A 115,343-nucleotide genomic window follows, 5' to 3' on the forward strand; every position below is an offset into this window, starting at 1 on the left:
ACCCAAAAATCAAATTTCTCACCTCTATGTAATGAACAAGTCTGTTTGAACACTTTTACTTTCCTATTCTACTACACTTCTACTTGTTTGGACAGAGTGTACTCTAATTGAACAAAATATAATATAATAAAAAAGAAAAAAAGGCTATCGCAGATTAAATTCTGCAATAGCCCGTTCCATTTATCCATTATTTTGTTCATACTTCTTAATTTTTTCAGTCAAATATAGTTCAATCTGACTTTGCTTCCATCCTAGCCCCTTTTTTAATACCATAATTCGTCTATTTACCGGTACAACTCTTTTTCCTTTTTCAACTCTAAAAATAAAGGAAGCACTACACCCAATCTGTATAGCAAGATCATCAAGGGTCATCCCCTTTGCCTCTCGATAGGCTTTAATTCCTCTACCAAAATCATCAACAATTATTTCTATTCTTCCAATTAGTTGTTGCTCCATTTTCATGCCTACATCCCTATTCATTCTGCTTCTGTATTTCGCAAGTGAAAAGTGAACCATATCGCAATTTAATTTAGAGCCACTTGATCATTATTATTTCTTATCCATTCTTCTGTTTCTTTCATTCGATAAGATGTACCACTCATGTTTAAAACATGGGATTTATGTGTTAACCGATCCGTTAAGGCTGCGGTTAGTACGGGATCATGAAAAATCTCTTGCCACTTTAAAAAGGATAAATTACTAGTAATAATCGTGGATTTTCTGTCAGCACGTAGCGATAAATGTGAAAATAATAATTCAGCTCCTTCTTTATCAAAAGAAATGTAGCCAAGTTCATCTAAAATGACAAGATCATACTTTTCAAACTTTAACTCGAATGACCGTAACGTGCGTTCTGAGCGATGCTCCTTTAATTGATTAATAAAAGAGGGAACTGTTGCGAAAAACACACGATATCCGGCTAAACATGCTTCCATCCCTAATCCAATAGCTAGATGGGATTTTCCCGTTCCGGGAGGGCCTGTTAAAATCACATTTTGACCCTCCTGAATAAAGGATAATGTCTTTAATTGTGGTAACTTCTGTCTTGCCTGTTCTGGTAATGCTTCTTCTATTAATTCTTCTAATAACTTCTTCTGTGGAAAATTCGCAGCTCGAATTCGGTTTTGTTTTGCACGAACCATGCGATCTTCTTTTTCCTGTGTTAAGACTTGTAGTAATACATCATAAGCTTGTTTCGGTTGCTTGAATGCACTTTGGTCCTGAACCATTTTGCGAATCGTTGGTAATCTTAATTCTTTACATAGTTGAATAAGTTGCGTTTGTGGATCCATATTACATTACTCCTTTTTCTGTCATATAAAATAGTTTTTGATAGGCATGTAAATTAGATTCAGCTTGCTTCGTTATATCATCTTGCGCATCCACCATAGGTTCCTCCTCCGTAAGTTCACAGATGAATTGGATTCGATCTAGTGAAACATAATCGGATCGCACTTTTTTCAATTGATGGATAGCCTTTAATACGTCCTGAAGGTTATTATTTTCCTTTATATAATGGAGTAATGCTATGAATTCTTTCTCTTTTCCGATATAATATAGGTGATAGATATTTTTTATATGAGTTGGTGCCTGTTTCAAACATTGACTTTGGATCATGGCACCTTTTTTCTTTTCAAATGTTCGTAAATAGTGATAGATATCCATTTCCCATTGGTGAAGACCCCAATTCCGGGAATGTGTTGCTACGTATTCTCCATCAATAAATAACCGAATATGCTCTGCTCCTACTTTAGCTCGTATATATTTTCCTACATGTCCCTCTGGGACAGAATAATGATTCTGTTTGAGGACCACGGTACTATATTTATCTACGCGGCATTCTATTAGTTCTGCCATATCAAATGGTTGAATGGGTGTTGCTCCGATTACTTCTTTTTCCTTCTTCATTAAGTCCACATGTTTTAACTTATGTTCATGATGCAATCGTTGATTAAGGCTTTCTAAAACGGTTATTAAGTACTGATTGGCTTCTTTGATATGTTGAAACTTATATACGGAGGAAAAAGCTTTTCGTCGAACGAACTCTACACTCCTTTCTACATGTCCTTTTTCATTTCCTTTTCTTATTTCACATAGCCGGATACGAAATTGATAATAGTCCGCTAGTTGTTTTATTGGTTCGGTGATGGTCTTTTCATTACCTACAAATGATTTGACGACTGTTCGCATATTATCATATGTAAAAACCTCTGGAATAAAGCCCAAGTGGTCTACTAATTTGGTATGAACATCCAAAACACATATTTGTGTTTCTGACTCATATAACCTGGCGAACCGATAATTACTATAAGGCAAGGTGAAAACAGCTAAGGAAAAACTTTTTATTCTCCCTTGTATTTCTAATTTCACTTCCCCCCAATCAAATTCAATCTCTGCACCTGGTTCACAATACTTACGAATAAACACTTCCTTCTTCTTCATTATTTCTTTATTCACATAGTTCCTTACTGTGGTATAGCTAATGTTGTACCCTTTATCTAATAAAGCATCATGCATATCAATGATTTTCATTTGTTGCTTTGCCATGTAATGTTGTTGTTTCCATTGATTCTCCGCAATATATTGTTGTAATAATTTCTGGATTTCTTTAGTTAATACTCTCTTTGGGCTAATCCTTGGTTTATAGCTAGGTGCACTTATAATATTTTCAGGTATGGGCAATTTCCGTAGGTCTTGTTGCTTACTCTCCTCAAATGCTTTGATATATTTTCTCACCGTATTTCTAGAAGCCTTTAATTCTTTCGCAATACTTCGTTGGCTCTCGCCACCTAAATATCTTTTTAATATTTCCTGTTTCTTGTTCAAGGTGATCACTCCTAAAATTCCCCCTAATATTTTCATAGAATATTAGGATTATTTTCTATTAGAGTGGCTCTATTTTCAATTAATAATGTGGCTCACTTTTAAGTTACCATATACATGCTTCCTCCTAAATATCGATATTCCCGATCCCTATTTTATCAAGTCTCTATTTATAATAGACGAAAGTCTGAAAGGTATAATTAGTAACTACGTAATAGTATTGAATATTTATCTTTCTATTGTCTATCATATATTAACTTTACATTTAGAAAGGGGTTGTGTTTATGGATAAAGATACAATCTTTACATTGGCACCAGAAAAGAGAGTGCAAGAAGTCAACAAACTATTACGAAAGTATGATTTAAAGGAAATAAGTAGATTAATTGGGATACCTTCAAGTACCTTGAGCAAACTCATGCGAGAAGGGGACTACCTGTATCATCAAGCAGACAAGCAATACTATCCATTTGTTCGTTCCGAGGAAGAAAGAGTAGTAACATCAAATAGAAAAGTTGATGATGAAACAACCTTCATTAGAGAAAATATGATTACTTTAAGAAAGGTTGTGCAATATTTTAAGGAATCAGGAAATTTGCTACTTGATAAACGCATCTACAGTAAGAACACTAAGTTTGTCAATAAAAGCATCAGGATGAACAATGACATTTACGAGGAATTTAGCTCATTTTGTGAAGATCATTTCCCTCACCTAAACACACAGGATGTTATTGCTCAAGCATTAATTGATGCAATGAACAGATATAAGCCAGAAAGTGGACAGGAGTAGTATAAAGCTCCTGTTTTTTATTGGAATAACAACCAATAGGTGTCTATAGTGTTAGGAACAACACTTTTTAGACACCTATAAATGCTATTCATCATATAAATCTTAGATTTTAAACGGATTTTTCAAAATACTTGGAAATGCGATGTGATTTTTGGTAGAGAGATTCTTGGGTATGAGGATTGGATTTATCCCTAAAATAGCAAGGTCATGAAGATATTTTCGATAAGTGGGGAGAGACATGTGTTTTTTTGGGGTATCTATACTTCCCTTCGAGATCATAACAAGGAATTCTCGAAGGCTTTCCTTTTTTCTTTTTGAGAATGAACTATTTTTAATTATTTTTTCTGCTTCGGTAATCTTGTAATAGTCTCCGGTATGGACAATGGGAATTACGTGTTTTTGCATATATTCTTTCCAAAGCAGGTATGAAAAGTAGGTTTTCAACTTCTTGGGCATCCCTTTTCCTCCTTTATCTTGCCTTTTCATACTGTTTAAATGGCTGTTTTTTAATCTCAACTCATATCTAATTATACTATCATCGTACAGTTGAATTTGTTCCCCTTTTGCTGTTCGTTCGTCCTCTTTACTATAGACTATCAATTCTGTACTCTTACATTTGTGATATTGGGATGTTTCATACTTTAGGGGATTTCCATTTTCACCCTTACCCCATTTAATTTTCTCTTTGTATGCAAACCTCATTGTGTATTTATTCAGTAAGTGGAATAACAGTTCCTGATCTCTTTTATCCGGTACATATACGTCCAGTCTATAATCAATTCTTGTGAGGGTATGAAAATCAAAGTAATCAGAATGTCCAAAATGTCGGGTTAGAAATTTACGAATATCTAACTCTACCAAATCATAGTCCTCCTCTGTTATTGTTCCTCTATTTAACAACTTTACAACATCAACTTTAAATTGTAAGTTCCAATCACCATCAACTCGCTCCCAAGTTCGTACTATAGCATAATGGGGGAAAATCTCCTTTATTTTTCTATTAAGCTCTTTAACAGCTGCACGGATGTGACGGTATTTGTTTATTTTTACACCGTACTTTGAAAATGTATGTTGACAATCTTCATCGCTTATAATTAGCAACAATTCGAATGTGTGAATCATGAAACCATCTCCTTTTTGTTAATAGGAATAAGTAATCCCTTTAGTATCAAGCGTTTAAAGGGGTTAACTTTTCCCATCCCAAACTAATTTATATGACTTACCAACACATTGAACCTTGTCAATGTGGAAGAAGTATTGCATGCTACTATAGTTGTAATGAAAATATTCATCACAGCATGAAAAAAGTGGGTCAATATCTTTACAATGTGTTCATAATTATAATGTTCCTGCACTCTGTTATATCCTACCAATATACAAATTTGAAATTATAGAAAAAAACCGTAAAAGCTCTTTTGCTCTACGGTTTGGTTCATTAGCTATCCAATTGTTTTAACATGCACGTTTTCTTCTTCCCCTCCATTTCTAACTATAAATTTGTAAAATCAACAAATCTTTAAGAATAGAAAGTGACGATTTGCCAATAGAATACTCGTGATTAACATCTGAACCCATTTTTATAAAATCCTTATCTTCACTTTATTTTTGTTGATTTATATCCCATTGACTATTGTCAAAAAATACCAATTACATCCTGAGTTTCCTCCTTTCTCATATATTTTTTTTCAAATAAATACTTTATTATAAAATCTGCATCCGATTAAATAATAAACAACCTAAAGGAGCTTAATAATATGACAATTAATAAATTAAATATAAATAAGGAGTTTTACAATCACTTGAACATAAAGAATAATTATTCTTTGGAAACCAGAAATTGCATTGAAAGTACAGTTGAAAATTTAATAAGGGGTAATACAAGTACCAATCACCCTGGAATGCTCTTAGGTGAAATTCAGAGTGGAAAAACAAGAACATTCATAGGATCTATTGCTCTAGCATTTGATAATAATTATGATATAGCAATCGTATTAACAAAAGGTACAAAAGCATTGGCAAAACAAACATATTCCCGACTAATAAATGAATTTAGTGATTTTTATGATGAAGATTCTCTACAAATATTCGATATTATGTCTTTACCAGATAATTTAACTAACTTTGAATTAGATCAAAAGATAATTTTTGTAGTAAAGAAGGAAAAGAATAATCTTATCAGATTAGAAAATGCAATATTTCAAAAATATCCATCGCTAGCATCGAAAAAAGTTTTAATTGTAGATGACGAAGCTGATTTTGCCTCTATAGGGTTTGATAAGTCAAAAAAAGAGGTCGTTGATCTGCGAGTAATTGCAAAGAAAATAGATGATATTCGACAAAAACTTAAAAAAAGTGATTTTTTGCAAGTTACTGCAACGCCCTACGCATTATACTTGCAGCCTAATAATATTAAAATAAATGATTTTGTGTTTGAACCTTTAAAACCGTCATTTACTGAAATAGTTCCTCTGTCAGATGGTTATATCGGAGGAGACTATTACTTTAATCAAAGTCAGGACAAAAATTCGCTCGCATATTACCTGTATGAACAAATTCCATTAGAAGAACTGGAATTACTTAAAAGCCATGATAGAACTCAATTTAAGATAGAGAATGTTTTAGAAGATCATAGAGTTGATACTTTAAGAAATGCAATTATGAATTTTATAGTAGGAGGAGTAATTCGTCGTTTACAAGCAAAAAAAGCAAAATCACGATTAGAAAAATATAGCTTTATTATTCATACAGAACAAAAAAAGCTAGCACATGAATGGCAAAAGGATCTTATCTTGGAAATAAAAAAACAATTCACTAATATTGCGAAGGAAAACCAATCGAGACTTACAACACTTTTAGATAAATCATATGCAAATTTAATAAGTTCACTTTCCAAGACAGATTCGTATATACCCAAATTCGAAGAAGTTAGAAATGAGGTAACACAATCAATTCTTAAAGATCACATTATGATTTCTACCGTGAACTCGGAGAAAGATATTAATGAGCTTTTAGATAATACTGGTCAATTAAGACTTCGTGTCCCACTAAATATTTTTATTGGGGGTCAAATTTTAGACCGTGGTATTACTATTAAAAACTTAATAGGTTTCTACTATGGTCGTAATCCCAAGAAATTTCAACAAGATACGGTACTACAACATTCACGAATGTATGGTTATCGTCCTAATAAAGACTTAGCTATAACACGTTTCTATACTACTAACGATATATATGAAGTGATGAACAAAATATATGAGTTCGACAATGCTTTACGTGATTCCATAAAGAACGGTAAAAGTAACAGCGGTGTTATATTCATACAAAAAGATGTTTCTAACAAAATAGTACCCTGTTCACCAAATAAAATTATCATCCCAAGAGTTACTATTCTTAAACCTTTTAAACGGTTATTACCCATCGGATTCCAAACTAAAAGTCATTCAACAATATCTAAAATAGTATAAGAGATCGATAATATTGTAGATAGAGTTACTAATGGAAATGAACCTGTACTCATAGATATTAAGGATGCAAAAAATATAGTAGAAAACATTCATAAAACATTTAGCAAAGATAAAAAACTAGGAGAGCAGTGGAACGTGGAAACATTTATCACATGTATGGAATATCTAGCTTACAATATTCCTAATGATAATACTGGAAAGCTATGGATAATAATCCGTACTGGCAGAAATATAGCTAGGTTTAGAAAGAGTACTGGTAAATATGAGGATGCACCTGATACAGCTTCTGGCAAAAATAATGAATTAAATGTTGCGAAGAGAATTGCTATTGAAAATCCTGCACTCATTCTCACTCGACAACAAGGTTTAAAGAAGGGTTGGAATGGTGCAGAATTTTGGTGGCCAGTTCTTGTAACACCGAGTAAGACTCCAACTGTAATATATACAAGTGAAACTCAAGATTGAAAAACACCGATTTTAGGTTTATTAAGATTCCGTTCCGAGACTGCTAATTGTTTCAGGTAAACAATTAATTGGACTTTTCAACTTGTTCACTATTTCGTCAATCTTGTAAAAGCCCCAAGGTGATAGATTTGAAACATGTACTGACCATTATTGATTCCATTGTATATTACAACTTATCATGGAGTGACGGTATGATAACCTAGATTAGCAATCATGTCCTTGGTAATCTGTATAGTCATATATGAAGAGGCTTGTATATCATTCACATGTTTCGAAGTCTTATAACTTGTGAATGAGTACATGCTTATAATGGCAAAAATGGACATTTAGAAAAAAAATCATTTATACCGGTTCAAATTAAACAAAATTTTAACTTTGACATTCTTACTTTTAACATTTTTAGTTTGAGAACGATTTTCTCTTTTCTCTCAACAATTTTGGTAGTATGCTGCGAACAGAACAAAAGTTGGATTAGATTTACGATTCTTTATTTTCATGAAGAGGGAATATATCTCCATTTGGATACTCTTTTACTAATTCCCCATTTTTTTCATATATGATATATGTTCCATTTGCTTTCGCATCAATTCTAGCCATATCTCCAGTCATCTTTATCCATTTGTCCATCCAAGCAAATTTTCTATTGGGGTTATTAATTTTTTCTGTCCTAAACCCATTAGTTGGTTTATTTTTATTTTTTGTCACGGATATCCCCCATTATTTTTCGATTTAATTAGAATATGAAACTTCATTCGGAAACCATATTACCATTTTGTATTCCCATATATAATCACTTTAATATCCAGTAGTACTAGAATTTCGCATGGAAAAGTGGTGATTGTAGGTCAATTTACCAAGCAAAAAGCCACAGCCCTTTCTTTATTGTATATTACCTCCAAAAACCCATTGTCAAATTACTATGGGCAGAATATATACCGCCATATTTCCTGTAGCATTTTCCTGCAAAAGTTTAAACCAAACACATCAATGTTATTTTATATTACTTCTAAATAGTTACACATTAGTTTAAACAAAAAGCCACCAAGTATGGTAGCTTCAATCCTTTATCCCTAATAACTTAGGAGACTGGCTGTGTAATCTTTGATCTTAAAAGAGCAACATCCTTGTTACTATTTTTTCTTTCCAGGTTATTTAAAATTTTATTCTCCGTTTCTGGTGTCCAGTATATTTTTAACTTTCCTTTAGCACGGGTTATTGCTGTATAAAATATATTGTGAGTAATCATTTCTTCACTCTCATCTGTAATAACAATTTTAACTGAATTATATTCAAGACCCTGTGCTTTATGAATTGAAACAGCATAAGCAACCTGGAATGGAACTACGGCTTCAGAGGAGGAATAATCGTCATCTTCATCTGTGCTTCTATACTTATTGACAAAAAAGCGAATTACGGAATTACCTTGATCAGAATGACCTATCAATTCAAGATCATATCCCTCTACATCCAACTGATTCATCACCTTATCAAGTTCAATATCGAATTGTATTCTATCATTAAACGCCTCTATACCAACTATTTTTCCTTTTAAATTATTATAAATTATAGGTGCAAATCTTTCTGATTCATTAAACAAAACAGGATCATTTATCTTATAAGTTTGAACACCCCAACGCACTGGAATATTTTGATTGCTACTCTGTAAAAATCTATTAATATTGTTTATTCCATAGAGCCCATCATAATTTAGACATAGTATAATTTCATCTTCCTCAAAATGTTCAAATATAGATTCATCCAAGCTAATTGAATAATTGTTTTTTGTAATATGTTCTAGTATATCTTCATTCATACTCCTAACTTTATCCCACAAAGTTAGGAGGTTAGGGTTATTGGTTCGATATGGGTTTGTTAACTCATATATCGATGTTTCAGGAACAAACGACGCTACAACGTTAAACCAATTTCCAAAGACTATCGAATCAATTTGATATACGTCCCCAACTAAGACTAATAGTTTGAAAGATGCTTTATTTATGACTCTTAGCATATCTATATTACTGACTGTACTACATTCATCAATAATCAACACATCGAATTCTGTTTCGCAATTTTTATTAGCATTGAATTTCGCTATAGTTTTATAGGTACAATTATCTGCATTAACTCTTCTTTTCAAATTATCCACTGCTGGATTAGTGTTTGCTAAATAGAGCTTCTTTTTATCATTGAAAAAATTTGAGATATGATTTATCATCGTGGATTTTCCAGTCCCGGCAGCACCGTATATTAACGCCACTTTGGAATTCTCAAACATTTGCTTTAGGGCATGCTCCTTTTCATCGCAATCAACATTATAAGCAGTATATTGCAACCAATACTCAACAGAGTTTAAATAGTTATCAATGCCGGCTGAAGCTAATTCCTTGAGTTTTTGAATAATACTAAGAGTGCTTACTTCATAACCTTCTATATAAATATTGTTTTTATAAATCTCTAATCTTCGATGCCCATGCTTATAATACAGCATATTGTTATATGTCTGCATAAGACCATCAATATCTCCAAAACCCTCAATATCTTTTTTCGAAGTGTATAACTGTCCTTTTAATTCTATATTATTTTTAATAAGCCTTGCAAAGATCTCATGCTCTCGATTAGTTACATCTATACAATCCAATAGATCTGAAAGTTTAGGATTATGATTCTTTAAGGAAGTATTAAATGGCATATTATCAAAAGGGATACATCCATAATCCAAATGCAGTTGCGATAATCTTTCACACCTTCTATACATGTGTTGCTGCTTTATTATTTTATTATTTAATCTGTAAAGTAAGTACCTGATTACTCGATTACCTGAACTATTGCTTTTGGTAAACTCACGACACTTATCTATAATATCAAAAAAATATAACGTATTTGCTCTTTGATTTATATGGGCCTTGATACTATTATAATAATCATCGGCAAGATCAATCAATTCAACTAAATTCATCCCGCTTTCGGTTAAGTATCTCATTAACTCACGATACTCAACACTTCCACTTTGTATTTTTGGGTGATTGCCAAATATATCAGCGAAATTATTAAGTTCACATGGACGGATTGATACTTCCCAACTATCAATAATTAGAATGGGCATATTCTTATCCAAAATATTAATAATTTCATTTTTCACAGATAGTTTAACAGCATAGTTATGTGAAAGATCCAATTTTGTAAATGCAATAATTCTATCAAACTTGCTTGCTTTGTCATTGGCAATTGTAAATGTTACTTCGTAATAAACTTCGTAATCTACAAAAAATGGCTTTATTTTTTGAATGTAATAACGATCATTATATGTGTTTCTAGTTCCAGCTAAAGATGGTTGATTTATTTTTGCAATGATCTTTTCATAATATTCATTAAGATTGGAATCAGTAATGATTGGGAATTCATCTATGTTTTCAAGTATATCAAGATTATATGTACTCTTGAGAAAGTTTTTCATTTTGAGTAGATACTCAAAGTATTTCAACATTAGTCTTTCAGAATTTTCCTCGTCAAGTGTATAATGAGAAGCAGTAATTTGCAAAAGCCTGTGAAACTTACTTAGAAATCTTAAATTACCTCTGGATTTAACATAAATATTTGCTTTTTCGATATTAGCGTAACTATTCTCAATATCTTGTCCATTAGCATATGCTTTTAATGAAATATGTTCCACGAAATTCCTAAGTTGAGACAGAATATTTTGTGACAATAATCCCCTATCAGAAGAATCAAACCTATCAATATTTCTACAAATTACTTTATCGATGTTCAAAATCTCTATGTCAATTCTATTCAAACTATCCACCTCCAATTACAGATTTATTAAATATCCTACCCATTACTTTATTTTAGTGTGTCGTATGTTCAAGAAAATACATATCTACCAATGATGTCATTTTCTCTTATACTTTTATAGTGTCTGTGGTAAATATGACGTAATCTGTTTAATAATATAAGACAAATATACCATTTTTCAGTAAAATATGTACCCTATAATTATTATTCAGCAAACTCTAATAGGGCAGAAACATATGTTATCTTTCGTATGAATGCGTCTTCACATTATTTCAAATGTTAAAATGACTAAGTCGTAAGAAATAGATATTCATTTCCTATTAATATTAACCATAAATCAGGAAAATCATAGGTTCTTTTTGAAGAGACCTTAGTAAAATTATTAATAAAGATGAATAGATTGGTGTTAAAGAATCTACTTTACGAACAATTTTTAAGTTTATATATTTAATATCATAAAATATTTTAGTGCTCGAACCTAAGAATTTTGATTTATGAAGTGACTCTAATTATGATAGAGTCATAAACTAATTCACTGATGAAAGGGAGTGACATAATCAAAATAATTAAGTAACACATCACTTTATCCCCCCTCAATACAATTAACTTAATTACCCTCATTATTTAAAATAACAGCAGGAGGAAGTAGAATGGCAAACAACAACAATAATCAATCCACTAAATGCAAGACAAGTTCTTCTCTATTTCTATTGAAAGGGGAGAATACATTCCATGAATTCTTTTCAACTAGAAGATAAATTTCTGCAGCAACACCTCTCCGTGAACCTCTCAATCCCCATCCCTTCAGATTCAGTAATTATTTCCAAAATAGAATTAGAAGAACTTAAAAAACATCAATTAAAAGGCGTTTATTGGACAATGAAAGATTTGGAAATTCGGATTAATCGTAAACATGAATGGATTAAAGAAAACATCCTCTATCCCTCTAAATTCAGAAAAATTCTCGATGTAGAACAAGGTGGCTTCGTTTTTTATCCGCAAACAAAAGGGCAAACATGGTCATTCCACGCCTCGAAAATGGCAGAATTTTTGGATGATAACTTCCAACAAATATTCACCAAAATAGATAAAATAGCTTAAACTCATAAGCTATACAAAACTAACAATTACATTTAAGATAAGGATGACTACATTAAGACTCCAGATCACCCCTATCTGACTAAAACTAGATGAGGAGAAACAAATTATGGCATATATAAGAAAACGTGTAGGCAAAAAAGGAACAAGTTATGAATTTACAGTTAGCAATACTGTAAATGGAGAATCAAAGCATATAAGAAAGGGAGGATTTCGCACAAAAACAGAGGCAAAGGTTGCAGCAGCTGAAATGGAAGCCCAATTAGCAAAAGGCATGCACCCTGTAATTAAAAAACAGCCTTTCGATAGCTACTTTAAAGACTGGATTGAGCTCTATAAAGCTCCCATAGTTAGCCCAACTACTATGAAACATTACGAATACTCATTAAGTGCGATAATAGAGTATTTTTCAGACACCCCAATTCAAAATATTAAGAGACATGATTATCAAAAGTTCTTGAATTGGTTCGGTTCTAATAAAGCAAAAGAAACAGTCGCAAAAGTACATGGACACATAAAATCTTGTGTTAAAGATGCTATTGAAGAACAACTAATCCAATTTGATTTCACAAGAAAAACAACACCAACTTGGACTGTACCAGCGAAAAAGTCAGTAGAAAAACATTTAAACTATGAAGAAAGCAGACAACTTTTACAGAGCATTCAGAGAAAAGCGGTTGAAGGGCTGGGCTACTCGCTGATACTTTTAATTCTGACATCTGGACTACGCTTTGCTGAAGCAGTTGGACTTACAAGAAAAGACTTCAACTTCGATAAAAACACAATCACCATTAGCAAAACCTGGGGATATAAGAAAAATTCACCTACAGGTTTTGGACCGACAAAAAATAATCAATCTATTAGAACTATTAAGATGGGCAAGCTCACCATGAATCATTTTAAAGAATTGTTCAACACCACTCCAACGAATATTCATGAATTAGTGTTCTACAGTGCGGGATCAAAATACAAAGTCATCAGCAATACCAATGCCAATAAGTTGCAAAAAAAAATACTATTAGAATTAAATATCGAACCGATAACAGTTCATGGATTACGACACACACATGCAAGTGTACTTCTTTATAAAAAAACTTCCATTCACTATGTTTCTGAAAGATTGGGTCATAGTGATATAGAAACAACATTAAAAGAATACACGCATGTTCTAAAAGAATTACGTGTGAAAGACGAGCAAATTACAGTACGAACATTTGAGAATATGGCTGTATAAATTATGCGTAAAATGTGCGTAAAATGTTTTAAAAACTAATCGTTTTCAATCGAATACTCAAACATAAGAAAAAGCTCATAAAGCCTTTTATATAAAGGTTTACGAGCTTTCAATTACTATTAATCGTAACTAATATTAACTTACAGATACCGGTGGTCGGGGTCGAACCGACACTCCCCAAGGGGAACGGGATTTTGAGTCCCGCGCGTCTGCCAATTCCGCCACACCGGCATGTGTTGGAGGCGGTAACCGGATTTGAACCGGTGATAAAGGTTTTGCAGACCTCTGCCTTACCACTTGGCTATACCGCCATTTTGAAGAATAATATGGAGCGGAAGACGGGATTCGAACCCGCGACCCCCACCTTGGCAAGGTGATGTTCTACCACTGAACTACTTCCGCAAAATGGCTGGGCTACCAGGATTCGAACCTGGGAATGACGGGATCAAAACCCGCTGCCTTACCGCTTGGCTATAGCCCAAAAATAATTATTTATATAAAATGGGGCGACCGGTGGGGATCGAACCCACGAATGCCGGAGCCACAATCCGGTGCGTTAACCACTTCGCCACGACCGCCATAATAAAAATGGCAGGGGTAGTAGGAATCGAACCCACATCAAAGGTTTTGGAGACCTTCGTTTTACCATTAAACTATACCCCTACTTGTTTTAAAAAATATAAATGGTGGAGGGGGGCAGATTCGAACTGCCGAACCCAGAGGGAGCGGATTTACAGTCCGCCGCGTTTAGCCACTTCGCTACCCCTCCACTAATGTGAAAATAAAAAAAATTCAAAAATGGTGGCTCCGGACGGAATCGAACCGCCGACACAAGGATTTTCAGTCCTTTGCTCTACCGACTGAGCTACAGAGCCATTATGAATTAATGATGTTTGAAATCCACTTATTAAAAAGAGTGGCGGTCCGGACGGGACTCGAACCCGCGACCTCCTGCGTGACAGGCAGGCATTCTAACCAACTGAACTACCGGACCAAAATATTAATATAATTTGGTTGCGGGGGCAGGATTTGAACCTACGACCTTTGGGTTATGAGCCCAACGAGCTACCAGACTGCTCCACCCCGCGATGTGAAAAATATTATGTTTTAAATGGTGGAGGATGCAGGGCTCGAACCTGCGACCCCCTGCTTGTAAGGCAGGTGCTCTCCCAGCTGAGCTAATCCTCCAAGTAAGTGGTGACCCGTACGGGATTCGAACCCGTGTTACCGCCGTGAAAGGGCGGTGTCTTAACCGCTTGACCAACGGGCCAATCATATTTATTTTATAAGTGGCGGAGAGCGAGGGATTCGAACCCTCGAGGCCGTGGTAACGGCCTACACGATTTCCAATCGTGCTCCTTCGGCCACTCGGACAGCTCTCCATGGCTCCACAGGTAGGATTCGAACCTACGACCGATCGGTTAACAGCCGATAGCTCTACCACTGAGCTACTGTGGAATGGAATATGCCTGGCGGCGTCCTACTCTTGCAGGGGCAATGCCCCAACTACCATCGGCGCTGAAGAGCTTAACTGCTGTGTTCGGCATGGGAACAGGTGTGACCTCTTCGCTATTACTACCAGACAATTTTATTGTTAATCCAAGTGATCACAAGAAATTTAGTGACAACCAATATTATAATTGATTCTCAGAAAAAATCAAGTAAAATTTTAAATATGTATAGGATTTATACCCTAAAAACTAAATAAGAGTTTAACCATCAACGAATCAAAAATATATAGTTAAGTCCTCGATCTATTAGTATCCGTCAGCTCCACGTGTCACCACGCTTCCACCTCGGACCTATCAACCTCATCGTCTCTGAGGGATCTTACTCACTCGAAGTGATGGGAAGTCTCATCTTGAGGGGGGCTTCATGCTTAGATGCTTTCAGCACTTATCCTTACCACACGTAGCTACCCAGCTATGCTCCTGGCGGAACAACTGGTACACCAGCGGTGTGTCCATCCCGGTCCTCTCGTACTAAGGACAGCTCCTCTCAGACTTCCAGGCGCCCACGACGGATAGGGACCGAACTGTCTCACGACGTTCTGAACCCAGCTCGCGTACCGCTTTAATGGGCGAACAGCCCAACCCTTGGGACCGACTACAGCCCCAGGATGCGATGAGCCGACATCGAGGTGCCAAACCTCCCCGTCGATGTGAACTCTTGGGGGAGATAAGCCTGTTATCCCCGGGGTAGCTTTTATCCGTTGAGCGATGGCCCTTCCATACGGAACCACCGGATCACTAAGCCCGACTTTCGTCCCTGCTCGACTTGTAGGTCTCGCAGTCAAGCTCCCTTGTGCCTTTACACTCTGCGAATGATTTCCAACCATTCTGAGGGAACCTTTGGGCGCCTCCGTTACCTTTTGGGAGGCGACCGCCCCAGTCAAACTGCCCGCCTGACACTGTCTCCGAACCGGATTACGGTCCTGGGTTAGAAGGTCAATACAGCCAGGGTGGTATCCCACGGATGCCTCCACCGAAGCTAGCGCTCCGGGTTCAATGGCTCCCACCTATCCTGTACAAGCTGTACCAACATTCAATATCAGGCTACAGTAAAGCTCCACGGGGTCTTTCCGTCCTGTCGCGGGTAATGCGCATCTTCACGCATAGTATAATTTCACCGGGTCTCTCGTTGAGACAGTGCCCAAGTCGTTGCACCTTTCGTGCGGGTCGGAACTTACCCGACAAGGAATTTCGCTACCTTAGGACCGTTATAGTTACGGCCGCCGTTTACTGGGGCTTCGGTTCTACGCTTCGCACGAAGTGCTAACGCTTCCCCTTAACCTTCCAGCACCGGGCAGGTGTCAGCCCCTATACTTCGCCTTTCGGCTTCGCAGAGACCTGTGTTTTTGCTAAACAGTCGCTTGGGCCTATTCACTGCGGCTTCTCCATAAAAGAAGCACCCCTTCTCCCGAAGTTACGGGGTCATTTTGCCGAGTTCCTTAACGAGAGTTCTCCCGCTCACCTTAGGATTCTCTCCTCGCCTACCTGTGTCGGTTTGCGGTACGGGCACCTATGAACTCACTAGAGGCTTTTCTTGGCAGTGTGGAATCAGGAACTTCGGTACTCTAGTTCCCTCCCCGTAACAGCTCAGAATTGTTGGACGGATTTGCCAATCCAACTCCCTTACTGCTTGGGCGCACCTATCCATCAGTGCGCTTTCCTTATCCTACTGCGTCCCCCCATCGTTCAAACGCTCATGAGGTGGTACAGGAATATCTACCTGTTGTCCATCGCCTACGCCTTTCGGCCTCGGCTTAGGTCCCGACTAACCCTGAGAGGACGAGCCTTCCTCAGGAAACCTTAGGCATTCGGTGAAAGAGATTCTCACTCTTTTTTCGCTACTCATACCGGCATTCTCACTTCTAAGCGCTCCACCAGTCCTCACGGTCTGACTTCGCTGCACTTAGAACGCTCTCCTACCATTGTTCGTAAGAACAATCCGCAGCTTCGGTGATACGTTTAGCCCCGGTATATTTTCGGCGCAGAGTCACTCGACCAGTGAGCTATTACGCACTCTTTAAATGGTGGCTGCTTCTAAGCCAACATCCTGGTTGTCTGGGCAACTCCACATCCTTTTCCACTTAACGTATACTTTGGGACCTTAGCTGGCGGTCTGGGCTGTTTCCCTTTCGACTATGAACCTTATCACCCATAGTCTGACTCCCAAGTCTAAGTAGCTGGCATTCGGAGTTTGACTGAATTCGGTAACCCGGTGAGGGCCCCTAGTCCAATCAGTGCTCTACCTCCAGTACTCTATTCTTGAGGCTAGCCCTAAAGCTATTTCGGAGAGAACCAGCTATCTCCGTGTTCGATTGGCATTTCACCCCTACCCACACCTCATCCCCGCATTTTTCAACATACGTGGGTTCGGGCCTCCAGTCAGTGTTACCTGACCTTCACCCTGGACATGGGTAGATCACACGGTTTCGGGTCTACGACCGCATACTCATTCGCCCTATTCAGACTCGCTTTCGCTGCGGCTCCGTATCTTCTACTTAACCTTGCATACGATCGTAACTCGCCGGTCCATTCTACAAAAGGTACGCCGTCACCCATTAACGGGCTTCGACTACTTGTAAGCGCACGGTTTCAGGTTCTCTTTCACTCCCCTCCCGGGGTGCTTTTCACCTTTCCCTCACGGTACTGGTTCACTATCGGTCACTAGGGAGTATTTAGCCTTGGGAGATGGTCCTCCCAGATTCCGACGGAATTTCTCGTGTTCCGCCGTACTCAGGATACACTCCGGAGAGAACTCCTTTTCGATTACAGGGCTCTTACCCGCTTCGGCTGATCGTTCCAGATCGATTCATCTAAAGAATTCCTTTGTAACTCCAATGGAGTGTCCTACAACCCCAGAAAGCAAGCTTTCTGGTTTGGGCTAATTCCGTTTCGCTCGCCGCTACTTGGGAAATCGCATTTGCTTTCTCTTCCTCCGGGTACTGAGATGTTTCAGTTCCCCGGGTCTGCCTTCCATATCCTATGTATTCAGATATGGATACTGCTCCATTACGAACAGTGGGTTCCCCCATTCGGAAATCCTCGGATCGAAGTCTACTTACGACTCCCCGAGGCATATCGGTGTTAGTCCCGTCCTTCATCGGCTCCTAGTGCCAAGGCATTCACCGTGCGCCCTTATTCACTTAACTATTTATTAAGAATTAAGAACTTACATTTTACTTTGATGTCGTTGAATGTCTTACTCTTATTTAGTTTTCAAGGTACAAATAGAGAGAATTTACTCCCTCAAAACTGAACCAAACAACCATGTATGTCCTTACCGAAGCGTTCACGTAAGTGAAACCCTTCAGCGTTCCGTTATATTCCTTAGAAAGGAGGTGATCCAGCCGCACCTTCCGATACGGCTACCTTGTTACGACTTCACCCCAATCATTGGCCCCACCTTCGGCGGCTGGCTCCAAAAGGTTACCTCACCGACTTCGGGTGTTGCCAACTCTCGTGGTGTGACGGGCGGTGTGTACAAGGCCCGGGAACGTATTCACCGCGGCATGCTGATCCGCGATTACTAGCGATTCCGGCTTCATGTAGGCGAGTTGCAGCCTACAATCCGAACTGAGAATGGTTTTATGGGATTTGCTTCACCTCGCGGCTTCGCTGCCCTTTGTTCCATCCATTGTAGCACGTGTGTAGCCCAGGTCATAAGGGGCATGATGATTTGACGTCATCCCCACCTTCCTCCGGTTTGTCACCGGCAGTCACCTTAGAGTGCCCAACTTAATGCTGGCAACTAAGATCAAGGGTTGCGCTCGTTGCGGGACTTAACCCAACATCTCACGACACGAGCTGACGACAACCATGCACCACCTGTCACTCTGTCCCCGAAGGGAAAACGATATCTCTACCGTGTTCAGAGGATGTCAAGACCTGGTAAGGTTCTTCGCGTTGCTTCGAATTAAACCACATGCTCCACCGCTTGTGCGGGCCCCCGTCAATTCTTTTGAGTTTCAGCCTTGCGGCCGTACTCCCCAGGCGGAGTGCTTAATGCGTTAACTTCAGCACTAAGGGGCGGAAACCCCCTAACACCTAGCACTCATCGTTTACGGCGTGGACTACCAGGGTATCTAATCCTGTTCGCTCCCCACGCTTTCGCGCCTCAGCGTCAGTTACAGACCAGAGAGTCGCCTTCGCCACTGGTGTTCCTCCACATCTCTACGCATTTCACCGCTACACGTGGAATTCCACTCTCCTCTTCTGTACTCAAGTCCTCCAGTTTCCAATGACCCTCCACGGTTAAGCCGTGGGCTTTCACATCAGACTTAAAAGACCGCCTGCGCGCGCTTTACGCCCAATAATTCCGGACAACGCTTGCCCCCTACGTATTACCGCGGCTGCTGGCACGTAGTTAGCCGGGGCTTTCTGGTTAGGTACCGTCAAGGTACCGCCCTATTTGAACGGTACTTGTTCTTCCCTAACAACAGAGTTTTACGATCCGAAAACCTTCATCACTCACGCGGCGTTGCTCCGTCAGACTTTCGTCCATTGCGGAAGATTCCCTACTGCTGCCTCCCGTAGGAGTCTGGGCCGTGTCTCAGTCCCAGTGTGGCCGATCACCCTCTCAGGTCGGCTACGCATCGTTGCCTTGGTAGGCCATTACCCCACCAACTAGCTAATGCGCCGCGGGCCCATCTGTAAGTGACAGCTAGTGCCGCCTTTCAACTTCTCACCATGTGATGAAAAGTGTTATCCGGTATTAGCCCCGGTTTCCCGGGGTTATCCCAGTCTTACAGGCAGGTTGCCCACGTGTTACTCACCCGTCCGCCGCTCGTTCCACAAACTTACGCCCCGAAGGGCAGAGTTTGCTTCCCGCGCTCGACTTGCATGTATTAGGCACGCCGCCAGCGTTCGTCCTGAGCCAAGATCAAACTCTCCAAAAAAGTTTGAAATAAGATGACTTACGTCAACCTTATTGTTAGTCTTAGCTAAATTGAAATCAGGGTTTAAAAGATACATAACAGATAAAATCTGTTGTTATCTTTTAACCTGTTTTATTCGAAAAACAGTTCATGTTTTTCTTGACATACTGGTTGTTTTGTTCAGTTTTCAAAGAGCAAATTTATTTTGCGCCACTCAATTTGGCGACTTTAATATCATATCATGTTGGGAACTTTATGTCAACAACTAATTTGATATTTTTTTAAATCCATCTTGTCGCATGACTTGCTGTTTCTTGGCGACAGAAGTAACTTTACCATGGTTAAAATATAAAGTCAATGTTATTTTACAATTAATTATTATCCAGTTATTGGATAAACTGTTTCATGCGCTAGTTATAATTGTGTACTAAATAATTAAAAGATAACTAGAAGAGGGAAACATCCCCCCTCATATTAAACGTACATTAAACCCTATGCAAGTTACCCACAAAATGTGAACCTATGAAATATACTATGCTTCCACCCTATATTTCCTTTGATAAACACCCACACCTTTTGTCTCCACTCGTTCAGTTTGAACAATACTCTTTTCAACCAAGTATGCAAGCATCGCAGTAAGATCGAGAGCGTATGGCTTTACCGTCGGATGATCCTTTAACTCACTATAGGACCAAGACCCATCTCTTTCCTTTAATACATCCAGCAAATGTTTCGCAGATACTTTTGCCCGGTTGCTTATTACAAAGTCAGTAGCCAAGATCATTAACTTAACACGTTTATCTATCTCTTCATCGCTTTGAATAAGTTCATCATATAGTTTATATACTTCTGGATCTATTTGGCGCACCTGATTCCAGACCGTTACTTCAGGATGATATCCCTTTTCGATTACAGCTAAACGTGCTAAGTAATGTAGGGAATTAACAATCCTGCTGTATGCATCTTTATATTGAGATGATTCATAAAGATCCTTCACTTCACTGTAGCTTTTGACTAATTTACCGAATTCAATTGCTTTCCTTAAATTTCGTTTATCATGTGGAAAGTCACGTATTTGCTCTTTAAAGTTAGCTATATATTCATTACGGTCGAAAATAACTTTACCATACGTTAGCCATGCAATTGCCTTTCGATAACCGCTTGTATCAATCCATTTTCTTAATAAATCATTTGTAACAATATGCATAGCAGCTATTTTATCGTCAAATTCATAATGCTTCACATGCCATGATATATCCGATTTTTCTACTATAATAAGTAATATCACATCAAAATTATCTGTAATTGGACTGTTTGGTCTCATTTTTTCAATCAGTAATACACCTAATGTATTAGCATCACTTGCTCGTTCTTGGTAAATGGGCCTCAATAAATCTTCCATGTTACGAATTCCTCCAATAACCTTGTATACTATATTATATTTCGACATACATCTACGAAATCCTTTTTAGAACGAAAATTTCATTCTAATATGCTATACTAGCAAATGTAATAGATAAGGAGGAAACACATGGCACAATTAGTTTATTCGAGTAAAATAAATAAAATCCGTTCCTTTGCCTTGTTTTTAATCTTTGCTGGATTCCTTTTAATGTACGGTGGTATTTTGACGAAAAAGATACCATGGTTAATGGCGACCTTTTTCGTTTTAGGTATTCTACTTATTGTGTTTAGCTGTGTTGTTTACTTTTGGATCGGCATGCTTTCAACAAAGGCTGTCCCCATCATTTGTCCAAATTGTGAAAAGCCAACGAAAATGCTTGGACGCGTTGATGCTTGTATGCACTGTAAGCAAACTCTAACACTTGATAAGGATTTAGAAGGCAAAGAATTTGATGAAAGATATAATAGTAGACATTATAGAAAAGAACTTAAAGAGAAACAAAAAAACAATAAGAAATAAAATCACCATCATTAAAAAATCCAGATGCTGCTACATTTACAGCATCTGGATTTTTTAATGAAAGTAAAATTTTTCGCCCTATGAAGTAATCAACAGAGCAGACTACGTACAGCTACTGCATCTAGAGGCATCCGTACGATAATTCAACAACGATTTACTACACTCATCGCGTTTCCTTTATCTCCTCGAAAGAAATGTTCGATTAAAAACGCAGCAACACCAAACCAGCCGTGTTACTTGTATGCAGTCCACACATGTCTTTATATGAGGGCTTGCGTTTTAGTTAATAATATTAGTGCTTTTGTGTTTCGATATTTTTACAACTGTCGCACTTACCATATATTTCCATTCGGTGATGACTAACTTCAAATCCTGTCACCTGCTCAGCAAGTGATTCCACTTCGTCCAGGCTTGGATAGTGGAAATCAACTATTTTGCCACATTCCTCACAAATAATGTGATAATGCTTTGTCGTATTATAATCAAACCTGCTTGACGAATCACCATATGTTAATTCACGAACAAGTCCAATTTCCTTTAAGACACGCAAGTTGTTATAAACTGTGGCAACACTCATATTAGGGAATTTACTCTCTAACGCTTTATAAATTTCGTCAGCTGTTGGATGAATCATGGAATTCAGAAGATATTCAAGAACCGCATGACGTTGTGGTGTAATTCGTACCCCTGATTCTTTTAACGTATCAATCGCTTCACGTAACTTTTGTTCAGACACCGTCATGCACCCCACTTTCCTTCTTATATTTCAATTCTAACAATATTATTAGATTGTAATCTTTATAAATAGTGTACCTGTTTGAACCGTGTCCTGTCAATATAAGTATATTTCGTAACAATAATTATTATAACTATTAATTTAGTTTAGTATTTGCTTCCGGCCTTTCCCTATTCCAATTTTATAATTAACAAAAAAAGCAGTACGTTTCTATTTAAAACGTGCTGCCTTTGCTTATTTAGTTATACATCAGCCTGTAATGGTATTTCTTCACCACCCAAGCTTTGGTTCACATACCGTGCTGCTACGAATAAAAAGTCAGATAGTCGATTAAGGTAGGACACAACAAGTGGGTTCACTGCATCTTCACCCAAACCAACTGCTGTACGTTCGGCACGTCTAGTTACTGTACGTGCCGTGTGTAATGCACTTGAGGTACTATGTCCTGACGGTAAAATAAAATTTTTCAATGGTTGTAGGTTTTTATCCCATTCATCAATTTGATCTTCAAGCTCTTGAATATACTCTTTTTTTAGCTTCCACGTTACTTCCTTATCACTAGGGGTAGCGAGTTCAGCACCCACATGGAAAAGAATTGTTTGGATACAGTGCATCGTTTTTAAAAATGCTTCTTTTTCCTCCCACTCTTCGTTTTCCAAAAAGCTTAATGCAAGACCAATCATTGAATTCGCTTCATCACAAGTACCGTAAGCCTCTACTCGTAAATCATTTTTTGGTACACGTTTTCCATAAATCAATGATGTTGTTCCTTTATCCCCTGATCTTGTATAAATTCGCATTGTCAATACCCCCTAGTAACGTCAATTTTATTAATAAAATCGGTATTTCCATTAATAAATGTATGCAGGTTTTTATCGAAAATCTCTAATGCCCGTGTTACGTAATAACGCGACTTTCCAGATAAGTGCGGTGTCACTGTAATATTTTCTTCCTGCCAAAATACACTATCTTTTGATAATGGCTCCTCTTCAAAAACGTCTAACACAGCATGGGAAATTTCTCCTTGTTGAACTGCTTTTAAAAGATCTTCACTTTTCACAGCGTTCCCACGGCCCATATTAAGAAATACTGCATGACTTGGCAGCAACTCAAAATGTTTATACGTATAAAAATATGTTGTTTCTTGTGTACTCGGTAGAACAGAAACTACAAAATCAACTTGAGGTAACACGTTTTCCAATTTATCGTTCGTGTAGTTCTCATCAAAATGTTCAATTGCGCGACCACTTTTAGAAATCCCAATTGTTTTCATCTGAAACGCTTTCGCTAAACGTGCTACTTCTTGTCCAATAGCACCTGTACCGACTACTAGCATTGTTTTTCCAGTAATTTCCTGGATTTTCACTGTCCGATCCCAATGATTATTTGCTTCATTTTCAATCATTTGTTTACTATTCCGATATACTTGAAGCAGCATGGAAATTGCATACTCAGACATTGGGATTTTGTGTATTCCTCGTGAATTTGTCACGAGAATGTTTCTCTGGTTAATTGTTTCAAATGGCATTTGGTCCATTCCTGCTGATAAAACCATAATCCACTTTAACTTGGTTGTTTGATTTATGATGTCATCCGTTATATCTTCACCATACGATACCAGGACTTTTACATCTGATAAATGACTTTCTGCCTCGTCCATATTTTCGCAAAAAATAAAGGATTGGTCTGGAAAACGTTGCGTTAGATTTTCCTGATGTTTAGTCGATAGTTTTGCAGTAAAAAGAATCGTCAATCTTCTGCGCCCCCTTACAAATTCATACTATATATACTATAGTACACATTCATTCGTTTGTTGAACACAAAAAGATTGTTAGTTTATAAATAGTCGTGAAATTGCTTTGGTAAAAATTTTTAAATCAAATTGTAACGAGCAGTTTTTAATATAGTAAAGATCATAGGCAATTTTCTGTCCATGGTGATTATTATTTGACTTCCCATTAACCTGAGCGTAGCCGGTTATACCTGGTCTCATGTTTAGACGATCTATTTGTTTACCTTTATAACGGTAAGCTATTTCAGGCGTTTCTGGTTGTGGTCCAACCAAGCTCATATCACCTTTTAGTACGTTAATTAATTCGGGAATCATATCAATACGATATTTTTTTAACCAAATTCCGGTTTTTGTCATACTTGCAGGGCTGTTGTTTCGATATACAAATTCATTCGGAACACCTTCCGACCATGAATTTGGAAACGGATGTGGCGGAAATGCGCGGATTACCTTAGAAGGAATAGTCGTTGTACGAAACTTCCATAAAATAAATGGGCGATTGTTTTTACCAATACAAGCCTCTTTAAATAGAATTGGTCCCCCCTCTCTTTTGTAGATGATGAAACTAATTACCAATAGAAACGGTATAAGAAAAACTAGTAATAGAGTACTGATGACAATATCTATAATTCGCTTTGCTATGAAATATGTTATACCACGCTTACGAAGGTCTGCTTTAACCCTTATATTTTGCTGCACTTCCATCTCCATCACTCCCATTCTATGAAATTTCCGGTGCACGTCCATAGTTTATTACATTCTATTCTTAAAGTTAACATGATATAACAAAAAACCTTCCTACAGCAGATAGGAAGGTTTTCATCTCGTATTCATTTCAATGTTTACAAATTCTCTGGATTCAACTGCTTCAACGCATCCACCACAAAAATTCCATTATCACGAATCAATTCATCATCAAAATATATTTTGCCACCACCGTATTCATGACGCTGAATCAACACCATATCCCAATGCACAGCAGAATCATTACCATTGTCCGCATCATCGTAAGCTGCACCTGGTGTGAAGTGCAAACTTCCTGCAATTTTTTCATCAAACAGAATGTCCCCCATTGGTTCGATAATGTTAGGATTTAATCCAATCGCAAACTCTCCAACATAACGAGCACCTTCATCTGTATCTAAAATTTTGTTAAGTTGTTCTTGTTTGTCAGCGGTTGCATCAATAATTTTGCCATTTTTAAATGTTAATTCCACATTATGAAACACATTACCTTGATACGAACATGGTGTATTGAATTTGATTGTGCCACTGACACTTTGCTTTACTGGTGCAGTATAGACTTCACCATCTGGAATATTGTATTTTCCTGCACATATAACAGCCGGAATATCTTTAATAGAGAATGATAAATCGGTTCCTTCACCTGTAATATGTACCTTATCTGTTTTATCCATTAATTCTTTAAGCGCGACCTGAGCTTTTTCCATTTTTGGATAATCAATGGTACATACGTCAATAAAATAATCATAAAATTGGTCATAGCTCATTCTTGCTTTTTGTGCAAATCCTTTAGTTGGATAATTGAGTAAGACCCATTTCCGCTTATCTACCAAAAAGTCTTGTGACGATTTCATCTCCTTACCTGCCATACGAAATTGCTCTTGAGGTACATCAATAAATTCTGCATCATTTTCTTCTGCGACAATTTGTACAAATGCATCGATATCTTGATATTTATGTAAGTTCCATTTATTCATGATATGAACCTGTTCTTTTTTAGCGCCGGCAACGATAAGTCGATTCATTTCATCATCATTAAGATCAACATAGGGTAGTACTTTAAGGTCATATGCTGCTTTAATTAACTCTTTGATTAGTGGCTTTGCATTCGTGCTGCTTGAAATAAGTACTTTTTCATTTTCTTTCATAGCTAATGAATGTGTTAGCAATTGATATGCTAATTTTTCTAAACGTGGATCATGCACCCGTAGAACTCCTCCTTTTTAGGAAGACTCTATTCTAAAAGATTGTTGTTTTTGATACAAAAAACATAAAATGCGACATAAGTGGTGTGTTATTTTTGGATGCCCTTTGCCCCGCAGCCCGTATACACTCCGCTTTCCAGGGGCGGCTGATGAGCCTCCTCGTGCTGACGCACTCCGGGGTCTCACCGATGCCTCATCTCCCCAGGAGTCTCCGTGTATACGGGCTGCTAGTAAGATATTATAATCTTTCAATTCCTCATTAAATCAAATGAGGATATAAAGCACAAACCAGTGGAGGAAATACACGGAGACTCCTGCGGGAAAGCGAAGACGATGAGACCCCGCAGTGAGTGGTTTTCTCACGAGGAGGCTCATCGCGAGCCCGCGGAAAGCGAAATGTATTTCCGGAACGGCAGTCTAACTATAATTTCAATCTATGTCGCATTTCACGGAAACTACGAGGTTAAAAGCAGCAAAATTCACGAAAAGAGTCTTATATAATAGGCTGCCTCGATTCAACCTATAGATTTTCTCGTATATACGTTAATGCTTCTTCGACATGCCCTTTTACTTTTACTTTACGAAATTCTTGTTGTAGATTTCCATCTTTATCAATAATAAATGTTGAGCGCTCTATTCCATAATATTCTTTACCAAAGTTTTTCTTCAACTTCCATACACCATAGTCTTCTGCAACCTTATGATCCTCGTCAGCTAATAACAAAAATGGCAGATCATGTTTATCGATAAATTTTTGATGGCGATCGATCGGATCAGGACTTACCCCAATAATAACCGCATCAAGTTCAGCAAAACTTTCATACTGGTCACGAAAATCACATGCTTCAGTCGTACAGCCTGGTGTCATGTCTTTTGGATAAAAATAAAGCACAATATGCTTTCCCTTAAAATCAGCCAAGCTTACTTGATTACCTGATTGGTTCGGTAATGTAAATTCTGGTGCTTTTTTTCCAACTTCAACTGTCATATTAAAACCTCCATACAAAATGTTCTGATATGCTAACTATAACAAAAATATGGAGTAGCCGGCTAATCATCACTTCTACTTTGCGTATTTTGTACCAGTTTTAGCACAAATGCAGTCGGTAGAACATAACCGATTAACGCCTCGATAAGCGCGATAAATCGTCCTATTCCAATTGGGGTTACATCGCCATAACCTATAGTTAAAAGCGTTACGCCACTAAAATAAAAAGAGTGAATAATGGAACCAAGTACACTAACTTCCCTTAATTCACCGTGCTCCACTAACATAATATGGTGAAACGACAATATAAAATAAATGAGCCCAAATCCAATAATGACTACACTATATAAGATAAGCAACGTATAAAAAATTTCAGCAGAAAATCGACTTTCTCTCATTTCAACCTGAAAATGTAGTTTTCCTCCGCGAATAAAACCAATTACACTTATGATAATCACAACACATATAGCTACAAGTATTATCCATGAAAAAATAGACATGATATCCCTTCAATCTCTAATCCTTTCAATATGTATATGCTTGTACGATGGTAAGCTTGTCATTTATTTTTTAGCCTCATTATTATAGGATAGGATTATGATTAGTTAAGGAGCTGTTTTTTTATGAAACAGATTTATTTAGTTGAGGACGATCCTAAAATCGCTGGTTTACTTAAGGATTATTTGGAAAGATACGAATACACCGTTACGATTGTAAATGCTTTTGACACTATTATTGATGAATTTAAACAGCTTAATCCGCACCTTGTTTTAATGGATATTAATTTACCAAGATATGATGGATTTTATTGGTGCCGCCAAATTCGCAGCATTTCAAATTGCCCTATTATCTTCATCTCAGCTCGTGATTCTGGAATGGATCAGGTGATGGCTATTGAAAATGGCGGTGATGATTATATTACTAAACCATTCAACTTCGATGTTGTTCAAGCAAAGATAAAGGGCATTATGCGTCGTATTTATGGCGAATATGCTGTAACGAAACAGGCTGACTTTATTGAAATAGATGGTTTCGTTTTATATTTAACTGCTATGGAAGTTAAGTATAAGGAAGAAGTGGCGGTGCTAACAAAGAATGAATTTGTTCTTTTAAAGGCATTCACTGATCAAATAAATCAAGTATTATCGAGAACCCATCTTCTTGAGTTGTTATGGGATGATGAGCATTTTGTGGATGATAACACATTATCCGTTAATATTACGAGATTGCGGAAAAAACTCGAAGATATTGGAATCGAAAACAGTATTCAAACTGTTCGCGGTGCTGGATATAAAATGGTTAATACATGGAGTGGTACGTGATGAAAAATTTTCTAAAGGACAGCCTTCCTTTTATCCTGTTTTTTTACTCACAATGCATTCTGATCATCATAACTATTCAATTGGCGATCGCCAGTCAAGGAAATCCAATGAGCAAAGGAATGATATTTTATTTATTTCTCTTGCCTACCTGTTTTCTACTAGTATTTCTTGGATTTCGTTATTACAAATTTAAGGATTTCTATTCAACCTTTTATAACCAGTCCCAAGAAACTGATCATTCTTGGTTTCCAGATGCTCCAAATCTTCTATTGGAAAATGTTAAAAATCAACATGACCTACAATATAATTATTTTCACGAACAAATCGAATTGCTTGAACAGCAAAAACAAATGGAATTTAACTTCATTCAGCAATGGGTCCATCAAATGAAAACTCCAGTATCGGTTATGTATCTAACCATGCAAAAAGAGAAAATGAATTTACCCGAGCATTTTATCCACAATATGCAAGAGGAAATCGAACGACTTCAACAGGGCTTGGACTTAGCACTATACCAATCACGTCTGCAAAAATTTGAACGAGACTTTCATGTACAAAAAATTTCGCTTAAAAGTATGGTCAAGGAATCGATCAAAGAATTCAAATCAAGTTTTATCCGAAACAACGTATTTCCTGAGTTATCGGTTAATGAGAGCATCACTGTGGCTACAGATCCGAAATGGTTTCGATTTGTCCTAAATCAATTAATTTCCAATGCTATTAAGTATTCTACAGAAGGTTCAGGAAAAATATATTTTTATGCCAACATGGAAGGCAAACAATTACAATTCCATGTCCGTGACAATGGCCACGGAATCCCATCACAAGATCTCAAACGAGTTTTTGATCCATTTTTCACAGGATTAAATGGCCGAACGTTCCGAGAATCAACTGGAATGGGATTGTACTTATCAAAAGAAATCTGTAACGCACTTGGTCATGAAATCAGAATTTCTTCAGAGAAGGATAGCGGAACCACAGTGACGATTACATTTGTAAACACTATAAATAAATAAGCTTGTTTTATAAACCTTACAAAGATGTAAGGTTTCTTTTTTCGTTTGAAAGATAAGGCGATAGGTAAAATTGCTATAATAAGATAGACTTAAGGCAGAATAACATTAGAGACACGGTCCTAGGAGGAAATGCAATGTCAGTTTTAGTAGCTGAAAATTTAACAAAAATATACGGGAGTAAGAACGGAATTCAACACAAAGCCTTACACCAATTTCAATTGACCGTTGAAAAGGGAGAATTCCTTGGAATAATGGGTCCATCAGGAAGTGGTAAAACAACGCTGCTTAACCTTCTATCCACAATAGATAACCCCACATCTGGAAAAGTTAAGATTAATGATGAAACAATTACATCTTTGTCGAAAAATAAATTGGCAAAATTCCGTCGCAAGGAAATGGGATTTATTTTTCAAGATTATAATTTATTAGATACGCTAACAATTGGTGAAAATATCTTACTTCCCTTAACACTTCAAGGGGAAAAAGTAAAAGTAATGGAGAAAAAGTTAGTTATAGTTACAAAGCAGCTCGGAATTGATACGATCATTAACAAGCGTACGTATGAGGTCTCTGGTGGGCAAATGCAGCGTGCGGCAATTGCTCGTGCTATAATTCACGATCCAACGGTTATTTTTGCGGATGAACCAACAGGAAACTTAGATTCTAAAGCCTCTTTACAGGTTATGGAATCACTCGGCACCCTACAACAGACACATGAGACAACGACCGTTATGGTTACACACGACCCATTTGCTGCCAGTTTTTGTGGCCGGGTTATTTTTATAAAAGATGGAAAGTTGTTTAATGAAATCCATCGTGGCGACAATCGTCAAAGCTTCTTTCAAGACATTTTAAATGTGCAATCACTATTGGGAGGAAATATGGATGACTTTCAAACAATTCGCATTTAACAATGTTAAACGAAATACAAGGCAATATTTAAGTTATTTTCTAAGCTGTATGTTCGCAGTAACGGTCTTCTTTATGTATGCGGTCATCGTTTTTCATCCCGATATTCAAAATGCTGAATTTCGTGACGTTGTCCAGCGCGGAATTCTCCTAACAGAAGCCATCATATATGGATTCTCTTTTTTATTTGTTTTGTTTTCTACTGGATCATTTATCAAATCACGTAAAAAACAATACGGATTATTGACTACACTTGGAATTAGTAAATCACAGCTCAATCGCATGCTTATTTTGGAAAATACGATTATCGGTATCACATCAATTGTTGCAGGGTTATTACTAGGTGCGTTATTAACAAAATTGTTTTTAATGATTTTCTCTCAGATTCTCGGACTGGATCAAATTTTACCTTTTTATTTATCGTTAAAAGCCATTGGGATAACTTCACTATTATTTTTTATTATGTTTGAAGTGAATTCGTTAGCGGTTGTCTGGACATTGCGAACGAACTCCATTATGGAAGTCTTCCGTGGAGCAAAAGGACCAAAAAAGACTCCGAAATTTTCATGGATACTTAGTTTATTAGCCATTGGTTTGATTGGAGCGGGGTATTACCTTGCTTATATTTCGACTGTGGTCACGATTTTCTTATACATGCTTCCAATTTTAATTTTAGTAATTCCAGGTACTTATTTTCTTTTTTCTCAATTTAGCATTGCTTTTATAGCCCTTTTAAAACGGAAGAAGCGATTTTATCTTCATAAACTAAATTTACTTACCATTTCTGACTTATCCCATAAATTAAAAGATAATGCCAGAATTTTGTTTATTGTAACTATATTAAGTGCAGTGGCACTTACATCGTCTGGGGTGCTTTATGGATTATTCCAAGGTGTTGAAGCTGAAGCCAAGCGCTTTGTTCCACAAGATGCAACACTTATAAGTAAAGGAAATAGCAAAATAGATAAACTAGAAAAAGAAATCAATTTTGTCGAATCTTCATTTAAAGAAAAGGATATAGCGTTCCAATCAAATCTGATTCGAACAACACAAGCACAGATGCAGAGTGAAAATGAAAATTGGAATTTGGTATGGGCACAAATTTATTCGTATTCTGATTATAAAGCTATCGCCAATCTCCATGGACGTAACGTTTCCTTTGAGATAGATGATGGCGAAATGGTCATTTCAAAACAGGAATTCGCCTTACCTGATGACAACAAACCACCAAAGAAGCTTACGATTAAGTCTAAAAATGAATCTGCCACCCTTCATACAAAAGTTGCTAAATTAGAGCTTAATCAAAACATATATACTACATTTGATATAGTTGTTTCCGATAGCATATTTAAGCAATTCGTCCAGTCTGCTGCTTCTAATGAAGTTTATTATAATTATGCGATGGAGATTCCTAAATGGAAAACTCATGCAGATGACATTGAACAGATTTTTGCTAATGTAGACAGAGAGATAGCATATCCAGATTCACAGCCCGAATATTATCTTCGAATGAAGGAAGGACTGTCTTATCTGTTCTTTTTTGGTATATTTATTAGTGTGCTATTCTTTTTAGCCGCTGGATCGATATTATATTTTCGAATGTACCAGGATATGGATAAGGATTTACACCATTATCATTCCATATATCGGATAGGAATTACAGATAAGGAAATGAAAAAAATTGCTACGAGACAGCTTGGATTTTTATTCTTTATTCCATTTATTGTGGCTGTCGTTCATGCTAGCTTTGCCTTTAAAGCACTACAAAACATGATTGCTTCATCGGTGATATTACCTAGTGTGATGAGTGTATCAGTCTTTTTTGTTATCCATCTTATGAACTTTATTTTCATTCGAAATGTGTATACAGCTAAATTAAAAAAGGTTATGTAGAATAAGCACAATTTTATTTACTTCAGGAGGCAACTTATAATATGGATTTCACAAAGTCTGAAAGGTTACATGGAGAAGCACTTGAACATATAGTTGGTGGGGTCAACTCCCCATCACGGGCGTATAAGGCTGTAGGAGGCGGTGCACCCGTCTATATGGAACATGGGAAAGGCGCCTACTTTTGGGATGTCGACGGGAACAAGTATATCGATTATTTGGCAGCATATGGTCCAATTATTACAGGACATGCACATCCACATATTGCTGAGGCGATTTCCTATGCTGCAACAAATGGTACTTTATACGGAACACCGACAAGTTTAGAAAATAAATTTGCTAAAATGCTGAAATCAGCAATTCCTTCTCTTGAAAAAGTTCGTTTTGTTAATTCTGGAACAGAAGCTGTTATGACAACTGTTCGTGTGGCGCGTGCATATACTGGACGAACCAAAGTAATCAAATTTGCCGGTTGCTACCATGGTCATTTTGATGCAGTTTTAGTACAAGCTGGATCTGGACCTGCGACACTTGGTACACCTGATTCAGCAGGGATTCCAAAAGCGGTTGCAGAGGATGTCATTACGGTACCTTTCAACGACCTTAATGCATTTAATGAGGCAATGAATCACTGGGGTGATCAAATTGCTGCTGTTCTAGTCGAACCAATCGTTGGTAACTTTGGTATCGTTGAGCCACACGAAGGATTTTTACAAGCGGTAAATGATAGGACTCATAGCGCTGGGGCATTAGTCATTTATGATGAAGTAATTACAGCTTTTCGATTTACATATGGCAGTGCACAGCAGGTTTATGGCATTGAACCAGATATGACCGCAATGGGGAAAATCATTGGTGGCGGTCTACCGATCGGTGCTTACGGTGGACGTCAGGATATTATGGAACAAGTCGCACCACTTGGACCGGCATATCAAGCAGGGACTATGGCTGGAAATCCAGCATCTATGGCAGCAGGAATCGCTTGTTTAGAAGTGTTAAAGCAAGATGGGGTTTATGAAAAATTAGATCAATTAGGTGAACGATTAGAGGCAGGGATTTTAGATAAAGCTTCTAAGACAGGAATTCCGATTTCCGTAAATAGACTGTGTGGAGCATTAACTGTTTATTTTGGCGATGGCGAAATTACTAATTATGATCAAGCTGAAGCAAGTGACGGGGAAGCATTTGCTACGTTCTTTAAGCTAATGTTGAATCAAGGTATTAATTTGGCACCATCCAAATACGAAGCATGGTTTTTAACAACCGAGCATACTGAAGCAGACATTGATCAAACGATTGAAGCTATTGGTCATGCATTTGCTACAATGGCTGAAAAATAAATTTATGCGAAGCACTCCTCCTTTTGGGGGTGCTTTTTTTTTGGGGGGGAGCTCGAGATGATGTTTCTGCTCTCGAGATGATAAAAACTCCCACTAAAGGGGAGTTTTTTAAAACATTATGTGCCTATATGCTCTGGTTTATCCAAATTCTGTACTTGATACAAATCGTAGTAGCTACCTTGTTTCATCATCAGTTCTTCATGTGAACCAATTTCACTAATTTCGCCATTTTCAATAACAACAATGCGATCTGCATGCGTAATTGTCGCTAAACGGTGTGCGACGATAAATGTTGTACGGTCAGATGCCAATTTTTCAACCGCTTCCTGTATGGTGTGCTCGCTTTCTAAATCAAGCGCTGATGTTGCTTCATCAAAAATAAGGATTGGTGGATTTTTCAAAAATACACGGGCTATTGCAATACGTTGCTTTTGCCCACCGGATAATTTAACTCCTCTTTCACCCACCAATGTATCATAGCCTTGTGGTAGTTCTTTAATAAATCCATGTGCATTGGCGGCTTGTGCTGCAGCAATTACTTCTTCGTCCGTTGCCTCTGGGTTTCCCATTCGTATATTCATGGCGATGGACTCCGAAAATAATGTATTATCCTGTAAGACCATACCAATGTTATCACGTAATGAGCGTACCTGAACATCCCGTATATCATCGCCATCAACTTTAATAGAACCACTAATGACATCATAGAACCTTGGAATTAAACTAATCAGAGTCGATTTCCCTCCCCCGCTCATTCCTACAAAAGCAATTGTTTCTCCCTTTTTAACATGTAATGATACATCTTTTAAGACATCTGCTTCTTCCGTATCATATTTAAATGAAACATTCTCAATATCGACAGAGCCGTTAACTCGGTCTAATTTCTTCGCGTTTTTCTTATCGACAATATCATATTTTTCATTCAAAAATTCAAACACTCTGTCAATCGATGCAATAGATTGTGTTAATACTGTTGATGAATTCACTAAACGACGTAACGGACTATAAACACGTTCCATATATCCGACAAAGGCAACCATCGTACCCATCGTTAAATTTCCGCTAATTACTTGATATCCGGCAAAGGCAATGACTAATAAAGGCGCTAAATCTGTTATTGTATTCGTAACTGCAAACGTTTTTGCGTTCCAATCCGTATGTTCAATTGCACGATTTAAAAAGTTAACATTTCGTGTGTTAAATTGCTTTTGTTCATAATCTTCTAATGCAAAACTTCTTGTTACAGGCATCCCTTGAACTCGTTCATGCAAATGACCTTGTACTTCAGCTAATGACTGGGAACGATCACGCGTTAATCGACGTAATTTTGCATAAAAGTATTTTACGGAAAATCCGTATAATGGAAAGAGAATTATAGCAACAATTGTCAACCATACATCCATCGTTAGCATAATAACAATCGCAATAAGGATTGTAATCATATCCAACCAAATATTCATTAACCCAGTTATAACAAATGTTTTCGTTTGTTCGACATCATGTATTACCCGGGAAATAATTTCGCCGGTTTTTGTCTGAGAATAGAATCTCAAGCTAAGCCTCTGAATGTGATCAAATAGTCTATCACGTATGTCATAAAGGATTTTATTCCCTACCCATTGTGCTAAATATTGTCGAATATATTCAATTGGCGGACGTAATATAAGAAAAACAACAAAAGCTCCGCCCATGATCCACAATAGTTCGCTGATTTTAGCTGACTGGGTCATATCTTCTGCACCAATGATATTATCAATAACATATTTTAAAATTAACGGTAATAATAATGGAATTGCAAACTTTACAATTCCTATTAGCACAGTCCATAAAATTTTCCATTTATATGGTTTAACAAACTGCATGTATTGTTTAATACTACTCATAAACCTATCTACCTCATTTAAGATGTGAATAGAAAAGCCTTGCTACATTATGTAACAAGGATAATAATCACGTTATTAATTTCAATCAGTATTTATAGAATAACCACTATTACGTACTTATTACATTTTGTTTAGATAAAAAACTACCGATATGTCAAATACCTCTCATACCACTGATCGACAAAGTCTGGAGCAAATGGCCCTTTTCGTTGTCGTACCCATCGTAACAAATACTCTATATTATTATGTAGAATACGATCCAATACATCTGGGTAATTCATTTTAAGTTTGTGTTCTTCATATTCATCTTCATCCAACAGATCATATGTCATGTCTGGATATACTTTTACATCTAAGTCATAATCAATATATTTTAACGCTTCATAATCATAGACAAACGGAGAACTTATATTACAATAATAATAAATACCATCATCCCGCAACATACCAATTATATTAAACCAATATCGAGCGTGGAAAAAACTAATTGCAGGTTCTCGTGTAACCCATGTTCTCCCATCACTTTCTGTAACTAACGTTTTGTCATTAGCACTAATTACAATGGATTCTGTACCCTTCAAAACTAGGCTGTTATCCCATACTCGGTGCAAATGTCCATCATGTTTATAGCTGTGAATTTGAATTTTTGAACCTGTTTTAGGACCAGCCATGCTATCTTCCTTTCACTTTATTTTAGTTTTATTTGCTACATTTTCTATATATTATTATAACTACAATAAAACTAAATATAAAGTATTACGTCATCAACAAGTACTAGATTCAATAAAAATACAAGAAGAGCTTCCTTGGCAGGAAACTCTTCTTGTTGAAAATCGGGGTAGATTTTTTTATTTCTTATTTTGCTGAGATTTTTGATTTTGCTTTCTTACTTCTTGTGCGTTTGTTTCAGATGCAAATTCAGTACCAAATTGACCTTGGCCTTGAGCTGCTTGTTGGTTTTGCTGTTTTACATGCTGAACATTTGTACCAGAAGTTGTTTTGTTAGGTTTTTTAGCCATCATTATCACCTCCGCAATAATTAATTTCTCCATCTCAATAAAAGTTATCCAAAATATATTGAGTTAAAATTATCTTTTAATGGAATATAATGTAAATAAGGAATAAAAAAAGTGAAATTACATAAATTATGAGGACAAGTACTCTGATATCAAAGAAGAGAGGTTTCTGATTATGAATAAGGGCCGTGATTTTACTGAGTTAACAATGATGAGTAAAACTCAATGGAATGATAACGAGCTTGCATATTTTCAGCATGCATTATCACAGCTTTTACCATACGTTAATGCAGAAGGACTTACAATATTACAGGAAATCAATGAAGAAATGAAAAATAGAAATTAGAAAAGGCCCACACACTTAATATGTGATAAGCCTTAAACTAGGTCATATATACTTCATCATTTTTTGATGAGACACGGGAAATGGATACGACTCCAATTCCTCACGTTCAACAAACTTTAACCGTTCATCTGTTGTTTGACATTGCGTGGTTTTTGCCTGATATATTTCAAGTTGCCAAATTAAATGAGAAAAAACATGTTTTAGTTTTCCTTTTTGAGACCCTAAGGCAATTTTTACGCCATATTCATTAAACAACCAGTTTTCAAGGTGGTCAAATCCAATTTCATCAATTGGTACCATAGGGAATTGCCATAAATTTGCTAAAAGACCATTTTCCGAACGCTTTTCAATCACATATTGGTTTTTATCATTTTTAATTAGTAATGCAACATAAGGAATTGTCTTTTGCTTTTTCGCTTTTGATTTTATTGGCAGTTCCTTCTCTATTCCTTCAGCAAAAGCTTGGCAATGCTGTTGGACTGGACAAAACATACACATGGGTGTTTGGGGTGTACAGACAAGTGCGCCTAATTCCATAATTCCTTGATTAAATGAAGAAGGATCTTCATGTGATATAAGCCCGTGCACATAGTTTTCAAAAAGCTTTTTAGCACTAGGCTTTGCTATATCTTCTTCAATTTTTAATATTCTTGCTAGTACACGCATAACATTTCCGTCTACTGCAGGTTCAGGTTGGTTGTATGCGATGGAAAGAATCGCACCTTTTGTGTATGGACCAACTCCCTTTAATGCACCTAATTCCTTCGGTGTAGATGGCACCTCACCACCGTATGTTGCAACAACTTCCCTTACTGCGTTTTGTAAATTACGTGCACGGGAATAGTAACCTAGACCCTCCCATGCTTTTAAAACATCCTGCTGATCTGCTTCAGCTAAATCGTGAAGTGTGGGAAATTTTGTAATAAATCGGTGGAAATAAGGAATAACGGTATCAACTTTTGTTTGTTGAAGCATAATTTCAGATACCCAAATTTTATAAGGATCCTGATCCTTCCTCCACGGGAGATCACGTTTATTTGTATAGTACCAATTCAGTAATTCTTGTTGAAATTGATAAATGTCAACATTTTGTAATTTGTTTTCAATCAATCTTTCCCATCCTTTATGTTACAATAATCGAGTCAAAACATATAACCAATCCAACACTAATTCTAGCAACGATTAACTCTTTTGACTCAATTAACTAATAAATTTTTTTCAGTTCTGTACAGCACGAAGCATTGTCGAAGGAGGACCTTTCATTATGGATACAGGTACCCATGTCGTCATGGGAATTGCACTTGGGGGGTTGGCAACATTAGATCCTGCAGTAAATAGCGATCCAACTCTTTTCAACGCGGTCTTAGTTGGTACAATAGTGGGTTCTCAAGCGCCCGATTTTGATACGATATTAAAATTTAAAAATAATGCTGTCTATATACGTAATCATCGCGGTGTGACACACTCTGTTCCTGCCGTTTTAATGTGGGGCATTGCCGTTTCATCGGTTATTCATGCATTTGTACCGCACATAGACTATTTACATCTATGGGCATGGACGTTTTTGGCCGTTATTATTCATGTACTTGTTGATATATTCAACGCCTATGGTACACAAGCATATCGTCCTTTCACCGATAAGTGGGTAGCTCACGGGTTTATTAACACGTTCGATCCATTTATTTTTAGTCTGCATGTTGCCGGTATTATCGCATGGATACTTGGTGCAACTCCTGGTTACACATGGTTAATCATTTACTCGGTGATTTTATTATATTATATCAAACGTTATATTGATAAAAGAGAAATTGTCAAAAAGATACATGACTACTACCCAACTACAGAAAAAATTGCAACATCGCCTACGATTAAACAGAATGAATGGCGGGTTGCTATTACTACTGATACCATGTTTTACGTAGGTTCGGTAGAGAACGGACACATTCAAATTGTTGATGAATTTGAAAAAATCCCGTTACCTGATTCACCACTAATTAATTTGGCGAAAGAGGATCACAACGTGTCTGCATTTCTATCATTTTCCCCCGTTTACCGATGGGAGATAAATGATTATGATGATTTCACTGAGGTACGCTTCATTGACTTGCGTTACCGTTCAAAGGGACATTATCCATTTGTAGCAGTTGTTCATATTGATGATAACATGCGTATTATGAGCTCCTATACGGGTTGGATATTTTCCGAACAAAAGCTGCAAAACAAACTACTTGTTAGTGACAGCCCAATTTAAAAAGCGAGGTAGATGCCTCGCTTTTGTTATTTTACTTTATCTCCTAATAACGATATTGGAATTGCCTCTTCTTTCTCATAAGTCTCATCCAAAAGATTTATCCGGTGTCCCCATGCAAAAACCCCATTAATATAATTTATTTTAAAAGTATGTCCAGGGTCCCCGTTCAATTGGTGTGTATCATTTGCTTGAAAATCCTCTGGGTTTAACATATATGCCATCGCAACCTGCATTTTACGTTCATTGATTGCTACTTCACTGATATTTCCCAGTTGCTCAGCTTTTTGTGCTTTTTCTTTTAAACGTCCAACTTCTTGCCGTAATTGCTCGACTGTATAGTCACTGTAGCGATAATCCATTCATTCACACTCCCCTTACCTTTCATTTTACATTTTATCAATAGTTTAAGACAATGGAAATGAAAAGTATCACTAAAACTTGTTTGATAGAGGGGATTTTTATGCAAAATGCTGCAATAACCGGCGCAGGAAGTGGATTGGGCAAAGCCCTTGCACTTAAATATGCAAATAATGGATTTAATGTATATCTATTAGGCCGAAACGATACAAAACTACATATTGTTCAAAATGAAATTTTAAAGAATGGAGGAAAGGCTGAGGTTGTTTTATGTGATGTACGTGAACCAGCATCTGTTAGTATTGCCTTTCAAAAAATAGGAGAATTGGATGTATTTATAAATAATGCTGGTATTGGCATATTTGGTTCGGTAGAAAATTATTCTGTTGAAGATATTGAAGGAACACTCGATACAAATATTAAAGGTACTATTCTAACTGTACAATCTGCTTTACCGTTAATTCGAGAAAGTAAAGGGCGCATTTTAACAATTATTTCGACTGCTGGATTACGGGGAAAGGTGAACGAATCCATCTATTGTGCAAGTAAATTTGCTGTAAGAGGGTTTACTGAGAGCTTGCAAAAGGAATGGGAAAATGAGCCTTTATCCATTACCGCTGTATATATGGGCGGAATGAACACCCCCTTTTGGGACAACTCCACACATGTAACAGATACATCCAGATTAAAAAGTCCGGAAATTGTGGCAGAACAAATATATAATGAAGATGATGGTCGTAAAGAAATTTTGGTTGATAGATAAAACCTTCATAAGGGATACTATGATTATTAAAAGAAGAAAGTAGGGTTAAAATGAAAGCCGTTGTTATTGAAAAATATGGTTCAGCTAACCTTTTAACAGAAAAAGAAGTTCCAATACCTGAGATAAAAACCAATCAAGTATTAGTCGAATTGCATGGAACATCCATAAACCCAATTGATTGGAAATTGCGTGAAGGCTATCTTAAAGAGAATTTACCATTTGAATTTCCAATTATCTTAGGTTGGGATGCTGCAGGTGTAATCAAGGAAATCGGTTCAGACGTTACCGGATTCCAAGTTGGTGATCGTGTATTTGCTAGACCAGCTACAACCCCAAACGGAACGTATGCAGAATATGCAGCAGTAGACGAAAACTTGTTGGCAAAAATACCTGAAAATAGTAGCTTTTACGATGCAGCAGCCGTACCTCTCGCTGGATTAACCGCATGGCAATGTCTAGTCGATTTTTCGGAATTAAAACCTGGTGATAATGTGTTAATTCATGCTGGTTCCGGTGGTGTTGGCAGTTTTGCTATTCAAATAGCAAAGCGTTTTGGTGCCTATGTTGCATCGACAGCAAGTGAAAAAAATAAAGATTTGCTTACGAAGCTTGGAGTAGATAAATTTATAAATTATCGAGAAGAGGATTTTGAAAATGTCCTCCAAGATTTTGATATTGTTTTGGATACACTTGGTGGTGAGGTCCAAGAAAAAAGCTTTAACGTGTTAAAACAAGGTGGAAAGTTAGTTTCTATTGTTGCACCACCCAATGAGACACTAGCAAAAGAAAAAAATGTTAAAGCCGGATTTCATTGGTTAGAACCAGATGGAAAACAACTAGCTGAACTAGGCAAATTAATGGACAAAGGTGACTTAAATCCTGTAATTGGACATACTTTCTCTTTTAGTGAAGAAGGATTACAAGAAGCTCATAAATTAAGTGAAACCCATCATGCTAAGGGGAAAATTGTAATAAAAATCAAGTAGCTGTTAGGACTTGCTCTTATCAAGGCAAGTCCTTTTTATCTATATCTCACAATTTTTCATCTAAAAATTTATTGATCAATTCTATGGTGAATCCTTTGCGAAACAATGCTTCTTTTATTTTAAGATGTAACGCATATCCTTCAAATTTCGTTTGATGCTTCCTTAAAATTTTTTCTCCTTGATGGACAAGCGCTTCCCATTCCACATCATCATCTTTTACATCCTGAACATCGGCTACTACTTCTTTAATGACATCCTTTGCAAATCCTTTTTGTACTAAAGTTACTTGCAATTGTTGAATTTGTTTACGAAATGAGTGTTTATTGTTGGAATTTAGTTTTTTACTTACCCATTTTTGTGCCTTTTCATATTGGATTTCATACGTATATTGCTGAATGGCATCTGAGGCAATCGTTGCTGAAACGCCCTTGTCTATGAGCTCTTTTTTTACAAGCATCGGCCCTTTGCTAGTTGTGTGTATTCTCGTCTGCACAAAAGCATTGGCAAACATTTTATCATCCAGTAATTTTTCGTTAATTAATCGTTCGATGATTTTAGTGATATGTTCTGGTTCGACTTCTTTTTTTACTAAATAATCATTTATTTCTTTAATTGTTCGCATTCGGTAGCTTAAAAAGTTTATTGCAAGGGTATAAGACTTATGTAAGTTATCTTTTTGGACAAGTGTGCGGATCATGGAATCGTCCAATTCAAGTCCTTTTCGGAGCTTATACTCAATTAATACCGCTTCGTCCACACTAAAGCCATAAGCTTCACCTTGTCCATCGTCCAAAAAGATATTAAAACGATTCTTACGTTTTTTCTGTGTGGTGATCCGGGTAATTTTCTTCATGTTCTCACCCCTTTCCCTTAAGACAATGATAACATGAAAAAATTGTCCGGAGCACCCGTAAGAATCGGTATTTTTAATGTGATTTTTGATTATGATCGCACGTTCATACTATGGTGTTGCACGATTATTCTTGTTTTTTGCACGATTAGATCCTGGTGTTGCGCGATACTATTTCTTATTGCGCGCTCTGTTCCCGGTATTGCGCGATTCTACTTCTTATTGCGCGCTCAGCTCCCGGTATTGCGCGATTCTACTTCTTATTGCGCGCTCAGCTTCTGGTAATGCGCGATTCTTCCTTCTTATTGCGCGCTAGCTCCTGGTACTGCACGATACTTCCTTCTTATTGCGCGCTCTGATCCTGGTAATGCGCGATTCTTCCTTCTTATTGCGCGCTCTGATCCTGGTAATGCGCGATACTACTTCTTATTGCGCGCTAGCTCCCGGTAATGCGCGATTCTACTTCTTATTGCGCGCTCAGCTCCCGGTAATGCGCGATACTTCCTTCTTATTGCGCGCTCAGCTCCTGGTACTGCACGCTCGATATTCGCTCGTCACAATTCAAAGTTAAATTCCTAGCCACGTCGTTCATATAAACATATAATTAAACCATACTTATCTATATAGAAAAGAATCGGAGAGGAGTGAACGTTTTGAACGTTTTAATAACTGGTGGGACCGGCTTTGTTGGCAAGCATTTGACTAATGAATTAACGAAACAAAACCATCATGTTTACATACTTACACGATCCCCTGACAAACACACAAACACTAATTCAACAACCTTCATAAGTTATAAATACGACATGAACACACTACCTGTTATCCACAAAGTCATTAACCTTGCAGGTGATTCACTATTTGGCTATTGGTCCAAGAAGAAAAAAGCAACTATTTTATCTAGCAGAATTGAAACAACGCAAACTGTTATTGATTTTATGAAGCAAATGGATCCAAAACCAACAACATTTATTAGTGGTTCTGCAGTTGGATATTACGGTACATCTAAGGATTTAATATTCACTGAAGATACAATAAAACCAGGTGATGATTTTTTAGCCCGTGTTGTCGTCAAATGGGAAAAGACAGCGAATCAGGCCACAAATATGGGCATCCGTACCATTTTCACTCGTTTCGGTGTTATTTTGGGTGAAGACGGTGCACTTCCGTATATGAGTCTCCCGGTAAAAATGTTCGCTGGAGGTAAGATTGGTAATGGTGAACAGTGGATTTCATGGGTGCATATCGAGGATGTTGTTCAAATGATTCTATTCTGCTTATTTAATGAAAATATGGTAGGTCCCGTGAACATCACCTCACCGAATCCTAGCCGAAATAAAGAATTCACAAAAACATTAGCAAAAGTGTTGAAGCGACCGTATTGGTTACCTGCTCCTTCCCCCATTATTCGTACGACAATTGGGGAAATGAGCCATTTAATAACAAAAGGACAATATGTCTTACCAAGAAAAGCAGAGAGCAATAATTATCAGTTTGCATATCCTTATTTAGAGGAATCCTTGAGACAAATTACAGCAAAAAAATCTAGGCATTAATTGTCAAAATTCATATAAAAAAAGTTATTTCTTTTTTATAAATATCTGTGTAAAATAATAGTATCAAACTGGATAAAGACAGAATTGAATAGGGAAGGCAAATGGTGCGCCACCAGTGATAAACTGGTCCTAGTGGGTTCGATTCCCACCCCGAATTTTTGTTGAACGCTAACTAAAAATTCGTGGGTGGGACTGAACTCTTTTTCTGTAGAAATACCCACCTAACTAAGGAGGGTATTTTTTATGCTGAAAACACGCGATTTACACGAGGTGCCGGTTCTATTTGAATTGTTATTACACCCAGATGTATTCCCTTATGTCAGGCATAAAGCAAAGACGAGTGATCAATTTTATTTCATCACAAAACAAACGATAGAAGCTGAAGAGAATGGAGAGCTTATATCAAGAACAATTTTAGATGAATATAGCCAACCAATTGGTACCATCAATCTATTCGATATCCAAGGTAATTCTGGGTTTTTGGCTACATGGATTGGCCAGCCTTATTTCGGAAAAGGATATAACAAGCTAGCGAAAGAGTTATTTTTCGAGGAATTATTTTTTACGTATCAAATTGAGGCAATCTTTATGAAGGTTCGAAAAACAAATATACGTTCATTGAAAGCAGTACTGAAATTACCTTATGCAGCATTAGGCAACACAGTTTATCCCGAAGTGTATAAATCCATAAATCCGCAAGGCGATATGTACGATCTTTTTGTTATTTCAAAAGAGCAGTTTATGTCATATCATCAATTTGCTCAAGTTGAAGCTGTTGCAACTGATGAAGAAGTTTCATAAGCAAACTGTATATTTTCTATAATACAGGGAAGCCTACACGTAAAAGTGAGGAGGCTTTCTATGAAGAAAAATCCAAAACACGATCACAAGCCAGAGAAGTTCCTATCAAAAACGCAGGAAGTTTTCTATCAGCGAGAATTCAAGCATGCGGATAGAATTTATAACGAATTAAGTCAAAAGGGAAACCGACGTTAATACGCGGTTTCTTTTTTTATGTATCCACAGGTAAAGTCATTAATGTTAATAAGTATTATAAAACGCGTTATAGCAATGCTGTTTATTCACAGTCGGATTGTGAATAACTCATCATTCCCCTGTGGATTATGTGGATAATAAACGAAAACATTGTGAAATGGTCACCTTCATTGTGTATAACTATGTGTATAGTATCAAGTTGAGCCTATCCAATTTTTATCGATCTTCAATTGGCTAATTGTAATTCCTCTTACACCAATATTTATAATATACATTAGGAAATCCAGCATCTTGAAAAAAACGATGGAGTTATACGAAAAATAATCTACATTAAAAAGAGCTTGGGAAATTAAATTCCAATCTCTTTTTAATGTAAATATCTTAAAACAAACTAATTTGTGTTTACAATCGTTATTCTTCGTAACAAAAACCATGAAACTCCATACAATACAATTCCTATTAACAATATTTGATAAAATAGAGCCATATCTAATGAATGATAAATATTTATGAAAAAAGTATAAACCCACCCTTTCGCTAATCCCAACAGCAACAAAACTACAAGTATTCCAACAACACTTCCACCGCCTAACAATCCATATTTATAAAATAGCAACCCTATGACGAACATTCCTGATAATAAGAAAAACATAAATGAAGTGTCGATGATTACACGGTTTAACCATGTATCTGTCATCATCATTGATGAATGGACCAAGTTATATGAGTCAATACTAAATGCCGTTATTATCCCTTTAATTATCGAGTGTACAGTACTTACTAAAATTGACTCTACTAATGCCAGACCAAAGAAAAAGAGCCCCAATGCCATATAAAGATTTTTTCTTGTCGCTCCCATTTTTATCGAAAATGGAATTCCTTCTTTCACTAAAACAAAACCAAAAATTGCACAATAAATATAAAGTGCTGATGACGGCATAAAGTACATGGCACCATCCTCAACATTTATTAATAAATATCCGCCAATTATCGTAATGACCATTGTGATCAATAAAATAGACCAGAATATGAAAAAGCTGCGTCTCATATCTGTTACAAAAAAGTATAATAACCCCTTTATTTGTCTGCCCATTATTATGCCCCCTTCTTATTTTCAGTTAAATAAATCATCAATTCTTGAATTGGTACCCCTTCAACATTTAAGCCAGCTAAACGAGCTTGCTTCATATCCGCATATACATAAGCAGTCATCATTCCAGCCAATTGCTTTTTGCCAATGATATCTTTATCTTTAATAAACGATTCGACTTCTTGAATAGTTCCAGAAACAGAACACGTCTTGTTTCGTAATACTTCCGCTTCCTCTTTTAGTACGAGTTCCCCATCCTGGATGATGAGTACTTCTTCAAACAATAAGCTTACTTCATCAATCAAATGAGTAGAAAAAATAATTGTCCGTTTCTCCAGTTCATATTCCTCTACCAATATTTCATAAAATTTCTTTCTTGCTGCAGCATCTAGTCCGATATACGGTTCATCAAAAATAGTGATTGGTGCTTTACTAGCTAATCCAACAATAATTCCAAGTGCTGACTCCATTCCTTTTGACAAAGTTTTCACTTTAGCATTCGGATTTAAGTTATACTCTTCAACTAATTTGTCTGCCAATTCATGATCCCAAGTCGAATAAAATATCGAGTAAATTCGTAAAACATTTTTCACCTTTAAATCCTTTTTAAAATTGTTACCCTCTTTTATTAAGCATATCGATTCAGTTATTCGCTGATTATCAAATGGATTTTCATGTTCAATCATTATTTCACCACTTGTTGCTAAAATATGACCTGATAAAATCTCCATGAATGTTGTTTTTCCTGCACCGTTTCGACCGAGCAGACCATAAATTTTGGGTTCATCTAGTAAGAAGGAGATATTATCTAAAGCTAATTTGTCTTGATATTTCTTCGTAAGATTTTTCACTTCAATTTGCATCGGTATTTCCCTCCTTAATCATATCTACTAATTCCTCATTACTAACATGAAGCTTCTTTGCTTCACTTTTTAATGGTTGGATGAAATTTTCATAAAATGTCTCTTTTCGTTTTTCGATTAAGATATCCTTGGCATTTTCTGTTACAAACATTCCAACACCTCTTTTTTTAAATAATATATTTTCATTAACTAACTCATTAATTCCCTTAGCTGCTGTTGCAGGATTTATTTTGTAATAACTTGCGAATTCATTCGTTGAAGGAACTCGTTCACCTGGCATTATAGTTCCATTGATGACAGAATCCTCAAGTTGTTCTTTTATTTGAAGAAAAATAGGTCGAGTATCATCTAGTTTGTATTTCATAAGTCACCACCTCAGTTAACTGGTTAGTTAGTTATGTAACTAACTATATAACCAATCAAATGAGATGTCAACTAAATATTCAAATAAAAAAAGCTCTGCATAATGTGATATACAAAGCTTTTCCTACCTATTCCCCTATTTTCTTGTCTTCACTTTTTGGAAGTCGACCTGCTTTCTTTGCTGCTTCTCTTAATAAAAACTCTACATGACTATTGACGCTTCGAAATTCATCCTTTGCCCATCCTTGCAAAATGTCATATAATTTTGGGTCGATACGTAATGGAAAATTCTTTTTCTTAGCCATAGAAACCCTCTTTTGTCCATCAGATTCAGAAAAAGTTTATTGATATAATGACCCAGTATTAATAACCGGCTGTGCACCATGATCAGATACAATGGCAACAAGCAGGTTGTTAATCATAGCCACTCGACGTTCATCATCTAATTCAACAATGTCTTCTTTTTCAATTCTTTCAATAGCGTCTTGCACCATTCCTACTGCACCTTCTACAATTTGTCTACGTGCCGAGATAATCGCGCTTGCTTGTTGACGTTGAAGCATAGCCTGCGCAATTTCCGTGGAATATGCAAGATGCGTTAAACGTGTTTCAATTACTTCAACACCTGCAACATCTAAACGTTCCTGTAGTTCTGTTGCCAATTGATTGGAAACCTCTTCAGCATTACCTCTCAATGTGAGTTCAACATTTTCAAATGTATCATATGGATATTTCGTTGCAACAGCACGAATAGCCGTTTCACTTTGAATTTCTACAAATTGCTCATATCGATCAACATCAAATACAGCCTTTGCTGCATCAACCACCTTAAATACAATAACAGCGGCGATCTCGATTGGATTTCCATTGACATCGTTAACCTTCAGCCGTTTACTATTAAAATTCCTTACCCTTAAAGAAATTGTTCTCCTAATTGTAAATGGAACTGTAATAACAATACCTTCCCTGCGAATAGAGCCCATATATTTACCCAGAAAAATTACAACTACAGACTGATTCGGCTGAACAACAGTGATACCACTACCAAGTGTTATTGCAATAACTAGACAAATTCCTCCAACAACAAATTGTTGCTGAACAAATGAAAAAACTACTCCTGCAATAAGCACTGCAATTAATATAATACCTACAAACCCATTCATCGACCATGCATTTTTTTCTTGCATAACGATCCCTCCCCCATTTTGGATTATATATCTTATATTAAAATGATATCATTATTGTATAATAATGTAAATGATAGTTTTTAAAAAATTGTTTTTCTTTTTGAAATTATCCCGTTTTATTCAGCAAGCCATCTATCGGATCCTTTTCCGTTATAACAAAATAACCATTTCCATCCGTAGTAATTGTAATATTTCCGAACACAGCTGTTGAGTAAATATGTGCGTTAACTTTTTGAAGATTCCTAATTACACGATTAACTGGATGTCCATAGTGATTCGTTTTGCTATACGTTAAAATAGCAATCTGTGGTTTTATTAAATCCACGAATGGAAATGATGTGCTCGTCTTCGAACCATGGTGACCTACCTTTAAAATTTCTGACTGAATTTCATTTGTTTTTATTAACCTCTTTTCTTGTTTTCGTTCAGAATCACCCATAAGTAAAAAGTCAATTTCCTTATAACTTAATCGTAAAACGATGGATGATTGATTGTTATTCTTTTTTCCATTGTGTGAATTTAAAATTCTAATTTTCACTAATGGATCAAGCTCAATAATCTCATTTCGCTTGGCAACCTCAACTGGAATATCATTTTTAATAATTTGGTCGATATATTTTGCGAACGTATTTGTTGTATGTAGCTTACCTGAATCAATAATCCTGTTTACGTCAATTGATTTCATCACTGCTACTAAGCCTCCAATATGATCAATATCCGGATGCGTGGCAATAAGTAAATCAATTTTTTCTATATGATGCTTTTTAAGGAATTTGACAACAATTTTCCCTGATTTTGGGGGTCCGCCATCGATGAGTATTGTTTTATCGTTCGGCGTTTCAATAAATATGCTATCCCCTTGGCCAACATCAATGAAATGAACCTTCATGTTTTCCTTAGCTTCACTGTAACTAAAATTTGCAGGATATACTGTTATAAAAAATATTAGAATAATACTAATTGACCATTTACCAAATCGCATTTTAAACATCCTTTCCTCGTAATTAGTTTTTCATTTATATCGTTTAATTATTATCAAATAAGAGGTTTTTAAAAAAAGCGTAATATTATAAACAAAAGGCTCATTTCGCATAGTTTGTTGCTGTTTTTAGAAAATGCGATATAAGTGCTGTGATAAATTTATCAGTTTTTATTGCTTTCTGATCCGCAGCCCGTATCCACTTCGCTTTCCTGGGGCTGCTACAGCGTTGCCCTATGGTGCGCGAAGTGAATTTCCGGTACAGCAGTCTAACCACAATCTATGTCACATTTTGTATTAATAATTAGATAAGATGCAACTTTTGAAAAGACAACAATCTTTTAGAAAACAACCAAACAAAAAACGCTGATACCAAATTTAGGTACCAGCGTTGTACAATTATTTATACTTGTTTAACTGTTATTTCATCAGTTGCAACATCGACATGTACTGCTTTCAAGTCATTATTTTCTAATAGCAAATCAGTTAGTTGATCTTCAATTTTATCCTGAATGACACGACGTAATGGTCTTGCACCAAAACGTGAATCATATCCGATTTTGACAAGTTGTATTTTGGCTGCTTCAGTTATTGTAATTTCTAGTTTATTTTCTTCCATGCTCTGTGTTAGATCTGAAAGCATTAAGTCAACAATTTCAAGTAAGTCTTCTTCTGTTAACTCATTAAACGAAATAATGGAATCAAAGCGATTTAAGAATTCCGGTTTGAAATATGCACTTAAATTTTCTAAGATTGACACGGATTCATGCTCAATGCGGTTGAACCCAACATTAATTTGTTTATCGCCAGTTCCGGCGTTACTTGTCATAATAATTACAGTTTCTTTAAAGTTGACTGTTCGGCCATGTGAATCAGTTAAATGACCGTCCTCCATAATTTGCAGGAACATATTTTGTACGTCCGGATGTGCTTTTTCAATTTCATCTAACAGAATAATTGAATATGGATTGCGACGTACACGCTCCGTTAATTGACCTGCTTCCTCATGACCAACATAGCCTGGAGGAGAACCGATAATTTTAGACACGGCATGTTTCTCCATATATTCACTCATGTCTAAGCGAATCAATGCTTCACGTGAACCAAATAGTTCTTCTGCTAAGACTCTAGTTAATTCAGTTTTACCTACACCAGTTGGACCAACAAATAAGAATGAACCTATTGGACGATGTTTTGATTTTAAACCTGCACGACTGCGGCGGATTGCTTTTGCAACCTTGTCAATGGCTTGGTCTTGTCCAATTACTTTTGCAGAAAGATTTGCAGCAATGTTTTTCATTTTCTCTTGTTCATCTTTTTGTAGTTTTGTTACTGGTATGCCTGTTTTTTCTTCAATGATTAAATGAACATCTTCTATATCGACATCAATTACTTGTGCTTCATCTTTTGCTTTTTCCAATTGCTTTTGCAATTGTATTTCTTGATAACGAAGATGTGCTGCACGTTCATAATCCTCTTGATCTGCCGCTTGTTCTTTTTCATGAATAATTTCTTGCAATCTCTGTTCAATTGAATCAGAGTCTTTTTCTGCATTTGCCAAATTTAAGCGAGAACCAACCTCATCCATCAAATCGATCGCTTTATCTGGTAAGAATCGATCTTGGATATAACGTCTAGATAATGTTACAAATGAACGGATTACATCGTCTGAATAACGTACTTCATGAAATTTTTCGTATCGATCCTTGATACCATTTAAAATTTGTACCGCTTCGTCTTCTGATGGTTCCTTAACAATAATTGGTTGGAAACGACGTTCAAGTGCAGCGTCTTTTTCAATTTTTCGATACTCTTTTAAAGTTGTAGCACCAATTAGTTGTAATTCCCCACGTGCAAGTGCCGGTTTTAAAATATTTCCTGCATCCATTTGTGAACTTTCTGCAGTACCTGCACCAACTAATAAGTGAATTTCATCAACGAATAAAATGATGTTTTTACGTGACTGTAGTTCTTGAACTAATTGCTTCATACGCTCTTCAAATTGTCCTCGAATACCAGTGTTAGCAACTAATGATGCCACATCGAGTAAATAGATTTCTTTGTTCATTAGTTTTGCCGGAACGTTACCTTCAGCAATTTTCACTGCTAAACCTTCTGCGATAGCTGTTTTACCAACACCCGGTTCACCAATTAATACCGGATTATTTTTATTGCGCCTATTAAGCGTTTCGATTACGCGTTTTACTTCAGTGTCACGTCCGATTACTGGATCAATCAATCCAGCACGAGCAGCATGTGATACATTTTTTCCTAACTGATCAAGTAATCCATTTCCTTGATTTCCCTGTTTTTCATGAGTTTTTGTTCCCATTTGACTTGCTCCATTTCCCTGGAAAAAGTTTTGCGAAAACGCATCATGTTCGTTTGGATTAAATCCAGAACTTTGATTCATTATATTTCCTCTTATTTCATGAAAGCAGTCATCACAGACATGCATTTGCATTTTTTGATTATTGATTTGCATAGATACGTTAATAGTTGCAGGCTGAATTCCACATTGTTGACAATTCATATGTGATTCCTCCCCTTTGATTTTTCAAAAGTAAATTGTTAAAGGTTTGACTTTGACTATCTTTGACCTTATGACTTCATTATACTCTGACCTTTTTTGACTTTCAAGTATTTTAATAAATTTTTTTAGGACTATAACCTAATTTGTAGGCAAATGGATAGGAAAATATACTTTGATCATATTGTTAACTTTATTATTTTCACATATAATATAGACTAAAACATTTTTACATAGTATATACGACTTGAATTGAGGTATTTATTTTGGCTAAGTTACGTACTGAACGAAGACGACAACGAAAAAAATCCAAGTGGAAAAAACGAATACTCTATTCTTTACTTACTTTATTTGTAATTATTGTTGGTATCGGTGTTTATTTAGCTTTCCACACGTATAAAGCTGCAAAAGAGTCCTATGAAGGCTTAGACCGACCAGGTGAGAAATCGGAATTGAGAGAAGAAGCGGTCACCATCGGAAAGGATCCTATTTCGATATTGCTTATGGGTGTAGAAAACTACGCGACCAATGGCAAAAACGGCCGTGCGGACACACAAATTGTTGTGACCCTAAATCCGAAAACAAATAAAATGACAATGACTTCAGTTCCTAGAGACACAAGAGTAATGCTTCCAGAAGAAGGGGCAGGGCAATATGCTGGGTTTCATAAAATAAATTCAGCCTACACGTATGGCTCTATTACAGGGTATGGTGGCAATAAGCTTACAATTGAAATGGTTGAGGATTTACTTGATATACCGATTGATGAGTATGTAGCCGTTGACTTTGAAGGCTTTCGTGAGATTGTAGACTCTCTTGGCGGTGTAGAGGTAGATATTAAAGAAGGGTTTTGGGAAAAAAATATTTATAACAACGACAAAAGAATTTATTTTGAAGAAGGTTCAGCTAAGTTAAATGGTGAAGAAGCACTGGCGTTTGTGCGGATGCGAAAACGAGCAGTAAATAATATCTATCCTCGTGATGAACGGCAGCGGCAATTTATTAAGGCTGCAATTAGTCAAGCCATCTCTGTCGGTACAATATTTAAGGTAGGAGAAATATCAGATATTCTTGGGAAAAATGTGGAAACTAGTTTAAAACCATCAGAAATTTATTCATTGCAGAAAGTATATTCTTCTATTGATGCGTCGGGAATTGAAACGTTTAATATTGATGGATCAAATCAAATGGTAAATGGTTCGTCCTATTTTATTCCAACAGACGAAGGGGTATCTGAAGTTACTAGGAAATTAAGAAAGGAACTAGAATTATCTGCATCAGATATAAATGTGTCATCTGATAATGAAGATGACACAACATATTAACGAGTATATATTTTCGAATCACTTATAAAATCCCGAATGGAGTCTAACTACATTCGGGATTTTAACTTTTATATGATTATCTTTTCACTTTTTCTTTTTGTCTCAACTCAACGCGGCGAATTTTTCCTGATGTTGTTTTTGGCAGTTCATTAATAAACTCAATTTGTCTTGGATATTTATATGGTGCGGTTAATTCTTTTACATGATCTTGCAATTCTTTAACAAGATCTGGATTATTTCTGTGTATCCCTTCTATAAGAACTACGAAAGCTTTTACAATATTGCCACGGACTTCATCTGGACTCGCAACAACAGCACACTCCTGTACGGATGGATGTTTGACAAGGGCATCCTCTACTTCAAACGGTCCAATTGTGTATCCAGAACTGATAATAATGTCATCACTACGACCTTCAAACCAAAAATATCCGTCTTTGTCTTTGGAAGCCTGATCACCTGTTACATAATAATTTCCGCGTTGTGCTTTCTTTGTCCGTTCAGGATCTTTATAATATTCACGGAACAATGCAGGGCAATCTAAACGTACTGCAATGTCGCCAACTTCTCCTACAGCAACTGGATCCCCATTCTCATCTATAACCTCTACGTCATTTCCAGGGGTTGGTTTACCCATTGAACCAGGTTTTACCTCCATATCCTTCATAATACCTAACAACAATGTGTTTTCTGTTTGTCCATAACCATCACGAACGGTAACATTAAAATACTTTTGGAATGTATCAATGACTTCACGATTTAATGGTTCCCCAGCGGAAACAGCACTATGTAATGCCGGCAATTGGTATTCTGTTAAATTATCAACCTTCGCCATGATACGATATTCGGTCGGTGTACAGCATAACACATTAATCTCATTATCTTGTAAAAGACTTAAATATGTTTTTGCATCAAATTTACCGTTATAAACAAAGCCTGTTGCGCCAGAACCCAATACAGATAAAAATGGACTCCAAATCCATTTTTGCCAACCAGGTCCTGCGGTTGCCCAAACGGTGTCGCCGTCATTAATGCACAACCAATTTGCTGAAGCTGTTTTTAAATGAGCATAGCCCCAGCCATGCGTATGGACAACACCCTTTGGATTTCCAGTCGTACCAGAAGTATATGGCAAAAACGCAATATCATCACTCGATGTTTTAGCCATTTCCAATTGATCCGATGCCTCATCCTTTAATCGATCCAAGAAGTCCCATTCCTCAACTGGTTCGCCAACAACAAAACGTTTTAATTGGGCATATTCATTAATATCCTTGTACTGGTTAACAAATGGATAGTAACTAACAACCCCACTAACTTCACCATGGCTAATCCGATACTGCAAATCCTTATGTTTCAGCATTTCTGAGCTCGGTATAATGATAATTCCTGTTTTTAAAGCAGCTAAATATACTTCATAAGCTGCAATAAGTCTCGGAATCATAACAAGGATTTTATCACCTTTTTTCAAACCTTTTCTCAAGAAAACGTTTCCAATTTTGTTTACATTTTTCATTAATTGGGTATAAGTAATTATCTCTTCTTTTCCAGCGTCATCCTGCCAGACTAGTGCTTTTCGTGTTTCGTCTTTTGCGTAACGCTCCATTTCCATAACAATATTATATTCTTTCGGAGCTACAAGATCTTCTCTGTTCAAAGTTATCAACTCCAATTTCTATATTTCTACTAGTATAGCAAACGTTGTGAAAATTTTAAATAAACAAATCTTATAAACTTACTTAGAAAAAATGGTTCGACCCTTTTCACTATTTTTTCCGAAATAAATTTATTTTAAAGTCATTACTTTTGAACTATAATATTGTTATAGAACAAAAGACAAAATTCAAATACATGCATGGTAAGGGCGTGGTTATATGAGTAACGTTCCACAGAAAAAAAGCAACTTCTTATATTCTCTTTTTAAGAAAAATCACGTGAAAGATGAACAGACCTATTTATCTAATCCAAACAACGACGTTCTATTAGACTACTATTCATCATTGGCAAACTACCATCCAGATTTAATTATTGTTCTATCACTTGATGGGGAGATCATTTCACAAAACCGAGGCAGTATCAATGAATTTTTAGGATATCATCCAGATGATACGATCGATTATAGAGATTTTGTCCCTGGCAGCACCTATAAAAAATTACGATCAACTTTTTTTGAAACAATAAAAAATGGCACAAATCTGATAGAAGAAGTTACAGTTAAAAATAAATATGATCAGACTTTATATATAGTATTAACTTTTATACCAATCAAGAAAACAGATGATGACGTTGAAGGAATTTATATAATTGTTCGTGACAACACGAATGAAAAACATCTTCAGCAGGAATTAGAATTAAAGGAAAAGCATTTAACACATGCACAGCAAATAACACGAATTGGTAGTTGGGAATATTTGATTGAGGAGGATACACTTTATTGTTCCGATTATTTTTATGATATTTTTGGAATTGACAAACCAGATTTCGGCATTCCATCTATGGAAACGCCTTTTAAATTTGTTCATCCCGATGATAAAGAAAAGATCCGATCGATCGTTAATCAATCCGCAAAAAAAGGGATTGGATTTGCTACTGAATTCAGAGTTTATCATGGGAAATCAAACGAAATACGTTATATAAAAGTACAGGCAGAATCTATCTGGCAAGGCAATAAACCGTACAAGCTCGTTGGCGTAGTACGTGATTACACAACTCAACAACAATTAGAAATACAAATGGAAGAAACATACAAGAACTTTCAGCACATATTTGATAACTTAAATGCAGGAATTTGGTTAAAGGATTATCCCTCTGGCAACATCACATATGTCTCAAAAGGATTAGAAGCTATTCTTCAGTATCCCTTAGAGCGCTTATCTATAGATGACTCGATTTGGAAAAATTTAATTTTCCCGGCAGACCGAGAGGATGTGTTTGGTAGACAGGAATTACTAAAAACTGGTGAAAGCTTGTTACACAGATATCGCATTGTAAGTGGAGATGGGACAACGAAATGGGTTTTTGACCAAACGGTACCATGGTTTAATGAAGAGGGAGAACTCACAAAACTCTTTGGAATGCTTACTGATATTACTCCTGAAGTAGAAATGCAGGAACAGCTTGACTATTTTGCAACACATGACACACTAACTGCTCTACCCAATCAGCGTAGCCTATATAATGAACTTGATGATTTATGTGGTGATAAGTCCAATTTTTCTTTATTGTATCTTGATTTGGATCGTTTTAAGCTTATAAATGATTCGTTAGGTTATCATATTGGTGATGAAGTTCTTAAACTGACTGCTAATCGTTTGTTAGCTATTTTACCTGACGAATCCTACTTTTCAAGGATAAGCAGTAATGATTTCATTGCATTGGTGAAAAATTTCGACTCGAAAAATTCTGTGTTTAATTTAGCAGAAAAAATTATAGAAGAAATTGAAAAACCTTTATCAGTAGAAGGTTATGATTTAAACATTACTACTAGTATCGGCATTAGTTTTTTTCCTGATGATGGTGATAATAAGTTAACATTAATTGAAAATGCACATGCTGCTTTATATCATGCTAAACATCTAGGGAAAAACAATTATCAGTTTTATTCTTTTTCAAGAGATATTTCATCTTATAAAAAATTTATATTGGAAAAAGACATGCGAAAAGCAATTGTTAACGAAGAATTTGAGGTCTATTATCAACCTAGAGTCTCCCCTGCTTCAGGTGTAATACAAGGGGCAGAAGCATTAATTCGTTGGAATCATGAGGAATGGGGACTTGTTTCTCCTGGAGAATTTATCCCATTAGCAGAGGAAAATCACTTAGTAAATCAAATTGGTGATTGGGTAATTAAGCGCGTGTGTGCTCAATTACACACTTGGAAAAGCAATGGGGTTTCCCTTCTACCAATCTCAATAAATATTTCCCCACAAAGATTCTTGAGAAAAGGGTTAGTGGAATTAATCGAAGAACAATTGAATCTATATAATATTCCGGCTAAATATCTCGAATTTGAGATAACGGAGAGTTCCTTATTAAAAAATGAAAAAACAGTACTAGCTACAATGAATGGGTTGAAAAAATTGGGCGTAAAGGTTGCTATTGACGATTTCGGAACCGGGTATGCCTCATTAAGCTATTTACGAGAATTCCATGCAGATACGATCAAGATAGATCAAGTGTTTATCAAAAATATTCAAAATGGTACTAGCAATGATGCAGCAATTATTTCATCCATCCTGCATTTGTCTAAGGGAATAGGGGTGAAAGTAGTAGCTGAAGGTGTGGAAGAATATGATCAGCTAGAATTTTTAAAACAAAAAGAATGTGACGAAATTCAAGGATATTTGTTTTCACAACCCGTGCCGGAAGATACATTTTTACAAATGCTGCAAACCGGCTATATTAAACCGACAAAGCCAAAAGTAAACAATGTACCAGACGATGAAAGAAGAAACTTTTACAGGGTTTCACTTCCATTTCATGTTATTGGGGAGATGTCAATTGTTGAGGTAAACAAACGCAAGGTCAATCTTGGATCTGCCCAGATTTTAATCGAGGATATCAGCTTAGGAGGTATCAAAATTTTATCCTCACTAAAGCTCCCAGTTAATTCAGCAGTCAAATTTAAATTTACAATTGTGCTTATGGGAGTAAAATTTAAATTCGATGGAGACCTAGTTTGGAAAAACAAAGCAAAAGGCGAAACATTTTACTATGGAATAAACTTTAATATAGGTGAAGTTGAAGAGGACAAACTTGCCGAAGTAATAAATAAGATGACTGTATTACAAAACTTGAACCAGGAAATACCTGACACCCCTTTTGTACGTGATAATCCATATGTTTATTTGCATAAATACCAGATATAAAAACTAAATCAGTGGTAGCTATTTAGATTTAGGAATTAACTAGATCAAAAAGACAGAAGCGGGCACCGCTTCTGTCTTTCAATATCCATATATAGCTTCAGGCAACATGTTTTTCAATACTAATTCATCCAAGCTTTTAAAACTATATCCTTGTCTTTTTAATTCCTTTATCAGCTTTGATAGCGATTCTGCATTGTCCGAAGAAACAGTGTGCAGCAACACAATAGCACCTGGATGCATCTGTTTCATTATTTGATCAAAAGCGTATTTCCACCCCTTTTGATTCTGTGTATTCCAGTCAGCAAATGCTAACGACCAGAATATATGAATGTAACCTAAATCATTCGCCCACTTGAGTGTTTGCTGATTAAAAACTCCTTTTGGTGGGCGCATGTATTTTAATTCTTCCTGATCCGAAATAGCAGCGACAGCATCCTCTAGCTCTTCTAATTCCTTGCGCATTTCTTCCTTCGTTAAAATCGTCATGTCTGGATGATGATACGAGTGGTTTCCAATAATATGCCCTTCGTCTACCATTCGTTCTATTAAATCTGGTTTACTCTTTACATAATGACCTGTTACGAAAAAGGTCGCAGGAACATTTTCTTGTTTTAATACATCTAAAATATCGTCTGTGTAACCTTCTTCATACCCATTGTCAAATGTTAAGTAGACAACCTTATCACCGGAATGATCTGCATAATATGCACCATTTTCCTCTAAAATGGCTCGATATTTTCCAACATCAGGAACTTTGTGGTCCGTGTTTTTCTTGTAACCCCAACCATAGGAAGCGGATGCAGTAGTCCCCATTAAAATAAAGGTAAAGAAAAACACCGTAATAATCGGCACAACAAGCGGTAATTTTCGCATAATAACCCACCCTGTTTTTTCCCTTACCTTTTACTTTAATGAAGCAATTTATACATATTAAAAAAGTAGAGACCCGATCCAACCAAATAGAAACAACGGAATATTATAGTGTAAAAATGTTGGTACACATGTATCCCAAATGTGATGATGTCTTCCATCCGCATTCAATCCTGATGTTGGTCCAAGCGTACTATCTGATGCTGGAGAACCAGCATCACCTAATGCACCCGCAGTACCGATCAATGTTGCAGTAGCAATTGGTGAAAACCCTGCAGCTAAACAAATCGGTACATAGAGTGCTGCAATAATTGGAATCGTTCCAAATGACGAGCCAATTCCCATTGTAATGACTAAACCAACGAGCAACAAAATAAATGCAATAAGTGCTTGATTATCTCCTAAAAATCCTGAAGATACATCCACCAACGCATCAACTGCACCAGTTTTTGTCAAAATGTTTCCATAACCAGCCGCAACTAACATTACAAATGCAATTGTCCCCATCATCGTAATACCATCTGTTACAATTTTATCACCTTGTTTAAACGGAACAACGACAAATAGGAACATAAGCACGATACCTGTCAATGCTCCAATTATTAAGTTGTCCGTAATTATCTGCACAACTAAGGCAGCGACAATAGCAACTAATGTAAGAAAATGTTTACGATTGAATTTGACTACTGTTTCCTCATGATCATCCTTAACACCTGCGCCTTCTAATGCTACAGTTGATACACGATCTTTTCGATACGTAATAAAAATAGCGACGAAAAGCCCAACAATCATACCTATACCAGGAATAAGCATGGATAGTGTTACTTCGTCCAATGTTAAACTAACACCACTTATCTTCATGTTTTCTTGAATCGTTTGTTGGAAGATAAAACCGAAACCCGCTGGTATCATTATATACGGAGCTGTTAAACCAAATGTTAATGCTGAAGCAACCCCGCGACGATCTAAATTCATATCATCAAACAATTTTAATAACGGTGGAATTAATATTGGAATAAATGCAATATGCACCGGAATTAAGTTTTGTGAGAGTGACGCAACACCAGCTATCGCTAGAAGCATCATGGTTTTCTTTCCAGTTAATTTTTTAATTAAGAAATTCACTAATATAGACGTAATTCCTGTATAACTAATTGCAACTGCAAATGCTCCTAATAAGATATAACTTATCGCCGTTTCGGCACCTCCACCTATACCACCGACAAGCATTTCTATTGATTTACTTATAGATAAACCGGCCATCACACCAGCGGTAATTGCCGCGGCAATGATTGCGATTATAACATTCACACGTAATAAACTAAGAATTGTCATAACTAAAACAGATACAACAACAACCCATTCCATTCTAGTTTCCCCTCTCTACATCTCTCTTTGTTCAACTTTAATACTTTACCATGATAAAGTAATGAAGTTAGAAAATCAACCCCTTTTTAGATTATTATTACTGGAAAATATTTAAATACCAAAAGCCCTGCAAATTTTACAGGGCTTTTGGTTGTTTATTGTTTCCTTAAGCTGCGAAGTAAGTGCCGTATTGGTTTAATCAGGAAGGACAAGTCTTTATTTAAGATTGTACGAAAAAGAAACATGGTCTTGTATTGGAATCCATGCACCAATACCTTGTTTAGTGACATTTTTTACAACGATGGATTTCTTATTTCCTTTTAGTTTAATGTATACCTCACCAAACGTCACCTGTCCCTTTTCATTAAGAGCTGGAGCATATGCTTTTAACGTACCAAATTTTTTCATAGGAACAGCATATGAATTATCCTTTTTTGTATTTTTACCAATAACCGTATTATAGGAAAGTGGTAGATCTGTTTTTTCTTTTGCTTTTAAAAGCATCATTTTTTTTATATCATCTGGGTTTGATATTTTATTTGTTAAAGCTCCTTTTACTTCCCTTTGCTCTTTTTGAATGTAATTCATTTCTAGATTACTGTCTCCACCCATATTGTTTAGTTCATTTGAATTTATCATCTGATATTCCCAATTAACCGTTGTTTCTAATGATTTATAATTTATTGGCCAGCGCCCTAAATAAATCATCCCCCTATAACCAATGGAAATAAAAGATGGATCTACTGATGTCTCATTTAACATTTTAATTAAATCAGGATTTTCAATTGGGACGTCTACCCCGTCTATTAATTCTTTTGTGGACTCACTGGCTTCAACAACCTCTTGGTCCTCTGTTGAATTTGGAAATGTATTTTCTTTAGAAATTGACAAGACATGACTTGGTATAGAGAAATTATCTTTTGATTCCTCTTTCTTTTCTTCACCAAGGATATTCATTGGGTATAGTAAAGCTAAGACAGTAACAATTAATGCAACAAGAGAGCATCTCTTTTGATTCATGTGTCCCATTCCTTTCATTTTACCTTAGTTTTTTCGGACACATAAATATTTATACCATTAATTTATCTTGCATTATCTACTTAATTCAATTGCTTCAAGACTTTCTTCTATTTTGATACTATCCTCAACCGATCGTATCATGGAACAATTACTTCTTGATAATGCTAAATTTTTATAGAGTCTATCTGGGTTCAAATGATAGCCCTTAATTGTATAGTGCAAAGAAATGCGTTCTATACGACTTGCCTCTTCTGGATTTCGTTCCACCTCTGCGGTAATGATCATATCCTCAATCTCCGTTCGTTGTTTTTTAAGGATTTTACGAAAGACTGATCCACTGCACCCTGCAATTGATGCTACCATCAGTTGATATGGGCGAAAACCGTATTCTTCATTTCCAGAGATAGATAAATTTCCATAGTCTAAATCAATTCGCATCCCATTTTCTTTAAGATAAAATTCCATAGTTCGTCACTCCTTTATTTAGTATTTAACCATTTCTACTCCTATCATAACCTTTCTTTAACATTTACATTAATTCAAGAAGATTGACCTTTTTTACATAAACGATTAAATTGAATTTTATGAGGGTTAAAAGGAGGGACAATATGGCATCAGTGAAAACTAGATTTTGGATCTTAATTTCGCTTGTAACGATTTCTGGATTTTCTCAAGGAATGCTGCTTCCTTTACTAGCAATTATTTTAGAGAATAATGGTGTATCATCATCGGTCAATGGATTACATGCTACCGGATTATACATAGGAGTGCTTATTGCTTCTCCATTTATGGAAAAACCTATGCATAAATTCGGTTTTAAACCTATTATCGTAGTAGGTGGATTACTCGTTTTTATTTCTATGGCATTATTTCCATTTTGGGAAGCTTTATGGTTTTGGTTCATTTTAAGGGTTACAATTGGCATAGGAGATCATATGCTACATTTTGGGACACAAACATGGATCACAACAACCTCTGAAAAAGCATCGAGAGGTAAAAATATCGCTCTGTACGGCTTATTTTTCGGTATCGGTTTTACACTTGGACCTTTAATGACGCGGCTTTTATCAGTTAATGAGGCATTTCCATTTTTGGTGTCGGCGGTGTTCAGCATGATTGTCTGGTCAGGAATGTTCTTCGTCAGAAATAAATGGCCAGAAGAAGTTAATACGCAAAGTGCAACAAGTTCATTAGGAAGATTTATTCAAACGGGAAAAATTGCCTGGGTAGCACTTTTACCACCCTTTGGATATGGCTTTTTAGAGGCAACATTACATGGGATTTTTCCAATCTACGGTTTACGAATCGGACATGATGTGGATATATTAGCTTTAATCATTCCATGCTTTGCTTTTGGGAGTATTTTATCCCAGCTGCCGCTTGGAATTTTAAGTGACCGAATAGGACGCAGAAAAATTCTTCTTTATGTTCTAACTGCCGGCAGTATTAGTTTCGCATTTGCAGCCTTTTTTGAAACATCTATCGTTGCTTTGTTTATTTTATTTACATTAGCAGGTATTTTCGTAGGATCGTTGTTTTCACTAGGGATATCTTATATGACTGATTTACTGCCTGGACACCTTCTACCGGCAGGAAATCTAATGACTGGAATAGCCTTTAGTCTGGGAAGTATAACTGGTCCTTATCTTGGAGGTTTATTTATTCAGTTTTTCCCGGACATATCATTTTTTTATATGATTGTTGGTATGTTGTTGCTCGTTTTAGGAGCCGTTTTTGTGAAGCAAGATATACGTGTACGTGTTGATGGTTAGACTAATTTCTCTGGGATGTGTTTTTAGCGACTGGCTACTATTCTAGCACTTCCCAACTACACAAAAAGACACTCTATGAAAAATCAAAGAGTGTCTTTTCCTATATAAATCGACTATATCGTTTTTCCAATCGATCTTGTATAAATGAGATAACCATACAAATGGGCCAATAAATTAATGCTATTAAAATATACATTGTCATGGAATCATACGTACGTCCCGCAACAATTTGCGCCTTTTGAAATAGTTCTGGAACAGTGATCACCGCTGCAAGAGAAGTAGCTTTCACGATATCTAAAAATACATTTGCTAACGGTGGAATAGCTATTCTTGTTGCTTGTGGCAAGATGACCTTCCGCATCGTCTGCCAATAAGACATATTTAATGCTTTTGCTGATTCCCACTGACCATACCCAACACTATTTAACGATGATCGGTTAATTTCAGCTATATACGCTGCACTATTTAGACCAAATGCCAATGATGCTGCTAGTATTGCTGAAAGTTCAATTCCCACAACTGGAAGACCCGAATATAAAATAAACAAAAATACTAGTATTGGAGTTCCACGCATAAAGGAGATGTAAACACGTGCTGGCCATCTTAAAATAATACGTGTAGAACTACGAGCTAGCGCAAGGAAAAACCCTAGTAATAGGCCTAACCCCATTCCGACCAGTGAAACAGCCATCGTCCAAGGTAACCCTTCCAAAACAAAAGGTAAGTTTTCCCAAGCGAGTTCCCAATCAAACAAATTTTTTAACTGAACTTGATCAATTTGTAAATTAAACATTGTACTACTCTATTCCTTCGATTTCAATAACTTCCTCTTCCGGTTTTTTAGAGACATCCTTTCCTCCAAAAAATTCCTTCGAAAGTTTGGTTAGAGTTCCGTCTTCACGCATCTCAGCCAATGTTTCATTTATCTTTTCTTCTAACGTATCAGCATCTTTAGCCATCACAATATTATTTGTTGTAGGATGGAATTTTAAATCTGGATGAATTTTAATGTCTAACTCCGGAAACGCAGTTAGTGCCAAACTTTGTAAATAATAATCGTTAATAATAACATCTGTGCGACCATTTGCAACATCTCGTAAATAAACATCATTTGTTGCATTACCATATGTTTTTACTTCTGCTCCAAATTTTCGAGCAATATCGCTATATACGGTTGTTGCAGCTCCTCCAGCCTTCTTTCCTTTTAAATCTTCTAACGATTCTATTCCAGACAAATCACCCGAACGAACAATCATCGTTGAATAGGAGTATTTAAAAGGATCACTAAATGTAAATTTCTTTTTACTCTCTTCCCTTGGACCTGCCGTTATAACATCTATCCGTCCAGATTTTAATGATCCTAACATTGCATCAAAGCCCATGATTTCAAATTTTATATCTAAATTTAATCGCTTTGCCACTTCTCGCATTACTTCTACATTATACCCTGTAATTTCATCTGATCCTTCAGGATAGTATGAGGCGGGAAACAATGTACCGGCAGTACCGTAAACCAATTCCCCAGCTTCTTGAATTTCAGCCCATTTCCCATCCGCTTTTTCTTTATTACTATCACTTGTTTCGTTATTCTCTTTATCCCCACAAGCTCCTAACACCAAAAGTAATGAAAATACTAATAAAGCCAAACCTTTCCATTTCATATCTGCCACCTCTTTTTAGTTGTTATACTCTAAAATTCTATTTGATTGTAACAGGTTGAATCAGTTAATTCAATAAATTAATAATCTGTTGTTCAATATAAATTTTACTGTTATATACTCATTTAACTATCCATTAATCCCTAAAACAATTCTTGACTTTATTTATTGTAGTGTTAATATAATAATAAATACTAAATTATAATTATTATAATTAAATATAAGATTGCCCACTATTTAAGATGATTATAAATGATTATAATTATCAATTACGTAGGAGGTATTGAAAATGACAACTAGTTACGCACCCCAAACAACACAAAGTGAGCACCCCACTTTAAAAATAGCAATTTGGTATAAACGTATTGCAGAACATATTGAATTAATTGCTGCCCTTTTTAGTGGATTACTTATTCTTATAACATGGTCATTGGAAGATTATATTTCACATCCGCTTTGGATAATTTTCCACTTAATTGCCTTTGTCATTGGTGGCTACGCTAAGGCGAAGGAAGGTATAGAGGATACAATTGCTAACAAGGAATTAAATGTAGAAATGCTGATGGTTTTCGCAGCAATTGGATCAGCTATTATTGGATATTGGACAGAAGGCGCAATATTGATATTCATTTTTGCTTTGTCAGGGGCACTGGAAACATATACATTAAATAAAAGTAATAAAGAGATCTCCTCTTTAATGGACCTTCAGCCGGAAACAGCTTTGAAAATTACGAATGGCCAAGAACAGATTGTTCCCGTATCTGAGCTAACAGTAAACGACACAATTATAGTTAAAGCTAGCGAGCGAATACCTGCTGATGGGATAATTGTTAAAGGAGGTTCTTCGATAAACGAAAGTGCGATTACCGGAGAGTCCATTCCAGTAAACAAGCAAATGAATCATGAAGTATTCGCTAGTACAGTTGCACTCGATGGAACAATTAATGTAAAAGTCACAAAGCCAGCAAATGAGACACTATTTCAAAAGATAATTGCCTTAGTCCAATCAGCACAGGATGAAAAGTCATCATCTCAGTTATTCATCGAAAAATTTGAAGGGACATATGTAAAGGTTGTTTTGACTGCTGTTGTCATAATGATGTTTTTACCATACTTTTTGTTTGGTTGGTCGTTATCAGAAAGTATTTATCGTGCTATGATTTTACTCGTTGTCGCTTCACCTTGTGCACTTGTCGCGTCGATTATGCCCGCAACCCTATCGGCAATTTCAAACAGTGCGAAAAATGGTGTTCTCTTTAAGGGTGGCGTCCATGTAGAAAATCTGAGCCACATAAAAGTGATAGCTTTTGATAAAACTGGAACACTTACAAATGGAAAACCAATCGTAACTGATGGATATTTCAAGTCAGAAGCTACAAGAGCAAAAGCTTTACCAATTATTAGCGCTATAGAAGAGGAATCTACACATCCACTTGCAAGGGCAATCGCAACTTATTGCTTAGGGAACATGGATAGGACACATGAAATAAACATTCAAAAGATGACTACGATTAGTGGAAATGGTGTAACGGCCCATGTAAATAATGAAAAATGGTTAGTTGGTAACGCAACATTAGTTGGGAAAAACAATGCCTTTCATTTTCATGGTGGTATTGCTACAGATTTAGCAGAGCAAGGTAAAACAATTGTCTTTATTAAAAATGATTCAGGTATAGTAGGCCTTTTTGCTTTAAAAGATACAATAAGAAAAGAAACAAAAGATGCAATCAAGGATTTGAAAAAGCACAATGTTCATCCAGTCATGCTAACAGGTGACAATCAAATTACTGCTAGTACAATAGCAAAAGAAGCAGGAATTGATCATTTTGTTGCTGAATGTTTACCTGAAGAGAAAGTTAACCATGTTAAAAACTTACGAAAAACTTATCAAAACGTAGCAATGGTCGGTGACGGGATTAATGATGCACCGGCATTAGCAAGCGCCAATGTTGGAATAGCAATGGGAGAAGGGACCGATGTCGCATTGGAAACTGCTGATGTTGTCCTAATGAAGAATAATTTACCGAAAATCACTAGTGCGATTCACCTTTCCAATCGTATGAACAAAATCGTCAAACAAAATGTAGTCTTCTCACTTAGCGTTATCTTAGTACTTATCGCATCAAACTTTTTCCAAGTACTTGACCTACCTTTAGGAGTTATTGGACATGAAGGCAGTACGATATTGGTTATTTTAAACGGATTACGATTATTAAAATAGATACAAAGATGCTGGGACAAAGGTATCTTTATCAAAGAAAAATCCGAACAACTAGAAACTATAGTTGGTGCAACTAACTCGCTCCGAAAATATACTTCGCTTTCCGCGGGTGGCTGGTGAGCCTCCTTGTGCTAACGCACTGTGGGGTCTAACCTATGCCCTTCCTCCCGCTGGAGTCTACAAATATTTTCTCCACTAAATTGTACATTGTTCGTATTTAGAATTGATTATTTTACTTATGTCTCAGCTTCTTTTTCTAACCTCATTTTTCTAATAACTGCATTAATTACCCCACCAGCAATAATGATGACACCCGAAATATAAAACCATATCATTAGGATAATAACGGTACCTAAACTGCCATACATTGCTGAGTAATTACCAATTGTATTTACATAATAGGAAAATGCCAGTGAAACCAATTGCCAGCATATCGTTGCAAATATCGCACCCCAAATAGCATTTCTAAAATAGATTCGTTTATTAGGTGCTAATTTATATAAAGCAGTTAAAACAATAAAAAACACGATAGATGAAACAATCCAACGAAAAGTCTCCCAAAGATTAATGAAATTATTGGATAAACCGAAAAAGGAGAAAATATATTCCCCTATCATCTTTCCAAAAATCGGTAACAAAAATGCAATACAGATGACTAGCACCATTGCAATAGTTAATACAATTGCGATCAATCTAGCTACTACAAAAGAACGATCTTCATCAACATCATAGGCGCGGTTAAAAGCCCGCATAATCGCATTGATTCCATTGGATGCTGACCACAGAGTACCAATAATACTAATGGATAATAACCCTCCATTTTGATTGTTTATAAGCTGCGAAACATTATTGTTAATTAGATTTGTAATATCAGATGGTGCATACGTTTCAATAAAATCCATAAAATTCTCAAATCTATACTGATCAACTGGTAAATAACCAATCATTGTAACCAAAAATAATAAAAAGGGAAATAAAGACAATAGAAAAAAATAAGCTAGTTGCGCTGCTAATCCAAAGACATCATCTTCTTCAAAGCGAATGTATAATTTTTTAAAAAAACTAGTTATTTTTCCCACAATACCCGCCCCTTTTTTACAATCATTACATTGTAGATTCTATTTTCTTCGGATCTTTTTTCTTCGTAATTTTGTTCATAGTGTCCTCAACTTGCTCCAGTGCATTTATTGCATTGTTAGCACCACTATTGAAGCTCTCATTAAATTGATTACAAGCAGTTTGTGCATTTCGGACTGCTTCAGAAGGGTGCTTCAAATAATAGTTCGCCTGACGTTTTACACCACTCATTTTATATTTCGTATAGTTTCTTGTTTCTCTATCACATAGCGCTGTTACCCCGCCTACAATAGCACCTATTAACATTCCCAAGCACAATTTATTTTTACCCATTTGTATCTCTCCTTTTGTTATATGTTGTCGTTTTGTCTAATAAACTTAAGCAATTCTTTACATCCCTCTGATACGAGTTCATACGTATAATCAAAGTCACCTGTAAAGTATGGATCGGGTACGTTACCTTCTAGCGGTTTTTCAACGTAATCCATAAGTTTTGCAATAACAGGTCCATTTTCAACTTCATTTACTTTTTTTAAGTCCTTTATATTTTGGTCATCCATCGCAATAATATAATTAAAATCATCCCAATCATTTTTATGTATTTGCCTTGCTAACAACCCTTCATAAGAGATTTGTTTCCTATCCAGCATTTTCCTTGTTCCTTCATGAGGTTGCTCTCCTGCATGCCAATGGCCGATACCTGCAGAGTCTACCGAAATTTTTTCAGTAAGGTCCCGCTTTTTTACTAAATCACGCAAGATCGCTTCCGCCATCGGTGATCGGCAAATATTACCTAAACAAACAAATAAAATTCGTATCATATGTACTTCACCTACCATCATTCATTTTAATTTAATTATAACAAAACTGGAAAGTCTGCTCATTCGTACATCCAATATTTTCCCTTAAATTAGCGTTTAAAACTTTCTAGAAAAAATGCTTGACTTTTATATTAATATTCGGAATATTTATTATAGGTATAATTCTAAAAAATAAAAAAGGGGGAAGACAAATGAACGACATTATTAGCAATATTAGCAGCTTTGTTTGGGGGCCACCAACATTAATCTTAATCGTTGGAACTGGTTTGTATTTAACCTTTCGTTTAGGTTTTTTACAGATTCGCTCGTTACCTTATGCATTAAGACTTGCATTTAGTCCTCAGCGACAGGATAAGAAGTCAAAAGGTGACATAAGCCATTACCAGGCATTAACAACTGCTATGGCTGCCACCATTGGAACCGGTAATATAGTTGGGGTAGCAACTGCAGTCGTATTAGGTGGACCTGGTGCTGTGTTATGGATGTGGCTATCAGCATTGTTCGGAATGGCAACGAAATATGCTGAAGCAATTTTGGCTGTAAAATACCGTGTTGTTAATAGCAAAGGTGAAATGTCTGGTGGTCCTATGTACTACCTAGAAAGAGGACTTAAAGCAAAATGGCTTGGCATTATTTTTGCTATCTTTGGTGCTGTTGCCGCCTTTGGTATTGGTAACATGGTCCAATCAAACTCCGTTTCAGACGCGTTAGAACGGTCTTTCAGTATTCCAACATGGGTTACAGGTGTTGTCCTAACTATTTTAACTGGACTTGTAATTCTTGGTGGAATTAAAAGTATTGGAAAAGTTACTGCCTTTTTTGTTCCGATTATGGCATTATTCTATGTAATTGGCGGACTTATTATTATGGTTATGAATTTGGATATTTTACCACAAGCTATTGGATTAATCTTTAATGATGCCTTTTCTGGAAGTGCAATCGGTGGCGGAATATTAGGTACCGTTATCCGTTATGGTGTTGCCCGGGGAGTATTCTCCAATGAAGCAGGTCTTGGATCCGCACCAATAGCTGCCGCTGCTGCAAAAACAGATTATCCCGGACGTCAGGCACTTGTATCCATGACACAAGTATTTATCGATACTATTATCGTATGTTCGATCACAGGTATTACAATTGTGATGGCAGATATGTACTCAGGCGGGCTTGAAGGTGGCGACCTAACAGCCGCGTCATTCGCTTTTTTCCTTGGTGACACAGGTGGTTATATCGTTACAATTGGAATTGTATTATTTGCTTTCTCAACACTTGTTGGTTGGTCGTACTATGGTGAGAAATGTTTTGCATATTTGTTTAACGATAAAGCAGTCCCGTATTATCGTATTGCGTTTGTGTTAATTGTTATGTACGGCGCTATTGAGAAACTAGGTATTGTTTGGGGTATAGCTGATATTATGAATGCTCTAATGGCTGTTCCTAACTTAATTGGTATATTGGGGCTATCTGGTGTAGTTGTATACGAAACGAAGAAATTCCTAAAAGTAGCAAAAGAAGAAAAAGAACAAGAAAAAGCGAATTCAAGAGCATCCTAAGCTAAAAGAACACTAAAATAGATTGGCTAATCCAGAAGGGATGTAGCCAATCTATTTTTATATAAATTTTTACTTCCTATTGTTCCAACAAATAGCCAGCCGATTTTAACACTCCACATGCTTCATCAAGCTGTTTCTGTGTGTCAGCCTCAATCGTATGTAAGTGAACTCCTTCTGTAAGCTCGGAAAGCAACGCTGCTTGGGTCTTTTTCAACTCATCGAGAAAAGCATCAACATCCCGTCGATTTTTCACCATTAATGAACCGGTAATATCTCCATAAATTGGGTGCTCAACCATTACATTTTGAACCGTGACCCCGTGATCAACAAGTGTATACAATTCATCGGCTGTTTCCTCCGCTCGATGACATACAGCAATAATTCTTGTAAACTTTGGAATTTCATTGTTCTCTTTAAAATAAACATATCCTCTTGAAGTAGCAATTATTGGTTCACTCTTTGCCTTCAGTAATGAAACATCTTGAACAATCACTTGGCGACTAACATTCGTTCGTTCAGCTAGAATTTTACCTGACAGTGGCTCACTGCTTTCCTTTAACCACGACAAAATTAACTGTCTTCTTTCTTCACCTAACACTTTCGTTTCTTTATCATTCATTTTGTTACCCCCAAATTTATCCTTGTCGTTTCACGTGTCAAGACTCTACTCTTAGTATACCAAACAAAATTCGTTAATACACACTAGAACGATAGTTGATATTTGTAAAAATGTTGCTTTTTCTCTCCCAATATGCAAATATATGTGTAAAGACATATGTAAATATTTTTTACTATGTTCAATTATTCACAATAAGGAGAATTGATATGAAATCAAAAGTCATGTGGGGCGTTCTTATCTTATTATTAATTTTACTAGCTTATATTCTTCCCTACTCAATCCTGTCAGGTGTTCAAGCCTGGTACGGCAGTTTCCTATTATGGGGAATTATCGGATTACTTATTATTATAGCCAATTTCATGGTAACGAAGGATTGGGGGAAGTAAATTGAATACAACCATGGTAAGTTGGGGTATAGCAATTTATATTATTTTAGCGTTATTCATAGCATTTTTATCCAGACGCGGAGACAGAACAAATATGTCTGGGTATTTTCTAGGTGGCCGTAAAATGAATGGCATCCTCTCTGCATTAAGCTATAGCGCTACTACTTACAGTGCATTTATGATGGTTGGTCTAGCCGGATTAACCTATCAAGGCGGTGTAGGGGCTCTAGGATTTGAGATTGTTTATTTTACAGGAGTTTCTCTTGTCGCATTATTCGGACCACGTTTTTGGCTAGTCGGAAAAAAATACGGTTATGTTACACCTTCGGAAATGATCGGGGACCGTTATGAAAGCAAAAAGGCGGCGACTGCTATTGCACTTGTCAGCTGTTTATTTCTCATACCATACAGTGCAGTACAGCTCGCCGGTGTTGGGTACCTTTTGCAAGGGATCACAAATAATGCTATCCCCTTCACAACAGGTGTAATCATTGCAACCATTTTAGCAATTTTATTTTCCTATACAGCTGGTATCCGTTCTGTCGTGTGGACTGACTCACTTCAGGCTGTTTTCATGATTATTACTTCGACAATTGTTGTACTGTTAGTTATTCATGGATTGGGTGGTTTTGGGCAATTCTTTGAGACTTTACAAACAGATCATTCAGATGCTTTATCGGTTCCCGGAAACGGTTTTTTCGATTTCTCAACATTTATAGGTATGACACTTCCATGGTTTTTCTTTAGCCTGTCTAACCCACAAGTGAGCCAACGAATGTTCATGCCATCAACATTAAAAGGATTAAGACAAATGTTGCTCGGTTTTCTTATTTTCGGTTTTATTTATACGTTTGTTTCCGTACTGTGGGGATTTTCAGCACTTCAAATGTTTCCTAATCTTTCCACTGCAGACTTAGCAACTCCAAAATTGTTATCATCTGATCTGGTACCTCCAGTGCTTGGAGTTATCGTGATGGTTGGAATTATGGCTGCAGCTATTTCAACGATTGACTCTATTATGCTAACATTATCATCAATGTTTGCTCGAGATGTATATGGGAATATGAAAAAGCAGCCGAATGATTCGAAACAATTGCGTGTCGGAAAAATTATCATACCTATAATTGCAATTTTAGCCTTTGCTTTTGCCGAATTGGAATTAAACTTAATTGCTGTATTATCTGTTGCTGCATCTGCAGGTCTAATTGTTACTGTACCAGCATTTTTCGGTACTTTCTTTTGGAAACGCGGAACCGCAGCTGGGGTCATCTCTAGTGTTTCCCTTGGGGCAATACTTGTTCTTATTCTTGAATTTACCGGTACGAAGCCACTTGGATTGGCAGCGGGTATTTGGGGACTAGGTGCTTCAACAGTGCTTTTTGTTGGGGTAAGTTTGTTGACAACAGCTCCAGAACACAAAGTAGCTACGTTTATTAACATTCTAAAAGCAGAAAGAAAATAGTTATAAGGCCGGGACAAAACTAAACTTCTTAAGTATAAAAACGAACAAAGTGCTGTTTTAGCGGAGGAAATATACGTAGACTCCTGCGGGAGGAAAGGCATAGGTGAGACCCCCGACGGCGCCAGCACGAGGATGCTCAACAGCCGCCCGCGGAAAGCGAAGTATATTTCCGGAGCGGATTATAACACCAACCATTATATCATTCGGCTTTTTCTTTGGTTAAAACACTTTTGTCCCAGCCTCATTTAGATTAAAGGTGCAATACAAGTTTCGTCATTATTTTTTGCAGTATTTACATAGCTTGCAACATTGTATGCTGTTAAGTCTTCCGCTTCAACTGTTTGCAAAAAACGATATACATCACTTGGTTGCTTCTTTTCAGGTGCAATCCAACTATCTTCCAATTCCTTTGGCAAAATTATTGGCATCCTGTGATGAATATCCTGCATAAACGCATTAGCAGCTTTTGTCAAAATGGTACACGTAAATAACACTTTATCATCGTGTTGCCATTTATCCCACAATCCTGCAAAAGCAAATAGTTTCCGATCAGTAAGATGAATCCGCTTCGGTTGCTTTGTCTTCTCGCTTTTTTCCCATTCATAAAAGCTATCCGCAACAATTAAACACCGTTTTCTAGACATAAGATTTTTAAAGCTAGCCTTTTCATGAGCCGTTTCACTACGAGCATTAATCATCTTATAACCGATTTTTTCATCTTTTGCCCATGATGGTACAAGCCCCCATCGCAAATAGCCAGCACGTTTTTCTCTGCCATCATGGATAATAGCTAACACATTTTGTCCAGGTGCTATATTATAACTCATTTGGTAGGAATCGATTGATTGTTGAATCCCAAAAGCTTGCACTATTTCTTCTTCATCAGCTAATAATGTATACCTTCCACACATGAATATCATCCCCTAGAAAATACTTAAATCCCACTGCTTAGCGATATGCCTCAAAAGCCGTATCCCTGCAATACTATTTCCTTTATCATCCAACGCCGGACCATAAACTCCTATTCCACAACCATCGATAAATGGCATTTTCTCCTCACGAACTCTTGGGGGTGCTACAGCAATTATACCACCTGAAACTCCACTTTTCGCCGGAATACCAACATATGTAGCAAATTTTCCAGATGCATCATACATCCCGCAAGTCAGCATTAACGCTTTCGCGATCCGCGTTACAGGTCGAGGAATGATTTCTTCCTTTGTGTCAGGATCTTCACCATCATTAGCAATAATCATACCTATTCTAGCTAAGTCATCTACTGTAACTTCAATCGAACATTGTTTAAAATAGGTTTCCAATGTGATGTTTAAATCGGATTCAAGAAAACCAATTTCCAATAAATAATACCCAATTGCTCTATTTCTCATGGATGAATCCCGTTCTGATTCGTATACATCTACATTGAGTGCTGGTCGATAGCCAAGTATGTTTTCCAGCAATTTAAAAATGGGTTCCAGCTTCTCATCAGATGTTCTCCCCTCTAACATAGAAGTAACCGTTATGGCGCCCGCATTAACAAGTGGATTAAATGGTTTTTCCGGCTTCTTCATTTCTAAATGCATGATTGAATTAAAAGCTTCTCCGGTTGGTTCTACATCAACACGATCTAGCATATATCCTATACCACGTTCCGTACAGGCAACGATAAAACTAATCACCTTCGAAATACTTTGGATGGTAAAAGGAATGTCAACATCCCCTGAGCGAACTTCCACACCATTTTTCCCCAGTATGGAAATTCCTAAATGGTCTTTATTTGCCTCTTTTAATATTGGAATATAGGAAGCAACTTCTCCATCACTAGTATGTTTTCGATAAAATGCTACCCAATCATCAACATAATTTTGCAACCAATCCTGCGTTTGCTCGGTATTCCAGTTTGCAGCACCTTGAACCATGACTATCACCTCACAATTAAAAATGTATCTATAATTTTTTGTACCATTAACTACTATAATTATATAAAGACGTTTTTTCGAAAAAGAAACATCATGGCACCTTTAAACTGACCAGTATGGCTTGTTTTCCTCTTAATAAAAGTTGTAAACTTATTAAGATAATCATAGTGCCACATACGATTGATTCAGCGGAATATAGTAAAAGCAAAAAAGGAACATGTATAGTATGTATCGAAAAGGAATTATCTAGTAATTTTTTTTAACTATTTGGGACCTAACAAAAAAGCTGTTTTCTAAAAGATTGTTACTTTATCACATGTTGAATAGTATTTAATAGTTGACATAAAAAACAACATAGATTTTGCATTTTACGTTGCTCTTTTGCCCCGCAGCCTGTATACACTTCGCTTTCCGGGGGGCGGCTGATGAGCCTCCACGTGCTGACGCATTTCGGGTCTCACCGATGCCTCATCTCCCCCAGGAATCTCCGTGTATACGGGCTACTAGTATGAGGGTATATGATTTTTCTATTTCATTTTACCCATAATTGCAATGATATTATAATGTACAACATATTACCACTTCACCAGTCAGGGTGAGCGGAGGGCGGTGACTCCTGCTTAGAACAGCACGAATCCGAAGACCCCGGAGAGTGGTTTTCTCGAGGAGGCTGAAGTCGCGCCCGCGGAAAGCATCCGCCCGCAGCAATTCCGGACGGTGGGACAGGATGTAATTATAGAAATAGAAAGCATTACAATTTTTACTATGTCGCATTTTATGGAAATAAGTAATAACTATGCAAAAGTGCCTATTAAAAAGAGACTAGCCGAAGCTAGTCTCTTAAAAAAATTATCGTTTATTTTCCGATGAATTGTTGAGTCCAGTGGTTACCTTCCGCAACATATCCTACCCCAATATGAGTGAACTCAGGATTTAAAATATTTGCACGGTGACCTTCACTGTTCATCCAAGCATTAACTACTTCTTCTGGTGTACGTTGTCCTTTTGCAATGTTTTCACCAGCAGTACGATAGTCAATACCGAATTGCTTCATCATGTCAAATGGAGAACCATAAGTTGGGCTATTGTGTGCAAAATAACCTTTTGCTTGCATATCACGTGATTTTTCACGTGCTACTTTACTTAGTTCTACATCAATTTGAAGTGGTTCTAAACCTTGTTTCTCTCTTTCATTGTTTGTCAATTCAACAACCTGTTGTTCGAATTGGCTTAATTGCTGTGATTGTTCTTGTGCTTGACTTTGCTGTTCTTGTTGCTCAGCCGGTTGTTGTGTTGATGCTTGTGATTTTTCAGGCTGTGCTTGCTGTTCTTGTTTTGGTTGTTCCTGTTTTGGTTGCTCTTGCTTCGGTTGTTCTTTTTTCGGTTCTTGTTTTGGTTGCTCTTGTTCTTTATTTTGTTCAGGTTTCTTTACTTCTTTTTGTTTCTTCTGATTGTCTTGTTTCTGATCAGCTTTGTTCCAATTCCAGTTAATTTGATAGTCTTTAAGGTATTTATTTAATAGATTATTTATTTTTTCCTCTGAAAGATTTTGGAAGTTTCCACCGTTTACGGAATATAGAACTTTATATAATTGAACTTGTGATTGATCAGCTTTTTCTGCTGCATTCACATTGGATAATGATCCGCCGAATAATAATGCTGTTGATAATGCTGTTACTACACTAATCTTTTTAAACATTTAACTTACACTCTCCTTTGGGTTTTTGTTGCTTGCAAAATTATCATAGCACGGTTTTTTTGTAATAAATATGGCAGGATTTTCCGAACTAGTTAAATAGGCTTAAAATTTAATAGTTTTTAAGATTAAATCCTTATATTATAAAGAAAGATCTAATTACCTGATATCTACTGAACAGGAAAATGTTCAATTTGGTGGAAAAATTTACAGCGAATTTACTATTGACATACTCTTGATTCCCCCTGTTATATTACAAAGTCGGCCATTTTGTAAAGATATTGTTACTTGATTTTTGGTAGATTTATTGGTTTATTTTAAATGAAGGTTATATTCAAACCTCTATGTATCAACATTTCCAGCGCCATCACTAGTTTGATTGTACCAATTTATGTAAAGTCATTACCTACCCCCAAAAATTGTGTTATGGTATAGAAATGCTATATATAGAAGAAAACTGTCATCACTGGAGGAGCTTATATGTTATCTAATGCAGAAATCGGTATCGATTTAGGTACTGCTAATATTCTTGTGTATTCAAAAACCAAAGGAATTGTTTTAAACGAGCCATCTGTAGTGGCTATAGATATTAATACAAAAAACGTTGTCGCTGTTGGAGCAGAAGCAAAAGAAATGGTGGGTAAAACTCCACAAAACATTGTCCCTATTCGTCCATTAAAAGACGGCGTTATAGCTGATTATGATGTAACCGCACAAATGTTAAAGGAATTTTTGAAAAAGGTAAGTAAAAAAATGGGGCTATCTATGCGCAAACCAACTGTTGTCGTATGTACCCCATCAGGAAGCACTACTGTTGAACGTCGTGCTATTCATAATGCTGTTTCAAGCTATGGTGCTAAGCACGTTCACCTAATTGAAGAACCCGTTGCTGCTGCAATTGGTGCTGACTTACCAGTTGACGAACCGATTGCCAATGTAATCGTTGATATTGGTGGAGGAACTTCTGAAGTAGGAATTATTTCGTTTGGTGGCGTTGTTTCATGTAATTCTGTCCGTATTGGCGGCGACAAACTTGATGAAGAAATCATTCAACATATCCGTAAAAAGTATAATATTTTAATTGGAGAGCGTACTGCCGAAAATATTAAAATTGAAATTGGACATGCACATCCTGACCATAAGGAAGAAACAATGGAAGTGCGAGGACGTGACATGGTAACTGGTTTACCAAAAACAATTAATGTATCCTCTACTGAAATTTACAACGCACTAAAAGAATCGCTTCAACAGATTTTAGAAACAATCCGTGCAACTCTTGAAAACTGTCCACCGGAACTAAGTGGGGATATTGTTGATCGTGGTATTGTATTAACTGGCGGTGGAGCCTTATTAAATGGTATGAAAGATTGGCTTGCGCAGGAAATAATAGTTCCAGTTCATATCGCACCAAATCCGCTTGAATCTGTTGCAATCGGCACAGGTCGAGCATTGAAGATGATTTCAAAGTTACAAAAAGCAGCAAAATAAAAGTTTGATTAAGCCGTGCATCTGGTAAGGTGCACGGCTTTTTTGTGTTCGTTTTACTTCTACTTATGTCGATCGGGATCGTAAACATCCTATAGAAATCCTGTTCAAATTCTCCTCATTTCTACAATTTCCATCCATTTTTATAACAAAATTAAAGGATTTATTCGTCAAAATATTGAATTTATACTATAAAGAGGTGATAACATGTATACAGTTATTTATCTATATAGGGTGAAAAAAATGCACACACAACAGTTCATTGATATTAATGAAAAGGCCGGAGAAATCTATATAGCTCATGGCGCATTAGAGGATAACACCTATCGTGCTGATAAACTGGACGGTGAGCATGATTGTACAGGTTTACTTGATATAATAGAAGTTGCTGAAAATGAAGACGTCTTTTTTGGTCAATCGGTATTCCGAAACAAATCACATTATGAAGAAGTTATGAAAAACGTTAACAACGTTGAAAAAATTGACCAGTTGTTCAAAGAGATGACAAATATTATTGACCTATCAAAAGTGATTTCTGCAACATTTACTACATAAAGTGTGGGTCTTACTGCTATTTATATGTGTTAATTTTAACAAAAACATTTACAAATTATTCTGAATAAACTAGAATAGAAATATAAAATCATGTTAGAAACGTCTCCGCGTTCAATACACATGATCAATTCGGAAGCTGGACGTGGTTGTTGCTATCGTCCTTTAAACCTACAAAATGTACACTGCCTAATCTGTTTACAGTCCTATTCCAGTTCTGTTCCAACAGGTAAAAGCCAGTTCATACTGACTAGCAGCACGACTGTGGTCATTTTGAACTGGCCTTTTTAATTCACACAGAAAGGAGTGATGTAATGTCTGGGGCACTCGAAAATATTAAAGTTCTTGATCTATCCCGTGTTTTAGCAGGGCCATATTGCACCATGATACTTGGCGATCTTGGCGCAGAAGTTATCAAAGTGGAAGCACCTGGAGGAAGTGATGAAACTCGTAAATGGGGTCCCCCCTTCCAAAATGGTGTGAGCGCCTATTATTTATGTGCAAACCGTAACAAAAAAAGTATTACAGTCGACCTTAAATCAGAAGAAGGTATTCAAGTAATTAAAGCGCTTGTAAATGAAAGCGATGTCATCATTCATAACTTTAAATCCCGTACGATGGAGCGATTTGGCTTAGATTACGAAACACTAATCAAAATTAATCCTGAACTTGTCTATTGTTCCATTACTGGTTTCGGTGAAACGGGTCCATTTAAAGACTTGCCTGGTTATGATTTTATTATACAGGCGATGAGTGGATTAATGAGTATTACTGGTGATGATGTTTCGGGTCCGCAAAAGCTTGGTGTTGCGATTACTGATATTTTAACAGGGTTGTATGCATGTATTGGCATTCAAGGAGCTTTGTTGGAGCGAACAAAATCAGGCAAGGGGCAAAAATTAGATATCTCTCTTTACGATTCAGCAGTCAGTGCATTAGTAAATATCGGAAGTAATTATTTAATGTCAGGGAAAATTCCAACAGCACTTGGCAATCATCATGCAAATATTGTTCCGTACCAAACGTTTCAAACAATGGATGGTGAAATGGTAATCGCAGTGGGAAACGATAACCAGTTTAAATCGTTATGCAATATATTAAAAAAGCCTGAATTTACTAATGATGAGCGATTTCTAACAAACCCTAGTCGTGTAAAATACCGCGATGAATTAGTTCCATTACTACAAGAAGTATTATTGACAAAGCCAACTACGTATTGGCAGGAAGCATGTCAACAGAACAATATACCATGTGGCCCAATCCAAAACATTCAAGAAGTTGCAAATGACCCGCAATTACAGGCGCGAAATATGTTTATTGATTACGATCATCCAACAGCAGGTCCAATAAAAATGATTGGAAGTCCGTTAAAGTTTTCACGGACACCTGTTGATGTCAAACAACATCCACCAGATGTTGGAGAACATACGAATAAAATTTTAGCAAAGTTAGGATTTACAAACACAACAAATTAATTTAGGGAGATGAGCCTTATGAACTTTGAACACTCAGAAGAACAAACAATGTTACGAAATACGGTGCGAAACTTTGTCGATAAGGAAATTATGCCTTACATTGCAGACTGGGATCGTGAAGGGATTTTTGACACATCAATCATGAAGAAATTAGCCGATCTTGGATTAATGGGGGTCTGTATTCCTGAAGAATATGGCGGAAGTGGTATGGATTATAATGCATTAGCTATAGTATGTGAAGAACTTGAACGAGGTGACACAGCTTTTCGGACTGCAGTTTCAGTTCATACCGGATTAAACAGCATGTCCATCCTGCAATGGGGTACGGAAGAGCAAAAACAAAAGTATTTAGTACCACAAGCAAAAGGGGAAAAAGTCGGCGCATTTGGTCTAACTGAACCAGCTGCTGGATCGGATGTAGCATCACTGCAAACATCAGCTGTTAAGGAAGGTGATCATTACATTTTAAATGGGCAAAAAACCTGGATATCCTTATGTGATACGGCAGATCACTTTTTAGTTTTTGCTTATACAGACAAAGCAAAAAAACATCACGGTATTTCTGCTTTCATAGTAGAAAGAACATGGGAAGGTTTTTCATCAAAAGCCACGAAAGGTAAATTGGGAATTCGTGCTGGTAATACTGGTGAGTTATTTTTTGATAATGTAAAAGTTCCAGAAGAAAACTTACTAGGAGAAGAAGGTGAAGGTTTTAAAATTGCTATGGCATCGTTAGACAACGGTCGTTTCACTGTTGCCGCTGGGGCATGTGGGCAGATAATGGCTTGTTTAGAAGCAAGTGTAAACTATTGCCATGAGCGAGAAACTTTTGGAAAAGAAATCGGCCGTCATCAGCTTGTACAGCAAATGATTGCAAAAATGGAAGCAGGCCTACAAATGAGTCGCCTCCTCGTTTACCGTGCAGGCGAGCTAAAAAATCAAGGTAAGCGAAACACCCGTGAAACATCTCTAGCAAAATGGCAAGCTTGTGATTTTGCCAATCAAGCTGCGGATGATGCTGTTCAGGTCCATGGTGCATACGGATATTCTGATGAATATCCAGTTGAGCGCTATTTACGTAATTCAAAAGCACCTGTTATTTATGAAGGAACACGCGAAATTCATACAATTATGCAAGCAGAATATGTTTTAGGCTACCGAGTGGATAAGCCACTTAATAAAATGCTCCCAGCATGGGAAAACGAATTAGTTTCTAAGTAATTAGCTGTTTCATAAGGATTGTTGTTTTTACACATAAAACATAAAATACGACGTAAACACCAAGCTGAGGAGACAGAAAAATTTTACTTTCATACTAGAGACATCCTGGGGAGATGATGCTCGGTAGGAGAGCAGGAATATCAGCAGGGAGCGAGGATATCGGCAGGAGAGCAGGAACATCGGCTGGAGAGCAAGAATATCGGCTGGAGAGCAGGAACATCGGCTGGAGAGTAAGAATATCGGCAGGAGAGCAGGAACATCGGCTGGAGAGCAAGAATATCGGCTGGAGAGCAGGAACATCGGCTGGAGAGCGTGAATATCGGCAGGAGAGCAGGAACATCGGCTGGAGAGCAGGAACATCGGCTGGAGAGCAGGAACATCGGCAGGAGAGCGTGAATATCGGCAGGAGAGCAGGAACATCGACAGGAGAGCAGGAACATCGGCTGGAGAGTAAGAATATCGGCAGGAGAGCAGGAATATCAGCAGGAGAGCAAGGAATTTAGATAGGCAGCACTCTGTTTTTATGAAGGTACGACTACTTTTAAGGAGGTTTTATAATGATCGAAACACTAGTTAAAAGTATTTTTATTGATGGGAAATGGCATACCGCAGAATCAGACAAAACAGAGGCAGTTTATAATCCTGCCACACTTGAAGCCATTGCAGAAGTTGCCTATGGTGGGGAAGAAGAAACGAATAAAGCCATTCAATCAGCACACAATGCTTTTTACACATGGAGTGAAATGACCGGACGTGAACGGTCCAAAATTTTGTATAAGGCCCACGAGCTAATGTTAGAAGAAACAGATCGTCTTGCGGAAATTTTAACGACTGAACAAGGAAAACCATTAAACGAAGCGACTGGTGAAATTAAAGGGGCTGCCAACTTTCTATTGTGGTATGCAGAAGAAGCGAGCAGAAGTTATGGTGAATGGCTCCCATCTTCTATAAAATCAAAGCGAATGCTAGTCATTCCACAGCCGATAGGTGTAGTAGGGGCTATTACACCATGGAACTTCCCAGCGTCCATGATTACCCGAAAAATCGCACCTGCCCTAGCAGCAGGATGCACAGTTGTTCTGAAACCAGCACCTGAAACACCACTATCCGCAATTGAAATTGTTAAAATACTGGAACGAGCCGGATTGCCAAACGGTGTTGTAAATTTGGTAACTGGAAATGCTGAAGCAATTGGCAGTACATTGTTAACGAGCAAAGATGTTCGTCTAATTACGTTTACAGGATCAACTAAAGTGGGAAAATATTTGATGCGAGAAAGTGCAGATCATGTGAAGAAATTGTCACTCGAGCTTGGTGGTCACGCACCAATCGTTGTTTTTGACGATGCAGACATGGAAAAAGCGACTACATTGGCATTAGCAAGTAAATTTAGAAATAACGGGCAGACTTGTATTTGTGCAAATAGATTATATGTCCATGAATCTGTTCAGGAGAGATTCACCAAATTACTTACAGAAAAAGTTCAAGAGCTTCATGTAGGCTATGGTCTTGATGAAGGTACAGATCTTGGCCCACTAATCAATCAACAAGCTTCCCAAAAAGTACAGGCACATCTTGATGATGCTGTAGAAAAAGGTGCCCAAATTGTATGTGGTGGGAAACGTTGGAATGGTGATTTAAATGGCTACTTTTTTCACCCTACCATTTTATCTAAAATTACGGATGACATGCTTGTAATGAATGAAGAGACGTTTGGGCCAATTATTCCAATCCAGCCATTTTCTGATGAAGAATCAGTTATTAACAAAGCTAATGATACGGATTATGGATTGGCCGCTTACATTTTTACTGAAAACACAAGCCGGGCAATTCGCGTCTCTGAGAAATTAGAATATGGAATTGTTGGAGTAAATGATGTTTTCCCAGCTGTTGCAGAAGCACCATTTGGTGGGATTAAGCAATCTGGAATTGGAAAAGAAGGCGGACATCATGGCATGCATGAATTTTTAGAAATGAAGTTTGTATCGATGGGAATTTAAAGTAAATAGGGGATTCCCATCTATCAGTACTACACCCCAAAAGCAGCGTAAACATCTAACTTTTGGGGTGTTTATTTATACTACTATACTGTTCATATTGTTTAAACAAATCTTTTAGAGCTGATTCGAGAGCATTTCCTGCCTTGCCCAAATAATGGTCCTTCACTTCTTGGACTGGTTTTTCAATACCTTCTTGCAGACTGTAGCCACGGAGTAGTTGCTGAACATATTCTCGTCCATGAACGGTTGCTAATGTGCAACTTGCTGTTACGATTACGCCATACTTTTTATCAATTTCTGCTGTTATAGTTAATGTATCATAAATACTTTTTGCAGCCATTCCTGATGGTAATCTAGCGTGTCCCGCTATAAAAACCGTATTCATTCCGTTGTCCCCCCATATCAGCTTAAAAATCAGTACCTCGATATCCCAATTTTTTTGAGATTACATGTGCAGTTTTTTTTGTTTCTGTTTTAATTAAAAGTAGATTGTCACCCTCAAAATGACTTGACAACCCACTAACCGTTAATGCAGCGATTACTTGATTTTGGTGATCATAAATTGGATATGAGATTCCTGTAGTATCTGCATCCTGTTCACCTATGCTATAAGCATATCCTTCTTGGCGAATTTTTGCTAGTTCTTTCATTAAACTCTTTTTGTCTATTGGTCTATGGTCACCTAGAAAATACAGTTCCCCATCGCCTATAATTTCCTCCTGCTTTTCTTTGGACATAAAAGCAAGTAACATCTTTGGACCTGATCCAATATACAGCGGAGAATTCTTTCCAATTCTAGTATATAAGCGCAGTGCCCTGCTGCTTTCAACTTTCTCGATATATGTGGCCTCATCCTGGTTTACAATAACCAAGTGGATCACTTCATTAATTTCATGCGCTAAATCCTCCATAAAAGGCAAAGCAATTCCTCTTAACTCTAATTGATCTGATACAATTTGCCCCAACTCCAGTAGTTTTAAACCAAGGCGATAACGGCTATCATGCTTGGTCTCTTTCGTTTTGTTTAAAAAGGCGGATGATTCCAAAGCAGATAAAAGCCTGTATGCAGTAGGTTTAGGCAGATTAGCTTTTTGGGCAATCTCTTTTAACGTTAATTCCGGGGTATCCTCTGTAAATAAATCTAGTAATTTTAGTGCTTTCATTACACTTTGGTTCATGATTGTGATATCTCCTTAATTTTAAAAAAGCCCCCCCCCTACTTCACCGTAGAGGGATGGCTAATTATATGTTCACATGTGTTTTCGTTAAATTAGTTGATTCATAAATTTTCACACCGCGCTTAGCCATTTCAGTTATATAGGTGCCCCCTTGAACGATTTGTTCGGGTGGATAAACGCCTCTCTTTGTTATTGTACCATTTCCAATCATTTGAGCAACTACTGAAATCGTGTTAGCTGTCGCACGTGCCATTGCGGTAACATTCGTTTCTCTATCTTTGTATGTTGTCATTTCATATTCATATGTCACAGGTTTTCCATCTTTTTTACCAGATACCAAGATTCTCAGCAAAACTGCATCATCTTTATCTTTTAAATCAACAATCGGATCAAGAACCTTTAGAAATACTTCGCGTGGATTGATCTTTTGTCCATTTACTTCGACCTCATAATCCATTCGTGTCAGGTTTAAATCTACTAGAAGCTTAAATTTTTCTGCGTGCCCAGGGTAACGTATTGTTTTATACTCTAAAGTCTCTAAATCCGGATACGATATCGATAAAGTAGAGGTTCCACCAGATGTATGGAATGCCTCCAACGGACCAAATCGTTCAAAATGGATTGGTTCTACTTCTGTTAATGAAGGAATCTCTTGTTTTATTCCATTTCTGATAATAAGTGACGGGTCTGTGTAATGGTCAAAAACGCCTTCCATAGAAAAGACATGGTTGTATTCAAATGGTGGCTCTGGCCGAACTGGTATACCACCAACATATAATTTAATAGATTCCAATTTATCCAATTTACTAGCACCATGACCTGACAAAATATTAATCATACCAGGTGCTACGCCTAAGTCAGGTATCAACGTAACCCCAGCAGCTTTTGCTTCTTCCTGTAAGGCTAATACTTTATCAGTCATATGACCGATATGACCACCTAAGTCAACCGAATTCACACCAACCTTAATTGCTGTTTTAGCTACGACTTCATTAAAGGAATAAAACAATGCATTGATAATCACATCGAATTGCATCATATAAGTTGCCAATTCTTCTTCATCACTTGCATTTACCTGATAGGCTGTTAGTTTAGGAGAATTCAGTTGATCACAAACTAATTGTGCTCGGTCTATATCGATATCTGCGAGACCAACAGATACTACTCCTTCACTTGCAACTAAATCACGTGCAGCTTCCTTGCCCATTAATCCTGAACCTAATACACCTATTTTCATTCGAGTCACTCCTTATATGAATTTTTCCTGGATACCTGCTATTTCTGTCTAGCTACACGGGCTAGCGGCTCGAGTCATAGTCAATGGACACTCCGTGCGCCAAAACCAAGCACTCTACGGTCCTTTGACTATGCTTTTCGCCGCTGACAAGCCCGCTTCGCTTTTCTCTGTCTAGCTACACGGGCTAGCGGCTCAAGTCATAGTCAATGGACACCCCGTGCGCCAAAACCAAGCACTCTACGGTCCTTTGACTATGCTTTTCGCCGCTGGCAAGCCCGCTTCGCTTTTCTCTGTCTAGCTACACGGGCTAGCGGCTCGAGTCATAGTCAATGGACACTCCGTGCGCCAAAACCAAGCACTCTACGGTCCTTTGACTATGCTTTTCGCCGCTGGCAAGCCCGCTTCGCTTTTCTTAATTACTCAACGTCTATTTGAGCACGTTGTAATTTTCCACTAAAGTCAACATAAACTGCTTTCCACTCAGTGAATACATCAAGTGCAGCTACCCCAGAATCACGATGTCCATTTCCCGTTCCTTTTGTTCCACCAAATGGTAAGTGGATTTCAGCACCTGTAGTTCCTGCATTTACATACACTATTCCTGTATCTAGATCACGTTGTGCTTTAAATACACGATTCACATCTCCAGTGAAAATGGAACTTGACAAACCGTACGTCACACCATTATTTACTTCGATTGCTTCCTCAAAGCTTTTTACCGGAATTAATGAAACAACTGGTCCGAAGATTTCCTCTTGGCCGATCCTCATATCTGCCGTCACATCGGTAAATAACGTTGGAGCAAAATAGTTACCAACGGCATGCTGACCTTCATTCATTACATAGCCGCCAGCAAGCATTTTCGCACCTTCATTTTTTCCAATTTCAATATAGGACTTAATTTTTTCAATCCCAGCTTTATTAATAATCGGGCCAACCTTAATGGATTCATCTAAACCATTACCAATAGTTAAGCCTTCCATTGCTACAAGTAAACGCTCTTCTAATCTTTCTTTAACAGCTTCATGAACAATTACACGGCTACAAGCTGTACAGCGCTGTCCACTAGTCCCAAAAGCACTCCAAAGGATACCTTCTACTGCTAAATCCAAGTCAGCATCATCCATTACGATAACCGCATTTTTCCCACCCATTTCAAGGGAAACCTTCTTCAACTGTTGACCGCACTTACTTGCAATATTCCGCCCTGTATCATTTGAGCCGGTAAACGAAATAACACGAATATCGTCATGTTCTACCATAGCATTGCCAACTGTTGAACCTGAACCAAACACAACATTGATGACACCTTTAGGTAAACCAGCTTCTTCGAAAATTTTCGCAAGCTCATAGGCCATAATTGGGGTTTCGGTTGCCGGTTTCCACACTACCGCGTTTCCTGCTACAATTGCCGGGAATGACTTCCAAGTAGCGATTGCAATTGGAAAATTCCAAGGCGTAATAATACCAACGACGCCAACAGGTGCACGGACACTCATTGCAAATTTATCATTTAATTCTGATGGTGTTGTTTGACCAAACAAACGTCGGCCCTCCCCAGCCATATAAAAGGCCATATCAATCCCTTCCTGTACTTCTCCGCGCGCTTCCTCAATAACTTTTCCGTTTTCCATTGTCAAAAGCTGTGAAAGCTTTTCTTTACGTTCTTTCAATAGGCTCCCTACACGAAATAACACTTCTGCCCGTTGAGGTGCAGGTACTAACGCCCATTCCTTTTGAGCCTTCTTCGCAGCAGCTACCGCTTCGTTTACACTTTCAGCACTTGATAATGGAACCTCAACAACTGTTTCACCAGTCGCCGGGTTTATCACTGCAGTAGTTTTACCGCCTGTTTCCCCCCACACTCCGTCAATAAAATTTGTTAGTTGTTTTACCTCTAGTAATGTTTCAGCCATAAAAATTACCTCCTTAAAATTTTTTCTATTTAAAAGTGTTATACGTTATTTAGTAGATCGTTCCCGAATTTGGCCAATTGTTGATGAAACAGAAATTTGTTCTTTATCTGTGATAATTTCTATTACGGTCGGCTTTTGACTTTCCAATGCATGATCTAGGGCACTCTCAAATTCCCCAAGCGTATTTGCTACAAATCCATCTGCACCCACACTATTTGCTAACTTTGCAAATGAAACAGCGCCTAAATCCGTCGCCATTACTTTCTCGGGGTAGTGCATTTCCTGATGCATGCGGATAGTTCCATACATATTATTATTAAACACAAGACTTATGACAGGAATATTATTTCTGACTGCTGTTTCGAGTTCCTGCGCAGTCATCATAAAGCCACCATCACCGGATAGGGAAACGACTTGTTTTTCTGGAAAAGCAAGCTTCGCACCAAGGGCCGCTGGCATACCGTAGCCCATTGCTCCTGAGGTTGGACCAACATACGTATGCTTGTTAATAAAAGGATAAAATGCATGTAACCATCCAGCGAAGTTTCCAGCGTCATTGGTTAATAAAGCGTTTTTTGGTAATTTACGCTCGAGCATTGCAATAATATGCTTATTTATGACATCATCCTCTGAAACAGTTAACCTGCTAATTGATTCATATGCACTTCGGCGTTCCTTTACCCAAGCGTTCCAAGAAGCTGTCACATCAATATCTATAAAGCTTTTTAGCGCTTGATTAAGATCAGCTACTACTCCGATTTCCGGTGCATACACTTTTCCAATTGTTTCATAATCAATGTCGATATGAACAAGCCTTTTAGATGAATCAATAATTTTATAGTCTTGCGTTGTTACTTCCGATAACCTCGTACCTAAAGCTAAAATAACATCTGCTTCCTCAACCGTTTGTAATACTTTTCTATTTAATCCAAGACCGAGATGACCAATATATAACTGGTGATCATTTGGAAACACATCATGCCTGCGAAAAGCAGCTGCTACTGGAATTTGATTTTTCTCTGCAAATGCGAAAAGTGATCCTTCCGCTTGAGCACTTTTCACCCCACCTCCTGCAATAATTAGTGGGTGATGCGCTTCCATTAATACTGACTCTATTCGTTTTACTTCCTCTTTTGACGGAGTAGGGGCTGGTTTCGTTGTTTTAGGTCCAAAGTGCATATCTACCGCTACTGGCAGTACATCCTCTGGGAGCGAAACAACAACGGGACCAGGTCTGCCTGTTTGCGCTAGTCGAAAGGCTCGTTGGACAATTTCAGGCATTCGTTCAGGATCGTGCACCTCGACTGCCCACTTGGCAATGTGCTGGAAATACCGATCTAAATCAACCTCCTGAAAACCTTCTCTCCCTCTAAACCTACTATGTACTTGACCCAAAAATACGACCATAGGCGTTGAATCCTGATAAGCGGTATGCACACCAATCGAAAGGTTTGCAGCACCTACGCCTCTAGTAGCTAAAACGATTCCGGGCTTCAACGACGACTTCGCATAACCCTCTGCCATAAAAGCTGCCCCGCCTTCATGTCTAGCAGAAATTACATTAATAGAAGTTTCATCGTATAACGCATCTAATACCGGCAAATAACTCTCACCCGGAACACAAAATACATTCGTTACTCCCTCAATTTTCATACATTCCACAATGGCCTGTGCACCTGTTAACTTTCTAGTTTTATTAGGAGAAAATTGCGTATCCATTAGTTCGTCACCTCCTTTAAATCTAGCGCTTTAATTCTTTTCACTACCTCATCCAATCGATCGCTTTTTACGGATAAGGAAATGCGAAAGAATCCTTCCCCAGACTTACCAAATGCAGAACCAGGCGTAACAATAACTCCTGCCTCAGCAAGCAATTTATTGGCAAATGACATAGAGGTGAACCCTTTAGGAACACGCGCCCAAAGGAAAATCGTACCTTTTGGCTTATCTGCATATATCCCAACTTCTTTTAAAGCATTATGCAGTTTTTCCATGCGCTGTTCGTATACTTTGTTATTTGCTGCTACTGATGAGAAATCACTTCTCAATGCAGTAGCAGCAGCTTTTTGGATAGGGAGAAATTGACTTGTGTCAAGGTTACTTTTTAACGTAGCAAGTGCTTGAATTATTTCTTTATTTCCAACAATATAGCCAATACGCCAGCCAGTCATATTAAAGCTTTTTGACAAAGAGCCAAATTCCACCGCCACACCCTTTGCATTTGGTGCTTGCATGACACTTGGAGCTTTGTAGCCATTAAAAGTAACAAGGTCATACGCAGCGTCATTTGCCAGGATAATATTATTTTTCTCAGCAAATGTAATCGCTTGCAAAAAGGTGTTTAGATGAACTGTAGCCGAAGTCGGGTTACTTGGGTAGTTTAGGAACATTAGCTTAGCTTGTTGTAATGCATTTGGTGATACTTCATCATAAAGTGGTAGATAGCCATTTTCCGTATCAAGCGGTAGACGGACAATTTTACCACCAGCCAAGTGAACCCCTGTACGATAAACTGGATATCCAGGATCAGGAACGAGCACTGTATCACCTGGATTAATTACTGCTTGAATAAGATTAGCTATACCCTCCTTAGAGCCAATTAACGTAAGAACTTCAGTATTTGGGTCTAAATCAACATCATAGTGACATTTGTAAAAATCAGCCACAGCCTCTCTAAATTCAAGACATCCACTATAGTTGGAATAACGATGATTTGCAGATTTTTTTGCTTCATCCGCTAATTTATCTATTACAAAGTCAGGGGTAGGTAAATCAGGGGCCCCAATTCCGAGATCAATTACATCCACACCATTAGCTTCAAGTTCCATCTTCTTTTTCTGGAATTCAGCGAATAAATATGGTGGTAAACTATTTATTTTATCCGAAACAAAAGTCATCTCCACGCCTCCGTTTCACTATATAAAACGCTATTTCATGTATCTACCATAAGTGTAAATCACTTTTTATAAATTTGCAACTGTTTATAATTTACTGATAATAAACGGTACATAATTCCCATTTATTGCGCAATTGACTTATCGACTGCCTCCACTTTTTCAGGCTTTTTCATAAACATGAACATTAATACTAAACAAACAATAATAGTGGTTAAACCAAGCCAAACATTCCCGAATATACCTAATACAATATACCCTAATCCAGCAATTGCCGCAGCAACCAAAGCATAAGGAATCTGTGTTGTTACATGGTCAATATGGTGACAGCTAGAACCGGCAGAAGATAGAATTGTTGTATCTGAAATTGGTGAACAATGATCACCGAAAACCGCTCCAGCTAAAACTGCTGCAAGCATTGGTAAAATAAGTGTGACATCTGTTGTAGCGGCAATTTCACCTGCTATTGGCAATAAGATTCCAAACGACCCCCATGAAGTACCTGTTGCAAATGCAATGAACCCAGCAATAATAAATACAATAAACGGTAAAAATGTCATACCTATATTTGCATTATCTACAACACCTGCCAAATATTTACCCGTACCAAGCTCACCTATCAAAAAGACAATTGACCAAGCAAAAATTAAAATTGTAAATCCTGGTAACATTGATTTTGCACCTTCCAATAAACCAATTTTAAAGTGCTTACCAGACAATTTACCGTTTGATGTATGACGAAAAAATAAAATAAATGTAACAGCTAAACCAAACAAACCTCCATATAACAATGCTTCAGAAGCATCAGCACTTCCAAAAATATTTATTAGTGTTTTATCTCCTTCCACTGCCCCTAGTCCATTAATGTACATCGAAGCAATTGTTGCAATAAATAATGCTACAATAGAAATAAGCAAATCACTTACTTTACCAGAATCACTTACAGGGAGGTTTGATTCGGTATCAATCTTCTCTTTACTATTTGGGTCTAGAACTTCCCCTGTTTCCAATGCCCGATTTTCCTGTACTTTCATCGGACCAAAATCCGCCTGACGCAATGCGAAGACTAGCACTACACCTAATGCTGACCAAACATAGAAATTCATTGGAATAATTTCGAGAAACGCACCAAAAGCTGTATAATCTGTTACACTTTGTGCTGCTAAGACCGTTCCAAGTATCCCTATAATATAAGCACCCCAACTGGATACAGGAGCAATTACACACACCGGTGCAGAAGTTGAGTCAACGATATAGGCAAGTTTAGCACGGGAAATACGATGTTTATCCGTAACAGGTCTCGCAACCTGCCCAACCGTTAAACTGTTAAAATAATCATCGACAAAAATAATTACACCTAGAATCATTGTCATTATTTGTGCACCAGCTCTAGTTTTCACTCGACGTATCATCCAATCGCCAAATGCTCTTGTCCCACCCATCATACTAACGAAAGCTGTCAAAATCCCAAGCATAAGAACAAATAATAGGATATAGACATTCCACGTATTTACTGCACCATCAGCAATGAATACACCTTTAAACGATTCCCAAATTAATCCGAGAGACCCCATGATATTAAAGCTTTCAACAAAAAATGCAGCAGCAATAATACCAACTCCAAGTGATAATAGAACCCGCTTCGTGATCAGAACCATAATAATTGCCAACAATGGGGGAACTAAAGACCAAATTGTATTCTCCATCGTAAACCTCCTTGTATTTTTCTAGACTTTTACCCAAGTGAATTTCCTATTTTTCAGCCCAAACACCCCCTTAATGTAAGCGCTTGCATTTAAAGCTATTCCTACTATTCTATATTTAATTTAAGAATCCCTTTTTTATACAGAGAAAATTTATCAAAATTTAGTATAATGCTAAAAGTTCTAATGTCATGACACTTTGACACTATAGAATTAGAACTATATAGTTTAATTAAAACCATATCTACGAGGGGTGTTAGTTCTATGAATACAGAAAAAGCCTATGCTTACTATTTGGATCAGCAAGATGACTTAAAAAACTTTCGAAATGAATTTTACATTCCCGACAAAACGATCTATTTTGATGGAAATTCATTAGGACTTTTATCCAAACGTGCTGAACAAGCTGTTGAAGCAATACTAAGCTCATGGAAACGATATGCTATTGATGGTTGGTCAGAAGGTGCACATCCATGGTATTACTTTTCCGAAAAACTAGGCGCCTTGTCAGCTCCATTAGTAGGTGCGAATCCAGAGGAAGTAATTGTCACAGGTTCGACCACAACCAACCTGCATCAGCTAGTTGCGAGTTTCTATAAGCCTCAAGGTAAGAAAACTAAAATACTAGCAGATGAACTAAACTTTCCATCTGACATTTATGCCTTAAAAAGTCAATTACAATTAAAAGGTTATGATTCTAGTCATTTAATTCAGGTACAAAGTCAAGATGGTAACACACTAGATACACAGTCTATCATCGAAGCAATGACTGATGAAGTTGCTTTGATTGTATTACCAGGTGTCCTTTATCGCAGCGGGCAAATTTTAGATATGAAAGTACTAACAAAAGAAGCACATAAACGTGGAATCTTAATTGGATTTGATTTATGCCATTCAATCGGTTCCATTCCACACTATCTTTCCGACTGGGGTGTTGATTTTGCCTTTTGGTGCAATTATAAACATTTAAATGGTGGTCCTGGAAGTGTTGCTGGTTTATATGTAAATAAAAAGCATTTTGGAAAAGAACCTGGACTTGCTGGATGGTTCAGCTCAGATAAAGAGAAACAATTTGATATGGAACATACATTGACACCAGCAGATAATTCTGGTGCATACCAGATAGGTACTCCTCATCTCTTAAGTGCAGCTCCGTTACTCGGGGCGTTGGAATTATTTCAAGAGGCAGGTATCAAGCAGATACGGGAAAAGTCACTACATTTAACCAATTATCTAATGGAATTATTGGAGGCTGAACTTTCAGGTTATGGTTTTACGATTGCTAACCCTATAGACGATGAAACGAGAGGGGGTCATGTTTTTCTCGAGCACAAGGAAGCAGCACGAATTTGTAAAGCATTGAAAGTAGATAGCGTAGTTCCTGATTTCCGTACACCAAACGGCATTCGACTAGCACCTGTAGCTTTATACAATACGTTTGAGGAAGTTTGGCAAACAGTAAAGATCCTTAAAGTCATCATGGATGAAGAGCGATACAAAGAATTCGAAAACAAGCGAGGTGTAATTGCATAATGAATAAAAATAAATGGATTGATATTACACAACCACTAACGAGTAATATTGCCCATTGGCCTGGAGACACACCGTTTTCATATGAATTAACCTATTCAAAAGAGAATACTGGATCGGTTAATATCGGACAAATCACATCCAGCGTTCATATAGGAACACATGTTGATGCTCCTTTCCATTTTGATAATAATGGTGCGACAATAGATCAATTGGACGTGAATTTGTATATTGGAAAAGCAACCGTTATTGATGTTAGCAATGTTGAAAAAATCACACCTGAATTATTGCAGAGTTTTAATTGGGATAGTGATGTGACACGTGTATTGTTACGAACGGCTTTGCCTAACAATCCGAAACGATTCCCAAAAGAAATGCCAGCATTAGATCCTGCAATTGCAACATTTTTACATGAAAAAGGGGTCAAATTACTAGGCGTTGATATGCCTTCTGTTGATGCGCCTGATAGCAAGGACTTAGCAACACATCATGCACTGTACACCCATGGCATTTATATATTGGAGAACATTATGTTAGACCAAATATCCCCTGGCCATTATGAGTTAATTGCCTTGCCACTTGCAATTCAAGGTGCAGATGGCAGTCCAGTACGGGCGGTTATACGTCCTTTAGATAGATAAGTATGATGTGTCTCGCTCTGGGGGATGATGGTTCGCCGTTCGGGTTGATGTCCTACCGCTCTCGGATTGATGTTCCACCAAAACAGCCATATTTTTATTTGCATTTAAAAGGAGAATGAAAATGACAGACTCAAACAATACATTCAAATCAGAAAAGGGTATTCACACTGATTTTTTAGAAAAAATGACTTATGGTGATTATCTACAGCTTGATAATCTTTTATCAAGCCAGAAGCGATTATCTGATCATCATGATGAAATGCTGTTCATCATTATCCATCAAGTTAGTGAACTTTGGTTAAAATTAATTATTCATGAAACAAAAGCTGCGGTATCAGCAATTAAACGTGATGACCTGCAGGCATCTTTTAAAATGCTAGCACGTGTTTCCAAAATCCAATCACAAATCATTCAGGCTTGGGACGTTCTTTCTACGATGACACCGGCTGAGTACATGGAATTCCGTGATAAATTAGGCAATGCATCAGGATTTCAATCGTATCAATACCGCCTAGTGGAATTTGTACTTGGCTATAAAACGCCATTTATCCTAAAAATATACCAGAAAGATCCAGAACTCCACGCTATTCTAAAAGAAGCCTATCATGCCCCTGGCCTATATGATGTAGCAATTCAAGCACTAGCTCGTAAAGGCTTCGATATTAATGATGATGTTCTCAATCGGGATTTTTCAAAGACGTATGAAATGGATTCTTCTGTTGAACAGGCTTGGTTAGAAGTATACCAGGATGTTCAATCTCATTGGGAACTTTACCAATTAGCCGAGAAGCTTGTCGATATAGAAGATTGGTTCCAACAATGGCGCTTCCGCCACATGAAAACGGTCGAACGAATTATTGGTCACAAAATTGGTACCGGTGGATCATCGGGTGTCGGTTATCTTAAAAAAGTTCTAGATCATTATTTCTTTCCAGAATTGTGGGAAATACGAACAAAACTGTAGTATTCTCTAGAGTACGCGCCTAGCGTACTCTTTTTCTTCTTTTGAATAAGGAGATTCCTGCCTTTCTTGTCCCACGCTTGCACTTTATGGCTAAGTAATGATATTTTTTAAAGATAAAACATTTACAACAACAATGGGGAGGCAATTATGCAGAAAAAAACAGATCAATGGTCATCTAAAATTGGTTTCATCTTATCTTCTGCTGGGGCTGCTATTGGTCTTGGAGCAATATGGAAGTTTCCATATATGACTGGAATGAATGGTGGTGGAGCTTTTTTTCTATTATTTATTGGGTTTACCATTATTATTGGTCTCCCTTTATTAATTGCAGAGTTTATTATCGGGCGAGGGGCACAAAAAGAAGCTATAAGTGCTTATAAAGTCTTAGCACCTAAAAGCGGTTGGTCTATTATTGGACGGTTAGGAGTATTTGGTGCCTTTGTTCTGATGTCGTTCTATAGTGTCGTAGGTGGATGGGTACTTATATACAGTACAATATCTATCCCCGGTTTAATTATCAAAGATGGAGCAAATTACGAGCAGTTATTCGCTACAATTACTGGCAATCCCGGAATTACAATCTTAGGTCACGCTTTATTTATGATTATAAATATTGTTGTCATTTCGTTTGGAATTAAAAATGGGATTGAAAAGGTTAGTAAAATATTAATGCCATTATTATTTGTATTTTTTATCATACTAGTAATTCGTGCTGTGACGTTTGAGGGAGCAATGGAAGGATTAGCTTTCTTTCTTCAACCTGATTTTTCAAAAATCACTGGGGAAAGTGTGTTATATGCACTAGGACAGTCTTTCTTTTCCCTCGCTGTTGGAATATCTGTAATGGTTACGTACAGTTCCTATCTAAAAAAAGACGTCAGCCTGCCAATGTCAGCTGGATCTATCTCAATCATGAACATTTTCGTATCATTATTAGCTGGGTTGGCAATTTTTCCAATCGTCTTCTCATTCGGACTTGAACCTGCAGAAGGACCAGGATTACTATTCATGGTGCTACCAGAGGCATTCGCACAAATGCCATTCGGTGAACTATTTTTAAGTTTATTCCTGCTTTTATTTTTATTTGCAGTTTTAACGTCGTCATTTAGTATGTTAGAAATTATTACTTCTGCCTTTACTTCCAACAAACAACGGTCACGTACCAAAGTTGCTTGGATTTCGGGTATAATTGTTTTTATCGCTGGAATTCCAGCTGCATTATCATCGAGCTCTTTAGCAAATTTCAAGCTATTTGGGCTAACCGTTTTTGATGCAAGTGATTTTCTTGTTAGTAACGTTATACTGCCAGTAGGATGCTTATTAATTGCAATCTTTATTGGATTCAGAATGGATAAAGCTCTTGTTAAACAAGAATTTTCTTATGGTTACAACCTATCTAATGGAACATATCAATTATGGTTTCAATTGATACGGTGGCTCATCCCCATTACAATTGTTATCGTTTTTCTAGGATCATTAGGTCTTATTTAATTTTAAGATGCCAAATCATTGGCATCTTTTTTTAATTGCTTATATTACTATATATAAGGGTAAGATACTACTATTAAATTATGAAGGAGAGTGTTTAGATTGGCAAAAAAAGTTATTATAGTTGGTGGAGTTGGTGGTGGTTCAACAGTTGCCTCACAGATTCGTAGGCTCGACCAGGATTCTGAAATAATTTTATTTGATAAGGGGGCCCATATTGCTTTTTCCAATTGCGGCATGCCCTATTTTATAGGTGAAACCGTTAAAGAAAGAGACGATTTATTACGCGATACGGAAAGTTTTGCAAAAAAATATGCTATTGATGTACGTATTAATACAGAAGTAATTGCCATTGACCGATCAAACAAAACTGTTACATACAAAAATGGAGCCGGTGAAAAGCATGAGCACTATGATACATTAATCCTTTCACCCGGAGCCTCCGCTTTCGTTCCTAATATTAGTGGACGCAATGAAAACAATTCTTTTACACTACGAACTATTCCAGATATGGATAAAATAAATAATTTTATAAAAGAAAACCATCCACGTACATGTGCTATTGTTGGTGGAGGATTTGTCGGCTTGGAAATGGCAGAAAACTTAAAAGCACTAGACATCGATTGTACGATTATTGATCGTTCAAAACATGTCATGAAATTGGTTGACAAAGATATGGCAGCAATTATCCAGGAACATATGGAGACTAAAGGAATTAAGCTATTATTAAATGAATCCCTCGAAGCTTTTACTGATAACGGAAAAATGCTTCAGCTTAGTGGCAATAAAAATCTACAGGTTGATATGACCATACTAGCAATAGGGATTAAACCAAATACTGAACTAGCAGAGCAGGCTGGGCTTACAGTAGGTAAAACCGGCGCGTTAGTCGTAAATGAATACATGCAAACATTAGACAAAGACATATATGCCTTGGGTGATGTAGCAGAAACAACAGATTTATTATCGGATAAACCAAGTAACGTAGCGTTGGCATGGCCAGCACATCGCCAAGCCTACATTATCGCAAATCATTTAGCTGGCAACACCATTCCATATGCAGGAACATTAGGTTCTTCAATTGTAAAAGTTTTTGACTTAACAGTAGCCATAACAGGACATAGTAGTGAATCACTTAAAGAAAAAGGCATTCCCTTTCAGGAAGTGAAACATCGTGCATTGTCAAACGCAGGTTATTTTCCTGGCGCCGAAAAAATTTCAATTAAATTATTGTTTCATTCAGGAAATGGGAAAATTCTAGGCGCACAAATTATTGGGGAAAAGGGGGTAGACAAACGACTTGCAGTAATAGCAACAGCAATTAGAGGAAATCTAAATGTGACAGATTTAGCCGAGTTAGAACTGGCATACGCCCCACCCTATTCCTCACCAAAAGATCCAATTAATATAATCGGGTATAAAGCGGAGTCTATGGTAACGGAGAATAAATAATAGTATCCCCCAATAGTATAAAGACCTATTGGGGGATACTATTTTTCACACTTTATAAATCCTCTTCAGCACGATAGATTAATGCATATTTGGACTCATCTAAAAGTTCACTTGCATGAATACGAACACCATGACCAAAGACTACCTCTTCATCAGTCATTGCTACAATCATTGCTTTTGTTCTAGCCACATTGTCAATATAAACATCTCCAACAACTGGCTTCATTTGGTTATCCGAAGCTATATGTTTTGGTGACTCATCTTCACTCAACTGTGCCTCTGATACCAAGTTTTTATCATAATAAGCAATATCCTGGCTATTTTCATTTTTACCAGGAACCATTACAACATATTCACTATGTTTAACCCCGTTATCCCTCGTTGTTACGACATTTCCGTCTTCTACACTGTCAACCTTCTCGATTTCGTTAAGTGAGTAATGATCAAGAAAATCTGGAGCGGGCTTAATAATTAAAATGTAATCACCAGGTTCAGGTTTTTTATCTTTGTCAATTGTGTACCGTTTTCCATAAAAAATAAATGAATCCATATGCTTTGGTCGATAAAGGGTAATTTCACTTGCCTTTGTAAGTATTTGCTGCATGTCCTTAAGTCGATATAAATGGATAGACTTCTTAAACATTGGCTTTACTGAATAAACTTTATGAAGTTCGTTATTGTAAAAAACAAATTGCCCTTTTCTCACTTGAAAAAGCTTCATAATATTGCCTCCTATACAAATCATTCAAACGTACTTATTACATTTTCATTCTCTACTATTTTTCCTAATTATGCATAGTTTAAACATAAAAAACAATGAATGCAATATGTACTTTCACATAGTTTACCCTAACTTTTACAAATTTGTCGCTTTTTTTAATTCGAGTGCAGCTGTTTGACTATTTTTCACTTGGCAAATCGCTGATATAACAGCGATTCCCGCTGCACCTGCCTTCATAATTTCTCGTGCATTTTTATTACTAATTCCACCAATAGCTACAATGGGTATGGTTACTTTTTCTTTAATTGCACGTAACCCTTGAGTACCGATTGGGTCCAAAGCATCCTTTTTTGTCGTTGTAGCAAAAATTGGTCCAACACCAAGATAATCTGCTCCTTGGTTTTCGGCAAGTATTGCTTCTTCCACAGTGGAAACGGAAACTCCTACACAAAAATGCTCGGGAATTCTTTTTTTGACTTCTAAGATCGACTCATCGTTTTGCCCAATATGAACACCGTCAGCTTTAAGCGCAATAGCCAAATCAGTATCATCATTGACAATGAAAGGAATGTTATTTTCTTTGCAAACGTCTCTTAATTTTAGACCTAAGTCACGTTTTTCACCATCTGTTTTGGCCGCTAAACCTTTTTCACGAAACTGAAAAAGGGTTATTCCACCATTGATTGCTTGTTGTAAAACTTGGACTAGATTTTTTTCCGTATTATTACTTCCCATAATAAAATATAATTGCAAGTCCTCTTTATTTATCATATATTTCTACTCCTTCATAAATTCTTGGAGTTTAGCCGAGTTTTGTACTGTGGTTTCTTTTAAATTATATAATTCATCCAGAAATACGGACATGAATGAACCTGGACCAACTGAATTTTCCTCAGCTAACTCTGCTGCTACACCATAACTACTAACGGCTTGGACTGAAGCATTATAATAGTCTTCGCTGACACTTACAAATGCACCGACAACAGCAGTCAACAAACATCCAGTACCAGTTACGTTAGGTAGCATTGCGGAACCATTTTTACACAAGGAGTAGTTTCTTCCATCTGTGATAATGTCTGTTTTTCCGGTTGCGATGACAACAGAACCATATTTTTCCGCAATGTTTGCAGACACCTCTGGTTCCACTACCTCCACTAATGTATCTGTACCTTTCATAAGCGTATTGGTTTCTCCTAAAAAGGAAATTTCACCACTATTTCCTCGGATAACCGAAATCTCAATTTCAGCTAATATCTGTTTAATAGCATTTGTCCGAAATTTTGTTGCACCGATGGCTACGGGATCCAAAATTACCGGAATTCTTTTTTTATTGGCAGCTTTTCCTGCAATAATCATCGCTTTAACTTGTTCTTGTGTACACGTCCCAATATTTAACACAAGAGCGTCCGCATGTGACGCCATTTCTGCTGCCTCTTCTGGTGCATTGGCCATTGCGGGGGATGCACCAAGCGCTAATAAGCCATTTGCTGAAAAATTAGCCACTACTGTATTTGTAATGTTATGTATTAATGGCTTCTGATTTCTAATTTTAGAAAGATAACTCATCTGAAAAATCTCCTTTTTTTATTGGTAATCCTTGCAGTCGATAACCCCAATGATTTGTTGGTCCGTTTCCTTTTCCAAGCTGTAAACTAAATTTAATTGCATCTGCAATAAACTTTTTGGCAATAGTAACGGATTCAGATATAGATCGACCTTTAGCAAGTTCAGCTGCAATTACCGCCGAATACGTACACCCAGTACCGTGAGTATGTTTCGTTGTATAACGAATCGATGAAAACTTGTATAAGGAATCGCCATCATATAAAACATCGATAGGTGCTTCACTAAAATGACCGCCTTTCACAACAGCTGCTTTAGCGCCAAGCTCGATTACTATTTGTTTGGCAGCATTTTCTGCGTCTGTAATAGAATTTATTTTTGTTTGAAGCAATACTTCTGCCTCTGGAATATTAGGTGTTACGACAGTAGCCAATGGAATTAGTTTATCGCTAAGCGTCTGCTTAGCATTTGTATCCATTAAATGATCACCGCTTTTAGCAACCATGACTGGATCAATAACGTATGGAATCGAATACGCATTAATTATTTCTGCTATCATTTCCATCATTTCAGGTGTTGCAATCATGCCTGTTTTAATCACATCCGGTGTAATATCCGACAATACACATTTCATTTGGTTCGCAATAAATGGAACTGGTAAATGCTCGACGCTTTGTACCCCTAATGTGTTTTGGGCGACAACAGATGTTACAACACTCATGCCAAATACTTCACGCTCTTGAAACGTTTTTAAATCAGCTTGGATACCTGCTCCTCCAGTTGGGTCAGTACCTGCAATTGTTAGTGCTGTTGGAATGGAATGTTTCATTGATGAAGAACTCCTTTCACTTTTTATGAAAATCCAAAAGGAGAAATGGTATGTTTTTTCCTTTAAAAGACAAAAAAACCACACCAGAAACTGGAGTGGTTTATGTAGTCATTTAATCATTATTAAATTCAACCGGTCCCCACTTTCCTACGCTAGTATGAGCTAGATCAGGTTCAAAGGGATCAAGGCATTCCTTGTCTCAGCCAAAATGGCACCCCTAGTGGACTTTCATATTTAATTATACATATACTTAAACACGCTTTGTACTGTTTGTCAAACTAAGATGTTGAAGCAATTCTTTTATTTTTCCAGTAACCCAAGAATAAGATCACAGCAGTAAGAGCTACAATAATTGCATACATCACTGGACCATCATGAAGATTGAGTGCCTGCATAATAAACTCGTCTCCTGTGATCATTTCACCAGCTGTCCAGGCAAGAATTCCCGCCCCAATATAGGCAATCCATGCATACTTATCAAGTGCTCGAACAATTAATTTCGAACCAAATATCATAATAGGTATACTTACCGCAACTCCAAGTGCAATCATACCGATATGCCCGTGTGCTGCACCCGCAACTGCTACTACATTGTCAAGGCTCATAACAGCATCAGCCATAATGATGGTCAATACGGCTTTTCCAACGGTACCAGATGATTTAATATCTGTTTCTTCCTGATCGTCAACAAGTACATGATAAGCAATCCATAATAATAGTAATCCGCCAATTAAATGAACGAACGGGACTTGTAATAAATAAACGATAACAACAGCAAATAATATACGTAAAATAACTGCCCCGAAAGTACCAATAAAAATTGCTTTGTTCTGCTGGTGTTTTGGCAACCCTCTAGTAGCCATTGCTATAACAACAGCGTTATCACCAGAAAGTACAATATCAATTGCTATGATTTTTAATAAGGCAATAAACGAATCCTGTGTAAAATCTAGTCCAAGCAAGTCAGTTGCCACCCTTCTCTATGAAACGACTTTTATTATACTATTTTCGATTTAATTGTAAAAGCATATGTGTTTCAAAAAGAAGGTGAGTAGAAGAAATTTTTATGGTGTACTTATGAAGATAATAGATGGAGGTATTTGAAATAAATCTTAAATGGGTTAAATTATCTCCTTTACATTATTCATTCGGTTGTATATTTATTTTATTTTTCCACGTTTCGTAACGAAAAACTTCAAAATGGCCAAAAAATCGTCCATACGTCCTCATCTTAATTGGACCAATCGCATTTGCAAATCAATCACCTCCTTTTTTGAAAACCATTAGTATAGCACAGATACATACGCACAAAATGAGGCTAATTGTATTTCAATCCCACCTTTCCCGTTTCAGTTATCGTGCATTTTCATCCATATGAACAAATGGCAAGTCAGTATCCACTTCCCCTCGAATTCGCTTTGTCGTAATCGTTTCGCCTTGCATCCATTTTGCAAAATCAAAAATGATTGGTTTACGGTCTCCACCTAAAGCAAACCAGGCTTTTAGTTGTTTGGGAAAATATCCAGAAGTATGAATCGTACCTGACCAGTTTTTATATTGATTGGAAAAAACACCTTTGTCTGTATCATTTAACATACGGAAGGCATGATAGGCATCTGTTATTGCACTTTGTTGCGCTTGAATAGACTTCATTCGTTTATATGAATCAGCTAAATGGTGACGGTTTTCATGCTTTAACAACTCAAAATGATTTGTACAAACGTTTGATTTACGTACTTCAATACTTCTTGGTGTAGCTTCTACGACAAACGTTTCTTCATCTTTATCAAGAACAATGTAACTAAATGAGTGTCGATGTGGCATTTCCTTTAACATAGTAATCGCCTCACCAACCGTTGCACAGCTTTCTAAGATAATTCTACCTATCATATTACAAATAAATCCGTCTCCAGGCTTTTTTCGATGCATAAAATTGTAACCAAGGACAAGACCTTTTTCATTCATACCATCCATGCGGCCAGTAATACGCTGCGAGGGTCCAATAATCGCATAACCTTGATCAGTCGGCTGGAAAACAGTGTAACGACCTTCATACGTTTTTGGATGGTAATCATAATTACGAATCATATAATCAGTCCCAGTAAAAATTGAACAGCCGCTTCGTGTATATTCTAAACGATACCCACCAAAATCCTGAAGTACATCCTCCATCGACCATTCCAATGCGTCCTGTAAACCAATCAGCTCGCCCCACACTCCTGGTGCATACGTAGTGATTGCACTTTTTACTTCATTTATGTCAATAGCGAAGCGTGGTCTTCTTATCCGCCATTGTTTTTTCCTGTTCTTGATCGTTAATGAATCCTTTAATAGTTTCCCTTGTTTGTATCCGAAATCATAATGAGTTCCTCTAAACTGAATGATATCACTATAAATTTTTTTCAAACGTAACTCCCCCTTCTCTGCTCTGAGCGAGCCCTAAAGTGCGTGTAGTATTTTCCCGTAGCGGTCGCAAAAAACCAAACGAGATTTTAAATTATGTCGCAGTTTCTGTAGAATTTTCCTTTTTAAATACAATCTTAATCGAAATTGTTTCATAGTGAAACCAATTAGATTTATTAAACGTATTAACAAGCAGACGTAATTGAAACATTATACTTTTAGGAGCTGAAATCATGACAGGAATTTTAACGACAACTATCCTATCTTTTATACTGTATTTTGTTTTAGCAGCAATAATTGTTGCAAAAAACAACAAGAATAGGAAAACCACTTTAAAAACAGCTGTTATATTATTTGTACTGCTTTTTATCGTAGGTGGAGTTATTAACTATATTCTATTAATCCCTATAACTGTTCCAAACATGGTAATAGCAAATATTGCTATCGCAGTCATTGGTATCTTTTTGTTATACGGTATCACCTCAGCAACAGAGAAGAAGAAAAAAACAGGTGCATACGAAGCGGCTTTAGGATTAATTATTCTTTTAGGTATAATAGCTATCCCAGGTCTATTTATTCTAGGAATTACAACACTAGATAATACCTATGAATCTATCAACAAACACGAAGTTAAAGAAGCGAAGCCATTGAATAAAGATGATACTCCAATAACTGTCTCACCGGAATACGCACGAAACAAAGTACAGAAATCGATGAGTGTTGTACCGAATACACAGTTTTACGATTTGGGTAAATTACAGGTGCAAAAGATTGACGGTGAAGTTGTTTTTGTAGCACCCGTCGAATTCACAGGATTTTGGAAGTATTTTCGTGGTAAAGAAACAGAAGGATATTTCACAATTTCCGCAACAGATGCTAACGCACAGCCTGATTTTATCGAAAACAAAATGAAACATACAAATTCAAGTTATTTTAATCATAATATTGAGAGAACAATTTATACAAAATACCCAAACTATATTCAAAGTGGTGAAGCTCAAATTGAGGTCGACGAAGAAGGGAAGCCTTGGTATGTCCAAACATTGTATAAACCAATTGGATTAACCAACAAACCAGATATGGACAGCATGAGAGTTGCCGTTGTCGACCCTGTAACAAGTGAAACAAAATCATATGATATTGATAAAGCACCAGCGTTTATCGACGGATCATTAAGTTCAGAAATGGCTACTGACCAAAACAAATACTATGGTAAATATGTTCATGGATGGCTTAATTCATTATTTGGCAAAAAAGATGTAAAAATCCCAAATGAATCTGGAACCGAAAGTAGTGTTACACCAATATTTGATGAAAATGGTGACATGTACTACTTTACCGATATGGCTTCACCAAAAGAAAACATTGATTCCGCATTAGGCTATACATTAATTAATGCACGTACAGGTGAACTTACCTACTTTAATAGCAAGAAAAATAGCGGAATAATGGACAGTAAAGGTGCAAAAGAAATTGTAAATAAAGAATTCCCAGAGAAAAACTGGGAGGGCTCAATGCCAATACTTTACAATATTGACGGCAATCCAACGTGGGTTGTAAATGTCCTTGATCCAAACGGTTTGTTTAAAAAATATGCTTACATTAAAGCTTCCGATGCGGATTTTGTAGTATTTGGAGATTCTGCAAGAGAAGCCCTTGAGGCGTATCGATTACAGCTAGCACAAGATCCAAGTAATGTATCTGCTACTGGAGAATCTGAACTTGAAAAGATATCCGGTGAAGTAAATCGTGTATTAGTTACAACACAAAAAAATGGACAGCAAGTCGTTCAATTTCTATTAAAAGATGACAAAACGATTTATACCATTAATGCCGGAAAAGCACCATTAGCCCTTTTCCTTCAGTCAGGAGATAATGTAGAACTGGAAGCAAATATCCGAGATAATGGTACAGGAATTGTTGATACGATTTCAATTAAAGGTTTAACAGAGTAAACAAAATCACCCTAAAAGTAGATTCTTTTAGGGTGATTTCTTTATTTGCCTGCTTCTATCTCGTCGACCAAAAGCGAAAGCTCTGTCCATCGATCCATTTTTGCTTCTAATTTTTCCTCTACCTGTTGTTGCTCCTTAAACAAATCCTGAACCTTGCCAATATCGCTTCCCGCATTAGCAATTTTCATTTGGATTTCTTCCAGCTTCGTTTCTAACTCAGTTATCTCATCCTCTATCCCATTCCATTCTTTTTGCTCGTTATAGGATAGCTTCTTCTTTTTGACAGTCTTACTGTTTTTTTCTTTTACTGGAATTTGTTTTGCTTGTTCCTGAACTATGCTAGTTTCTAAGTAATCACTATAGTCCCCATTAAAATGTTCAATTTTCCCATTCGCTGAAAAGACAAACATATGATCAACAACACGATCCAAAAAATAACGATCATGTGAAACGGTAATGACAACGCCTGGGAATTGATCTAAATAATCCTCCAGTACACTTAATGTTTGTGTGTCTAAATCATTTGTCGGCTCATCCAAAAATAACACGTTCGGTTCGGTCATTAATACTTTCAACAAATACAGACGACGTTTTTCTCCACCAGAAAGTCTTCCAATATATGTCCATTGTTCCGCACGCGAAAATAAAAATCGCTCCAGCATTTGTTCTGCAGTAATCGTTTCATCATCCTTTGTGTAAATCACCTCAGCAACTTCTTTAATATATTCGATGATTCTCATGCTGTCATCCAGCTCTTCATCACCTTGTGTGTAATAGCCAATTTTTACAGTTTCACCGATTTCAATCGATCCTTGATCAGGTGCAATACGTTTTGCCATTAGATTTAATAGTGTTGATTTCCCAGAACCATTTGGACCAATCACGCCAACACGATCACCAGGCACAACCAAATAATTAAAATCATGTATCAACTGCTTATCTCCATACGATTTTTCAATGTTTTGAAGTTCAATTACTTTTTTACCTAATCTGGTAGATCCGACTTGAAACTCTACATGCTGTTTTTTTGTATCAAAACTTTTCTCTTTCATTTCATGAACACGGTCAATTCTCGCCTTTTGCTTTGTGGAACGCGCTTTTGCTCCCCGCTTTAACCATGCAAGTTCACGCTTTAGTGTATTTTGATGTTTTTGTTCAAGGCTAGATTCCAATGCTTCTCGTTCTGCCTTTTTTTCAAGGAACAATTCATAATTACCTTCATACGTATAAAGATTACCTTTGTCTAATTCAAAAATACGATTGGTTACTCTGTTTAGAAAGTACCGATCATGTGTAACGAGTAAAAGCGCCCCTTTATAGGTTACTAAAAATTTCTCAAGCCATTCGACCGTTTCATTATCGAGATGGTTTGTTGGTTCATCTAAAATTAATAAATCAGCAGGCTGTATTAATGCTTTAGCAATAGCTACACGCTTTTTTTGTCCACCAGAAAGTTCGGTGACTTTTTTATCAAAATCGGTAATGCCAAGCTTTGTTAGAACAGTTTTTGCAGCGGTGTTTGCTTCCCACGCCTCATACTGATCCATTAGTTGTTGCATTTTGAGAACGTGGTTCTGAGCACCCTCATCATTTGAATTATGTTGCAGGTTCTGAATTGCACGCTCATAATCACGCATTACTTTCATAATCTTTGCCTCACCGTAATAAATCTGCTCAATAACAGTCAAGTTAGCATCGAGTTCTGGTTCCTGTGCAAGATATTCGATTTGATAGTCTTTTGAATGTTTAATGGTACCTTTTTCAGCCGAATCAATCCCGGCAATCGTTTTTAAAAAGCTAGATTTTCCAGTACCATTAACTCCAATTAAGCCAATACGATCGTGCTGTGCAATTGCACATGACACATCATTAAACAAGACCTTTTCACCATATGATTTATATAAATTTTCTACTGTAAGCATATGTTTTCCTTCCTAACTAAAGCTAATATCTATCTATTTTCTATTGTAAGGGAATATCAAATAGGGTTAAAAAGAATGTATCTGGGGCAAATGTAGCTGACTCGCGCGATAAATTGAATCGCACGAGTCCTAATTAGTTTGTTTTATTCTTATTCTTTATAATTAGTTTTATAAAAATAACAATTAGAAACAATAACCATGATGTAACAACATAAAATATTATTTTACTAACCTCATCCATTTTAGAAAAAAAGAATGCCATTCCAGTCCAAATAACTGCAATTGCTAGTATTTGATATAATAGAAATTTAATTTCAATCTCCTCCAGATACAAATAATCTATCAATAGTTTATCGTATCAGTAGATTATTTACCATCATAAAAGATGAGGAAACAGCTAATTTCAACTGTTTCCTTCCGTCTTTATGCCTCAATACGCTTCACAAGATTTGCCATTTCAACAGCTGCAACAGCTGCCTCTGCACCTTTATTGCCAGCTTTTGTACCTGCCCTCTCGATTGCTTGTTCAATTGTCTCCGTTGTTAACACCCCAAAAATTACTGGTTTATCAGAATGAAGTGAAGCACTTGAAACTCCTTTTGCCGCTTCATTACATACATAATCAAAGTGTGGTGTTGAACCACGAATAACAGTTCCTAGCGCAATAACTGCATCGTAATCCTTCCTAGCCATTTTTTGCGCTACTAATGGTATTTCAAATGCTCCTGGTACCCAAGCAACATCAATATTATCTTCATGAACACCGTGTCTTTTTAACGTGTTTACTGCCCCATTTAATAATTTACTCGTGATAAATTCATTAAAACGTGCAACAACAATTGCTACTTTTAATTCTGTTCCTACTAAATTTCCTTCAAATATATTTCCCATCTGTTCTATCTCCTTTATAAACATCCTCTTTATTTATGAAAATTAAATATATGACCCATTTTATCTAATTTCGTATACATGTATTTTTCGTTTTCTTTTCGCATATCTGTTTGGAGTGGTACACGTGCTTGAATACTTATATCATAAGGTTCTAACCCAGTCATCTTTGCAGGATTGTTCGTCAGTAAATCAATCTTTTTCACACCTAGATCTAATAGAATTTGTGCGCTTAAATCATATTCACGTAAATCTGGAGCAAACCCCAATTGTTCATTCGCTTCCACTGTGTCAAATCCAGCATCTTGGAGCTTATATGCCCGTAATTTATTTATTAATCCAATCCCACGGCCTTCTTGTCGCATATATACGATTACACCATTTCCAGCTTCATTAATTTTCTTTAGTGCTTCATGTAATTGAGGTCCACAATCACATCTATGTGAACCAAAGACATCACCCGTTAAACATTCTGAATGGATCCGAGTTAGCATTGATTTGTCCGGATCAATTTCACCTTTAACCAAAGCAATATGTTCTTTATCATCGAGATCGTTAGAATAGCCAATAACTTTAAACGTACCAAACTCTGTTGGTAAAACTGTTTCAACCTCGCGTTTAACATGCTTTTCATGTTTTTTGCGAAAATCAATTAATTCCTCAATTGTAATCATTTTGAGGTCGAATTCTTCTGCCATTTTGGTTAGATCCGGTACACGAGCCATTGTTCCATCTTCCTTAATAATTTCACAGATTACCCCCGATGGAAATGCTCCAACTAATTTAGCTAAATCAACAGAAGCCTCTGTATGTCCTGGACGAGTTAAGACGCCTCCAGTTTTTGCGACTAATGGAAACACGTGTCCAGGTTGTTTGAAATCTTCTGCCTTAGCATCTGGATGTAATAATGCCTGGATTGTTTTCGAGCGTTCCTCGGCACTAATACCAGTTCTCGTTTCTATATGATCTATACTTACCGTAAAAGCGGTCCCAAATGGGTCCGTGCTTTGACCTGTCATCATTGGAAGGCGAATTTTCTGAGCAATATTCTCTTGGATAGTCGTACAAACTAATCCTTTTCCATGTGTAATCATAAAATTGATTACTTCTGGTGTTGCCTTATTTGATAAGGCGACAAGATCGCCTTCATTTTCTCTATTTTCATCATCCACTACGATGATTGGTTTCCCTTGCTTTAAATCAACAATTGCTTCATCGATTGTATGGAACATCTTCTCCACTTCCTTTACTAAACTCCATTTATCTATAAAAACGCTTGATTAATTCCATCTTTATGGTGGGTAAATTGATGATTCATTATGTTTTTAACATGTTTGGCAAGCAAGTCACATTCGATATTGACGATGGCCCCCTTGCCCTTTTCACCTAAAATAGTTTCCGAAACGGTGTGTGGAATAAGTGATATTGTGAAGATGTTCTCATTCACATCAAAAATTGTTAGACTAATTCCATCAACTGCAACAGAACCTTTTTCTAATAGAAATGGACTAAGCTCTTCAGAAATTTCTATTTCATAATAAATTGCATTTTCGCGGCTTTCTTTTGTTACAATTTCCCCGGTTCCATCAACATGACCCGATACAAAATGACCGCCAAACCTTCCATTGGCAGGCATTGACCGCTCTAAATTCACCATCGATTCAACCTTTAATGATGCGAGTGAAGTAGATTTAATTGTTTCTGGCATAACGTCTACTTGAAAATCAGCTGATGAATAATTTGTTACCGTTAAACAGATTCCATTTACAGCAATACTGTCACCGACATTCACATCTTCTAAGACCTTTGACGCACCAATCGTCAACTGAATTGCCTGATCCGACACTTTCTGCATTTTCTTAATTGTACCTATCTCTTCAATTATTCCTGTAAACATCTCCATCATCCTTTCGCGGTATCGCTATAATCTTGATGTCCTTACTTATCATTTCAACCTGTTTTATATCAAACGCTAATGTTTCAGCCATTGATTGTAATCCCTTACCGGCAAAAGCTGTTGGTGCTGTTTTGCCACCAATTAATTTTGGTGCCATATAGAGAATCAGTTGGTTTATATGATTTCCTTCCAACAATGAACCGTTAACCTCCGAACCACCTTCAACAAATAAGGACATAACCCCTTTATTGCCTAAGAATTTCAATACTTTATCAATATTTATTTGCTTATCATCCATTTGAATTATCTTTACACGATCTTTCTCTATAAAAGATCCAATACGCTGTTCAGTAACATTTTTCCCAATAAAAATCCAAGTATCCGCTTCATGATCCGTGATAACATTAGCATGCAATGGCGTTCTCAGATGAGTATCTAAAATCACACGTAAAGAATTTTTTCCACCATTCGGAAGCCGGGTAGTCAGACTTGGATTATCCGCAATTACTGTATTGACACCAACTAGAATGGCATCATTTTTGTGACGGTAATGATGCACATCCAAACGCGCTTCTTCATCTGTAATCCATTTACTATCACCATGTACTGTCGCTGTCTTTCCATCTAAACTAACCGCTGATTTTACAGTTACATAAGGGGTTTTCGTTTTTGTATAGTGGAAAAAAACTTCATTTACTTGTTCGGCATCTGATTGCAAAATGCCTAACGATACTTCAATTCCAGCATCACGAAGCTTTTCAACCCCTCGACCAGCAACTTTTTCGTTTGGATCTGATACAGCAACTACAGCGCGCTTTATACCCTTCTCGATAATTAAATCTGCACATGGCGGTGTTTTCCCAAAATGACTGCACGGCTCAAGGGTCACGTAAATTGTTGCATCCTGTGCCTTCTCCCCCGCCATTTGTAATGCATGAACCTCAGCATGAGCTTCACCGGCTCTTAAATGAGCGCCAAAGCCTATTATTTCACCATTCTTAACTACAACAGCTCCAACTGGTGGATTGGGGTTTGTTTGGCCAGAGACTTGTTTAGCTAAATTTAGTGCAAATTTCATATAATCTTCATCATTCAAATAGAGACCCTCCCTTTTTAAAGGTAAATTAAGTACAGATTTCCGCTTTATCAACTCTGCACCCTGATTGGGCAAAGAGCAGTCCACACATCACTATACGGATGCTTCCACTATTTTCTAAATAAAAAACCTCTGAATCAGCTTCAGAGGTTTAAGGGCAGAATTTTAAATTAGCAAGCATATATACGTAAATAAAGCCTTGTAAAAAAACGATATTCAAATAACCATTTGCTTATCATCTTACAAACATGCTTGCTACCTAAAAATTCCTTCTCCCATCCAGACTATAACTGTCGGCTCTGGAGTTACACCAGATCCACCGCGTGGCTTAATACCGCACGGGTCACGGACTAAGAAGTTTACACTTCATCACCGCCGATTGGGAATTTCACCCGACCCCGAAGGAAATTGTGATATGAAATTGTATATTCTTTATAACTTAAATAAAATAATATCGCAACTATAAACTCTTACGTATTTTATTTTAAATTATAATTTGTGATTAATCCCCATACTCGTATGACAATCATACAGCGTGACCTGCCCCTAACAGAAAACAAGTCATGCTGTTACACTATATTGCTATTTCTTTATTTACAGTTTCTTAAAAACATCTGTATTAACTTCCCATGAAAATCCTTTGAAATACCCTATCCAATCAATTCCTGTAAACTGACCACTTATAATAAAGGTACCTATAAACAAAAACATAAAAAAACTTATATACAAATAACACTCAAGTGATTCTTTCCAGTATGGTTTATTTTTTTGTTTCATAATTTTGTCTCTCCCGCTTTCCACGTATTATTTTCCACGATAAATAAACCTTCTAATTACTATAGAAAGCTTTTTGAATCAAGTTTTAAACCATTTCTTATGAAAATAATACATTGCAGGAGAGATAATTCGATTGATACTTCTCGACATCTATAAAACCAGCAGATTCTGTTGTATTTCGAACAAAACTAAATTGGTAGGGAATAGATGCAGTTGGATAATACAACTTTTTAACAGATGGAATGATTGGAATTGCTTTGTGTTCGTCATGATTTGGTAAGGTTGAAGGACCAGTTATATGGGCAGCATCTACATCCGAAATAAAACCAGCAGAAGAAATAGTTGGTTCATTAACATGGCTTATGTTGATTTGAGAAATTAAATGAAGTGGTTGACTCAGAACCAAGAGACTAAATACTATAAATAGCACTAAGTTACATAATTTCTTCTTTTTCAACTCTCCCCACTCCTATCATAACAATAAATTACCAATCATTATTATTTTATCATGTTTTTGAAACCCTTCAAACACTATAAATTTCTTAAACTAAAATAGGAGAGGTGCATCCAATGTAGAATCTATGAAGCAAAGAATTTTGCTCAAATGGAATGATCACGAAAATCAAACGTTGAATTTATCCATGAAAGTAATAATTACATGAAACCATGGCGAATTAAAAGCAAAATGGTAATTATATGTAGGATATTAGAACTCAGCAAAAACTACTATTTTTCGACACCCGTACTCCCTATTATTAATTAGATATTAATTTTCTCGATACATTCATACCACATATTTACACCAATTTAATCTCGGTTCCCAAAATTAGAAATTGGCTAACTATTTCACAACTAATCTACTATTTTTAAAACTAGTATTTTAAATTACCATAATAGTTGAAAGTCAAAATAATTTTCAAGGAGGAGAATCATGAAGAAAAAGGTATGGGTTTTGGTAACTATTTGTGTACTGGCTGTGGGTAGCTTAATTGGGATGAATGGAACAGACCTGAGTGCGGACAGTGGAAAAGCAAAAGCAAAATCATACAATAACAGCAAGGTTAAAAATGTAATTGTAATGATTGGTGATGGTATGGGTCCTTCTTATACTTCTGCATACCGTTATATGAAAGATGATCCCCGAACAACACAAAAGGAAAAGACAATTTTTGACGAACATTTTGTAGGAATGGCAACAACCCATCCTGATGACAAGGAAGAAAATGTAACCGATTCAGCTGCTGCTGCGACATCTATGGCAGCTGGAATAAAAACATATAATGGAGCTATCTCTGTCGATAATGATAGAAAACCAGTCGGAACTGTGCTAGAAGCGGCAAAAGAAAACGGTAAAGCAACTGGTCTGGTTGCAACATCGCAAGTTAACCATGCGACACCAGCTGCTTTTGGAGCGCATGATGTTTCACGTAATAATTATAATGATATTGCTGACGATTACTTTGACGACATGATTAACGGAGAACACAAGGTTGATATTATACTAGGTGGCGGAACAAATTACTTTGACCGTGATGACCGTAATCTTATAAAAGACTTTAAACAAGACGGCTACAATTATGTAACTTCAAAAGAAGAAATGCGAGCAAGTGAAAGTAACCAGTTACTAGGATTATTTGCACCAGTTGGTCTTCCAAAAGCAATTGATCGTGACGAATCTACTCCTTCCTTAGAAGAAATGACGACGACAGCTTTAGAACAGCTAAGTAAGGATAAAGACGGATTTTTCCTAATGGTTGAGGGTAGTCAAATCGATTGGGCTGGACATGCCAATGATTCTGTCGGTGCAATGAGTGAAATGGAAGACTTTGCAAGGGCTTTTGAAGCAGTCATTGAGTTTGCTAAAAATGATAAACATACACAAGTAGTATTAACTGCTGACCATTCAACTGGCGGATTTTCAATCGGCCGTGATGGTGAATATAATATGAATCCCAAAGCGATTAAAGCTACCAGCCGTACTCCAGAATTCATGGCTCAAGAAATCATGGACGGAGCTTCTGTTGAGGATGTTTTAGCTAAATATGTGGAATTTGAGTTCACAGAAGAAGAGCTTACATCCATCAAGGAGGCAAAGGCAACTAATGATGTTGACACTTTATACAGTGCAATTTCTGAAGTGTTTAACGACCGTGCGGGTATAGGATTCACGACTGGCGGACACACCGGAGTTGATGTACCCGTTTATGCATATGGACCAAAAAGTGAGGTATTCTCTGGCTTGATTGATAATACAGATATCGCTAATGAAGTATTTGAGTTTTTGAAGTAGTATTTAAAAGGGGGACATCTCAATGAGGTGTTACCCTTTTTTGTTTTACCATAAGAATATTTGCTATACTAAGAATAAATATCTGTCAAGTTAAAAGGAGTATACCATAAATGACATTACCAAAAGGGATAAACAATTGTATTACAGATATTCAAGGTATAAAAGTTGGTCATATCACCTTATATGAGAAAATAAGTGAAGAAGATACAATATGTACTGGTGTAACAGCCATTCTCCCCCATGAAGGAAATCTGTTCAACGAAAAAACACGTGCAGCAAGCAATGTTATAAATGGATATGGAAAAACTGGTGGACTTGTACAAATTGAAGAGCTTGGATTAATAGAATCACCTATTATGCTGACAAATACATTTAGCATTGGCCCTGTCATGCAAGGAACTCTAGACTATATGCTCGAAGAAAATAAAGAGATTGGTGATTCCACGAGTACAATTAATATTGTAGTAGGTGAGTGTAATGATAGTTATTTGAACTCGATACGTCACCAAGCTATAAAACGTGAACATGCCGTACAGGCGATCAAAAATGCAAAGAATGCGCCTGTTGAAGAAGGTGCAGTTGGTGCTGGAAAAGGTATGGTCTGTTTCGGTTATAAAGGTGGGATAGGAACAGCATCACGAGTTGTTTCTGTTAATGATGAAAACTATACGGTTGGCTGTCTTGTTTTAAGTAATTTTGGTAAACG

The 115,343-nt window shown here is 36.9% G+C and carries 101 protein-coding genes, 14 tRNA genes, 3 rRNA genes and 2 riboswitches (2 of these 120 cut by a window edge); of the genes, 39 read left to right on the plus strand and 79 right to left on the minus strand.

Features of this window, described 5'->3' with window-relative positions; genetic code table 11:
- The 4 genes from CS937_RS06120 to istA all read right to left on the minus strand — a co-directional run.
- Positions 1–13: the beginning of a recombinase family protein gene (locus tag CS937_RS06120; RefSeq protein ID WP_099157563.1), read on the minus strand. Its footprint begins 635 nt before the window's first position; only the first 13 of its 648 coding nucleotides appear in the window; it begins with the start codon at positions 11–13; its stop codon lies off the left edge, out of view.
- A 167-nt stretch (positions 14–180) separates the two neighbouring features.
- Positions 181–456 carry a helix-turn-helix domain-containing protein gene (locus CS937_RS06125; RefSeq protein ID WP_176555764.1) on the minus strand — a complete coding sequence of 92 codons (276 nt, stop codon included), beginning with the start codon at positions 454–456 and terminating at the stop codon, positions 181–183.
- Between the two features lie 68 nt (positions 457–524).
- Positions 525–1,292, minus strand: a complete 768-nt coding sequence (istB, locus tag CS937_RS06130) for an IS21-like element helper ATPase IstB (protein WP_099157058.1) — start codon at positions 1,290–1,292, stop codon at positions 525–527.
- Between the two features lies 1 nt (position 1,293).
- Complete coding sequence (gene istA, locus CS937_RS06135; protein WP_141554321.1) at positions 1,294–2,826, minus strand: IS21 family transposase; 1,533 nt, start codon at positions 2,824–2,826, stop codon at positions 1,294–1,296.
- Positions 2,827–3,107: 281 nt separating this feature from the next.
- Between istA and CS937_RS06140 the strand changes: the two genes are divergently transcribed.
- Positions 3,108–3,611: a hypothetical protein gene (locus tag CS937_RS06140; protein ID WP_099157565.1), complete on the plus strand. Its 504-nt coding sequence runs from the start codon at positions 3,108–3,110 to the stop codon at positions 3,609–3,611.
- A gap of 102 nt (positions 3,612–3,713) precedes the next feature.
- Here the strand turns inward: CS937_RS06140 and CS937_RS06145 are convergent, their stop codons facing one another.
- Positions 3,714–4,472, minus strand: a complete 759-nt coding sequence (locus tag CS937_RS06145; protein ID WP_176555765.1) for a hypothetical protein — start codon at positions 4,470–4,472, stop codon at positions 3,714–3,716.
- Between the two features lie 893 nt (positions 4,473–5,365).
- On the opposite strand from CS937_RS06145, the gene CS937_RS06150 reads away from it, so the two are divergent.
- A complete protein-coding gene (locus tag CS937_RS06150; protein WP_245835705.1) occupies positions 5,366–7,075 on the plus strand; it encodes a Z1 domain-containing protein in 1,710 nt (569 codons plus the stop codon).
- Positions 7,076–7,210: 135 nt separating this feature from the next.
- Complete coding sequence (locus CS937_RS19680; RefSeq protein ID WP_245835706.1) at positions 7,211–7,540, plus strand: hypothetical protein; 330 nt, start codon at positions 7,211–7,213, stop codon at positions 7,538–7,540.
- Positions 7,541–8,017: 477 nt separating this feature from the next.
- Here CS937_RS19680 and CS937_RS06155 read toward each other — a convergent pair whose 3' ends face one another.
- Positions 8,018–8,245, minus strand: a complete 228-nt coding sequence (locus CS937_RS06155) for a hypothetical protein (protein WP_099157567.1) — start codon at positions 8,243–8,245, stop codon at positions 8,018–8,020.
- Between the two features lie 373 nt (positions 8,246–8,618).
- Positions 8,619–11,345 carry an ATP-dependent DNA helicase gene (locus CS937_RS06160; RefSeq protein WP_245835707.1) on the minus strand — a complete coding sequence of 909 codons (2,727 nt, stop codon included), beginning with the start codon at positions 11,343–11,345 and terminating at the stop codon, positions 8,619–8,621.
- A 722-nt stretch (positions 11,346–12,067) separates the two neighbouring features.
- On the opposite strand from CS937_RS06160, the gene CS937_RS06165 reads away from it, so the two are divergent.
- Positions 12,068–12,436 (plus strand): DUF771 domain-containing protein, encoded by a 369-nt coding sequence (locus CS937_RS06165; protein WP_099157569.1) that lies wholly within the window; start codon positions 12,068–12,070, stop codon positions 12,434–12,436.
- Positions 12,437–12,542: 106 nt separating this feature from the next.
- A complete protein-coding gene (locus tag CS937_RS06170) occupies positions 12,543–13,667 on the plus strand; it encodes a site-specific integrase (RefSeq protein ID WP_099157570.1) in 1,125 nt (374 codons plus the stop codon).
- A gap of 147 nt (positions 13,668–13,814) precedes the next feature.
- Here the strand turns inward: CS937_RS06170 and CS937_RS06175 are convergent.
- The 18 genes from CS937_RS06175 to CS937_RS06260 all read right to left on the minus strand — a co-directional run bounded on the left by CS937_RS06175 (position 13,815) and on the right by CS937_RS06260 (position 21,451).
- A tRNA-Leu gene (locus CS937_RS06175) sits at positions 13,815–13,898 on the minus strand.
- A 6-nt stretch (positions 13,899–13,904) separates the two neighbouring features.
- Positions 13,905–13,978, minus strand: a tRNA-Cys gene (locus CS937_RS06180).
- 16 nt (positions 13,979–13,994) lie between these two features.
- Positions 13,995–14,069 (minus strand) — tRNA-Gly (locus CS937_RS06185).
- Between the two features lie 4 nt (positions 14,070–14,073).
- Positions 14,074–14,148: transfer RNA gene (locus CS937_RS06190), tRNA-Gln, on the minus strand.
- 21 nt (positions 14,149–14,169) lie between these two features.
- Positions 14,170–14,245: transfer RNA gene (locus CS937_RS06195), tRNA-His, on the minus strand.
- Positions 14,246–14,256: 11 nt separating this feature from the next.
- Positions 14,257–14,330 (minus strand) — tRNA-Trp (locus tag CS937_RS06200).
- A 21-nt stretch (positions 14,331–14,351) separates the two neighbouring features.
- A tRNA-Tyr gene (locus CS937_RS06205) sits at positions 14,352–14,436 on the minus strand.
- Between the two features lie 30 nt (positions 14,437–14,466).
- Positions 14,467–14,542: transfer RNA gene (locus tag CS937_RS06210), tRNA-Phe, on the minus strand.
- Positions 14,543–14,584: 42 nt separating this feature from the next.
- Positions 14,585–14,661 (minus strand) — tRNA-Asp (locus CS937_RS06215).
- A gap of 17 nt (positions 14,662–14,678) precedes the next feature.
- Positions 14,679–14,755: transfer RNA gene (locus CS937_RS06220), tRNA-Met, on the minus strand.
- A 24-nt stretch (positions 14,756–14,779) separates the two neighbouring features.
- Positions 14,780–14,855 (minus strand) — tRNA-Val (locus CS937_RS06225).
- A 7-nt stretch (positions 14,856–14,862) separates the two neighbouring features.
- Positions 14,863–14,937 (minus strand) — tRNA-Glu (locus CS937_RS06230).
- A 20-nt stretch (positions 14,938–14,957) separates the two neighbouring features.
- Positions 14,958–15,049, minus strand: a tRNA-Ser gene (locus CS937_RS06235).
- A 1-nt stretch (position 15,050) separates the two neighbouring features.
- Positions 15,051–15,125 (minus strand) — tRNA-Asn (locus CS937_RS06240).
- A 9-nt stretch (positions 15,126–15,134) separates the two neighbouring features.
- Positions 15,135–15,250, minus strand: a 5S ribosomal RNA gene (gene rrf / locus CS937_RS06245).
- 154 nt (positions 15,251–15,404) lie between these two features.
- Positions 15,405–18,324, minus strand: a 23S ribosomal RNA gene (locus CS937_RS06250).
- Positions 18,325–18,506: 182 nt separating this feature from the next.
- A 16S ribosomal RNA gene (locus tag CS937_RS06255) occupies positions 18,507–20,070 on the minus strand.
- Together the 16S, 23S and 5S rRNA genes with 14 tRNA genes alongside form the textbook arrangement of a ribosomal RNA operon.
- A 511-nt stretch (positions 20,071–20,581) precedes the next feature.
- Positions 20,582–21,451 (minus strand): nucleotidyltransferase-like protein, encoded by an 870-nt coding sequence (locus CS937_RS06260; RefSeq protein ID WP_099157571.1) that lies wholly within the window; start codon positions 21,449–21,451, stop codon positions 20,582–20,584.
- 129 nt (positions 21,452–21,580) lie between these two features.
- Here CS937_RS06260 and CS937_RS06265 point away from each other — a divergent pair, with 129 nt between their 5' ends.
- Positions 21,581–21,973 (plus strand): YgzB family protein, encoded by a 393-nt coding sequence (locus tag CS937_RS06265; protein ID WP_099157572.1) that lies wholly within the window; start codon positions 21,581–21,583, stop codon positions 21,971–21,973.
- Positions 21,974–22,265: 292 nt separating this feature from the next.
- Here the strand turns inward: CS937_RS06265 and perR are convergent, their stop codons facing one another.
- From perR to CS937_RS06300, 7 genes are all read right to left on the minus strand, one after another.
- Entirely contained in the window at positions 22,266–22,715 is a 450-nt protein-coding gene (perR, locus tag CS937_RS06270) for a peroxide-responsive transcriptional repressor PerR (protein ID WP_099157573.1), read from the minus strand.
- A 236-nt stretch (positions 22,716–22,951) separates the two neighbouring features.
- Entirely contained in the window at positions 22,952–23,509 is a 558-nt protein-coding gene (locus tag CS937_RS06275; RefSeq protein ID WP_099157574.1) for a cob(I)yrinic acid a,c-diamide adenosyltransferase, read from the minus strand.
- Positions 23,510–23,511: 2 nt separating this feature from the next.
- Positions 23,512–24,462 carry a D-2-hydroxyacid dehydrogenase gene (locus CS937_RS06280; protein WP_099157575.1) on the minus strand — a complete coding sequence of 317 codons (951 nt, stop codon included), beginning with the start codon at positions 24,460–24,462 and terminating at the stop codon, positions 23,512–23,514.
- Positions 24,463–24,540: 78 nt separating this feature from the next.
- Positions 24,541–25,206, minus strand: a complete 666-nt coding sequence (locus CS937_RS06285) for a sugar transferase (RefSeq protein WP_176555766.1) — start codon at positions 25,204–25,206, stop codon at positions 24,541–24,543.
- Between the two features lie 137 nt (positions 25,207–25,343).
- Complete coding sequence (locus tag CS937_RS06290; protein ID WP_099157577.1) at positions 25,344–26,450, minus strand: aminopeptidase; 1,107 nt, start codon at positions 26,448–26,450, stop codon at positions 25,344–25,346.
- A 520-nt stretch (positions 26,451–26,970) separates the two neighbouring features.
- Positions 26,971–27,438, minus strand: a complete 468-nt coding sequence (bcp, locus tag CS937_RS06295; protein WP_099157578.1) for a thioredoxin-dependent thiol peroxidase — start codon at positions 27,436–27,438, stop codon at positions 26,971–26,973.
- 62 nt (positions 27,439–27,500) lie between these two features.
- Positions 27,501–27,938, minus strand: a complete 438-nt coding sequence (locus tag CS937_RS06300) for a potassium channel family protein (RefSeq protein ID WP_099157579.1) — start codon at positions 27,936–27,938, stop codon at positions 27,501–27,503.
- Between the two features lie 123 nt (positions 27,939–28,061).
- Between CS937_RS06300 and CS937_RS06305 the strand changes: the two genes are divergently transcribed.
- The 5 genes from CS937_RS06305 to CS937_RS06325 all read left to right on the plus strand — a co-directional run bounded on the left by CS937_RS06305 (position 28,062) and on the right by CS937_RS06325 (position 33,915).
- Entirely contained in the window at positions 28,062–28,760 is a 699-nt protein-coding gene (locus CS937_RS06305; protein ID WP_099157580.1) for a response regulator transcription factor, read from the plus strand.
- The gene (locus CS937_RS06310; protein ID WP_176555767.1) at positions 28,760–29,776 is read left to right on the plus strand and encodes a sensor histidine kinase; all 1,017 of its coding nucleotides are present in this window, start codon (positions 28,760–28,762) and stop codon (positions 29,774–29,776) included. The genes CS937_RS06305 and CS937_RS06310 overlap by 1 nt, the downstream gene beginning before the upstream one ends.
- A gap of 134 nt (positions 29,777–29,910) precedes the next feature.
- Positions 29,911–30,687: an ABC transporter ATP-binding protein gene (locus CS937_RS06315; RefSeq protein WP_099157582.1), complete on the plus strand. Its 777-nt coding sequence runs from the start codon at positions 29,911–29,913 to the stop codon at positions 30,685–30,687.
- Positions 30,662–32,578, plus strand: coding sequence for an FtsX-like permease family protein (locus tag CS937_RS06320; protein WP_099157583.1), 1,917 nt, complete (start codon positions 30,662–30,664; stop codon positions 32,576–32,578). The genes CS937_RS06315 and CS937_RS06320 overlap by 26 nt, the downstream gene beginning before the upstream one ends.
- Before the next feature lie 41 nt (positions 32,579–32,619).
- Positions 32,620–33,915: a glutamate-1-semialdehyde 2,1-aminomutase gene (locus CS937_RS06325; protein WP_099157584.1), complete on the plus strand. Its 1,296-nt coding sequence runs from the start codon at positions 32,620–32,622 to the stop codon at positions 33,913–33,915.
- A 116-nt stretch (positions 33,916–34,031) separates the two neighbouring features.
- Here CS937_RS06325 and CS937_RS06330 read toward each other — a convergent pair whose 3' ends face one another.
- The 3 genes from CS937_RS06330 to CS937_RS06340 all read right to left on the minus strand — a co-directional run bounded on the left by CS937_RS06330 (position 34,032) and on the right by CS937_RS06340 (position 36,817).
- Positions 34,032–35,798 carry an ABC transporter ATP-binding protein gene (locus tag CS937_RS06330; protein ID WP_099157585.1) on the minus strand — a complete coding sequence of 589 codons (1,767 nt, stop codon included), beginning with the start codon at positions 35,796–35,798 and terminating at the stop codon, positions 34,032–34,034.
- Positions 35,799–35,941: 143 nt separating this feature from the next.
- Positions 35,942–36,469 carry a nucleoside tri-diphosphate phosphatase gene (gene ntdP, locus CS937_RS06335; protein WP_099157586.1) on the minus strand — a complete coding sequence of 176 codons (528 nt, stop codon included), beginning with the start codon at positions 36,467–36,469 and terminating at the stop codon, positions 35,942–35,944.
- Between the two features lie 177 nt (positions 36,470–36,646).
- The gene (locus CS937_RS06340; RefSeq protein ID WP_099157587.1) at positions 36,647–36,817 is read right to left on the minus strand and encodes a gamma-type small acid-soluble spore protein; all 171 of its coding nucleotides are present in this window, start codon (positions 36,815–36,817) and stop codon (positions 36,647–36,649) included.
- 172 nt (positions 36,818–36,989) lie between these two features.
- Between CS937_RS06340 and CS937_RS19400 the strand changes: the two genes are divergently transcribed.
- The gene (locus tag CS937_RS19400; protein WP_176555768.1) at positions 36,990–37,160 is read left to right on the plus strand and encodes a hypothetical protein; all 171 of its coding nucleotides are present in this window, start codon (positions 36,990–36,992) and stop codon (positions 37,158–37,160) included.
- Between the two features lie 42 nt (positions 37,161–37,202).
- Here the strand turns inward: CS937_RS19400 and mutY are convergent, their stop codons facing one another.
- Entirely contained in the window at positions 37,203–38,267 is a 1,065-nt protein-coding gene (gene mutY / locus CS937_RS06345) for an A/G-specific adenine glycosylase (protein ID WP_176555783.1), read from the minus strand.
- 157 nt (positions 38,268–38,424) lie between these two features.
- On the opposite strand from mutY, the gene CS937_RS06350 reads away from it, so the two are divergent.
- Positions 38,425–39,411, plus strand: a complete 987-nt coding sequence (locus CS937_RS06350; protein ID WP_099157589.1) for a metal-dependent hydrolase — start codon at positions 38,425–38,427, stop codon at positions 39,409–39,411.
- Between the two features lie 26 nt (positions 39,412–39,437).
- Here CS937_RS06350 and CS937_RS06355 read toward each other — a convergent pair whose 3' ends face one another.
- Complete coding sequence (locus tag CS937_RS06355) at positions 39,438–39,770, minus strand: YfhH family protein (protein WP_099157590.1); 333 nt, start codon at positions 39,768–39,770, stop codon at positions 39,438–39,440.
- Positions 39,771–39,871: 101 nt separating this feature from the next.
- On the opposite strand from CS937_RS06355, the gene CS937_RS06360 reads away from it, so the two are divergent.
- Together CS937_RS06360 and CS937_RS06365 are read left to right on the plus strand one after the other, a co-directional pair.
- A complete protein-coding gene (locus CS937_RS06360; RefSeq protein WP_099157591.1) occupies positions 39,872–40,531 on the plus strand; it encodes an SDR family NAD(P)-dependent oxidoreductase in 660 nt (219 codons plus the stop codon).
- Between the two features lie 50 nt (positions 40,532–40,581).
- Positions 40,582–41,517 carry an NADP-dependent oxidoreductase gene (locus CS937_RS06365; protein WP_099157592.1) on the plus strand — a complete coding sequence of 312 codons (936 nt, stop codon included), beginning with the start codon at positions 40,582–40,584 and terminating at the stop codon, positions 41,515–41,517.
- A 46-nt stretch (positions 41,518–41,563) separates the two neighbouring features.
- Here the strand turns inward: CS937_RS06365 and recX are convergent, their stop codons facing one another.
- Complete coding sequence (recX, locus tag CS937_RS06370) at positions 41,564–42,370, minus strand: recombination regulator RecX (protein WP_099157593.1); 807 nt, start codon at positions 42,368–42,370, stop codon at positions 41,564–41,566.
- Positions 42,371–43,020: 650 nt separating this feature from the next.
- Between recX and CS937_RS06375 the strand changes: the two genes are divergently transcribed.
- The 3 genes from CS937_RS06375 to CS937_RS06385 all read left to right on the plus strand — a co-directional run bounded on the left by CS937_RS06375 (position 43,021) and on the right by CS937_RS06385 (position 44,919).
- On the plus strand, positions 43,021–43,923 hold the full coding sequence (locus tag CS937_RS06375) for a TIGR01777 family oxidoreductase (RefSeq protein ID WP_099157594.1): 903 nt from the start codon (positions 43,021–43,023) through the stop codon (positions 43,921–43,923).
- Positions 43,924–44,166: 243 nt separating this feature from the next.
- Positions 44,167–44,724, plus strand: coding sequence for a GNAT family N-acetyltransferase (locus CS937_RS06380; RefSeq protein WP_099157595.1), 558 nt, complete (start codon positions 44,167–44,169; stop codon positions 44,722–44,724).
- A 60-nt stretch (positions 44,725–44,784) separates the two neighbouring features.
- A complete protein-coding gene (locus CS937_RS06385) occupies positions 44,785–44,919 on the plus strand; it encodes a YfhE family protein (RefSeq protein WP_099157596.1) in 135 nt (44 codons plus the stop codon).
- A gap of 391 nt (positions 44,920–45,310) precedes the next feature.
- Here the strand turns inward: CS937_RS06385 and CS937_RS06390 are convergent, their stop codons facing one another.
- The 7 genes from CS937_RS06390 to CS937_RS06420 all read right to left on the minus strand — a co-directional run bounded on the left by CS937_RS06390 (position 45,311) and on the right by CS937_RS06420 (position 51,934).
- Positions 45,311–46,012: a hypothetical protein gene (locus CS937_RS06390; RefSeq protein WP_099157597.1), complete on the minus strand. Its 702-nt coding sequence runs from the start codon at positions 46,010–46,012 to the stop codon at positions 45,311–45,313.
- A gap of 2 nt (positions 46,013–46,014) precedes the next feature.
- Positions 46,015–46,872 carry an ABC transporter ATP-binding protein gene (locus tag CS937_RS06395; RefSeq protein ID WP_099157598.1) on the minus strand — a complete coding sequence of 286 codons (858 nt, stop codon included), beginning with the start codon at positions 46,870–46,872 and terminating at the stop codon, positions 46,015–46,017.
- Positions 46,862–47,236 (minus strand): GntR family transcriptional regulator, encoded by a 375-nt coding sequence (locus CS937_RS06400; RefSeq protein ID WP_099157599.1) that lies wholly within the window; start codon positions 47,234–47,236, stop codon positions 46,862–46,864. Before CS937_RS06400 ends, CS937_RS06395 begins: the two co-directional genes overlap by 11 nt.
- Positions 47,237–47,363: 127 nt before the next feature.
- Entirely contained in the window at positions 47,364–47,540 is a 177-nt protein-coding gene (locus CS937_RS06405; protein ID WP_099157600.1) for a type II toxin-antitoxin system antitoxin, read from the minus strand.
- 36 nt (positions 47,541–47,576) lie between these two features.
- Positions 47,577–48,422, minus strand: coding sequence for an SPFH domain-containing protein (locus CS937_RS06410; RefSeq protein ID WP_099157601.1), 846 nt, complete (start codon positions 48,420–48,422; stop codon positions 47,577–47,579).
- Positions 48,423–48,528: 106 nt separating this feature from the next.
- The gene (locus CS937_RS06415; RefSeq protein ID WP_099157602.1) at positions 48,529–49,404 is read right to left on the minus strand and encodes a ComEC/Rec2 family competence protein; all 876 of its coding nucleotides are present in this window, start codon (positions 49,402–49,404) and stop codon (positions 48,529–48,531) included.
- A 400-nt stretch (positions 49,405–49,804) separates the two neighbouring features.
- Positions 49,805–51,934, minus strand: a complete 2,130-nt coding sequence (locus CS937_RS06420) for an ATP-dependent Clp protease ATP-binding subunit (RefSeq protein ID WP_099157603.1) — start codon at positions 51,932–51,934, stop codon at positions 49,805–49,807.
- A 263-nt stretch (positions 51,935–52,197) separates the two neighbouring features.
- Between CS937_RS06420 and CS937_RS06425 the strand changes: the two genes are divergently transcribed.
- Positions 52,198–53,256, plus strand: a complete 1,059-nt coding sequence (locus tag CS937_RS06425; RefSeq protein ID WP_099157604.1) for an LCP family protein — start codon at positions 52,198–52,200, stop codon at positions 53,254–53,256.
- A gap of 76 nt (positions 53,257–53,332) precedes the next feature.
- Here CS937_RS06425 and mbcS read toward each other — a convergent pair whose 3' ends face one another.
- Positions 53,333–54,910: an acyl-CoA synthetase MbcS gene (mbcS, locus tag CS937_RS06430; RefSeq protein ID WP_099157605.1), complete on the minus strand. Its 1,578-nt coding sequence runs from the start codon at positions 54,908–54,910 to the stop codon at positions 53,333–53,335.
- 217 nt (positions 54,911–55,127) lie between these two features.
- Here mbcS and CS937_RS06435 point away from each other — a divergent pair, with 217 nt between their 5' ends.
- Positions 55,128–58,121, plus strand: coding sequence for an EAL domain-containing protein (locus tag CS937_RS06435; protein ID WP_099157606.1), 2,994 nt, complete (start codon positions 55,128–55,130; stop codon positions 58,119–58,121).
- Positions 58,122–58,199: 78 nt separating this feature from the next.
- On the opposite strand, the gene pdaA is transcribed toward CS937_RS06435, so the two are convergent.
- The 4 genes from pdaA to CS937_RS06455 form a co-directional block, all read right to left on the minus strand.
- Positions 58,200–58,994 carry a delta-lactam-biosynthetic de-N-acetylase gene (gene pdaA / locus CS937_RS06440; RefSeq protein ID WP_099157607.1) on the minus strand — a complete coding sequence of 265 codons (795 nt, stop codon included), beginning with the start codon at positions 58,992–58,994 and terminating at the stop codon, positions 58,200–58,202.
- Between the two features lie 57 nt (positions 58,995–59,051).
- Entirely contained in the window at positions 59,052–60,359 is a 1,308-nt protein-coding gene (locus CS937_RS06445; RefSeq protein WP_099157608.1) for a Na+/H+ antiporter family protein, read from the minus strand.
- A 216-nt stretch (positions 60,360–60,575) separates the two neighbouring features.
- Positions 60,576–61,379 carry a YfkD famly protein gene (locus tag CS937_RS06450; protein WP_176555769.1) on the minus strand — a complete coding sequence of 268 codons (804 nt, stop codon included), beginning with the start codon at positions 61,377–61,379 and terminating at the stop codon, positions 60,576–60,578.
- Between the two features lie 72 nt (positions 61,380–61,451).
- The gene (locus CS937_RS06455; protein WP_099157610.1) at positions 61,452–61,844 is read right to left on the minus strand and encodes an OsmC family protein; all 393 of its coding nucleotides are present in this window, start codon (positions 61,842–61,844) and stop codon (positions 61,452–61,454) included.
- Positions 61,845–61,987: 143 nt separating this feature from the next.
- Here CS937_RS06455 and CS937_RS06460 point away from each other — a divergent pair, with 143 nt between their 5' ends.
- Positions 61,988–63,151 carry an MFS transporter gene (locus CS937_RS06460; protein ID WP_099157611.1) on the plus strand — a complete coding sequence of 388 codons (1,164 nt, stop codon included), beginning with the start codon at positions 61,988–61,990 and terminating at the stop codon, positions 63,149–63,151.
- Positions 63,152–63,251: 100 nt separating this feature from the next.
- Here CS937_RS06460 and CS937_RS06465 read toward each other — a convergent pair whose 3' ends face one another.
- Together CS937_RS06465 and CS937_RS06470 are read right to left on the minus strand one after the other, a co-directional pair.
- Positions 63,252–63,944, minus strand: a complete 693-nt coding sequence (locus CS937_RS06465) for an amino acid ABC transporter permease (RefSeq protein WP_099157612.1) — start codon at positions 63,942–63,944, stop codon at positions 63,252–63,254.
- 4 nt (positions 63,945–63,948) lie between these two features.
- Positions 63,949–64,812 (minus strand): transporter substrate-binding domain-containing protein, encoded by an 864-nt coding sequence (locus CS937_RS06470; RefSeq protein WP_099157613.1) that lies wholly within the window; start codon positions 64,810–64,812, stop codon positions 63,949–63,951.
- A 286-nt stretch (positions 64,813–65,098) separates the two neighbouring features.
- On the opposite strand from CS937_RS06470, the gene CS937_RS06475 reads away from it, so the two are divergent.
- On the plus strand, positions 65,099–67,030 hold the full coding sequence (locus CS937_RS06475; RefSeq protein ID WP_099157614.1) for a heavy metal translocating P-type ATPase: 1,932 nt from the start codon (positions 65,099–65,101) through the stop codon (positions 67,028–67,030).
- A gap of 236 nt (positions 67,031–67,266) precedes the next feature.
- On the opposite strand, the gene CS937_RS06480 is transcribed toward CS937_RS06475, so the two are convergent.
- From CS937_RS06480 to CS937_RS06490, 3 genes are read right to left on the minus strand one after another with little or no spacing between them, the layout of a single operon-like run.
- Positions 67,267–68,109: a YihY/virulence factor BrkB family protein gene (locus CS937_RS06480; RefSeq protein ID WP_099157615.1), complete on the minus strand. Its 843-nt coding sequence runs from the start codon at positions 68,107–68,109 to the stop codon at positions 67,267–67,269.
- 25 nt (positions 68,110–68,134) lie between these two features.
- Positions 68,135–68,440 (minus strand): YtxH domain-containing protein, encoded by a 306-nt coding sequence (locus tag CS937_RS06485; protein ID WP_099157616.1) that lies wholly within the window; start codon positions 68,438–68,440, stop codon positions 68,135–68,137.
- Positions 68,441–68,457: 17 nt separating this feature from the next.
- Positions 68,458–68,928 (minus strand): low molecular weight protein-tyrosine-phosphatase, encoded by a 471-nt coding sequence (locus tag CS937_RS06490; protein WP_099157617.1) that lies wholly within the window; start codon positions 68,926–68,928, stop codon positions 68,458–68,460.
- 191 nt (positions 68,929–69,119) lie between these two features.
- Here CS937_RS06490 and CS937_RS06495 point away from each other — a divergent pair, with 191 nt between their 5' ends.
- Positions 69,120–70,478: an alanine/glycine:cation symporter family protein gene (locus CS937_RS06495; RefSeq protein ID WP_099157618.1), complete on the plus strand. Its 1,359-nt coding sequence runs from the start codon at positions 69,120–69,122 to the stop codon at positions 70,476–70,478.
- Between the two features lie 76 nt (positions 70,479–70,554).
- Here the strand turns inward: CS937_RS06495 and CS937_RS06500 are convergent, their stop codons facing one another.
- Entirely contained in the window at positions 70,555–71,097 is a 543-nt protein-coding gene (locus tag CS937_RS06500) for a transcription repressor NadR (RefSeq protein WP_099157619.1), read from the minus strand.
- Between the two features lie 206 nt (positions 71,098–71,303).
- Between CS937_RS06500 and CS937_RS06505 the strand changes: the two genes are divergently transcribed.
- Together CS937_RS06505 and CS937_RS06510 are read left to right on the plus strand one after the other, a co-directional pair.
- Positions 71,304–71,483 carry a hypothetical protein gene (locus CS937_RS06505; protein ID WP_099157620.1) on the plus strand — a complete coding sequence of 60 codons (180 nt, stop codon included), beginning with the start codon at positions 71,304–71,306 and terminating at the stop codon, positions 71,481–71,483.
- 1 nt (position 71,484) lies between these two features.
- Positions 71,485–72,945 carry a sodium:solute symporter family protein gene (locus CS937_RS06510; RefSeq protein WP_099157621.1) on the plus strand — a complete coding sequence of 487 codons (1,461 nt, stop codon included), beginning with the start codon at positions 71,485–71,487 and terminating at the stop codon, positions 72,943–72,945.
- Between the two features lie 245 nt (positions 72,946–73,190).
- Here CS937_RS06510 and CS937_RS06515 read toward each other — a convergent pair whose 3' ends face one another.
- The 3 genes from CS937_RS06515 to CS937_RS06525 all read right to left on the minus strand — a co-directional run bounded on the left by CS937_RS06515 (position 73,191) and on the right by CS937_RS06525 (position 76,563).
- Positions 73,191–73,856 (minus strand): SOS response-associated peptidase, encoded by a 666-nt coding sequence (locus CS937_RS06515; RefSeq protein ID WP_099157622.1) that lies wholly within the window; start codon positions 73,854–73,856, stop codon positions 73,191–73,193.
- 12 nt (positions 73,857–73,868) lie between these two features.
- Positions 73,869–74,864 carry a glutaminase gene (locus CS937_RS06520; protein ID WP_099157623.1) on the minus strand — a complete coding sequence of 332 codons (996 nt, stop codon included), beginning with the start codon at positions 74,862–74,864 and terminating at the stop codon, positions 73,869–73,871.
- Positions 74,865–75,720: 856 nt separating this feature from the next.
- Positions 75,721–76,563 (minus strand): CAP domain-containing protein, encoded by an 843-nt coding sequence (locus CS937_RS06525; protein WP_099157624.1) that lies wholly within the window; start codon positions 76,561–76,563, stop codon positions 75,721–75,723.
- Positions 76,564–77,040: 477 nt separating this feature from the next.
- On the opposite strand from CS937_RS06525, the gene mreBH reads away from it, so the two are divergent.
- From mreBH to CS937_RS06555, 6 genes are all read left to right on the plus strand, one after another.
- Positions 77,041–78,048 carry a rod-share determining protein MreBH gene (mreBH, locus tag CS937_RS06530; protein WP_099157625.1) on the plus strand — a complete coding sequence of 336 codons (1,008 nt, stop codon included), beginning with the start codon at positions 77,041–77,043 and terminating at the stop codon, positions 78,046–78,048.
- A gap of 204 nt (positions 78,049–78,252) precedes the next feature.
- Positions 78,253–78,600 (plus strand): DUF1428 family protein, encoded by a 348-nt coding sequence (locus CS937_RS06535; RefSeq protein ID WP_099157626.1) that lies wholly within the window; start codon positions 78,253–78,255, stop codon positions 78,598–78,600.
- 311 nt (positions 78,601–78,911) lie between these two features.
- Positions 78,912–80,072: a CaiB/BaiF CoA transferase family protein gene (locus CS937_RS06540; protein ID WP_099157627.1), complete on the plus strand. Its 1,161-nt coding sequence runs from the start codon at positions 78,912–78,914 to the stop codon at positions 80,070–80,072.
- A gap of 18 nt (positions 80,073–80,090) precedes the next feature.
- Positions 80,091–81,293 carry an acyl-CoA dehydrogenase family protein gene (locus CS937_RS06545; protein WP_099157628.1) on the plus strand — a complete coding sequence of 401 codons (1,203 nt, stop codon included), beginning with the start codon at positions 80,091–80,093 and terminating at the stop codon, positions 81,291–81,293.
- A gap of 116 nt (positions 81,294–81,409) precedes the next feature.
- On the plus strand, positions 81,410–81,796 hold the full coding sequence (locus CS937_RS06550) for a hypothetical protein (RefSeq protein ID WP_099157629.1): 387 nt from the start codon (positions 81,410–81,412) through the stop codon (positions 81,794–81,796).
- Between the two features lie 54 nt (positions 81,797–81,850).
- Positions 81,851–83,293, plus strand: coding sequence for an NAD-dependent succinate-semialdehyde dehydrogenase (locus tag CS937_RS06555; RefSeq protein WP_099157630.1), 1,443 nt, complete (start codon positions 81,851–81,853; stop codon positions 83,291–83,293).
- A 55-nt stretch (positions 83,294–83,348) separates the two neighbouring features.
- Here the strand turns inward: CS937_RS06555 and CS937_RS06560 are convergent, their stop codons facing one another.
- The 7 genes from CS937_RS06560 to CS937_RS06590 all read right to left on the minus strand — a co-directional run bounded on the left by CS937_RS06560 (position 83,349) and on the right by CS937_RS06590 (position 92,224).
- A complete protein-coding gene (locus CS937_RS06560; RefSeq protein WP_099157631.1) occupies positions 83,349–83,678 on the minus strand; it encodes a DUF3870 domain-containing protein in 330 nt (109 codons plus the stop codon).
- A gap of 22 nt (positions 83,679–83,700) precedes the next feature.
- Positions 83,701–84,471, minus strand: a complete 771-nt coding sequence (locus CS937_RS06565) for an IclR family transcriptional regulator (RefSeq protein WP_099157632.1) — start codon at positions 84,469–84,471, stop codon at positions 83,701–83,703.
- A gap of 64 nt (positions 84,472–84,535) precedes the next feature.
- Positions 84,536–85,708 (minus strand): saccharopine dehydrogenase family protein, encoded by a 1,173-nt coding sequence (locus CS937_RS06570; protein ID WP_099157633.1) that lies wholly within the window; start codon positions 85,706–85,708, stop codon positions 84,536–84,538.
- A 416-nt stretch (positions 85,709–86,124) separates the two neighbouring features.
- The gene (locus tag CS937_RS06575; RefSeq protein ID WP_099157634.1) at positions 86,125–87,624 is read right to left on the minus strand and encodes an aldehyde dehydrogenase family protein; all 1,500 of its coding nucleotides are present in this window, start codon (positions 87,622–87,624) and stop codon (positions 86,125–86,127) included.
- Between the two features lie 45 nt (positions 87,625–87,669).
- Complete coding sequence (locus CS937_RS06580) at positions 87,670–89,343, minus strand: thiamine pyrophosphate-dependent enzyme (protein WP_099157635.1); 1,674 nt, start codon at positions 89,341–89,343, stop codon at positions 87,670–87,672.
- Positions 89,343–90,521 (minus strand): LL-diaminopimelate aminotransferase, encoded by a 1,179-nt coding sequence (locus CS937_RS06585; RefSeq protein ID WP_099157636.1) that lies wholly within the window; start codon positions 90,519–90,521, stop codon positions 89,343–89,345. Before CS937_RS06585 ends, CS937_RS06580 begins: the two co-directional genes overlap by 1 nt.
- Positions 90,522–90,643: 122 nt before the next feature.
- Positions 90,644–92,224 (minus strand): Na+/H+ antiporter NhaC family protein, encoded by a 1,581-nt coding sequence (locus CS937_RS06590; protein ID WP_099157637.1) that lies wholly within the window; start codon positions 92,222–92,224, stop codon positions 90,644–90,646.
- 261 nt (positions 92,225–92,485) lie between these two features.
- Here CS937_RS06590 and kynU point away from each other — a divergent pair, with 261 nt between their 5' ends.
- The 5 genes from kynU to CS937_RS06615 all read left to right on the plus strand — a co-directional run bounded on the left by kynU (position 92,486) and on the right by CS937_RS06615 (position 98,296).
- Positions 92,486–93,754, plus strand: coding sequence for a kynureninase (gene kynU / locus CS937_RS06595; protein ID WP_099157638.1), 1,269 nt, complete (start codon positions 92,486–92,488; stop codon positions 93,752–93,754).
- A complete protein-coding gene (gene kynB, locus CS937_RS06600; RefSeq protein WP_099157639.1) occupies positions 93,754–94,392 on the plus strand; it encodes an arylformamidase in 639 nt (212 codons plus the stop codon). Before kynU ends, kynB begins: the two co-directional genes overlap by 1 nt.
- A gap of 121 nt (positions 94,393–94,513) precedes the next feature.
- Positions 94,514–95,356, plus strand: a complete 843-nt coding sequence (gene kynA, locus CS937_RS06605) for a tryptophan 2,3-dioxygenase (RefSeq protein ID WP_099157640.1) — start codon at positions 94,514–94,516, stop codon at positions 95,354–95,356.
- 147 nt (positions 95,357–95,503) lie between these two features.
- On the plus strand, positions 95,504–96,847 hold the full coding sequence (locus CS937_RS06610; RefSeq protein WP_099157641.1) for a sodium-dependent transporter: 1,344 nt from the start codon (positions 95,504–95,506) through the stop codon (positions 96,845–96,847).
- Between the two features lie 99 nt (positions 96,848–96,946).
- Entirely contained in the window at positions 96,947–98,296 is a 1,350-nt protein-coding gene (locus CS937_RS06615; RefSeq protein WP_099157642.1) for a CoA-disulfide reductase, read from the plus strand.
- 52 nt (positions 98,297–98,348) lie between these two features.
- On the opposite strand, the gene CS937_RS06620 is transcribed toward CS937_RS06615, so the two are convergent.
- The 6 genes from CS937_RS06620 to CS937_RS06645 all read right to left on the minus strand — a co-directional run bounded on the left by CS937_RS06620 (position 98,349) and on the right by CS937_RS06645 (position 103,815).
- Entirely contained in the window at positions 98,349–99,017 is a 669-nt protein-coding gene (locus CS937_RS06620; protein ID WP_099157643.1) for a hypothetical protein, read from the minus strand.
- A gap of 135 nt (positions 99,018–99,152) precedes the next feature.
- A complete protein-coding gene (gene thiE / locus CS937_RS06625) occupies positions 99,153–99,788 on the minus strand; it encodes a thiamine phosphate synthase (RefSeq protein ID WP_099157644.1) in 636 nt (211 codons plus the stop codon).
- A 6-nt stretch (positions 99,789–99,794) separates the two neighbouring features.
- Positions 99,795–100,583: a hydroxyethylthiazole kinase gene (gene thiM, locus CS937_RS06630; protein WP_099157645.1), complete on the minus strand. Its 789-nt coding sequence runs from the start codon at positions 100,581–100,583 to the stop codon at positions 99,795–99,797.
- Positions 100,567–101,409 (minus strand): bifunctional hydroxymethylpyrimidine kinase/phosphomethylpyrimidine kinase, encoded by an 843-nt coding sequence (gene thiD, locus CS937_RS06635; protein WP_099157646.1) that lies wholly within the window; start codon positions 101,407–101,409, stop codon positions 100,567–100,569. The genes thiM and thiD overlap by 17 nt, the downstream gene beginning before the upstream one ends.
- A 127-nt stretch (positions 101,410–101,536) precedes the next feature.
- Positions 101,537–101,638: riboswitch (TPP riboswitch) on the minus strand.
- A gap of 49 nt (positions 101,639–101,687) precedes the next feature.
- Positions 101,688–102,371 (minus strand): TerC family protein, encoded by a 684-nt coding sequence (locus tag CS937_RS06640; RefSeq protein WP_099157647.1) that lies wholly within the window; start codon positions 102,369–102,371, stop codon positions 101,688–101,690.
- A gap of 391 nt (positions 102,372–102,762) precedes the next feature.
- Complete coding sequence (locus CS937_RS06645; RefSeq protein ID WP_099157648.1) at positions 102,763–103,815, minus strand: C45 family autoproteolytic acyltransferase/hydrolase; 1,053 nt, start codon at positions 103,813–103,815, stop codon at positions 102,763–102,765.
- Positions 103,816–104,045: 230 nt separating this feature from the next.
- Here CS937_RS06645 and CS937_RS06650 point away from each other — a divergent pair, with 230 nt between their 5' ends.
- Positions 104,046–105,767 carry an ECF transporter S component gene (locus tag CS937_RS06650; RefSeq protein ID WP_099157649.1) on the plus strand — a complete coding sequence of 574 codons (1,722 nt, stop codon included), beginning with the start codon at positions 104,046–104,048 and terminating at the stop codon, positions 105,765–105,767.
- 41 nt (positions 105,768–105,808) lie between these two features.
- Here CS937_RS06650 and CS937_RS06655 read toward each other — a convergent pair whose 3' ends face one another.
- The 7 genes from CS937_RS06655 to CS937_RS06690 all read right to left on the minus strand — a co-directional run bounded on the left by CS937_RS06655 (position 105,809) and on the right by CS937_RS06690 (position 112,804).
- Positions 105,809–107,689: an ABC-F family ATP-binding cassette domain-containing protein gene (locus tag CS937_RS06655; RefSeq protein WP_099157650.1), complete on the minus strand. Its 1,881-nt coding sequence runs from the start codon at positions 107,687–107,689 to the stop codon at positions 105,809–105,811.
- A 423-nt stretch (positions 107,690–108,112) separates the two neighbouring features.
- Positions 108,113–108,580, minus strand: coding sequence for a 6,7-dimethyl-8-ribityllumazine synthase (gene ribH / locus CS937_RS06665; protein ID WP_099157651.1), 468 nt, complete (start codon positions 108,578–108,580; stop codon positions 108,113–108,115).
- 29 nt (positions 108,581–108,609) lie between these two features.
- Positions 108,610–109,809, minus strand: coding sequence for a bifunctional 3,4-dihydroxy-2-butanone-4-phosphate synthase/GTP cyclohydrolase II (locus CS937_RS06670; protein WP_099157652.1), 1,200 nt, complete (start codon positions 109,807–109,809; stop codon positions 108,610–108,612).
- A gap of 32 nt (positions 109,810–109,841) precedes the next feature.
- The gene (gene ribE, locus CS937_RS06675; RefSeq protein ID WP_099157653.1) at positions 109,842–110,474 is read right to left on the minus strand and encodes a riboflavin synthase; all 633 of its coding nucleotides are present in this window, start codon (positions 110,472–110,474) and stop codon (positions 109,842–109,844) included.
- Positions 110,455–111,570, minus strand: coding sequence for a bifunctional diaminohydroxyphosphoribosylaminopyrimidine deaminase/5-amino-6-(5-phosphoribosylamino)uracil reductase RibD (ribD, locus tag CS937_RS06680; RefSeq protein ID WP_141554332.1), 1,116 nt, complete (start codon positions 111,568–111,570; stop codon positions 110,455–110,457). The genes ribE and ribD overlap by 20 nt, the downstream gene beginning before the upstream one ends.
- Before the next feature lie 263 nt (positions 111,571–111,833).
- A riboswitch (FMN riboswitch) is annotated at positions 111,834–111,980 on the minus strand.
- Between the two features lie 184 nt (positions 111,981–112,164).
- Positions 112,165–112,347, minus strand: coding sequence for a hypothetical protein (locus CS937_RS06685; protein WP_099157654.1), 183 nt, complete (start codon positions 112,345–112,347; stop codon positions 112,165–112,167).
- 97 nt (positions 112,348–112,444) lie between these two features.
- Positions 112,445–112,804: a hypothetical protein gene (locus CS937_RS06690; RefSeq protein WP_099157655.1), complete on the minus strand. Its 360-nt coding sequence runs from the start codon at positions 112,802–112,804 to the stop codon at positions 112,445–112,447.
- Between the two features lie 474 nt (positions 112,805–113,278).
- On the opposite strand from CS937_RS06690, the gene CS937_RS06695 reads away from it, so the two are divergent.
- On the plus strand, positions 113,279–114,637 hold the full coding sequence (locus tag CS937_RS06695) for an alkaline phosphatase (RefSeq protein WP_099157656.1): 1,359 nt from the start codon (positions 113,279–113,281) through the stop codon (positions 114,635–114,637).
- A gap of 110 nt (positions 114,638–114,747) precedes the next feature.
- On the plus strand, positions 114,748–115,343 hold the 5' portion of the coding sequence (locus CS937_RS06700; protein WP_099157657.1) for a DmpA family aminopeptidase. Its footprint extends 403 nt past the window's final position; 596 of the gene's 999 nt are visible here — the first part of the coding sequence; it begins with the start codon at positions 114,748–114,750; its stop codon lies beyond the right edge, outside the window.

It is taken from the genome of Virgibacillus ndiopensis, assembly GCF_900187325.1.
Taxonomy (GTDB): domain Bacteria; phylum Bacillota; class Bacilli; order Bacillales; family Amphibacillaceae; genus Virgibacillus_E; species Virgibacillus_E ndiopensis.

Excerpts from the sequence above, each read along its gene's own strand:
- CS937_RS06125 (WP_176555764.1), bottom strand. The coding sequence starts at position 456 with ATGGAGCAACAACTAATTGGAAGAATAGAAATAATTGTTGATGATTTT.
- istB (WP_099157058.1), bottom strand. The coding sequence starts at position 1,292 with ATGGATCCACAAACGCAACTTATTCAACTATGTAAAGAATTAAGATTA.
- CS937_RS06140 (WP_099157565.1), top strand. The coding sequence starts at position 3,108 with ATGGATAAAGATACAATCTTTACATTGGCACCAGAAAAGAGAGTGCAA.
- CS937_RS06150 (WP_245835705.1), top strand. The coding sequence starts at position 5,366 with ATGACAATTAATAAATTAAATATAAATAAGGAGTTTTACAATCACTTG.
- CS937_RS06165 (WP_099157569.1), top strand. The coding sequence starts at position 12,068 with ATGAATTCTTTTCAACTAGAAGATAAATTTCTGCAGCAACACCTCTCC.
- CS937_RS06170 (WP_099157570.1), top strand. The coding sequence starts at position 12,543 with ATGGCATATATAAGAAAACGTGTAGGCAAAAAAGGAACAAGTTATGAA.
- CS937_RS06260 (WP_099157571.1), bottom strand. The coding sequence starts at position 21,451 with ATGGAAGATTTATTGAGGCCCATTTACCAAGAACGAGCAAGTGATGCT.
- CS937_RS06265 (WP_099157572.1), top strand. The coding sequence starts at position 21,581 with ATGGCACAATTAGTTTATTCGAGTAAAATAAATAAAATCCGTTCCTTT.
- perR (WP_099157573.1), bottom strand. The coding sequence starts at position 22,715 with ATGACGGTGTCTGAACAAAAGTTACGTGAAGCGATTGATACGTTAAAA.
- CS937_RS06275 (WP_099157574.1), bottom strand. The coding sequence starts at position 23,509 with ATGCGAATTTATACAAGATCAGGGGATAAAGGAACAACATCATTGATT.
- CS937_RS06285 (WP_176555766.1), bottom strand. The coding sequence starts at position 25,206 with ATGGAAGTGCAGCAAAATATAAGGGTTAAAGCAGACCTTCGTAAGCGT.
- bcp (WP_099157578.1), bottom strand. The coding sequence starts at position 27,438 with ATGACAGTTGAAGTTGGAAAAAAAGCACCAGAATTTACATTACCGAAC.
- CS937_RS06300 (WP_099157579.1), bottom strand. The coding sequence starts at position 27,938 with ATGTCTATTTTTTCATGGATAATACTTGTAGCTATATGTGTTGTGATT.
- CS937_RS06305 (WP_099157580.1), top strand. The coding sequence starts at position 28,062 with ATGAAACAGATTTATTTAGTTGAGGACGATCCTAAAATCGCTGGTTTA.
- CS937_RS06310 (WP_176555767.1), top strand. The coding sequence starts at position 28,760 with ATGAAAAATTTTCTAAAGGACAGCCTTCCTTTTATCCTGTTTTTTTAC.
- CS937_RS06315 (WP_099157582.1), top strand. The coding sequence starts at position 29,911 with ATGTCAGTTTTAGTAGCTGAAAATTTAACAAAAATATACGGGAGTAAG.
- CS937_RS06320 (WP_099157583.1), top strand. The coding sequence starts at position 30,662 with ATGACTTTCAAACAATTCGCATTTAACAATGTTAAACGAAATACAAGG.
- CS937_RS06325 (WP_099157584.1), top strand. The coding sequence starts at position 32,620 with ATGGATTTCACAAAGTCTGAAAGGTTACATGGAGAAGCACTTGAACAT.
- CS937_RS06330 (WP_099157585.1), bottom strand. The coding sequence starts at position 35,798 with ATGAGTAGTATTAAACAATACATGCAGTTTGTTAAACCATATAAATGG.
- ntdP (WP_099157586.1), bottom strand. The coding sequence starts at position 36,469 with ATGGCTGGTCCTAAAACAGGTTCAAAAATTCAAATTCACAGCTATAAA.
- CS937_RS06340 (WP_099157587.1), bottom strand. The coding sequence starts at position 36,817 with ATGGCTAAAAAACCTAACAAAACAACTTCTGGTACAAATGTTCAGCAT.
- CS937_RS19400 (WP_176555768.1), top strand. The coding sequence starts at position 36,990 with ATGAATAAGGGCCGTGATTTTACTGAGTTAACAATGATGAGTAAAACT.
- CS937_RS06350 (WP_099157589.1), top strand. The coding sequence starts at position 38,425 with ATGGATACAGGTACCCATGTCGTCATGGGAATTGCACTTGGGGGGTTG.
- CS937_RS06355 (WP_099157590.1), bottom strand. The coding sequence starts at position 39,770 with ATGGATTATCGCTACAGTGACTATACAGTCGAGCAATTACGGCAAGAA.
- CS937_RS06360 (WP_099157591.1), top strand. The coding sequence starts at position 39,872 with ATGCAAAATGCTGCAATAACCGGCGCAGGAAGTGGATTGGGCAAAGCC.
- CS937_RS06365 (WP_099157592.1), top strand. The coding sequence starts at position 40,582 with ATGAAAGCCGTTGTTATTGAAAAATATGGTTCAGCTAACCTTTTAACA.
- recX (WP_099157593.1), bottom strand. The coding sequence starts at position 42,370 with ATGAAGAAAATTACCCGGATCACCACACAGAAAAAACGTAAGAATCGT.
- CS937_RS06380 (WP_099157595.1), top strand. The coding sequence starts at position 44,167 with ATGCTGAAAACACGCGATTTACACGAGGTGCCGGTTCTATTTGAATTG.
- CS937_RS06385 (WP_099157596.1), top strand. The coding sequence starts at position 44,785 with ATGAAGAAAAATCCAAAACACGATCACAAGCCAGAGAAGTTCCTATCA.
- CS937_RS06390 (WP_099157597.1), bottom strand. The coding sequence starts at position 46,012 with ATGGGCAGACAAATAAAGGGGTTATTATACTTTTTTGTAACAGATATG.
- CS937_RS06395 (WP_099157598.1), bottom strand. The coding sequence starts at position 46,872 with ATGCAAATTGAAGTGAAAAATCTTACGAAGAAATATCAAGACAAATTA.
- CS937_RS06400 (WP_099157599.1), bottom strand. The coding sequence starts at position 47,236 with ATGAAATACAAACTAGATGATACTCGACCTATTTTTCTTCAAATAAAA.
- CS937_RS06405 (WP_099157600.1), bottom strand. The coding sequence starts at position 47,540 with ATGGCTAAGAAAAAGAATTTTCCATTACGTATCGACCCAAAATTATAT.
- CS937_RS06410 (WP_099157601.1), bottom strand. The coding sequence starts at position 48,422 with ATGCAAGAAAAAAATGCATGGTCGATGAATGGGTTTGTAGGTATTATA.
- CS937_RS06415 (WP_099157602.1), bottom strand. The coding sequence starts at position 49,404 with ATGCGATTTGGTAAATGGTCAATTAGTATTATTCTAATATTTTTTATA.
- CS937_RS06420 (WP_099157603.1), bottom strand. The coding sequence starts at position 51,934 with ATGAATTGTCAACAATGTGGAATTCAGCCTGCAACTATTAACGTATCT.
- CS937_RS06435 (WP_099157606.1), top strand. The coding sequence starts at position 55,128 with ATGAGTAACGTTCCACAGAAAAAAAGCAACTTCTTATATTCTCTTTTT.
- pdaA (WP_099157607.1), bottom strand. The coding sequence starts at position 58,994 with ATGCGAAAATTACCGCTTGTTGTGCCGATTATTACGGTGTTTTTCTTT.
- CS937_RS06445 (WP_099157608.1), bottom strand. The coding sequence starts at position 60,359 with ATGGAATGGGTTGTTGTTGTATCTGTTTTAGTTATGACAATTCTTAGT.
- CS937_RS06450 (WP_176555769.1), bottom strand. The coding sequence starts at position 61,379 with ATGAATCAAAAGAGATGCTCTCTTGTTGCATTAATTGTTACTGTCTTA.
- CS937_RS06455 (WP_099157610.1), bottom strand. The coding sequence starts at position 61,844 with ATGGAATTTTATCTTAAAGAAAATGGGATGCGAATTGATTTAGACTAT.
- CS937_RS06460 (WP_099157611.1), top strand. The coding sequence starts at position 61,988 with ATGGCATCAGTGAAAACTAGATTTTGGATCTTAATTTCGCTTGTAACG.
- CS937_RS06465 (WP_099157612.1), bottom strand. The coding sequence starts at position 63,944 with ATGTTTAATTTACAAATTGATCAAGTTCAGTTAAAAAATTTGTTTGAT.
- CS937_RS06470 (WP_099157613.1), bottom strand. The coding sequence starts at position 64,812 with ATGAAATGGAAAGGTTTGGCTTTATTAGTATTTTCATTACTTTTGGTG.
- CS937_RS06475 (WP_099157614.1), top strand. The coding sequence starts at position 65,099 with ATGACAACTAGTTACGCACCCCAAACAACACAAAGTGAGCACCCCACT.
- CS937_RS06485 (WP_099157616.1), bottom strand. The coding sequence starts at position 68,440 with ATGGGTAAAAATAAATTGTGCTTGGGAATGTTAATAGGTGCTATTGTA.
- CS937_RS06490 (WP_099157617.1), bottom strand. The coding sequence starts at position 68,928 with ATGATACGAATTTTATTTGTTTGTTTAGGTAATATTTGCCGATCACCG.
- CS937_RS06495 (WP_099157618.1), top strand. The coding sequence starts at position 69,120 with ATGAACGACATTATTAGCAATATTAGCAGCTTTGTTTGGGGGCCACCA.
- CS937_RS06500 (WP_099157619.1), bottom strand. The coding sequence starts at position 71,097 with ATGAATGATAAAGAAACGAAAGTGTTAGGTGAAGAAAGAAGACAGTTA.
- CS937_RS06505 (WP_099157620.1), top strand. The coding sequence starts at position 71,304 with ATGAAATCAAAAGTCATGTGGGGCGTTCTTATCTTATTATTAATTTTA.
- CS937_RS06515 (WP_099157622.1), bottom strand. The coding sequence starts at position 73,856 with ATGTGTGGAAGGTATACATTATTAGCTGATGAAGAAGAAATAGTGCAA.
- CS937_RS06520 (WP_099157623.1), bottom strand. The coding sequence starts at position 74,864 with ATGGTTCAAGGTGCTGCAAACTGGAATACCGAGCAAACGCAGGATTGG.
- CS937_RS06525 (WP_099157624.1), bottom strand. The coding sequence starts at position 76,563 with ATGTTTAAAAAGATTAGTGTAGTAACAGCATTATCAACAGCATTATTA.
- mreBH (WP_099157625.1), top strand. The coding sequence starts at position 77,041 with ATGTTATCTAATGCAGAAATCGGTATCGATTTAGGTACTGCTAATATT.
- CS937_RS06535 (WP_099157626.1), top strand. The coding sequence starts at position 78,253 with ATGTATACAGTTATTTATCTATATAGGGTGAAAAAAATGCACACACAA.
- CS937_RS06540 (WP_099157627.1), top strand. The coding sequence starts at position 78,912 with ATGTCTGGGGCACTCGAAAATATTAAAGTTCTTGATCTATCCCGTGTT.
- CS937_RS06545 (WP_099157628.1), top strand. The coding sequence starts at position 80,091 with ATGAACTTTGAACACTCAGAAGAACAAACAATGTTACGAAATACGGTG.
- CS937_RS06550 (WP_099157629.1), top strand. The coding sequence starts at position 81,410 with ATGCTCGGTAGGAGAGCAGGAATATCAGCAGGGAGCGAGGATATCGGC.
- CS937_RS06555 (WP_099157630.1), top strand. The coding sequence starts at position 81,851 with ATGATCGAAACACTAGTTAAAAGTATTTTTATTGATGGGAAATGGCAT.
- CS937_RS06560 (WP_099157631.1), bottom strand. The coding sequence starts at position 83,678 with ATGAATACGGTTTTTATAGCGGGACACGCTAGATTACCATCAGGAATG.
- CS937_RS06565 (WP_099157632.1), bottom strand. The coding sequence starts at position 84,471 with ATGAACCAAAGTGTAATGAAAGCACTAAAATTACTAGATTTATTTACA.
- CS937_RS06570 (WP_099157633.1), bottom strand. The coding sequence starts at position 85,708 with ATGAAAATAGGTGTATTAGGTTCAGGATTAATGGGCAAGGAAGCTGCA.
- CS937_RS06575 (WP_099157634.1), bottom strand. The coding sequence starts at position 87,624 with ATGGCTGAAACATTACTAGAGGTAAAACAACTAACAAATTTTATTGAC.
- CS937_RS06580 (WP_099157635.1), bottom strand. The coding sequence starts at position 89,343 with ATGGATACGCAATTTTCTCCTAATAAAACTAGAAAGTTAACAGGTGCA.
- CS937_RS06585 (WP_099157636.1), bottom strand. The coding sequence starts at position 90,521 with ATGACTTTTGTTTCGGATAAAATAAATAGTTTACCACCATATTTATTC.
- CS937_RS06590 (WP_099157637.1), bottom strand. The coding sequence starts at position 92,224 with ATGGAGAATACAATTTGGTCTTTAGTTCCCCCATTGTTGGCAATTATT.
- kynU (WP_099157638.1), top strand. The coding sequence starts at position 92,486 with ATGAATACAGAAAAAGCCTATGCTTACTATTTGGATCAGCAAGATGAC.
- kynB (WP_099157639.1), top strand. The coding sequence starts at position 93,754 with ATGAATAAAAATAAATGGATTGATATTACACAACCACTAACGAGTAAT.
- kynA (WP_099157640.1), top strand. The coding sequence starts at position 94,514 with ATGACAGACTCAAACAATACATTCAAATCAGAAAAGGGTATTCACACT.
- CS937_RS06610 (WP_099157641.1), top strand. The coding sequence starts at position 95,504 with ATGCAGAAAAAAACAGATCAATGGTCATCTAAAATTGGTTTCATCTTA.
- CS937_RS06620 (WP_099157643.1), bottom strand. The coding sequence starts at position 99,017 with ATGAAGCTTTTTCAAGTGAGAAAAGGGCAATTTGTTTTTTACAATAAC.
- thiE (WP_099157644.1), bottom strand. The coding sequence starts at position 99,788 with ATGATAAATAAAGAGGACTTGCAATTATATTTTATTATGGGAAGTAAT.
- thiM (WP_099157645.1), bottom strand. The coding sequence starts at position 100,583 with ATGAGTTATCTTTCTAAAATTAGAAATCAGAAGCCATTAATACATAAC.
- thiD (WP_099157646.1), bottom strand. The coding sequence starts at position 101,409 with ATGAAACATTCCATTCCAACAGCACTAACAATTGCAGGTACTGACCCA.
- CS937_RS06650 (WP_099157649.1), top strand. The coding sequence starts at position 104,046 with ATGACAGGAATTTTAACGACAACTATCCTATCTTTTATACTGTATTTT.
- CS937_RS06655 (WP_099157650.1), bottom strand. The coding sequence starts at position 107,689 with ATGCTTACAGTAGAAAATTTATATAAATCATATGGTGAAAAGGTCTTG.
- ribH (WP_099157651.1), bottom strand. The coding sequence starts at position 108,580 with ATGGGAAATATATTTGAAGGAAATTTAGTAGGAACAGAATTAAAAGTA.
- CS937_RS06670 (WP_099157652.1), bottom strand. The coding sequence starts at position 109,809 with ATGTTCCATACAATCGATGAAGCAATTGTTGATTTAAAGCAAGGGAAA.
- ribE (WP_099157653.1), bottom strand. The coding sequence starts at position 110,474 with ATGTTTACAGGAATAATTGAAGAGATAGGTACAATTAAGAAAATGCAG.
- CS937_RS06685 (WP_099157654.1), bottom strand. The coding sequence starts at position 112,347 with ATGAAACAAAAAAATAAACCATACTGGAAAGAATCACTTGAGTGTTAT.
- CS937_RS06695 (WP_099157656.1), top strand. The coding sequence starts at position 113,279 with ATGAAGAAAAAGGTATGGGTTTTGGTAACTATTTGTGTACTGGCTGTG.